At 64.1% G+C, this 112,527-nt stretch carries 112 protein-coding genes, 6 tRNA genes and 2 pseudogenes (2 of these 120 cut by a window edge); 73 read left to right on the forward strand and 47 right to left on the reverse strand.

The window, feature by feature from the left end; translation table 11 throughout:
• Positions 1-1,981 carry the 3' portion of a PQQ-dependent dehydrogenase, methanol/ethanol family gene (locus M2341_RS05905; RefSeq protein ID WP_264584589.1) on the forward strand. 158 nt of this gene lie to the left of the window's left edge, so the window shows 1,981 of its 2,139 coding nt (coding positions 159-2,139); its start codon lies beyond the left edge, outside the window; it ends in the stop codon at positions 1,979-1,981.
• Between the two features lie 83 nt (positions 1,982-2,064).
• On the opposite strand, the gene M2341_RS05910 is transcribed toward M2341_RS05905, so the two are convergent.
• The 6 genes from M2341_RS05910 to hslV all read right to left on the reverse strand — a co-directional run bounded on the left by M2341_RS05910 (position 2,065) and on the right by hslV (position 8,854).
• A complete protein-coding gene (locus M2341_RS05910) occupies positions 2,065-2,376 on the reverse strand; it encodes a hypothetical protein (protein WP_264584590.1) in 312 nt (103 codons plus the stop codon).
• Positions 2,377-2,508: 132 nt separating this feature from the next.
• Positions 2,509-4,611: a PQQ-dependent dehydrogenase, methanol/ethanol family gene (locus M2341_RS05915; protein WP_264584591.1), complete on the reverse strand. Its 2,103-nt coding sequence runs from the start codon at positions 4,609-4,611 to the stop codon at positions 2,509-2,511.
• A 163-nt stretch (positions 4,612-4,774) separates the two neighbouring features.
• The gene (locus M2341_RS05920; RefSeq protein WP_264584592.1) at positions 4,775-5,920 is read right to left on the reverse strand and encodes a GGDEF domain-containing protein; all 1,146 of its coding nucleotides are present in this window, start codon (positions 5,918-5,920) and stop codon (positions 4,775-4,777) included.
• 175 nt (positions 5,921-6,095) lie between these two features.
• Positions 6,096-6,872, reverse strand: a complete 777-nt coding sequence (locus tag M2341_RS05925; RefSeq protein ID WP_264584593.1) for an enoyl-CoA hydratase-related protein — start codon at positions 6,870-6,872, stop codon at positions 6,096-6,098.
• A gap of 28 nt (positions 6,873-6,900) precedes the next feature.
• Positions 6,901-8,202: an ATP-dependent protease ATPase subunit HslU gene (gene hslU, locus M2341_RS05930; protein ID WP_264574747.1), complete on the reverse strand. Its 1,302-nt coding sequence runs from the start codon at positions 8,200-8,202 to the stop codon at positions 6,901-6,903.
• A gap of 109 nt (positions 8,203-8,311) precedes the next feature.
• Entirely contained in the window at positions 8,312-8,854 is a 543-nt protein-coding gene (hslV, locus tag M2341_RS05935) for an ATP-dependent protease subunit HslV (RefSeq protein ID WP_264585994.1), read from the reverse strand.
• A 160-nt stretch (positions 8,855-9,014) separates the two neighbouring features.
• On the opposite strand from hslV, the gene M2341_RS05940 reads away from it, so the two are divergent.
• The gene (locus M2341_RS05940) at positions 9,015-9,554 is read left to right on the forward strand and encodes a TIGR00645 family protein (RefSeq protein WP_264584594.1); all 540 of its coding nucleotides are present in this window, start codon (positions 9,015-9,017) and stop codon (positions 9,552-9,554) included.
• A gap of 115 nt (positions 9,555-9,669) precedes the next feature.
• Positions 9,670-9,744, forward strand: a tRNA-Val gene (locus M2341_RS05945).
• A gap of 55 nt (positions 9,745-9,799) precedes the next feature.
• On the opposite strand, the gene M2341_RS05950 is transcribed toward M2341_RS05945, so the two are convergent.
• Positions 9,800-10,273 carry a copper chaperone PCu(A)C gene (locus M2341_RS05950; protein ID WP_264584595.1) on the reverse strand — a complete coding sequence of 158 codons (474 nt, stop codon included), beginning with the start codon at positions 10,271-10,273 and terminating at the stop codon, positions 9,800-9,802.
• Positions 10,274-10,406: 133 nt separating this feature from the next.
• A complete protein-coding gene (locus tag M2341_RS05955; RefSeq protein ID WP_264584596.1) occupies positions 10,407-11,444 on the reverse strand; it encodes a glycosyltransferase family 4 protein in 1,038 nt (345 codons plus the stop codon).
• A 301-nt stretch (positions 11,445-11,745) separates the two neighbouring features.
• Here M2341_RS05955 and dnaK point away from each other — a divergent pair, with 301 nt between their 5' ends.
• From dnaK to M2341_RS05970, 3 genes are all read left to right on the forward strand, one after another.
• Entirely contained in the window at positions 11,746-13,653 is a 1,908-nt protein-coding gene (dnaK, locus tag M2341_RS05960) for a molecular chaperone DnaK (RefSeq protein WP_181559100.1), read from the forward strand.
• Positions 13,654-13,724: 71 nt separating this feature from the next.
• The gene (dnaJ, locus tag M2341_RS05965; RefSeq protein ID WP_264584597.1) at positions 13,725-14,852 is read left to right on the forward strand and encodes a molecular chaperone DnaJ; all 1,128 of its coding nucleotides are present in this window, start codon (positions 13,725-13,727) and stop codon (positions 14,850-14,852) included.
• Between the two features lie 24 nt (positions 14,853-14,876).
• The gene (locus M2341_RS05970; RefSeq protein WP_264584598.1) at positions 14,877-15,980 is read left to right on the forward strand and encodes an acyltransferase family protein; all 1,104 of its coding nucleotides are present in this window, start codon (positions 14,877-14,879) and stop codon (positions 15,978-15,980) included.
• Between the two features lie 26 nt (positions 15,981-16,006).
• On the opposite strand, the gene M2341_RS05975 is transcribed toward M2341_RS05970, so the two are convergent.
• Together M2341_RS05975 and purF are read right to left on the reverse strand one after the other, a co-directional pair.
• Entirely contained in the window at positions 16,007-16,732 is a 726-nt protein-coding gene (locus tag M2341_RS05975; RefSeq protein WP_264584599.1) for an SDR family NAD(P)-dependent oxidoreductase, read from the reverse strand.
• Between the two features lie 17 nt (positions 16,733-16,749).
• Entirely contained in the window at positions 16,750-18,213 is a 1,464-nt protein-coding gene (purF, locus tag M2341_RS05980; protein WP_181559103.1) for an amidophosphoribosyltransferase, read from the reverse strand.
• Positions 18,214-18,448: 235 nt separating this feature from the next.
• Here purF and M2341_RS05985 point away from each other — a divergent pair, with 235 nt between their 5' ends.
• The 10 genes from M2341_RS05985 to M2341_RS06030 all read left to right on the forward strand — a co-directional run bounded on the left by M2341_RS05985 (position 18,449) and on the right by M2341_RS06030 (position 29,262).
• The gene (locus M2341_RS05985; RefSeq protein WP_264584600.1) at positions 18,449-20,872 is read left to right on the forward strand and encodes a membrane-bound PQQ-dependent dehydrogenase, glucose/quinate/shikimate family; all 2,424 of its coding nucleotides are present in this window, start codon (positions 18,449-18,451) and stop codon (positions 20,870-20,872) included.
• Between the two features lie 169 nt (positions 20,873-21,041).
• Entirely contained in the window at positions 21,042-22,157 is a 1,116-nt protein-coding gene (gene rodA / locus M2341_RS05990; protein ID WP_264574755.1) for a rod shape-determining protein RodA, read from the forward strand.
• 82 nt (positions 22,158-22,239) lie between these two features.
• Complete coding sequence (ccmC, locus tag M2341_RS05995; RefSeq protein ID WP_264569779.1) at positions 22,240-22,971, forward strand: heme ABC transporter permease CcmC; 732 nt, start codon at positions 22,240-22,242, stop codon at positions 22,969-22,971.
• Between the two features lie 9 nt (positions 22,972-22,980).
• Positions 22,981-23,112 (forward strand): heme exporter protein CcmD, encoded by a 132-nt coding sequence (gene ccmD, locus M2341_RS06000; RefSeq protein WP_181559106.1) that lies wholly within the window; start codon positions 22,981-22,983, stop codon positions 23,110-23,112.
• A 1-nt stretch (position 23,113) separates the two neighbouring features.
• Positions 23,114-23,605, forward strand: coding sequence for a cytochrome c maturation protein CcmE (ccmE, locus tag M2341_RS06005; protein ID WP_264569781.1), 492 nt, complete (start codon positions 23,114-23,116; stop codon positions 23,603-23,605).
• Positions 23,602-25,563 carry a heme lyase CcmF/NrfE family subunit gene (locus tag M2341_RS06010; RefSeq protein WP_264584601.1) on the forward strand — a complete coding sequence of 654 codons (1,962 nt, stop codon included), beginning with the start codon at positions 23,602-23,604 and terminating at the stop codon, positions 25,561-25,563. Before ccmE ends, M2341_RS06010 begins: the two co-directional genes overlap by 4 nt.
• A complete protein-coding gene (locus M2341_RS06015) occupies positions 25,560-26,102 on the forward strand; it encodes a DsbE family thiol:disulfide interchange protein (RefSeq protein WP_264584602.1) in 543 nt (180 codons plus the stop codon). Before M2341_RS06010 ends, M2341_RS06015 begins: the two co-directional genes overlap by 4 nt.
• A complete protein-coding gene (locus M2341_RS06020; protein WP_264584603.1) occupies positions 26,099-26,521 on the forward strand; it encodes a cytochrome c-type biogenesis protein CcmH in 423 nt (140 codons plus the stop codon). The genes M2341_RS06015 and M2341_RS06020 overlap by 4 nt, the downstream gene beginning before the upstream one ends.
• The gene (locus tag M2341_RS06025; RefSeq protein ID WP_264576214.1) at positions 26,518-27,222 is read left to right on the forward strand and encodes a tetratricopeptide repeat protein; all 705 of its coding nucleotides are present in this window, start codon (positions 26,518-26,520) and stop codon (positions 27,220-27,222) included. The genes M2341_RS06020 and M2341_RS06025 overlap by 4 nt, the downstream gene beginning before the upstream one ends.
• 102 nt (positions 27,223-27,324) lie before the next feature.
• Positions 27,325-29,262: a potassium transporter Kup gene (locus M2341_RS06030; protein ID WP_264569786.1), complete on the forward strand. Its 1,938-nt coding sequence runs from the start codon at positions 27,325-27,327 to the stop codon at positions 29,260-29,262.
• A gap of 231 nt (positions 29,263-29,493) precedes the next feature.
• On the opposite strand, the gene M2341_RS06035 is transcribed toward M2341_RS06030, so the two are convergent.
• Together M2341_RS06035 and M2341_RS06040 are read right to left on the reverse strand one after the other, a co-directional pair.
• Positions 29,494-30,102, reverse strand: a complete 609-nt coding sequence (locus tag M2341_RS06035) for a nucleotidyltransferase family protein (protein WP_264584604.1) — start codon at positions 30,100-30,102, stop codon at positions 29,494-29,496.
• Positions 30,102-31,019 (reverse strand): XdhC family protein, encoded by a 918-nt coding sequence (locus M2341_RS06040; protein WP_264584605.1) that lies wholly within the window; start codon positions 31,017-31,019, stop codon positions 30,102-30,104. The genes M2341_RS06035 and M2341_RS06040 overlap by 1 nt, the downstream gene beginning before the upstream one ends.
• A gap of 145 nt (positions 31,020-31,164) precedes the next feature.
• On the opposite strand from M2341_RS06040, the gene M2341_RS06045 reads away from it, so the two are divergent.
• From M2341_RS06045 to M2341_RS06055, 3 genes are all read left to right on the forward strand, one after another.
• A complete protein-coding gene (locus M2341_RS06045) occupies positions 31,165-31,638 on the forward strand; it encodes a (2Fe-2S)-binding protein (protein ID WP_181559114.1) in 474 nt (157 codons plus the stop codon).
• A complete protein-coding gene (locus tag M2341_RS06050; protein ID WP_264584606.1) occupies positions 31,635-33,872 on the forward strand; it encodes a xanthine dehydrogenase family protein molybdopterin-binding subunit in 2,238 nt (745 codons plus the stop codon). The genes M2341_RS06045 and M2341_RS06050 overlap by 4 nt, the downstream gene beginning before the upstream one ends.
• A gap of 192 nt (positions 33,873-34,064) precedes the next feature.
• The gene (locus M2341_RS06055; RefSeq protein ID WP_264584607.1) at positions 34,065-34,346 is read left to right on the forward strand and encodes a DUF427 domain-containing protein; all 282 of its coding nucleotides are present in this window, start codon (positions 34,065-34,067) and stop codon (positions 34,344-34,346) included.
• A gap of 533 nt (positions 34,347-34,879) precedes the next feature.
• On the opposite strand, the gene arsC is transcribed toward M2341_RS06055, so the two are convergent.
• The 5 genes from arsC to aroQ all read right to left on the reverse strand — a co-directional run bounded on the left by arsC (position 34,880) and on the right by aroQ (position 38,170).
• Complete coding sequence (gene arsC / locus M2341_RS06060) at positions 34,880-35,218, reverse strand: arsenate reductase (glutaredoxin) (RefSeq protein WP_264584608.1); 339 nt, start codon at positions 35,216-35,218, stop codon at positions 34,880-34,882.
• 28 nt (positions 35,219-35,246) lie between these two features.
• Entirely contained in the window at positions 35,247-35,777 is a 531-nt protein-coding gene (locus tag M2341_RS06065; protein ID WP_264584609.1) for a GNAT family N-acetyltransferase, read from the reverse strand.
• Complete coding sequence (gene accC / locus M2341_RS06070; RefSeq protein WP_181559119.1) at positions 35,774-37,126, reverse strand: acetyl-CoA carboxylase biotin carboxylase subunit; 1,353 nt, start codon at positions 37,124-37,126, stop codon at positions 35,774-35,776. The genes M2341_RS06065 and accC overlap by 4 nt, the downstream gene beginning before the upstream one ends.
• 13 nt (positions 37,127-37,139) lie before the next feature.
• The gene (gene accB, locus M2341_RS06075) at positions 37,140-37,628 is read right to left on the reverse strand and encodes an acetyl-CoA carboxylase biotin carboxyl carrier protein (RefSeq protein ID WP_264574769.1); all 489 of its coding nucleotides are present in this window, start codon (positions 37,626-37,628) and stop codon (positions 37,140-37,142) included.
• A 98-nt stretch (positions 37,629-37,726) separates the two neighbouring features.
• Positions 37,727-38,170 (reverse strand): type II 3-dehydroquinate dehydratase, encoded by a 444-nt coding sequence (aroQ, locus tag M2341_RS06080; RefSeq protein WP_264569796.1) that lies wholly within the window; start codon positions 38,168-38,170, stop codon positions 37,727-37,729.
• A gap of 91 nt (positions 38,171-38,261) precedes the next feature.
• Here aroQ and thiS point away from each other — a divergent pair, with 91 nt between their 5' ends.
• From thiS to leuC, 5 genes are all read left to right on the forward strand, one after another.
• Positions 38,262-39,266, forward strand: coding sequence for a sulfur carrier protein ThiS (thiS, locus tag M2341_RS06090; RefSeq protein ID WP_319801041.1), 1,005 nt, complete (start codon positions 38,262-38,264; stop codon positions 39,264-39,266).
• Between the two features lie 117 nt (positions 39,267-39,383).
• A complete protein-coding gene (locus M2341_RS06095) occupies positions 39,384-39,566 on the forward strand; it encodes a CsbD family protein (RefSeq protein WP_264576205.1) in 183 nt (60 codons plus the stop codon).
• Between the two features lie 206 nt (positions 39,567-39,772).
• A complete protein-coding gene (locus M2341_RS06100; protein ID WP_264569800.1) occupies positions 39,773-40,480 on the forward strand; it encodes a CoA transferase subunit A in 708 nt (235 codons plus the stop codon).
• On the forward strand, positions 40,480-41,115 hold the full coding sequence (locus tag M2341_RS06105; protein ID WP_264576204.1) for a CoA transferase subunit B: 636 nt from the start codon (positions 40,480-40,482) through the stop codon (positions 41,113-41,115). The genes M2341_RS06100 and M2341_RS06105 overlap by 1 nt, the downstream gene beginning before the upstream one ends.
• A 266-nt stretch (positions 41,116-41,381) precedes the next feature.
• On the forward strand, positions 41,382-42,824 hold the full coding sequence (leuC, locus tag M2341_RS06110; protein WP_264584610.1) for a 3-isopropylmalate dehydratase large subunit: 1,443 nt from the start codon (positions 41,382-41,384) through the stop codon (positions 42,822-42,824).
• Between the two features lie 168 nt (positions 42,825-42,992).
• Here leuC and M2341_RS06115 read toward each other — a convergent pair whose 3' ends face one another.
• Positions 42,993-43,490, reverse strand: coding sequence for a GNAT family N-acetyltransferase (locus M2341_RS06115; protein WP_264584611.1), 498 nt, complete (start codon positions 43,488-43,490; stop codon positions 42,993-42,995).
• Positions 43,491-43,607: 117 nt separating this feature from the next.
• Here M2341_RS06115 and leuD point away from each other — a divergent pair, with 117 nt between their 5' ends.
• From leuD to nadC, 9 genes are all read left to right on the forward strand, one after another.
• Positions 43,608-44,201 carry a 3-isopropylmalate dehydratase small subunit gene (leuD, locus tag M2341_RS06120; RefSeq protein WP_264574773.1) on the forward strand — a complete coding sequence of 198 codons (594 nt, stop codon included), beginning with the start codon at positions 43,608-43,610 and terminating at the stop codon, positions 44,199-44,201.
• Between the two features lie 97 nt (positions 44,202-44,298).
• Positions 44,299-44,625 (forward strand): DUF1476 domain-containing protein, encoded by a 327-nt coding sequence (locus M2341_RS06125; RefSeq protein ID WP_264574774.1) that lies wholly within the window; start codon positions 44,299-44,301, stop codon positions 44,623-44,625.
• Between the two features lie 12 nt (positions 44,626-44,637).
• The gene (locus tag M2341_RS06130; RefSeq protein ID WP_181559130.1) at positions 44,638-44,871 is read left to right on the forward strand and encodes a BolA/IbaG family iron-sulfur metabolism protein; all 234 of its coding nucleotides are present in this window, start codon (positions 44,638-44,640) and stop codon (positions 44,869-44,871) included.
• A gap of 46 nt (positions 44,872-44,917) precedes the next feature.
• Positions 44,918-45,247 carry a Grx4 family monothiol glutaredoxin gene (gene grxD / locus M2341_RS06135; protein WP_264584612.1) on the forward strand — a complete coding sequence of 110 codons (330 nt, stop codon included), beginning with the start codon at positions 44,918-44,920 and terminating at the stop codon, positions 45,245-45,247.
• A gap of 304 nt (positions 45,248-45,551) precedes the next feature.
• The gene (locus tag M2341_RS06140) at positions 45,552-46,436 is read left to right on the forward strand and encodes an MBL fold metallo-hydrolase (protein ID WP_413715279.1); all 885 of its coding nucleotides are present in this window, start codon (positions 45,552-45,554) and stop codon (positions 46,434-46,436) included.
• A gap of 66 nt (positions 46,437-46,502) precedes the next feature.
• Complete coding sequence (locus M2341_RS06145) at positions 46,503-47,267, forward strand: hypothetical protein (protein ID WP_181559133.1); 765 nt, start codon at positions 46,503-46,505, stop codon at positions 47,265-47,267.
• Between the two features lie 68 nt (positions 47,268-47,335).
• Entirely contained in the window at positions 47,336-48,331 is a 996-nt protein-coding gene (gene nadA / locus M2341_RS06150) for a quinolinate synthase NadA (protein ID WP_264584614.1), read from the forward strand.
• Between the two features lie 16 nt (positions 48,332-48,347).
• Entirely contained in the window at positions 48,348-49,661 is a 1,314-nt protein-coding gene (locus M2341_RS06155; protein ID WP_264584615.1) for a DUF2254 domain-containing protein, read from the forward strand.
• Positions 49,645-50,505, forward strand: coding sequence for a carboxylating nicotinate-nucleotide diphosphorylase (gene nadC, locus M2341_RS06160; protein WP_264584616.1), 861 nt, complete (start codon positions 49,645-49,647; stop codon positions 50,503-50,505). Before M2341_RS06155 ends, nadC begins: the two co-directional genes overlap by 17 nt.
• 33 nt (positions 50,506-50,538) lie before the next feature.
• Here nadC and M2341_RS06165 read toward each other — a convergent pair whose 3' ends face one another.
• The 7 genes from M2341_RS06165 to aroA form a co-directional block, all read right to left on the reverse strand.
• Positions 50,539-50,946 (reverse strand): DUF4112 domain-containing protein, encoded by a 408-nt coding sequence (locus M2341_RS06165; protein ID WP_264576197.1) that lies wholly within the window; start codon positions 50,944-50,946, stop codon positions 50,539-50,541.
• Between the two features lie 77 nt (positions 50,947-51,023).
• Entirely contained in the window at positions 51,024-52,514 is a 1,491-nt protein-coding gene (locus M2341_RS06170; RefSeq protein ID WP_264584617.1) for an ABC transporter substrate-binding protein, read from the reverse strand.
• A 116-nt stretch (positions 52,515-52,630) separates the two neighbouring features.
• Positions 52,631-52,717 (reverse strand) — tRNA-Leu (locus M2341_RS06175).
• Positions 52,718-52,878: 161 nt separating this feature from the next.
• Positions 52,879-53,163 carry an integration host factor subunit beta gene (locus tag M2341_RS06180; RefSeq protein ID WP_181559138.1) on the reverse strand — a complete coding sequence of 95 codons (285 nt, stop codon included), beginning with the start codon at positions 53,161-53,163 and terminating at the stop codon, positions 52,879-52,881.
• A 213-nt stretch (positions 53,164-53,376) separates the two neighbouring features.
• On the reverse strand, positions 53,377-55,077 hold the full coding sequence (rpsA, locus tag M2341_RS06185) for a 30S ribosomal protein S1 (RefSeq protein ID WP_264584618.1): 1,701 nt from the start codon (positions 55,075-55,077) through the stop codon (positions 53,377-53,379).
• Positions 55,078-55,253: 176 nt separating this feature from the next.
• Positions 55,254-55,883, reverse strand: a complete 630-nt coding sequence (locus tag M2341_RS06190; protein ID WP_264584619.1) for a (d)CMP kinase — start codon at positions 55,881-55,883, stop codon at positions 55,254-55,256.
• Positions 55,880-57,220, reverse strand: a complete 1,341-nt coding sequence (aroA, locus tag M2341_RS06195) for a 3-phosphoshikimate 1-carboxyvinyltransferase (RefSeq protein WP_264584620.1) — start codon at positions 57,218-57,220, stop codon at positions 55,880-55,882. The genes M2341_RS06190 and aroA overlap by 4 nt, the downstream gene beginning before the upstream one ends.
• A gap of 172 nt (positions 57,221-57,392) precedes the next feature.
• On the opposite strand from aroA, the gene M2341_RS06200 reads away from it, so the two are divergent.
• The 9 genes from M2341_RS06200 (at position 57,393) to M2341_RS06240 (ending at position 65,387) form a co-directional block, all read left to right on the forward strand.
• A complete protein-coding gene (locus M2341_RS06200) occupies positions 57,393-57,722 on the forward strand; it encodes a TIGR02300 family protein (RefSeq protein WP_181559142.1) in 330 nt (109 codons plus the stop codon).
• 110 nt (positions 57,723-57,832) lie between these two features.
• Positions 57,833-57,908: transfer RNA gene (locus M2341_RS06205), tRNA-Ala, on the forward strand.
• A 324-nt stretch (positions 57,909-58,232) separates the two neighbouring features.
• On the forward strand, positions 58,233-59,435 hold the full coding sequence (locus tag M2341_RS06210) for an aromatic ring-hydroxylating oxygenase subunit alpha (protein ID WP_264584621.1): 1,203 nt from the start codon (positions 58,233-58,235) through the stop codon (positions 59,433-59,435).
• A 142-nt stretch (positions 59,436-59,577) separates the two neighbouring features.
• A complete protein-coding gene (locus M2341_RS06215; RefSeq protein ID WP_181559144.1) occupies positions 59,578-60,063 on the forward strand; it encodes a VOC family protein in 486 nt (161 codons plus the stop codon).
• A 202-nt stretch (positions 60,064-60,265) separates the two neighbouring features.
• A complete protein-coding gene (gene ygiD, locus M2341_RS06220; RefSeq protein ID WP_181559145.1) occupies positions 60,266-61,048 on the forward strand; it encodes a 4,5-DOPA dioxygenase extradiol in 783 nt (260 codons plus the stop codon).
• Positions 61,049-61,088: 40 nt separating this feature from the next.
• On the forward strand, positions 61,089-62,180 hold the full coding sequence (locus M2341_RS06225; RefSeq protein WP_181559146.1) for an acetamidase/formamidase family protein: 1,092 nt from the start codon (positions 61,089-61,091) through the stop codon (positions 62,178-62,180).
• Positions 62,161-63,180: a helix-turn-helix domain-containing protein gene (locus M2341_RS06230; protein ID WP_264584622.1), complete on the forward strand. Its 1,020-nt coding sequence runs from the start codon at positions 62,161-62,163 to the stop codon at positions 63,178-63,180. The genes M2341_RS06225 and M2341_RS06230 overlap by 20 nt, the downstream gene beginning before the upstream one ends.
• 78 nt (positions 63,181-63,258) lie before the next feature.
• On the forward strand, positions 63,259-64,071 hold the full coding sequence (locus M2341_RS06235; protein ID WP_181559148.1) for a TauD/TfdA dioxygenase family protein: 813 nt from the start codon (positions 63,259-63,261) through the stop codon (positions 64,069-64,071).
• Positions 64,071-65,387, forward strand: a complete 1,317-nt coding sequence (locus M2341_RS06240) for a serine hydrolase domain-containing protein (RefSeq protein ID WP_264584623.1) — start codon at positions 64,071-64,073, stop codon at positions 65,385-65,387. The genes M2341_RS06235 and M2341_RS06240 overlap by 1 nt, the downstream gene beginning before the upstream one ends.
• Here the strand turns inward: M2341_RS06240 and M2341_RS06245 are convergent.
• From M2341_RS06245 to M2341_RS06275, 7 genes are all read right to left on the reverse strand, one after another.
• Positions 65,377-67,722: an acetamidase/formamidase family protein gene (locus M2341_RS06245; RefSeq protein WP_264584624.1), complete on the reverse strand. Its 2,346-nt coding sequence runs from the start codon at positions 67,720-67,722 to the stop codon at positions 65,377-65,379. The two genes, M2341_RS06240 and M2341_RS06245, sit on opposite strands and share 11 nt — an antisense overlap.
• A gap of 99 nt (positions 67,723-67,821) precedes the next feature.
• The gene (locus tag M2341_RS06250) at positions 67,822-69,222 is read right to left on the reverse strand and encodes a peptidase M20 (protein WP_264584625.1); all 1,401 of its coding nucleotides are present in this window, start codon (positions 69,220-69,222) and stop codon (positions 67,822-67,824) included.
• 1 nt (position 69,223) lies between these two features.
• Positions 69,224-70,459 carry a CynX/NimT family MFS transporter gene (locus M2341_RS06255; protein WP_181559151.1) on the reverse strand — a complete coding sequence of 412 codons (1,236 nt, stop codon included), beginning with the start codon at positions 70,457-70,459 and terminating at the stop codon, positions 69,224-69,226.
• Between the two features lie 104 nt (positions 70,460-70,563).
• On the reverse strand, positions 70,564-71,853 hold the full coding sequence (locus tag M2341_RS06260; protein ID WP_264584626.1) for an MFS transporter: 1,290 nt from the start codon (positions 71,851-71,853) through the stop codon (positions 70,564-70,566).
• Positions 71,850-72,506, reverse strand: coding sequence for a cysteine hydrolase family protein (locus tag M2341_RS06265; RefSeq protein ID WP_264584627.1), 657 nt, complete (start codon positions 72,504-72,506; stop codon positions 71,850-71,852). Before M2341_RS06265 ends, M2341_RS06260 begins: the two co-directional genes overlap by 4 nt.
• Positions 72,499-73,554: an LLM class flavin-dependent oxidoreductase gene (locus M2341_RS06270; RefSeq protein WP_264569833.1), complete on the reverse strand. Its 1,056-nt coding sequence runs from the start codon at positions 73,552-73,554 to the stop codon at positions 72,499-72,501. The genes M2341_RS06265 and M2341_RS06270 overlap by 8 nt, the downstream gene beginning before the upstream one ends.
• 138 nt (positions 73,555-73,692) lie before the next feature.
• The gene (locus tag M2341_RS06275) at positions 73,693-74,631 is read right to left on the reverse strand and encodes a ribokinase (protein ID WP_264584628.1); all 939 of its coding nucleotides are present in this window, start codon (positions 74,629-74,631) and stop codon (positions 73,693-73,695) included.
• A 168-nt stretch (positions 74,632-74,799) separates the two neighbouring features.
• Here M2341_RS06275 and M2341_RS06280 point away from each other — a divergent pair, with 168 nt between their 5' ends.
• From M2341_RS06280 to M2341_RS06290, 3 genes are read left to right on the forward strand one after another with little or no spacing between them, the layout of a single operon-like run.
• Positions 74,800-75,654, forward strand: coding sequence for an oxidoreductase (locus M2341_RS06280; protein WP_264584629.1), 855 nt, complete (start codon positions 74,800-74,802; stop codon positions 75,652-75,654).
• Complete coding sequence (locus M2341_RS06285) at positions 75,647-76,306, forward strand: cysteine hydrolase family protein (RefSeq protein ID WP_264584630.1); 660 nt, start codon at positions 75,647-75,649, stop codon at positions 76,304-76,306. Before M2341_RS06280 ends, M2341_RS06285 begins: the two co-directional genes overlap by 8 nt.
• A gap of 20 nt (positions 76,307-76,326) precedes the next feature.
• Positions 76,327-76,926 carry a nitroreductase family protein gene (locus tag M2341_RS06290; protein ID WP_264584631.1) on the forward strand — a complete coding sequence of 200 codons (600 nt, stop codon included), beginning with the start codon at positions 76,327-76,329 and terminating at the stop codon, positions 76,924-76,926.
• An 82-nt stretch (positions 76,927-77,008) separates the two neighbouring features.
• Here M2341_RS06290 and M2341_RS06295 read toward each other — a convergent pair whose 3' ends face one another.
• On the reverse strand, positions 77,009-78,094 hold the full coding sequence (locus M2341_RS06295) for a TauD/TfdA family dioxygenase (protein ID WP_264584632.1): 1,086 nt from the start codon (positions 78,092-78,094) through the stop codon (positions 77,009-77,011).
• Positions 78,095-78,480: 386 nt separating this feature from the next.
• On the opposite strand from M2341_RS06295, the gene M2341_RS06300 reads away from it, so the two are divergent.
• The gene (locus M2341_RS06300; RefSeq protein ID WP_264584633.1) at positions 78,481-80,868 is read left to right on the forward strand and encodes a TonB-dependent receptor; all 2,388 of its coding nucleotides are present in this window, start codon (positions 78,481-78,483) and stop codon (positions 80,866-80,868) included.
• A gap of 367 nt (positions 80,869-81,235) precedes the next feature.
• Here M2341_RS06300 and M2341_RS06305 read toward each other — a convergent pair whose 3' ends face one another.
• Positions 81,236-81,967 (reverse strand): HD domain-containing protein, encoded by a 732-nt coding sequence (locus M2341_RS06305; protein ID WP_264569840.1) that lies wholly within the window; start codon positions 81,965-81,967, stop codon positions 81,236-81,238.
• Positions 81,968-82,105: 138 nt separating this feature from the next.
• On the reverse strand, positions 82,106-82,603 hold the full coding sequence (locus M2341_RS06310; protein WP_264584634.1) for an Lrp/AsnC family transcriptional regulator: 498 nt from the start codon (positions 82,601-82,603) through the stop codon (positions 82,106-82,108).
• 337 nt (positions 82,604-82,940) lie between these two features.
• Between M2341_RS06310 and M2341_RS06315 the strand changes: the two genes are divergently transcribed.
• Both M2341_RS06315 and M2341_RS06320 read left to right on the forward strand, forming a co-directional pair.
• Complete coding sequence (locus M2341_RS06315; RefSeq protein ID WP_181559162.1) at positions 82,941-83,147, forward strand: cold-shock protein; 207 nt, start codon at positions 82,941-82,943, stop codon at positions 83,145-83,147.
• Between the two features lie 167 nt (positions 83,148-83,314).
• On the forward strand, positions 83,315-83,488 hold the full coding sequence (locus M2341_RS06320) for a hypothetical protein (RefSeq protein ID WP_181559163.1): 174 nt from the start codon (positions 83,315-83,317) through the stop codon (positions 83,486-83,488).
• 120 nt (positions 83,489-83,608) lie between these two features.
• On the opposite strand, the gene M2341_RS06325 is transcribed toward M2341_RS06320, so the two are convergent.
• Positions 83,609-83,685, reverse strand: a tRNA-Pro gene (locus tag M2341_RS06325).
• 194 nt (positions 83,686-83,879) lie between these two features.
• On the opposite strand from M2341_RS06325, the gene thyA reads away from it, so the two are divergent.
• The 3 genes from thyA (at position 83,880) to M2341_RS06340 (ending at position 86,197) form a co-directional block, all read left to right on the forward strand.
• Positions 83,880-84,860: a thymidylate synthase gene (gene thyA, locus M2341_RS06330; RefSeq protein ID WP_264584635.1), complete on the forward strand. Its 981-nt coding sequence runs from the start codon at positions 83,880-83,882 to the stop codon at positions 84,858-84,860.
• Between the two features lie 107 nt (positions 84,861-84,967).
• Positions 84,968-86,059, forward strand: a complete 1,092-nt coding sequence (locus M2341_RS06335; protein WP_181561361.1) for an AI-2E family transporter — start codon at positions 84,968-84,970, stop codon at positions 86,057-86,059.
• 61 nt (positions 86,060-86,120) lie between these two features.
• Positions 86,121-86,197, forward strand: a tRNA-Asp gene (locus M2341_RS06340).
• A 91-nt stretch (positions 86,198-86,288) separates the two neighbouring features.
• Here the strand turns inward: M2341_RS06340 and M2341_RS06345 are convergent.
• From M2341_RS06345 to M2341_RS06360, 4 genes are all read right to left on the reverse strand, one after another.
• Positions 86,289-86,510, reverse strand: a complete 222-nt coding sequence (locus M2341_RS06345) for a DUF2842 domain-containing protein (RefSeq protein WP_264569843.1) — start codon at positions 86,508-86,510, stop codon at positions 86,289-86,291.
• Positions 86,507-87,085, reverse strand: a complete 579-nt coding sequence (locus M2341_RS06350; RefSeq protein WP_264584636.1) for a 5-formyltetrahydrofolate cyclo-ligase — start codon at positions 87,083-87,085, stop codon at positions 86,507-86,509. Before M2341_RS06350 ends, M2341_RS06345 begins: the two co-directional genes overlap by 4 nt.
• Before the next feature lie 200 nt (positions 87,086-87,285).
• Positions 87,286-87,621, reverse strand: coding sequence for a cell division protein ZapA (locus M2341_RS06355; RefSeq protein WP_264584637.1), 336 nt, complete (start codon positions 87,619-87,621; stop codon positions 87,286-87,288).
• 3 nt (positions 87,622-87,624) lie between these two features.
• On the reverse strand, positions 87,625-87,873 hold the full coding sequence (locus tag M2341_RS06360; RefSeq protein ID WP_181559167.1) for a hypothetical protein: 249 nt from the start codon (positions 87,871-87,873) through the stop codon (positions 87,625-87,627).
• Positions 87,874-88,142: 269 nt separating this feature from the next.
• On the opposite strand from M2341_RS06360, the gene tkt reads away from it, so the two are divergent.
• From tkt to M2341_RS06375, 3 genes are all read left to right on the forward strand, one after another.
• Positions 88,143-90,110 (forward strand): transketolase, encoded by a 1,968-nt coding sequence (gene tkt, locus M2341_RS06365; protein WP_264584638.1) that lies wholly within the window; start codon positions 88,143-88,145, stop codon positions 90,108-90,110.
• Positions 90,111-90,133: 23 nt separating this feature from the next.
• Entirely contained in the window at positions 90,134-91,144 is a 1,011-nt protein-coding gene (gene gap / locus M2341_RS06370; RefSeq protein ID WP_181559169.1) for a type I glyceraldehyde-3-phosphate dehydrogenase, read from the forward strand.
• A gap of 84 nt (positions 91,145-91,228) precedes the next feature.
• Entirely contained in the window at positions 91,229-92,434 is a 1,206-nt protein-coding gene (locus M2341_RS06375; RefSeq protein ID WP_264579317.1) for a phosphoglycerate kinase, read from the forward strand.
• Here the strand turns inward: M2341_RS06375 and M2341_RS06380 are convergent, their stop codons facing one another.
• Positions 92,435-92,959 (reverse strand): TlpA family protein disulfide reductase, encoded by a 525-nt coding sequence (locus M2341_RS06380; RefSeq protein ID WP_181559171.1) that lies wholly within the window; start codon positions 92,957-92,959, stop codon positions 92,435-92,437.
• Between the two features lie 149 nt (positions 92,960-93,108).
• Between M2341_RS06380 and M2341_RS06385 the strand changes: the two genes are divergently transcribed.
• From M2341_RS06385 to M2341_RS06400, 4 genes are all read left to right on the forward strand, one after another.
• Positions 93,109-94,008 (forward strand): fructose bisphosphate aldolase, encoded by a 900-nt coding sequence (locus M2341_RS06385; RefSeq protein WP_181561363.1) that lies wholly within the window; start codon positions 93,109-93,111, stop codon positions 94,006-94,008.
• A 112-nt stretch (positions 94,009-94,120) separates the two neighbouring features.
• Positions 94,121-94,690, forward strand: coding sequence for a glutathione peroxidase (locus M2341_RS06390; RefSeq protein ID WP_264584639.1), 570 nt, complete (start codon positions 94,121-94,123; stop codon positions 94,688-94,690).
• A 30-nt stretch (positions 94,691-94,720) separates the two neighbouring features.
• Positions 94,721-95,365: a thiamine phosphate synthase gene (gene thiE, locus M2341_RS06395; protein ID WP_264584640.1), complete on the forward strand. Its 645-nt coding sequence runs from the start codon at positions 94,721-94,723 to the stop codon at positions 95,363-95,365.
• On the forward strand, positions 95,362-95,889 hold the full coding sequence (locus tag M2341_RS06400; protein WP_264584641.1) for a TPM domain-containing protein: 528 nt from the start codon (positions 95,362-95,364) through the stop codon (positions 95,887-95,889). The genes thiE and M2341_RS06400 overlap by 4 nt, the downstream gene beginning before the upstream one ends.
• A gap of 10 nt (positions 95,890-95,899) precedes the next feature.
• On the opposite strand, the gene epsI is transcribed toward M2341_RS06400, so the two are convergent.
• Complete coding sequence (gene epsI / locus M2341_RS06405; RefSeq protein WP_264574804.1) at positions 95,900-96,631, reverse strand: exosortase-associated protein EpsI, V-type; 732 nt, start codon at positions 96,629-96,631, stop codon at positions 95,900-95,902.
• 339 nt (positions 96,632-96,970) lie between these two features.
• Between epsI and ffh the strand changes: the two genes are divergently transcribed.
• From ffh to M2341_RS06450, 9 genes are all read left to right on the forward strand, one after another.
• On the forward strand, positions 96,971-98,458 hold the full coding sequence (ffh, locus tag M2341_RS06410) for a signal recognition particle protein (protein WP_264584642.1): 1,488 nt from the start codon (positions 96,971-96,973) through the stop codon (positions 98,456-98,458).
• Positions 98,459-98,509: 51 nt separating this feature from the next.
• Positions 98,510-98,974 carry a 30S ribosomal protein S16 gene (rpsP, locus tag M2341_RS06415; protein WP_264584643.1) on the forward strand — a complete coding sequence of 155 codons (465 nt, stop codon included), beginning with the start codon at positions 98,510-98,512 and terminating at the stop codon, positions 98,972-98,974.
• Between the two features lie 2 nt (positions 98,975-98,976).
• Entirely contained in the window at positions 98,977-99,471 is a 495-nt protein-coding gene (gene rimM, locus M2341_RS06420; protein WP_264584644.1) for a ribosome maturation factor RimM, read from the forward strand.
• Positions 99,472-99,562: 91 nt separating this feature from the next.
• Positions 99,563-100,567: a class I SAM-dependent methyltransferase gene (locus M2341_RS06425; protein ID WP_264584645.1), complete on the forward strand. Its 1,005-nt coding sequence runs from the start codon at positions 99,563-99,565 to the stop codon at positions 100,565-100,567.
• A gap of 13 nt (positions 100,568-100,580) precedes the next feature.
• The gene (gene trmD / locus M2341_RS06430) at positions 100,581-101,282 is read left to right on the forward strand and encodes a tRNA (guanosine(37)-N1)-methyltransferase TrmD (RefSeq protein WP_264584646.1); all 702 of its coding nucleotides are present in this window, start codon (positions 100,581-100,583) and stop codon (positions 101,280-101,282) included.
• A gap of 42 nt (positions 101,283-101,324) precedes the next feature.
• Positions 101,325-101,693: a 50S ribosomal protein L19 gene (rplS, locus tag M2341_RS06435; RefSeq protein WP_181559181.1), complete on the forward strand. Its 369-nt coding sequence runs from the start codon at positions 101,325-101,327 to the stop codon at positions 101,691-101,693.
• 186 nt (positions 101,694-101,879) lie between these two features.
• On the forward strand, positions 101,880-102,674 hold the full coding sequence (locus M2341_RS06440) for an ATP-binding cassette domain-containing protein (RefSeq protein ID WP_264584647.1): 795 nt from the start codon (positions 101,880-101,882) through the stop codon (positions 102,672-102,674).
• A gap of 3 nt (positions 102,675-102,677) precedes the next feature.
• Positions 102,678-104,240 (forward strand): ABC transporter permease/substrate-binding protein, encoded by a 1,563-nt coding sequence (locus tag M2341_RS06445; RefSeq protein ID WP_264584648.1) that lies wholly within the window; start codon positions 102,678-102,680, stop codon positions 104,238-104,240.
• A gap of 91 nt (positions 104,241-104,331) precedes the next feature.
• Positions 104,332-104,408: transfer RNA gene (locus tag M2341_RS06450), tRNA-Arg, on the forward strand.
• Between the two features lie 516 nt (positions 104,409-104,924).
• Here the strand turns inward: M2341_RS06450 and M2341_RS16475 are convergent.
• The 5 genes and pseudogenes from M2341_RS16475 to M2341_RS06470 all read right to left on the reverse strand — a co-directional run.
• Positions 104,925-105,362: pseudogene (locus M2341_RS16475) on the reverse strand (recombinase family protein); the annotation flags it as partial.
• Positions 105,359-106,012, reverse strand: a complete 654-nt coding sequence (locus M2341_RS06455; RefSeq protein WP_264584649.1) for a recombinase family protein — start codon at positions 106,010-106,012, stop codon at positions 105,359-105,361. The pseudogene M2341_RS16475 and the gene M2341_RS06455, both read right to left, overlap by 4 nt.
• Before the next feature lie 306 nt (positions 106,013-106,318).
• Complete coding sequence (locus tag M2341_RS06460; protein WP_264584650.1) at positions 106,319-107,743, reverse strand: hypothetical protein; 1,425 nt, start codon at positions 107,741-107,743, stop codon at positions 106,319-106,321.
• A gap of 75 nt (positions 107,744-107,818) precedes the next feature.
• Positions 107,819-108,031 (reverse strand): hypothetical protein, encoded by a 213-nt coding sequence (locus M2341_RS06465; protein WP_264584651.1) that lies wholly within the window; start codon positions 108,029-108,031, stop codon positions 107,819-107,821.
• Entirely contained in the window at positions 108,031-108,669 is a 639-nt protein-coding gene (locus M2341_RS06470) for a hypothetical protein (RefSeq protein ID WP_264584652.1), read from the reverse strand. The genes M2341_RS06465 and M2341_RS06470 overlap by 1 nt, the downstream gene beginning before the upstream one ends.
• Positions 108,670-108,978: 309 nt before the next feature.
• On the opposite strand from M2341_RS06470, the gene M2341_RS06475 reads away from it, so the two are divergent.
• From M2341_RS06475 to M2341_RS06500, 6 genes and pseudogenes are all read left to right on the forward strand, one after another.
• The gene (locus tag M2341_RS06475) at positions 108,979-110,094 is read left to right on the forward strand and encodes a MobA/MobL family protein (RefSeq protein ID WP_264584653.1); all 1,116 of its coding nucleotides are present in this window, start codon (positions 108,979-108,981) and stop codon (positions 110,092-110,094) included.
• Between the two features lie 14 nt (positions 110,095-110,108).
• On the forward strand, positions 110,109-110,288 hold the full coding sequence (locus M2341_RS06480) for a hypothetical protein (protein ID WP_264584654.1): 180 nt from the start codon (positions 110,109-110,111) through the stop codon (positions 110,286-110,288).
• A 25-nt stretch (positions 110,289-110,313) separates the two neighbouring features.
• Complete coding sequence (locus M2341_RS06485) at positions 110,314-110,619, forward strand: hypothetical protein (RefSeq protein WP_264584655.1); 306 nt, start codon at positions 110,314-110,316, stop codon at positions 110,617-110,619.
• A complete protein-coding gene (locus tag M2341_RS06490) occupies positions 110,606-111,103 on the forward strand; it encodes a hypothetical protein (protein ID WP_264584656.1) in 498 nt (165 codons plus the stop codon). Before M2341_RS06485 ends, M2341_RS06490 begins: the two co-directional genes overlap by 14 nt.
• Before the next feature lie 476 nt (positions 111,104-111,579).
• A complete protein-coding gene (locus M2341_RS06495; protein ID WP_264584657.1) occupies positions 111,580-111,765 on the forward strand; it encodes a hypothetical protein in 186 nt (61 codons plus the stop codon).
• 77 nt (positions 111,766-111,842) lie between these two features.
• A pseudogene (locus M2341_RS06500) lies at positions 111,843-112,527 on the forward strand (IS3 family transposase); its annotated part runs 19 nt beyond the window's last position; the annotation flags it as partial.

Consider the following 112,527-nt stretch of genomic DNA (forward strand, 5'->3'; position numbering starts at 1 on the left):
GCTGCATGACGGGCGTACTTACAGCGCCCAGCGCTACAGTCCGCTCGACCAGATCAACGCGCAGAATGTCAGCCAGCTCGGCATCGCCTGGTATGACGATCTCGATACCTTCCGGGGTGTCGAGGCCACGCCGCTTTATGCTGATGGCGTGCTCTACAACACGCTGCCGTGGAACATCACGATTGCCTATGATGCCCGCACCGGCAAGCGCCTGTGGACCTATGATCCGCAGGTGCAGCGCGAGTTCGGGCGCTATGCCTGCTGCGAGCCGGTGGCGCGGGGCCTCGCGCTGTGGAAGGGCAAGGTCATCATCGCGACGCTGGACGGGCGGGTGATTGCGCTCAATGCGGCGGACGGCAAGCCGGTCTGGTCGGTGCAGAGCACGCCGAAGGACATGCCCTATACCATCACCGGCGCACCGCGCGTGTTCGACGGCAAGGTGGTCGTCGGCAATAGCGGCGGCGACATGGGCATTCGCGGCTTCGTCGCGGCCTATGATGCCGACACGGGCAGGGAAGCCTGGAAATTCTACCTGACCCCGGGCGATCCGGCCAAGGGACCGGATGGCGCCGCGTCCGACAATGTCATGGAGATGATCCGCAAGACATGGTCCGGCGACTATTGGAAGCTGGGCGGCGGGGCCAATGCGTGGGACAGCATCGGCTATGATCCTGCGCTCAAGCTCGTCTATATCGGCACGGGCAACGGGTCGCCGCTCTCCTGGCATTATCGCAGCAACGGCAAGGGCGATAATCTGTTTATCTGCTCCATCGTCGCGGTGAATGTCGAGACCGGCAAATATGCCTGGCACTACCAGATGGTGCCCGAGGAGGACTGGGACTACACCTGCACGCAATCCATCGTCACTGCGGACCTGAAGATCGGCGGACGGGACCGCAAGGTGCTGATGCAGGCGCCCAAAAATGGCTATTTCTACGTACTGGACCGCGCGACGGGCGCGTTTATCTCGGCCGGTCAGATTGCGCCTGCGAACTGGACGCTCGGCATCGATCCCAAGACCGGCCGCCCCAAGATGAACCCGGATGCGCATTATGGCCAGGATCCGTTTCTGGTGAAGCCGGGGCCGGGCGGCGCGCATAACTGGTTCCCCATGGCCTATAGCCCGCGCACCAAGCTGGCTTACTTCCCGCTCTACGAATCCGGCATGGTGTTGGCGCTCGATCCTGATTTCCAGCCCAAGCCGTTCCGCTCCAACGCGGGCTGGGGCGGATATACCGGCGACGCGGCGAAGAAGCGTGGCGAGCTGATGAAAGAGGCCGTGGCCATGGACAAGGCCTATCTCCTGGCCTGGGATCCGGTGAAGCAAAAGGCGGCCTGGAAGATCCCGCTGCCCCGCCACGGCAATGGCGGCGTGATGGTTACGGGCAGCGACCTTGTTTTCGAGGGCACGACACGCCAGACCTTCGCGGCCTTCGATGCTCGCAACGGCAAGCTGCTCTGGGAAATGCCGGTGCAGAGCGCGCCGGTCGCCGGGCCGATCACCTACACGCTGGATGGCGTGCAATATGTCGCCGTCAACGCCGGCTGGGGCGGGGGCGCCGCCATGGTCGAGCGCGGGCAGGGCATCGAGATGCCACGCGCGCCGGCCCGGCTGATCGTGTTCAAGCTAGGCGGGACGGCGCAATTGCCAGCCCTTCAGCCGGCCGCGAAAGCGCCGGAGCCGCCGCCGCTCCGCGCCAGCGAGGCGCAGGTCGCACGCGGGGCGCAGCTCTTCGCCGAGACCTGCGCGGTGTGCCACGGTCAGCAGGCCATCGGCGGCGTCAAGGATCTGCGGATGATGACCCGCGAGACGCACGCGAAGTTCAACGACATCGTGCTCAAGGGCATTTATGCAGACAAGGGGATGGCGAGCTTTGCGGACCTCATCTCGGCCGAGGATGCCGAGGCGATCCATGGCTATCTGATCGCGCGGGCCAATGAGGATTGGGGCGGCGTGTCGGACGGGAAGGGGCCGCACTAAGCGCCCGGAACGCCCTCAGCCATAAACAGCAACGCCGGGGTTTTGCCCCGGCGTTTGCGTTTGTGCCGCTGTCGGAGAAGAGCTCAGCTCTCCTCTTCGGCCCCATCACCCTGCGAGCCGATGATGGTCGCAGCCACCAATATGCCGGCGACAGTCAGCACCGGATTGCGGACCGCAAAGCGTAGACCGTAGTTGATGAGCCGCGGCGTCACCGCTGCGACCACCATCTTGGCGAGCGTGCGGTTATCCTCATGCTTGATGGATTTTACGATCGGCTGCGCCAGGCGCACGCTGGTCTTGCCAAGCGCGCGGCCGGTCTTGGCCGCCTTGTCGGCAATCACCTGCGTCGTGCTTTTCTCATGCTCCACCACCACGGGCAGCTGACGCGGGTTCACGGCCTTGGTCCTCGCGCGGCGCGGGATTGCAGATTTCGGCTTATCGGTTTTCGCTTGTCTCGTCATGATCTCGTCCCACGCCTGTTGTCTCTCATGGTCTAACGTCGGCGCGGGGTGCCCGTTCCCGTGCCCTTACCAGTCTTCCTGAGCACGGGTGATGAGATAGCCGTGGATGTCTTCGGCCTGCGCCTTGGTCAGCACCCCGCTGAAATTGGGCATGCCCTTGTGGAGCAGGGTTCCGTTCAGCACAATGTCGAGAAAGCCGTCATGCGCGTCCTTGCTCATCCGCCGCAGATCCTTGATGCCGCCGACGGCATTGTCGCCATGGCAGCGGTTGCAGGTCTCGCCATAGAGAGCCGCACCACGCGCGGCGACCTCGGCAGGGATGCGCTGGCGGGGCAGATAGGCGGTCTCGTCCTGCGTTTTCATCGGCGGCAGTGTCACGCCCTTGGCGTCCAGCTTGAACACCAGCAGCTTGGCGGTGGCGAAGCGGAAGGGGCCATCTTTGGCGAGATTATAGACCGGCGAGCCGCCCCAGCCGACATTGAGCGCGATATATTGCTCGCCGTCGATCATATAGGTCATCGCGCCCGCGACGCCGGCCTGATCGACGTTCATCTCCCAGAGCTTCCGGCCATTGTCCGCCCGGTAGATGGCGACGGTCTTGTTGATGGTCGGCTGCACGAGGATGTTACCAGCCGTGGTCAGCACGCCGCCTGAGCCCGGATGCGGATAGGGCACGCGCCAGGCCTCGCTCTGCGTTACCGGGTTCCAGGCGAGCAGATAGCCTTTCTCGCTCGCCATGATCTCGTTCATCAGCTGCTTGCGCAGCTCCGGCTGGTTGGCATGATCGAAGCCGGTGTTGTTGCGCCCGCGCACATATTGGTACGCACCGTCCGGCTGGTTGGCGTAGATCGACCCCTGCTCCTGCGCCGAGAGATAGACCAGCCCGGTCTTGGGGCTGTAGCTCATCGGGTGCCAGGTGTGCGCGGCCATCCAGCTCGGGCTCATGATGTGCGGCGTGGTCGTGTTATGCGCGGTGGGCAGCACCACCGGGCGCCCCGTCTTCATGTCGACATGGCTGGCCCATGTGTTGACCGACACATAGCTCTTGGCCGAGATCAGCGCGCCAGTCGCGCGGTCCAGCACGTAGAAGAAGCCGTTTTTCGGCGCCTGCATGGCCACCTTGCGCAGCTTGCCGTCGATCTTGAGGTCGGCGAGCACGATGGGCTGGGTGCAGGTATAATCCCAGTCCTCCTCGGGCACCATCTGGTAGTGCCATTTATAGGCGCCCGTGGTCGCATCCACCGCCACCATGGAGCAGAGGAACAGATTGTCGCCCTTGCTGTCGCTGCGATGATGCCAGCTTTGCGGGCTGCCATTGCCGGTGCCGATGTAGACGAGGTTCAGTTCGGGATCGTAGGCGAAGCTGTCCCACGCATTGCCGCCGCCGCCAGTCTCCCAGAATTTGCCGTGCCAGGTCGGCGCGGCGATCTTCATCGCGCTGTCGGAGGCTTCGCCGTCCGGCCCGTTGGCGGGGTTGCCCGGGACGATGTAGAATTTCCACAGTCGCTTGCCGGTCTCGGCATCATAGGCGACCACGAAGCCCCGCGAGCCATAGTCCGCGCCGCCATTGCCGATGATCACCTTGCCGTCATAGACGCGCGGCGCGCCGGTGATCGAATATTGCTCCTTGCGATCGAAGGTCTGCGCGGACCAGAGCTCGGCCCCGGTCTTGCGATCGATGGCGATCAAACGCCCATCGAGCGCGCCGATAATGATCTTGTCGCCCCAGGCGGCAAGGCCGCGCGAGGAGGGGCCGCAGCAGGCGAGGCCTGCCCATTCCTTGCCGACCTTGGGGTCGTACACCCACAATTTCTCGCCGGTCTTGGCATTATAGGCCGTGACGACGTTGAAGATATTTTCGTTGTAGAGCACGCCGTCGATCACCAGCGGCGTCGCCTGCACGCCGCGATAGGTATCGAGATCGTCGAACCAGGCGAGGCCGAGGCGATGGGCGTTGCTGTCATTGATCTGGTCGAGCGGGCTGTAGCGCTGTTCGTCCCAGGTCCGGCTGTAGGATGCCCATTGGCCGGGCTGATCGTCGGCCTTCACCATCTGCGCGTGGCCGATGCCGGCTTCCGTCGCTACCGAAGTGGTGGAGGTCGTCATCTGGCAAGCGCTGGCGCCCAGCAGCGCCGTTGCGGCCAGAAAAGCAAGCCCGTGCGTCTTCATATCCTCTCCCGACGTTCGGCCGCCTGCGCGCGATGAGCAGGTGGGGCCGCGCCTTCAGGCTATGCCGCACAAGGCGCGTAAATCCAACGCCGCTGGCTTGACCCGCGCGTCACACTTGTTGACCCATGTGGCTACCGGGTGCGGATGGAGAGAGACGTGCCGATCAGGCGACGCGACGGGTGATTGTCTCGACGGCCTCATATTGGGAAATCTCGCCCCCCTGCTTGCTGGTGTAGAGCGCCTTGTCGGCAAGGGCGAGCAGGTCTTCGAGCGCTTCGTCCCGGCCGCGCGACACCACGAAGCCGTGGCCGGTCGAGATCCTGAGGGTTAGCGCGCCGATGCTGAACGGCTGGGTGATCGCCTCCCGGATGCGGGCGGCGAGTTGGGCGGCGTCGTCGGCGTTCACGATGTCATATTGGATGACCGCAAATTCGTCCCCGCCGAGCCGCGCGACGATGTCGATGTCTCTTATCGTCCGGGCGATGCGCTTGCCGGCAGCGGCGAGCAGGGCGTCGCCGACCGGGTGGCCATGGCGATCGTTAACTGGCTTGAAGTCGTTGAGGTCGAGATAATGGACCGCGACCAGCTTGTTCTCCGCCCCGGAGGCGACCACCTGCTCCCACCACTCGCGCAGCGCGATGCGGTTGGGGAGGGCGGTCAGCGCATCCTTGCGGGCGAGGTGCGAGAAGGCGATGCGCAGCGCAATGTCGTCCGCCGAGCGGTTCTGCTTGCCGCGCAGGCTCTGGATGCCGCTGAGCAGGATCGCCGCCATCACGGCGCCGCTGAGCTTATAGAGAAAGTCGGGTTGCAGCAGCATCGCGGCGATCACCGGCCCGAGCGCCAAGATCATGCTCGGCACGGCGATCCACATCCGCGATCCCATGCCGACAGCGACGCCGGCGCAATAGCTCAGAGACAGGGCCGCAGCCACCATATGGGTGTCCGCGGAGGGGAGCTGGAGCAGGCGAAAGCCGAAGAGGCCAAGCACAAGGGAAAAGCAGAGATAGGGAATCGCAAAGAGCCGCTCGAGATATCTCGCCTGTTCGATCGTCACCCCTTCGGCATGGATGATTGGTGCGATCAGATGCGCCGACACGAGGCGGGCAACGGACGCAACTGCGCCCAGGATGAGGAGGACGAGCAGGATGCTGTCCCCGGTGCGGTTCAGGATCACCAGCCCCGCAGACAAAAAGCTGATCGTCATGACCAGCGCCGGCGCGAAGGCATGAAAGAGGCCGCGAATCAGATCGATTTCAACTGCTTCGGGGTGATGACGCAGGGGGCTGCCTCGGCCTTTGATGTTACCCACCGTCACATCTCACATCTTATTTCGGTCAATCACGGAGGGCTCGTCTCCTCAAGCCGCGCCGCTCGCCGTGAGCACTTCATCTAGAGGGTGAAATGTCTCCAAATCTTTAAAGTTGTTATTATTTCCGGCGACCCGTTGTGCCGCGCCTCATCGGCACAGAGCACTGTAGCAGTGCTTAACGCCCGGTCCATTCCGGCCGGCGCTTTTCCACAAAGGCTGCCATGCCCTCCGCCTTGTCTTCGGTGGATGCGAGAAGCTGGAAGATGCGCCGCTCGCTGACCAGACCCTGGGTGAGTGTGGTTTCGAACGCGAGGTTGACCAGCTCCTTGTTGGCCATGACGGCCAACGGCGGCATGGCGGCGACCGCCTCGGCCGCCTTCAGCGCTTCGTCCAGCAAGTCATCGGCCGGCACGATGCGCGCGACAAGGCCAGCCCGCTCGGCTTCCTCTGCATCCATGCGGCGACCGGTGAGGCACAGGTCCATCGCCTTGGCTTTGCCGACCGCGCGGGTCAGGCGCTGGGACCCGCCCATGCCGGGCGCGACGCCCAAAGTGATTTCCGGCTGGCCGAACTTCGCCGTGTCCGCTGCTATGATGAAGTCCGCCATCATCGCCAGTTCGCACCCGCCGCCGAGCGCGAAGCCGGCGACCGCCGCGATCCACGGCTTGCGCGTGGCAGCGATGCGGCTGCTCCACTGCGCGAACATCTCCGCGCGGTACATGTCCGCTCCGGTCTTGTCGGCCATCTCTTTGATGTCCGCGCCGGCGGCGAAGGCTTTCTCGCTGCCGGTGAGGACGAGGCAGCGCTGCGCGTCGTCCGCATCGTAGCACTCGAACACCGCGATCAGATCGGCCAGCACCTGGCTGTTGAGGGCGTTGAGCGCCTGGGGGCGATTGAGCGTGACCAGTGTGACGGCACCGCGCTGCTCGACCAGCACTGTCTCATAGCTCATGCGCAATCGCTCCCTTAACGCCTCCGAGTCAGAGGATATATTTGCTCAGGTCCGTGTTCTTGGCGATACCTGAAAGCTGGCGTTCCACATAGCCGGCATCGATGGTGATCGTCTCGCCCGCGCGGGTGTCCGCCTCGAAGCTCACATCCTCCAGCAATTTCTCCATCACCGTCTGGAGCCGGCGCGCCCCGATATTCTCGACCTGCTCGTTCACGTCGGCGGCGATCTTCGCGATCGCGCGGATACCGTCCGGCGCGAGCTGGATGGTTACGCCTTCCGTCGCCAGAAGCGCGGCATATTGCTCGGGCAGCGAGGCCTTGGTGTCGGAAAGGATCGCGACGAAATCCTCCTCAGTGAGGCCCTTCAATTCCACGCGGATCGGCAGGCGGCCCTGCAGTTCCGGCAGCAAGTCGCTCGGCTTGGCGACATGGAAGGCGCCCGAGGCGATGAACAGGATATGGTCGGTCTTGAGCGGGCCATATTTGGTGGCGACCGTCGTGCCCTCGATCAGCGGCAGCAGATCGCGCTGCACGCCCTCGCGGCTCACCGATCCGCCGCGCACATCGCTCACCGCGATCTTGTCGATCTCATCGAGGAAGACGATGCCGTTCTGCTCGGCCGAGGCGATGGCGACGCGGGCGACATCATCCTGATCGAGCCGCTTGTCCTGCTCTTCCTCGACCAGCTTGTCCCAGGCATCGGCAACCCGCATCTTGCGACGCTTCTTCTGCTGCTGGCCGAGCGCCTTGGACATCATGTCCGACAGGTTGATCATGCCGATATTGCCACCCATGCCGGGGATTTCCATCGGCGCGGCCGGGGCATCGGTCACCTCGACCTCCACCTCGACATCGTTCATCTGGTCGCTCTCGATCCGCTGGCGGAAGGAGAGGCGCGTGGCCTCGCTGGCTTCCTTGCCGGTGAGGGCATCGAGCAGCCGGCCCATGGCCGCCTCGCTGGCCGCGTCGCGCACAGCCTCGCGCCGGCGCTCGCGCTCCAGGCGCACCGCTTCCTCAACCAGATCGCGCACGATCTGCTCCACGTCGCGGCCGACATAGCCGACCTCGGTAAACTTGGTCGCTTCCACCTTGATGAACGGCGCATCGGCCAGCTTGGCGAGGCGCCGGCTGATCTCGGTCTTGCCGCAGCCCGTGGGGCCGATCATCAGGATGTTCTTGGGCGTCACCTCGTCGCGTAGCTCGGGCGAGAGCTTCTGCCGCCGCCAGCGGTTGCGCAGAGCGACCGCGACAGCGCGCTTGGCCTCGGCCTGGCCGATGATGTGCGCATCCAGCGCGGTGACGATGGCTTTGGGGGTGAGATTGTCGTTCATAAGGGTGCTTTGAAATCCGTTCGTGTCGAGCGAAGTCGAGACACGTTGAGGCCGGTCTGTCCGTCTCTCGACTTCGCTCGAGACGAACGGGGTGAGGCGGGATGATGTGTCAGGTGGCGCTGTCCAGAGTCTCGATGGTCAGGCTGTCATTGGTGTAGACGCAAATTTCCGCCGCGATCTTCATGGCCTTGCGGGCCAGCGTCTCGGCGTCCTTCTCATAATCCTGCAGCGCGCGCGCGGCGGAGAGGGCATAATTGCCGCCCGATCCGATGGCGGCGATGCCTTCCAGCGGCTCCAGCACATCGCCATTGCCGGTGAGGATCAAGGTCGTCTCCTTGTCCGCCACGATCATCATGGCTTCCAGATTGCGCAGATATTTGTCTGTCCGCCAGTCCTTCGCCAGTTCCACGGCGGCGCGCATCAGCTGCCCGTTGTGGCGCTCCAGCTTGCTCTCCAGCCGCTCGAAGAGCGTGAAGGCATCGGCGGTGGCGCCGGCAAAGCCGCCAATCACGCTGCCATCATGCAGGCGGCGGACCTTGCGGGCATTGGGTTTCATGACCGTCTGCCCCATCGAGACCTGGCCATCGCCGATGACGACGACCTTTCCTGAAGCGCGGACGGAGAGGATGGTGGTGCCGTGCCAGACCGGCATGGCGCTGTGCTGGGTGTCTGCCATGCGCCGCGATATGGGTGAGGGGAACCAGCCATGCAAGCGGCAGCAGGTCGGTCGAGCGCGCGCAGCGTGCGATGATCACCGGGCGGCCACCAGAATCGGGGATGACAGGGTTTGGGCGGCCCATTATCTGGCCGCCATGACACCTGCCGATCCCAACGCTCCGCTCCGTCCGCTGCCGCTGCTGATCTTCGGGTCGCGCTGGCTTCAGCTCCCGCTGTATCTGGGCCTCATCGTCGCGCAGTGCGTCTATGTGTTCCTGTTCATCAAGGAGCTGATCCACCTCGTCCTCCACGCCTACGAGTTCACCGAGCAGCAGATCATGCTGATGGTGCTCGGGCTGATCGATGTGGTGATGATCTCCAACCTGCTGATCATGGTCATCGTTGGCGGCTATGAGACCTTCGTGTCCCGGCTCGGCCTGCAGGGCCATCGCGACCAGCCGGAGTGGCTCAGCCATGTGAATGCCGGCGTGCTCAAGGTGAAGCTGGCGATGGCGATCATCGGCATTTCCTCGATCCATCTCCTGCGCACCTTCATCGAGGTCGGGGCGCTCGGCACGCCCGCCGCGCGCGTGACGAGCGAGGGCGTGATGTGGCAGGCGATCATCCACGGCCTCTTCATCATATCCGCCATCGGCATCGCCTATGTCGACCGGATGACGCAAACCAAGCACTGAAGGGCAGTGCGGTGTCGCGGCTGACGGTCCCAAGGAATCGCATGGAAGGCCGATACAGCGGCTTGACATGCCGCCGCTCAGTCGCCAAAGCGCTCGCCTCCGCGATTGGATCGCCGGGCGCGTAGCTCAGTGGTAGAGCACACCCTTCACACGGGTGGGGTCGCAAGTTCAATCCTTGCCGCGCCCACCATCGCCTGAACAGCGATGTTAATCTCCATGTTTTATGCCTGAATAGACTGCCCAACTCAGTGGCCGCTATGGTCTTCCATGCCGGCCATCGCGCCCTCCGCGTCCGGCTGTTGCACGATGGCATCGGCGAGAATGCGCTGGCCATTGGAGAAGATGAAGGTGAACGTCATCTTCTTGTCCTCAAGCGCCTGCGGGTTGATCGACCACAGCATGAGGTGTTTGCCGCCCGGTTCGAACTTCACTGTCGCGCCGGCGGGCACGTCCACAGTCTTCACTGGGCGCATGGAGGCGACGCCGTCCTTGGTGCTGCTCTCGTGAATTTCCACACGCACGGCTTCGTCGGTCAGCACGTCGCGCAGCACGACATCATCGGCGCCGCCGTGGATCGTGAAATAGGCCGCCGAGGGGGCATTGGGATTGGGGTTGAGGCGCAGGAAGCCGCCATCGACATCCAGCGGCGGCGGGTCGCTGCAAGCGCCAAGCGTCGCCAGCATCGCGGCTGCCGTGAAGAGGGTGCGGGCCTTGAGCATTGCCGTTCTCCGGTCGTCTGTTTGGCTAACCCGATAGAGGCTGGGCCAGAGCATGCCAAGTGGGAGGGTTATTGGCCCCTGGCGATCGCGCTTTCGAGCCATCCGGCAACCAGCGTCGTAAGCGCTTCCTTGCTCAGCCGCTCGCGGGCCACGAGGGCCGCATTTGCACGATACGGCGAAGCAGTGGCTCGTCGGCCAGGGTCGCCATGACGAGGTCGGGCAGGGCGGCAGGGTCCGCATAGGTCATGAGATGCTCGCCGGGCACGAGCACACCTTCGTAGCCGCGCGCTGAATAGTCGCTTGCGATGACAGCGCAGCCATATTGGATGGCTTCTGCCAGCTTGATATTCGCGCCGTTGCCTGCTTCCGTGGAACTCAGGACAAGCGCAGCCTGAGCATATTCCTGCGCGATATCATCCACGAAACCGCCGCCGCTCAAGCCGCGCATCGGAGGGAATTCGTCCGTGCCCTGGCCGACGAGGCGCAGCGTGTAGCCCGCATCGTCCAGCCGGGCCGGAAGCCCGCTGCTTATGAGCGCCTCCATAGCCTCGCGATTGGGCTGCCAGTGGCGGGGCCCCACGAACAATATGTTGCGGCCACGCGGTTGCTCAGGATCCAGTGCGGCCTGAACCGTGCGGGATGCACCGGGAAGCAATTTGGGCTGCAGGCCCGGCGATGCGAGCACATCCCCCTCGTGCTTTGCAATGACGACGGTTTCCGCAAAGCGGCGCGCCCGGCGCCGCATGGCCATTTGCGTGAGCGGCCAGATCGCGCGTGCGAAGCTGCTGTCTGGCCAGAGCAGCGCATCCACATCAAGGATGCAGGGCGCCAGATCGAGCGGTGCGAAAGGCGCGGTTTTGAAAAAGCTGCAGATCGCCGCGTCAAAGGGAAACTCGCGATGAATGCCGTGAAGCAGGTCGTGGTAACGCCGCGCAGCCCGATAATAACCAAAGCTACCCTGCCACCAGAGCCATTTCATGCGGTAGGCTCGATAATCGAAAGCCATGGGTGCGCTGTAGTCCGCGACGCTGGGCGCGCTGCCGGGCAACGCCATATGAAGTACGCGGCATTCGCCGATAGTCTCGATTGCCTCCTTCCACAATCTGATGCGCTGGCCCGTCCCGTAGTTGCTCGCAGGCAGGTCCTCGGTAATCAACAAAACTTTGATCATAGGCACCCGCATAGCATGGACAGAATGGCCAAATCGTGCCCGACGAGTGAGCCCCGCAGCTCACAATCGTCAGGCGCTTATTCGGAAGCAGCTATGAACGGTCAAGTCACCCCTTAATTCGAGTGGCGTGCCCGTGTGCTTGCGTTTCCGTCCATAGGTAATTCACCGAGGCTCTTGTGACCCGAAAACACCCTCCTATATCGGCGCGGTCAACGGGGTGGTTTCGGCCTGAGTGCGGAGCCGCCCCGGCAGCGGCCCAATTCCGGGCGCTCAACTACACATGGGGTACAAGAGGGCAAATATGGCTAAGGTTATCGGTATTGATCTCGGCACCACGAACAGCTGCGTCGCCGTGATGGACGGCGGCAAGCCGAAAGTGATCGAGAATGCGGAAGGCGCGCGCACCACGCCCTCCATCGTGGCATTCGCCAAGGATGGCGAGCGGCTCATTGGCCAGCCGGCCAAGCGTCAGGCCGTGACCAATCCGGACAACACCGTCTATGCCGTCAAGCGCCTGATCGGTCGCCGGTTCGACGATCCGCTGACCAAGAAGGACATGGAACTGGTCCCCTACAACATTGCCAAGGGTCCCAATGGCGACGCCTGGGTGAATGCTGGCGGACAGGACTACAGCCCCTCGCAGATTTCCGCCTTCATCCTGCAGAAGATGAAGGAAACCGCCGAGAGCTATCTCGGTGAGACCGTGACGCAGGCCGTCATCACCGTGCCGGCCTACTTCAACGACGCGCAGCGCCAGGCGACCAAGGACGCCGGCCAGATTGCGGGCCTTGAAGTGCTGCGCATCATCAACGAGCCGACCGCAGCGGCGCTCGCCTATGGGCTTGAGAAGAGCGAAGGCAAGACCATCGCGGTCTATGACCTTGGCGGCGGTACCTTCGACATCTCGATCCTCGAGATCGGCGATGGCGTGTTCGAGGTGAAGTCGACCAACGGCGATACCTTCCTTGGCGGTGAAGATTTCGACTCCAAGATCGTCGAATATCTCGCTGACGGCTTCAAGAAGGACGAAGGCATCGACCTGCGCGGCGACAAGCTGGCGCTGCAGCGCCTGAAGGAAGCCGCCGAGAAGGCCAAGATCGAGCTTTCCAGCGCGCAGACGACGGAAGTGAACCTGCCGTTCATCACCGCCGATGCGACTGGTCCCAAGCACCTGGTCAAGACCATCACCCGTGCCGACCTTGAACGGCTGGTCGAGGCGCTCATCAAGCGCACGCTCGAGCCTTGCAAGAAGGCGATTGCGGACGCCGGCGTCTCCTCCAGCGAGATCAGCGACGTCGTGCTCGTTGGCGGCATGACCCGCATGCCCCGCGTGCGCGAAGTGGTGAAGGAGTTCTTCGGCAAGGAGCCGCACACCGGTGTGAACCCGGACGAAGTGGTCGCCATGGGCGCCGCCATTCAGGCCGGCGTGCTGCAGGGCGACGTCAAGGACGTGCTGCTGCTCGACGTGACGCCGCTGTCGCTGGGCATCGAGACGCTGGGTGGCGTGTTCACCCGCATGATCGACCGTAACACCACGATCCCGGCCAAGAAGAGCCAGGTTTACTCGACGGCTGACGACAATCAGCAGGCAGTGACTATCCGCGTCTTCCAGGGCGAGCGTGAAATGGCGGCGGACAACAAGCTGCTCGGCCAGTTCGATCTGGTCGGCATTCCGCCAGCACCGCGTGGCGTGCCGCAGATCGAGGTCACGTTCGATATCGACGCGAACGGCATCGTGAACGTCTCTGCCAAGGACAAGGGCACCGGCAAGGAGCAGCAGATCAAGATCCAGGCGTCTGGCGGTCTGAGCGATTCCGACATCGACCAGATGGTCAAGGATGCCGAGCGCTTTGCCGAGGAGGACAAGAAGCGTCGCGAGGGCGCCGAGGCGAAGAACAACGCCGAGAGCCTGATCCACACCACGGAGCGCCAACTCGCCGAGCATGGCGACAAGGTGGACGAGGCGCTCAAGGGCGAGATCGAGGCGGCTGTCACCGCGGCCAAGAGCGCAGTCGAGGGCGGCGATGTCGAGGCCATGAAGACCAAGACCCAGGAACTGGCTCAGGTCTCCATGAAGCTCGGCCAGGCGATCTACGAGAAGGAGCAGGCTGCGGCCGCGTCTCCGGGCGCCGAAGGCACGGCCCAGAAGGCTGATGATGACGTCGTCGACGCCGAGTTCTCGGAAGTCGACGAAGACAACAAAGCTTGATTGAACGGAAATGACGCCCGGCCGGCCCATCAACTGGCCGGCCGGGCGATTGCTTGGGACTGCTGCGGGGCATGAGTAGCAAAATCGATTATTACGAGCTGCTCGAAGTCGAGCGGACGGCGGATGGCGCGACGATCAAGTCGGCCTATCGCAAGCTGGCCATGCAGTGTCATCCGGATCGCAATCCGGGCTGCAAGGAGAGCGAAGCCAAGTTCAAGGCGATCAACGAAGCCTATGACTGCCTGAAGGACGAGCAAAAGCGCGCGGCTTATGATCGCTTCGGCCACGCCGCCTTCGAGCAGGGCGGGATGGGCGGCGGACGCGGCGGACAGGCCGGTTTCTCCGATTTCTCCGATATTTTCGAGACGATCTTCGGCGATGGTTTTGGCGGCGGTGGCCGTCAACAGACGCGGCGCGGCGCGGACCTGCGCTACGACATGGAAATCTCGCTGGAAGATGCCTTCCATGGCCGCGACACGACCATCGAGATCGATGTCTCCACCCAGTGCGACGCATGCGACGGTAGCGGCGCGGAGCCGGGGACCAGCGTGGAAAGCTGCCCGACTTGCGGCGGCCACGGCAAGGTGCGGGCGCAGCAGGGCTTCTTCGTCATCGAGCGGACCTGCCCGAGCTGCCATGGCGCGGGCCAGCGGATCAAGTCGCCCTGTCGCGCCTGTCGCGGGGAGGGGCGTGTGGACAAGCGCCGTTCGTTGGACGTGAAGGTGCCGGCTGGTGTGGACGAAGGCACACGCATTCGCCTCACCGGGCAAGGCGAGGCGGGGCCGCGCGGCGCGCCCGCGGGCGATCTCTACATCTTCCTGCATGTGAAGCGGCACCAGATTTTCGAGCGGGACGGCACCAACCTGTTCTGCCGCGTGCCGATCAGCTTCACGCTCGCGGCCTTGGGCGGCACCATCGAGGTGCCGGGCCTGGACGGCGAGGATCATGAAATCCGCATTCCCGCCGGCATCCAGTCCGGCAAGCAGCTGCGCCAGCGAGGGGCCGGTATGCCGGTACTGAACGCACGCGGCCGGGGCGATCTCGTCATCCAGATCGAAGTGGAAACGCCCACCAAGCTCTCGGCCCGGCAGAAGGAACTGCTGGAGGAATTTCGCGCCACCGAGACCGGCGAGGAATGTCCGCAGTCGAGCGGGTTTTTTAATAAAATTAAAAGTGTATGGAGCGATCTAACCGACTGACTTAGGGCTATCCGGGGGGATAAGTTGACTGATCAATCCCAGTTTTTAGGCAGTCGCCTAGTTCCTTCCAATATCCGGGTTAATAATTTTGATTTTTTGCGAATTTTTTTCGCAGTTGCAGTTGTTTGGTCGCACTCTTTCGCAATTTATTTTGGAACGGAAGATGGCGAGCCGATATCCATAATATTCAACGGCATATACAATGCCGGTAATATCGCGGTTAGAGCATTTTTCTGTATAAGCGGATTTCTCATCACTGCCAGTTATATTAAAAGTGATTCTAACTGGTCCTACCTTAAGAAAAGAGTGCTGAGGATATATCCTGGATATTTGGCTTGTATTTTTTTCTGTTCTTTTGTGGTTATACCGGTTTTTGCTACCCGGTATGACTTTGGGTGGCGCGAGCTACTGCAGACGTTGAGCAGCTCGCTGATCTTACGCGGTGCGTTTCCGCCGTCAGACGTGTTTAACGGTCATCCCGTGCAGGCGATCAATGGGGCGCTTTGGAGCATTCCGTTCGAGTTTTGGTGCTATATTGGAGTCGCTGGACTCGGCTTTCTAAAAGTTTTGCGGCGTCGCCAGCTCGTTCTGGCTGTCACCATACTTATAATTGGGTGCCGCGTCGTGCTCGACATAAAAGGGATGAAACCTGGTCTTGGGATCATCGGCAATGTGTTCGGGTGGCCATATCTGTGGACAGCAATGGCCCCTTGCTTCCTGTCTGGTATGCTGACGTTTCTCTATCAGGATCGCATCAGGCGAAGCCCAGTTTGGTTGATCGCCGCGATTTTCCTGCCTTTGGTGTTGGCGACGATATCAGCTGTTGCCGCTGAAGCCGTCTTTCCTTTCACCTTGGCCTATGTCGTTTTTTACGCGGCCTTCGGTTCTTTCAAGCTGCCTGATGCCAAGTTTGGCGACTGGAGTTATGGCACCTATTTGTACGGTTTCCCCATTCAGCAAATGCTATTGACCGCGGGCCTTCCCTTTTCGCTGTATGTTTGCAGCGCCATCACTGGGTCGTTGATAGCCGGCTTTTTGAGTTGGTGGCTCGTGGAACAGCACTTTATTGCCCGCCGAAAGAATAAGGCGGCAGAAAATTACGCGGCGATTCCATCGACGGTGGATTAGCCAGCCTCAACCGCCGGCCGCTACCATTACCGCGGCAGATCGACCCGCGTGCCGTCGGCCGCATCGCTGACCACCAGATCGGCAATCGCACGACCGACCACGTCCGGTGTCTTGAGCGTTGCCGGGTCTTCGCCCGGATAGGCGCGTGCGCGCATGGTGGTGCGGGTGGGGCCGGGGTTGACGATGTGAGTGCGGACCTTGGAGATCTTGGTGACTTCCTGCCCATAGGCGCTCACCAGCACGTCTTGCGCCGCCTTGGATGCGCCATAGGCGCCCCAATAAGCGCGTGGCGCCGTCGCGACGCCGGTGGAGAGGGCCACCACGCGCGCGTCCGCGCTCTTCCGCAGCATGGGATCGAAGGCCGCGATCAACGCCTGGGTCGAGGCGATGTTGAGCGTGAGCTGCCGGGCAAATTCCTTGGTGTCGATGGCGGTCACGGCGGCAAGCGTGCCCAGCGTGGCAGCATTGAGCACCAGCACGTCGAGCGCTTCCCAGCGCCCGCTGATCGCCGTGGCCAGGCGCCCGATGCTCTCCCCGTCGGTCAGGTCGAGCGGGGCGATGGTGGCGCTGCCGCCTGCGGCGTGGATCTGTTCTTCCACCGCTTCAAGATCCGGCACGGACCGCGCGACCAGAACCACATGCGCGCCATCGCGCGCGAGTTCGATGGCGGTGGCCGCGCCGATGCCCCGGCTGGCGCCGGTGACGAGGGCAAGGCGCCCGGCCAGGGGCCGGTTGTCGGTCGTGTCGGTCATGCTGTCTCCGCTCCGGCTCAGACCACGCGTTCGCGCAGCAGTTCGAGCTGGTTCACTTCGGCCTGATCGTCGAAGTCGGTGAGGGTGGTGGGATAATCGCCGGTGAAGCAGGCATCGCAATATTGCGGCAGCTCATCGTTGCGGCGCGCCTCGCCGATCGCCCGGTAAAGGCCTTCGATCGACACGAAGGCGAGGCTGTCGGCATGAATGAACGAGCACATCTGGGAAACGTCCATACGATGCGCGAGCAGCTTGGCGCGCTCGGGCGTATCGACGCCGTAGAAGCAGCTATGTCGGGTCGGCGGGCTGGCGATGCGCATATGCACATCCTTGGCGCCGGCCTCGCGCATCATCTGCACGATCTTGAGGCTGGTGGTGCCGCGCACGATCGAATCGTCGATCAGCACGATGCGCTTGCCGGCGATCAGCGCCCGATTGGCGTTGTGCTTGAGCTTCACGCCCAAATGGCGAACCTTGTCGCCTGGCTGGATGAAGGTGCGGCCGACATAATGCGAGCGGATGATGCCCAGCTCGAACGGAATGCCCGATTGCTGCGCATAGCCGATGGCGGCAGGCACGCCGCTATCCGGCACGGGAATCACGAGATCGGCATCGACCGGGCTCTCGATGGCCAGTTGCGCGCCAATGCCCTTGCGGACCGAATAAACGCTGCTGCCGTCGACGATGGAGTCCGGCCGCGAGAAATAGACATGCTCGAAGATGCAGGGGCGGGCCTGCGCCGTCTCGCCAAAGGGGCGGTGCGAGCGGATTTCGCCGCCCTGCGTGACGACGATCAATTCGCCGGGCTCGACCTGCCGGATATATTCCGCGCCGACCACATCGAACGCCACAGTCTCGGAGGCGAAGATGATCGCATCGCCCAGCCGGCCCATGACCAGCGGACGGATGCCGAGCGGATCGCGGCAGGCGATCAGGCCCTCACGCGTCAGGCAGATGAGCGAATAGGCGCCTTCGACCTGCTTGAGCGCATCGATGAAGCGATCCAGCAGGGTCCGATAACGCGATTTGGCGACGAGGTGGATGATCACCTCGGTATCGCTGGTCGACTGGAAGATCGCGCCATCGCGCACCAGCCGCTTGCGCAGGTTCATCGCGTTGGAGATGTTGCCATTGTGAGCGATGGCGAAGCCGCCCGAGGACAGCTCGGCATAGAGCGGCTGGACGTTGCGCAGCGCTGTCTCGCCGGTCGTCGAATAGCGCACATGGCCGCAGGCAACATGGCCGGCGAGCTGGCGGATCACATCGTCCTTGTCGAAGTTGCCCGCGACATGGCCCATGGCCCGGTGGGTGTGGAACTCCTCACCGTCCCAGCTGGTGATGCCGGCGGCTTCCTGCCCGCGATGCTGCAGGGCGTGAAGGCCCAGCGCCACCATGGCGGAGGCTGTGTCGGCGCCATATACGCCAAAAACGCCGCACTCTTCGCGCAGCTTGTCGTCATCAAATGGGTGCGTGGTCAGCATGGCTCTACTCATAGCCGACGGGGTGCGATTCCCGCCGCGTCGCGATCCTCGTTGCCGGCCATATAGGAGCGTCAAACTGCTTTGTCGCCCCATTGTCGCAAGAAAGGTGGTGAATGCCCCGGGTTGGGCACGGGTGGGGCCTCCATAAGCGCGTGAAGCTGCCAAAATCGGCGAAGGGCATAAAGTTCGGAACCATGCCACCCGGGGGCTGTTTCCCTTGCAAAAGGAGATCGCCATGCCGGTTGATTGGACGTCCCGCGCGCGTGCTCGCTCCCTCTTCGCAACCATCGTCGGCGCGATTATCGCGCTGGTCGGCCTTGTGCTGGCTATCGGCGGCGCATGGCTCGCGGTGCTGGGTGGCAGCCTCTATTACCTCATTGCCGGGGTGCTCCTCGGTCTGGCGGGCTTTCTTCTCATCCGACAGCGGGTGCTGGGCGTCTGGGTCTATCTCGCCGCCTATGGACTTTCGATCATCTGGGGGCTGGCGGAGGCCGGGCTCGATGGGTGGGCGCTGATTCCCTTCACCGTCGGCCCGACGGTGCTCCTGATCCTCGTGCTGCTGACCTTGCCGGTGCTCCAGCCCGAGCGCTGGCACTGGCGTGTGCCGGTCATCGCGAGCGTGGCAGCCGTGCTTGTGCTGGCCGTGGGTGGCGTGGTGATCTCCCGCCTCAACCTTCCTGACGTCGGCACGATGCCGGCGCGGCTTGCCTCGACGGTGGCCGATCCCTCGCTATTGCGGCCCGGGACGGACTGGCCGGCTTATGGCGGCAGCTACGCAGCGCAGCGTTATTCCTCGCTGGGCCAGATCACGCCGGCCAATGTCGGAAAATTGCAGCGCGCCTGGGTGTTCCACACCGGCGATCTGCCCGAGGATATGGCCGACAACAAATATGGCGCCGAAACGACGCCGCTGAAGGTCGGGAATACGCTCTATCTGTGCTCGGCCACTAATATTCTCATCGCGCTCGATCCGGCGACCGGTCAGCAGCGCTGGCGCTACGATCCCAAGGTCGATCATGCGTGGATTCCCTACACGGCCGCGTGCCGGGGCGTCGCTTATTATGCTGTGCCGCAAGCCACGCAAGGGCAGGCCTGCGCGACGCGCATCATCGAGGGTACGCTGGACGGCCGCCTGATTGCCGTGGATGCGCAGACCGGCCGGCCCTGTTCCGACTTCGGCGAGAACGGCGCGGTCGATATCAAGCGCGGCATGGGCAGGGTGGTGCCGGGCATGGTCTCGATCACATCGCCGCCCACGATCGTGCAAGGCGTCATCGTGACCGGGCATCAAGTGCTGGATGGGCAAAAGCGCGATGCGCCGTCCGGCGTCATCCAGGGATATGATGCGGTCACGGGCGAGAAGCGCTGGGCGTGGGACATGCTCAACCCGGATTGGGCGGGCGATCCGCCGGCCGGGCAGGAATATGCGCGCGGCACACCCAATATGTGGACCATTGCCAGCGGCGATGAGTCGCTGGGCCTCGTGTATCTGCCGATGGGCAATTCCGCAGTGGATTACTGGAGCGGGAGCCGCAGCCCGCAGGAGGACGATTTTTCTTCCTCGCTGGTTGCGCTGGACGTGACGACCGGCAAGCCGCGCTGGCGGTTCCAGACCGTGCATCGGGACGTGTGGGACTATGATCTCGGCGCGCAGGCCACGCTGGTCGATTTCCCCAATGGCTCCGGCACGATGCCGGCGCTGATCCTGCCGAGCAAGCAGGGCGAAATCTACGTGCTGGACCGTCGCACCGGCCAGCCGATCTTTCCGGTGCAGGAGCGGGCGGTGCCGCGCACCGGCGTGGAGCCGCAGCGGCGCAGCCCTACCCAGCCTTATTCGACCTACCACACGCTCGCCTTCCCCGACCTCAAGGAAAGCGACATGTGGGGCATGTCGCCCATCGACCAGATGGTCTGTCGCATCCAATATCGGCAGGCGGAATATCGCGGGCGGTACACGCCTCCCACGGCGGACAAGCACTTCGTCGAATATCCGGGCTATAATGGCGGTACGGACTGGGGCGGCCTCGCCATCGATCCGGTACGCGGCGTGATCCTCGCCAACTACAATAATATGCCCAACTATAATCGCCTGGTGCCGCGCGCCGAGGCGGACCGTCGCGGCTTCCCGGCGCCGCGTGGCGATGAGAAGACGCGGGGCGGCAGCATGAGCGAGGGGGGTGGGCATGGCTCGCAAGACCCGCAGGCCGGCTCACCTTATGCCATCTCGGTGAACGCAGGGTGGCGGCTGGCGTTGACTGGCCTACTCTGCAAGCGCCCGCCTTATGGTGGCATCCGCGCGATCGACATGCGGACGGGCCAGACCATCTGGGATCGCCCGTTCGGCACCGCGCGGCGCAATGGCCCCTGGGGGATTCCGTCCATGCTTCCCATCAACATCGGCACGCCGAACAATGGTGGCGCGGTGGTCACAGCTGGCGGTGTGGCCTTCATCGCCGCGGCGACGGACAACCTGATCCGCGCCATCGACATCGAGACGGGCAAGACGCTCTGGCAGGATACGCTGCCGGCGGGCGGTCAGGCGACGCCGAGCGTGTATGAGGTGAACGGGAAGCAGTATCTCGTCATCATGGCGGGCGGGCACCATTTCATGGAGACACCGATTGGCGATGAAGTGATCGCCTACGCCCTGCCGGGATGAGAATGGGAGGAAACATGGCTTCGGCAGATCGGGCGTGGCAAGCTCGCTCGATCTGCCGAGCGCTTGCCTGAGGCGAAGGGGTGAAGCGCGTGCTTTCACTGGAGGCGGAAAGGCATTAGGCGGGGAGGGCAACGTCGCCTTCCCAAACTCCGGTTCAAGATCCCGCCTCATGATGCTCGTGCATGTCCCGCCTGCGATCGCCAACCAGTCCTGGCGTGCCATCGGCATCGTGACGGCGCTGGCGGTGGTCGGCGCGCTCGCACTCTATTCCATGGCTGGTGGTTCGATGGTGCCGTGGGCCGGTGCGCATCTGCTGCGCTTTGCGCTGTTTCTGATCCTGGCGCTGGTAATTTCCTACATCCCCTCCGAGCAGTTCAAGCCGCTGCTCTTCCCGGCCTATCTGGCGAGTCTCGCGCTGCTCATCATTGTGCTGATGATGGGCATCGTGGGGGGCGGGGCGCGGAGCTGGCTCAATCTCGGCTTCATGCAGTTGCAACCCTCCGAGTTCGTGCGGCTGGCCGTGATCGGCATGGTCGCGCGATTCTACGAGATGTTGCCGCCCGCCGCGACGCGCTCCTTCACGGCGCTATGGCCGCCGGTCGCGCTCACGGTGGTGCCCTTCGCGCTCATCCTGCTCCAGCCTGATCTCGGCACCGGCATGATGCTGGTGCTGTCCGTGGCGGTCGTGACCTTTCTCGCGGGATTGCCGCTGCGGCTGTATGCGGCGGCGGGGGCGGCCGCGATCGTGCTGATCCCGGTGATCTACAGCTTCCTGCTGCCGCACCAGCAGCGGCGCGTGACGATCTTCATGAACCCGGAGGCCGATCCGTTAGGCGCGGGCTATCATATCACCCAATCGGTCATCGCCATTGGCTCGGGCGGCTTCTTCGGCAAGGGCTACCTGCAAGGCAGTCAGAGCCATCTCCATTATCTCCCTGAGTCGCATACGGATTTCATCTTTCCGGCCATCACCGAGGAGTGGGGACTGCTCGGCGCGACGGTCATCATCGCCTTGTTCTGGCTGCTGCTGCGCTGGGGCATGAACGTCGCGCGGGATGCGGCCAGCCGCTTCGACCAGCTGCTGGCGGCGGGGCTGACGTGCAGTCTGTTCCTCTACATCTCCATCAACATGATGATGGTCGTCGGCTTTGCGCCAGTCGTCGGCCTGCCTTTGCCGCTCGTCTCCTATGGCGGCTCCGCGATGCTCTCGATCATGATCTCACTGGGGCTGTTGATGGGCATCGACCGCAAGACCCGCAAGCGCGCCAACCCCTATCTGCGCTGAGCGCGGCCGGGGTCACATTCGGCGTCACATTCTCTGGCCAAAGCCACTGGCGCGCCTGCCCCGCTGCCTCTAAAGGGGCGGGATGCACGTCCTTGCGAACCCGCGACGTTTCCTGGCGATTGCCGTGCCTGCGACGCCCTGGTGCTTCTGGGGCGGTATCCTCCTGATTCTTGCCGGTTGCTGGGCAGGGCTATTTATGGCGCCGGCAGATTATCTGCAGGGGCACAGCTTCCGCATCCTCTACATTCATGTGCCGGCGGCCTGGCTGGGCATGGGCGGCTGGAGTGGCCTCACCATCGCCGCGATCATGCAGCTTGTCTGGCGCCACCCGCTGGCGAGTGTGGCAGGTCGGGCCATTGCTGTGCCGGGCGCGGTCTTTACCGCCCTGTGCCTCGCCACCGGATCGATCTGGGGCCGGCCCACCTGGGGGACGTGGTGGGAATGGGACGGTCGCCTGACCTCCATGCTGCTGCTGCTGTTCCTCTACATCGGCTACATCGCGCTGGCGCGCGCCAGCGTGGAGCGGGGCGATGCTGGCGGCGTCAGCCGCGTGACGGCGATCTATGCGCTCATCGGCGCGCTCAATCTGCCGATCATCCATTATTCGGTGGTGTGGTGGAACAGTCTCCACCAGGCCAAGAGCATTAGCGTCGTCGGCATGAGCAGTAGCATCGCGCCCTCCATGCTCTGGCCGCTTGGCTTGACCGTGCTCGGCTTTACTCTTTGGTTCACGGCGATCGTGCTGCTGCGGATGCGGGCGATGCTGGCGGAAAATCGGATCGAGGCGCGGTTGCGCCGGATGTCGCGGGGCTGAGGATAAACGATGAATCCCTGGCCTTTCGTGATTGCGGCTTATGGCCTCACCTTTGTTGCGACGGTTGCGACCAGCCTGTGGGCTTGGGCCCGCGCGCGGCAGGCGGAGCGCCGGGCGCGGGATTTGCTGGAGCGGGATTGAAATGGTTGCGGTGTCATCCAACAGAGCAGGGAACAAAGCTGGCCCCAAGCGCAAGCATCAGCGCCTCATCCTCGTGGTGCTGGCGCTGGCGGCGATGATCGGCGGCGTGCTGCTGGCCATGTCCGCGCTGCGCTCGCAGGCCGCCTATTTCTACACGCCCGCCGAAGCGCTGGCCGCCAAGGTCGAGCCGGGCCGCGCGATTCGTCTGGGCGGCATGGTCGAAGCAGGAAGCATCAAGCGCCACGCCAACGGCACGACGGTCGATTTCCGCCTGACTGACGGCAAGGCCACCGTGCCGGCTTCCTTCACTGGCATCACGCCCGACCTCTTTGCCGAGAACAGCGGCGCGGTGGCGGAAGGTGCCTTTGGGGAAGACGGCGTGTTCCGCGCGACCAACATCCTCGCCAAGCATGACGAGCGCTACATGCCGCGCGAGATGGAGGGCATCAAATATGATCCGCAGACCCATCAGGTGGATGCAAGCGGCCAATGATCGCTGAAGCCGGCCTTGCCGCCCTGTGGCTCGCGGCCACGCTCGCCGGCCTGCAATTGCTGCTCGCCTGGTCGGCCGTCGCGCGCGGCAATGCCGATGCGGCCCGCTTCATCCGGCCCCTGGCGGTCGCGCAGGGCGTGCTGGCGGGTCTCGCTATGGCGCTGCTCATCGTCCTGTTCCTGATCTCCGACATGTCGGTCTATCTGGTCGCGGCGAACAGCCATTCGCTCAAGCCGTTCATCTACAAATTCGCCGGCGCCTGGGGCAATCACGAGGGCTCGATGCTGCTCTGGGTGGCGGTGATGAGCCTTGCCGGCGGCGCGGTTGCGCTGTTCGAGCGCAGTCTCGACCGCGCGACCCATTTCGCGACACTCGGCGCGCAGGCGGCGATCAGCCTTGGTTTTTACGCCTTCCTGCTGTTTGCCTCCAATCCCTTCCAGCGCCTCAATCCTCCGGCGGTAGAGGGGCAGGGGCTCAATCCACTGCTCCAGGACCCCGGTCTCGCCTTCCACCCGCCGACGCTTTATTTCGGCTATGTTGGCCTGTCCGTGGCCTTCTCCTTCGCAGTGGGCGCGCTGCTCACCCGGCAGGTGGATGCCCGCTTCGCCCGTGCGATCCGGCCGTGGGTGCTGGGTGCCTGGGTCCTGCTGACCATCGGCATCGCGGCCGGCTCCTACTGGGCTTATTACGAGTTGGGCTGGGGTGGCTGGTGGTTCTGGGATCCGGTCGAGAATGCCTCGCTCATGCCGTGGCTGGCGGCGACGGCGCTGCTCCATAGCGCTTCGGTCCTGGCTGCCCGAGATGCGTTGCGCGCGTGGACGGTGATGCTGGCAGTGGTCGCTTTCGCAATGTCGATGATCGGCACCTTCCTCGTGCGCTCGGGTATCCTCACCAGCGTCCACGCCTTCGCGGTCGATCCCACGCGCGGCAGCTTCATCCTCATTCTGCTCGGTCTCTATATCGGCGGCGCGCTCGCGCTGTTCGCTATGCGGGTCCACACGGTGAACGAGGGCGCGCGGTTTGATCCGCTCAGCCGCGAGGCGCTGCTCGTCGTCAACAACCTGCTGCTGTGCGTGATCCTGGGGCTGGTGCTCATTGGCACGCTCTATCCGCTGCTGACGGAAATGCTGGGCCAGAGCGTCTCTGTCGGCCCGCCTTATTTCAACGCGGTGATCGGGCCGATCACACTGGTGCTGATGGCCGCCCTGGTCGTCGGGCCGCTGCTGCGCTGGCGGCGGGACGAGTCGGGCGCGGCAATGCGGCGTTCGGCTCCCGCCATTGGCGCTGCCGTGATTACGCTGATCGCCGTGCTGCTGTTTGCGGATCGCCCGATCGGCTGGTTGCCGCTATTGGGCCTCGTCATGGCAGCCGCCGTTGCCGTGGCCAGCGTTGCGCCGCTCTGGAAGCGTAATCTGCGGCGTACGCCGATGTTCACTTATGGCATGGTGATCGCGCATCTGGGCTGCGCAGTCAGCCTGGCCGGCATGGCGAGCGAATCGGCCTTCTCATCCGAGCGGCTGGCGGCTGCAGCGCCGGGGGACTCTTTCGAGATCGCCGGCTACACCGTGACCATGGAAGGCGTCCGGCCTTATGCCGGGCCGAACTGGACCGCCATGGAAGCGCAGCTTGTCGTGCGACGTGGCGCCAAGGTGATCGGCACCGCGCGGCCTCAGGCCCGCTATTTCACCGATCCGCCGACGCCGACCAACGAGTCCATCCAGCTTACCCGCTGGAACGGCCAGCTCTATCTGGTGCTCGGCGAAGCGCTCGAAAATGGCCGCTGGCAGTTGCGCATCTGGTGGAAGCCGTTCGTCACGCTGATCTGGGGCGGCGCCGGCCTGATTGCGTTGGGTGGCGCGCTGGCGCTGGTCGGCCGCGTCCGGCGCGAGCGTAAGCAGGCGCGGATCGCGCGCGCATCTGGCGCCGCTGCGGAGCATCCGCAGGAGGCGCTGGCATGAAGTTCGGCAAGCGCTCGCTCATCCTGTGGATTCCGCTGATCGCCTATGTGATCTTCCTCGGCGTGGCCTCGCTCGGCCTCAACCGTGAGCAGCAGACGGTGGTGCAATCGCGGATGATCGGCAAACCGGTGCCGCCGATGGACCTGCCGGGGGGCGCCTCCAGTCGCCCGACGCTCTCGACCAAGGCGATGGCGGACGGCCAGCCGCGTCTACTCAATATCTTCGCGAGCTGGTGCGTGCCTTGCATCGCCGAGGCGCCGGTGCTCCTGCAACTCGCCCAGCGCGGCGTCCCCATTGATGGCGTCGCGATCCGCGATGCCCGTGCCGATGTGGACGACTTCCTCACGCGCCACGGTAATCCTTATCAGCGCATCGGGCTGGATGAGCGCAGTGCCCTGCAGTTTTACATGGGCTCCTCCGGGGTGCCGGAGACGTTCGTGGTCGATGGCAAGGGCATCATCCGCTACCAGCATATCGGCGTGATCGGCCCGCAGGATGTGGACATGATCCTCGAAAAGCTGCGCGAGGCGCAATCATGAGGGGCGCGCTCATTCTGCCGGCCTTGCTTGTGATTTTGCCGGCGCCCGCCTTCGCGCAGACGGCACTGCCGCCCGCACCCTATGCCAATCGCCAGCTCGACGATCCGGCGCTGGAGGCGAAGGCAACCGAGCTGATGCACACGATTCGCTGCCTGACATGCCAGAGCCAGTCCATTGCGGACAGCGACGCGAGCATGGCGGCGGACCTGCGCTCGATCATCCGCGAGCGCATCGCCGCGGGCGAAGACCCCGAAGCCATTCGCGCCTGGCTCATCGAGCGCTATGGGGATTGGATCAGCTACAAGCCGACCGCCGATCCCATTCTCTGGCCGCTGTGGGCGGCACCGCTGATGCTGCTGGGCGCGGGCGGGGTGCTGGCATATGGGCGGATGCGCCGCCGCAAGGGAGCGAAGGCATGACCGGCCTGTTGATCGCAGCGGGCCTCGCGCTCATCGTCGGCATCGGCATCATGCTTGGTGCACGCCTCCCGCTCCGCCATGCCGCGCCGGTTGCCACTGCGCTGCTGCTCGGCCTTGCGGGCTATGCCTGGCAAGGCAGCCCGGGTCTGGCCGACAAGCCGGTCGCGGCGAACGACTCGCGGGTGAAGTTCGATGAGGCGTTGGCCAAGAAGCGCTCCGAAATCGGCGAGCGGCTGACGGGTGCGACGAAATGGCTTGTCGTGTCCGACGCGCTCGCCCGCAAGGGCAACACGGCCGGCGCCGCCAATGTGCTGCTCTCGGGCCTGAAAGAATATCCCGATGACGCGAACATCTGGGTGGGGCTGGGCAATGCGCTGGTCGCGCATGGCAATGGCACGCTGACCCCGGCGGCGGATTATGCCTTCGCGCAGGCCCTGCATTTCCAGCCGGACGGCGTTTCTCCCAATTATTTCTATGGGCTTGCCCTGGCGGAATCGGGCCAGTTCGACCGCGCGCGCGATGTCTGGCTGAAGCTTGCAGCGCGCCTGCCGGAGGATTTCGAGCTGCGTGAGGAACTGATCCGCAACGTGGCGTTGCTCAATGCGCTCATCGAGCGGCGCGATGCCATCGCGCAGGGCGGCCCGTCTCAGGGCGATGCCCCGCAGGCTGGAGCGCCTCAAAGCGGAAATGCCGGGCCCTGATGGTGCGTTGCGTGCCTCTCGACGAAGTGCTAGGGCGCCGCCCGTTCAGGGCAGGGCCTGGGCAAGGGAAGCGCGATTGATGATTGCGAGTCAGGCGGGCAAGTGAGCCCTACCGATCAGCCACGAGACTTTGCGGCGGGGAATCCTGCGGCCGCTGGTCATGGGCATGGCCCGGACAGCCTGCGCAAGATGGCGCTGGCGGCTATGGGTATTGTCTTCGGCGACATCGGCACCAGCCCGATCTACGCCTTCCGCGAGACGTTCGCCGGGCACCACCCGCTCGCGCCTGATGCGCTGCATATCTACGGCGTGCTCAGCCTGATCTTCTGGTCGATGATGATCGTCGTGACGATCAAATATGTGTCGATCATCATGCGGGCCGACAACAAGGGGCAGGGCGGCAGTCTGGCGCTGCTCGCGCTGGTGAACCGCCGCAGCGGCCGCAAGCGCTGGACCGGGCCGATCGTGATCCTCGGCGTCTTCGCGACCGCACTCTTCTACGGCGATTCGATGATCACCCCGGCCATGTCCGTGCTGTCCGCATCGGAAGGCCTCATCACCGTTAACGCGCACTTCGCGCCGCTGGTTTTGCCGATCTCCGTGGCGATCCTTATCGGCCTGTTCGCTATCCAGTCGCGCGGAACGGCGCGGGTCGGCCAGCTTTTCGGGCCGATCATGCTGGTCTATTTCGCGACGCTGGCGGGCCTTGGCATCATGCATATCGCCACCGATCCCGCGATCCTGCTGGCGCTCAATCCCTGGTATGCCTTCCAGTTCTTCCTGACCGACAAGTTGCTGGCCTTCCTCGCGCTCGGCTCCGTCGTGCTCGCCGTCACCGGCGCAGAAGCGCTCTATGCGGATATGGGGCATTTCGGGCGCAACCCGATCCGGGTCTCCTGGCTGTTCTTCGTGCTGCCCGGCCTCATGCTCAATTATCTGGGGCAGGGGGCGTTCATCCTTTCGCTGCCAGCCGATCAGGTGGATCACGCGATCCGCAACCCCTTCTTCCTGCTGGCGCCGGAAAACTTCCGCCTGCCGCTCGTCATCCTCGCCATCGTTGCGACGATCATTGCCAGCCAGGCCGTGATCACCGGCGCCTTTTCACTCACCCAGCAGGCGATCCAGCTCGGCTTCATTCCGCGCCTCAAGATCAAGCACACCAGCGCCAGCGCGCAGGGCCAGATCTATATCCCGGTCATCAACTGGGGTCTGATGGTGATGGTGATCCTGCTGGTGCTCTCGTTCCGCTCCTCCAGCAATCTCGCCGCGGCCTATGGCATCGCGGTGACGGGGGCGATGTTCATCGACACCTGCCTGCTGGCGGTGCTGCTGCTCTCGCTGTGGAAGTGGAACCGCCTGCTGGCCTATGGCGCGCTTGCGATCTTCTTCATCGTGGACATCGCCTATTTCGGCGCCAATCTGACCAAGGTGCCGGATGGCGGCTGGTTCCCGCTGCTGGTTGGTCTGGTGATCTTCACCATGCTCACCACCTGGGCCAAGGGCCGCGGGCTGATGGTGGATCGCCTGAGCGAAGCGGCGATGCCGATCCCGGTCTTCGTCGCCTCGGCCGCCAACAGCGCCGTGCGGGTGCAGGGCACGGCCGTGTTTATGACCTCCACCTCGGACGGCGTGCCGCACGCGCTGCTGCATAATCTCAAGCATAACAAGGTGCTGCACGAGCGGGTGGTGCTGCTGACGGTGAAGGTGCTCGATGTGCCGACCGTCGATGCCTCCTATCGCTATCAGGTCGAGGATCTCGGGCGCGGCTTTTATCGTGTGCTGATCCATTATGGCTTCATGGAAGAGGCCGACGTGCCCGCTGCACTGGCGATGGTGGAAGGCTGCGGCCAGCCTTTCCGCATGATCGAGACGAGCTTCTTCCTCACCCGCCAAACCTTGCTGCCGGCCGCCCGACCCGGCATGCCGATCTGGCGCGAAAAGCTCTTCGCGTGGATGCTGCGCAACGCGGAAAGCCCGATGGAGTTCTTCCGCCTGCCGACCAACCGTGTGATCGAACTGGGTAGCCAGCTGGAGATTTAGGGGGTGGCGTCGAGAGGGGCATCGCTCCGCACTCGAAACCTTCTCTCGTGCTCCTGCGAAGGCAGGAGCCCAGGGCGATAAAGCGCTCAAATCAATCAGCCGACTTGAACCCGATACGCTCGGCATTTGCGCGAACTCTCTCTATCCCTCGCCGTTGTGCTCAACCGCCCTGGGCTCCTGCCTCCGCAGGAGCACGGGGAGGGTGATGCTGCCGGGATTTTGAGAGTGCGCTCAGTCCGGAGCTTTGCTCTCCGTGTTCGCAACCATCGCCCGCGCCCGCGCGAGATCTTCCGGCGTGTCGATATCCAGCAGCAGCCGCGCGTCGGCGTTCACCAGCGCAGACCCTGTGGCGAGGCTTCGCGCACCCTGATCCCCTTTGAGGGCTTGGAGATCACCGAAAGCGCGCGCCGGAAAAAGCGCCGGCGGTTGTGCAACCCCGTCGGGCGAACAGGAGAAGACAGCGGACGCTTCATCCGCCGCAGCCCCCCCGAGCACCGCGTCCAGATGCTCGGCCGTAACGAACGGCATATCCGCGAGCAGCACCAGCAACGCTGAGGCCCTCACGTCCTGCGCCGCCCTCGCCGCCAGACCCAAAGAGTGCGCCATCCCCGCTTCTGGCCGGGAATTGACGACCAGCCGATATCCCGGTGCCTGGCTTCCCCAGTCCACGCCCGCCGGCGCCACCAGCAGATGATGCGCCGCCTTCACGGTCCGCCCGGCCTCAGCCGCCCAGCCGATCAGTGCACTTCCGCCAAGCTCCGCCGCCAGCTTGTCCGCCGTGCCGAAGCGTGTCGAGCGCCCCGCCGCGAGCAGCGCGACGGCGAGGCCAGGCAGCGCCATCAGCGCGTGCCGCGAAAGGCCGCGACCATGCCGGCGGCGATGGAGAGGGCAATCTCCTGCGGACCAAGGCCGCCAATCGGCAGGCCGGCCGGCCCGTCCACCCGGCGCAGGTCATCCGCGCTCACCCCAGCCGCCGCCAGCCGCTCCAGCCGCCGCCCATGATTGGCACGTGATCCGAGCGCGCCGATATAGCCCGTCGACTGCGCCAGCGCCGCGATCAGCGCAGGGTCATCGATCTTGATGTCGTGGCTCAGCGTCACCACCGCGCAGGCGGCATTCGGCGCGAAGCTGGCGACGGCCTCGTCCGGCCAGGCATCGGTCAGCGTCACGCCGGGGAAGCGCTCGGCGCTCAGGAAGCGCTCGCGCGGGTCGTTGACAGTCACTGCCATTCCGAGCGTCTGCGCGATGGCGGCCAGCGCCTGGCCGATCTGCACCGCGCCGACGATCAGCAGCTTGCGCGCCGGCTCATAGAGATTGACGAACTGCCCTGCCTCCGTCCCCAGCCGGGCCTTGCCAGTCGCAAGGTCAGTGGAGATCGCGACCGCCTTGCCCGCCGCGCGCGCCTGCGCGATCGCCTCGAACAGCGCCGGCGCAAAGCCCGCCTCGCTCACCGGCTGGACCAGCACGCCGATCTGCCCGCCGCAGGGCAGGCCCGGCTCCCATATGCTGGGGTCGGTGCTGCCGAAATAGCGCAGGCCGGTCTCATCCTTCGTGAGCGCCCGCTCGGCCATGGCGAACACGTCATATTCCACGCAGCCGCCCGAGATCGATCCGGCAAAGCGTCCATCTGCCGCAATGAGCATATGCCCGCCGCGCGGCCTGGGCGCAGAGCCGGAGGCTTCCACGACGGTGGCGAGCGCCATGGGCTGGCCGGCCCAGTCCCGCGCGGCGGCGATGATGGCATCGATATCGTTCAAGCGCTCGTCCTGTATCGGGGTGGGGGCAGGGGAGCCGCTGCCATCTCTCGCCAGCCTCATTATTGCAAGCCTACGGACATTGACAACCGGGCGAGAGCAACGGCAATGTCGCTGTTCATCGAGACATTGCGGAGGGAGAAGCGGCATGGCCACCGAACTGATGGTCAACGGGCAAAAAAGGCAGGTCGAATCCGACCCCAAGAAGCCGCTGCTCTGGGTACTTCGTGAAGATCTGGACATGGTCGGCACCAAGTTCGGCTGCGGCATGGCGCTGTGCGGCGCCTGCACGGTGATGATCGACGGGCAAGCCGTGCGCTCCTGCACAACGCCGGTCGGTACGGCGGCGGGCAAGCAGATCACCACCATCGAGCATGTCGCGACGACGCCGGTCGGCAAGGCCGTGAGCGAGGCGTGGACGCAGCTGGACGTGCCGCAATGCGGTTACTGCCAGGCCGGGCAGATCGTCTCCGCGACGGCTTTGCTCGCCAAGACGCCCAAGCCCACCGATCAGCAGATCGATGCGGCGATGAGCGGCAATATCTGCCGCTGCGCGACCTATTTGCGCATCCGCAAGGCCATCAAGCAGGCGGCCGGCCTTGAAGAGGGAGCCGCCGCATGAACGCGCCCCTCACCATGAACCGCCGCGGGCTGCTCAAGGCGACGCTGGTCGGCGGCGCGGTGCTGGCCTTCGACGCCCGCTTTGCCTTCGCGCAGGTGCCGGGCGAGAAGGCGGTCATCATCAACGCCTATATCCGCGTGCTGCCGGATAATCGCTTCGTCATCGGCTCCAAGAACCCGGAGATCGGCCAGGGCGTCAAGACGATGCTGCCGATGCTCATCGCCGAGGAACTGGATGTCGACTGGGCGCAGGTTACGGCCGAGACGACCATCGCCGACGAAAAGACCTACGGCATGCAAGTCGCCGGCGGCAGCTTCACCACGCCGATGAACTACATGCCCATGCGCCAGATCGGCGCGGCGGCGCGGCAGATGTTCATCAAAGCGGCGGCAGCGCGCTGGGGCGTGCCGGAAGACACGCTCACCACCGGCGGCGGCCGCGTTTCGCAGACGTCCGGTTCGCCGACGGCAAAGCACAGCGTGACCTATGCCGAGCTGGCGGCGGAAGCAGCGAAGATCGCGGCGCCGGACCTCAAGACCGTGCCGCTCAAGGACCCGGCGAGCTTCAAGATCATCGGCAAGTCCAAGATCGGCGTCGATACGCCGGCCATCGTCGCGGGGAAGCCTTTGTTCGGCATCGACGTGAAGAAGCCCGGCCTGCTCCATGCCGCGATCGAGGCGTGCCCGGCTTATGGCGGCACGCTCACCAGCTTCGATGAGGCGGCGGTGAAGGCGCTTCCCGGCATCATCGCCGTGGTGCCGCTCAACAGCGGCTACAATCCCAAGGGGCCGCATGATGCGGTGGCTATCGTCGCGGAAAGCTGGTGGGGCGCCAATCAGGCGCGCTCGGCCCTGAAGCCTGTGTGGAACATGGAGGCGCAGAAGCGCTTCTCCAGCGCGGCTTTCAAGGCTTCGGCCGAAGCCAAGATGGCTGCTGCGCCGGAAGGCTCGATCCACAAGGCCGGCGATGCCGCCAAGGCCATGGCGAGCGCGGCAAAGACCGTTACGGCGCGCTATGAATATCCCTACATCGCCCACGCAACGCTTGAGCCGCAGAACTGCACCGCGCTGTTCAAGGACGGCAAGATCGAGTTCTGGGCACCCACCCAGCTCCCGGCGGATGGGCGCAAGGTGGTGTCCGAGGCGCTCGGCATCGCGCCGGAGGCGATCACCATTCACATGACGCGCATCGGTGGCGGCTTCGGCCGGCGGCTGATGAACGATTACATGGCGCAGGTCGCGCAGATCGCCAAGGCGCTGCCCGGTCGGCCGATCAAGATGATCTGGACCCGCACCGACGATCTGCGTCACGATTTCTTCCGGCCCGGCGGCTGGCATGATTTCAAGGCCGGCATCGATGGCTCGGGCAAGCTCGTGGCCTTCACCGACCATTTCATCACCTATGGCAAGGAGGGCAAGCCGGACACGGGCGCCGCCATGACCGCGACGGAATTTCCGGCGCCGCTGTTGGCGGATGTCGATCTCTCGGTCTCCTATGTCGAAAGCAACGTGCCGACGGGCTATCTGCGCGCGCCGAGTTCCAATGCGCTGGCCTTTGCGTTCCAGAGCTTCCTTGATGAGGTGGCGCTGGCCGGCGGTCTCGACCTGCCCGAGCTGATGCGCCGCACGCTGGGCGAGGCGCGGCTGATGAAGCATGGCAACCGCCCCGGCATGGATGGCAGCGTACCCGAGTTCAACACGGGCCGTGCCCGCGCGGTAATCGACAAGGTCTGCCAGATGGCGGGCTGGAAGGGCCGCACCGGCGGGGATGCTGGGGACGGCGTGCGCAAGGGCCGGGGCTTTGGCTTCTATTACAGCCATCGCGGCTATTTCGCCGAAGTGGTGGACGTGACCGTCGCCAAGACCGGGAAGGTCAGCGTCGACAAGGTCTGGGTTGCGGGCGATGTCGGCCGGCAGATCATCAACCCCATCAACGCGCTGCATCAGGCGCAGGGCGCGGTGATCGACGGGCTGGGCCAAGCGCTGTCCGGCCAGAAGATCGAGATCAAGGATGGCGCGGCTAACCGCACCAACTTCCACGATTACCCGCTGCCGCGCATTGTGGATGCACCGGCGGACGTAGTGGTCGAATGGGTGATCTCGGACAATGATACGACCGGCCTCGGTGAACCGGCTCTGCCGCCGGTGATCCCCGCGATCATCAACGCCATTTTCGCCGCCACTGGCAAGCGCATCCGCTCGCTTCCCGTGGTGCCGGCGGACCTGGCGGTCTGAGGGGAGGGCGGGGGAGGATGTTTCTTCCCCCACCGTCACCCCGGACTTGATCCGGGGTCCAGCTTTCTCGTGACCGGCTGGTCAGAGCAAAGGCGCACAAAGCAGCGGGGCCCCGGATCAAGTCCGGGGTGACGTGCGTTGGGAAGACGGGGCGGGTCGCTGATTACCTGCCAGACCTTGAGGACAATGCGCATGGTCGAAGCCCGCTGGAACGGCGCCGTCATTGCCCGCAGCGACGAGACGGTCGTTGTGGAAGGCAATCACTATTTCCCGGCCGATGCCGTCGATCCCGCCATCCTCCGCCCGAGTGACACGACGACGGTCTGCTCGTGGAAAGGCACGGCACATTATCATAGTCTGCATGTCGATGGCGCCGACAATCCGGATGCCGCCTGGTATTATCCCGATCCCAAACCCGAGGCGGAAGCGATCCGCGACCGTATCGCCTTCTGGAAAGGCGTCGAGGTCGGCTGACCGTCGGCACCGTTACTTGCACCACGCTCGGATCCGGAAGCAGACCGCTGCCAGAACTACCAAGTGTCAGACACAGTCAGGCAACGGTTAAGAGCATCAATCTGTGCTTGAGTGAGCGGCCGCAGGGCTCTGACCGAAACTCGAGCAGAGCCGCTCTGCCGGCGCCAAGTTAAGATTTGTCCTTCGGCGGTTCGATAATGAAAGGCCTCGCCTACAGTCCCACCGGCGCGCGTCGAGAATGGCTCATATACGGATAGCGGACCTAAAAATTTTGTTGCTGTGGCGCCATGCATACAGGCTTCAAACTGCAACCGAGCCACTTCCGTCGAGATTTCCAGAACTCTGGGGGGCGGGCCAATCGTCCACTCGAAAATGCCGGTTTTGAAAGCGACCACCAAGCCGCCTAAGATGAGCGCTAGCCCAACGGTAAATGTGCATCCGAGTTGCGAACTCGGCTGTTCCGCAAAGCTCACGGGCGTCGTGAACTGAGGAAGGGCGAGCTGTCAGCACTGAGCAACAACCACCTAATCACGCTACAAAATCTCCCGCACCCTCTCCGGCGGACGGCCTAGCCGCACGCCTTTTTCGGTCGCCACCAGCGGGCGCTCGATCAGGATGGGGTCGGCGGCCATGGCGTCGAGGATGGCGGCGTCGTCGGCGTCCTTGAGCGTCTTGGCGCCCTCCTCGGCCTTGCGCAGGCCCTCGCGCGGGGTCAGGCCGGCGCGCTGGTAGAGGTCAGCGAGCGTGTCGCGGCTCGGCGGAGTCTTGAGATACTCGACGATCTCCACCTCGACGCCCGGCGTCTCCTGCAGGATCGCCAGCGCCTCGCGGGATTTCGAGCAGCGGGGGTTGTGGTAGATGGTCGCCTTCATCGCCTGATCCTTTTCGTTTGCCCGTCCGTCAGGCCGGCTGGTCGTCGCCGGGCAATGCCCGCTGCATGTAGATGGTGTCCAGCCAGCGGCCAAATTTATAGCCGACCTTCTCCATGCGTCCTGCGTGGCGGAAGCCTTGGCCGGCGTGGAGCGCGACCGAGGCGTCCTCGCCGCCGGCGATCACGCCGAGCATCTGGGTGAAGCCTGCCGCGCCGGCGGCCGGGATCAGCGTCGCCAGCAGCGCTTTGCCGATGCCCTGGCCGATCTTCTCGGGATGGAGATAGACGCTGTCCTCGCAGGCATGAGCGTAGGCGGGGCGGTCGCGGAATTGCGCGGCATAGGCATAGCCGATCACCGCGCCGTCCTCATCTTCCGCGACAATGAAGGGCCAGCCCCGTGTCGCCAGATACGCGATCTTCTCGCGCCATTGCTCGGCCGTGGGCGCCTGCGTATCGAAGGTCGCTGTGCCATGCTGCACATGATGGGCGTAGATCGCCGTTATGGCCTCCGCATCCGCCGGGGCGACCGGACGGATGCGCAGTGGCGGTTGCCCGCTCAATCGACCTTCTGCCGCTCCAGCCATTCTTCCAGCCACTTGATGCTGTAATCGCCATTCTGCACGTCCGGGTCGGCGATGAGCTTCTGGTGCAGGGGAATGGTCGTCTTCATGCCCTCGATGACATATTCCTCAAGCGCGCGCTTGAGGCGCATCAGGCAGCCCTCGCGGGTGCGGCCATAGACGATCAGCTTGCCGATCATGCTGTCATAATAAGGCGGCACGCTATAGCCCTGATAGAGCGCGCTTTCGACGCGCACATGCATACCGCCGGGGACGTGGAGCATCTGCACCTTGCCGGGGGATGGCATGAACGTTACCGGGTCTTCCGCATTGATGCGGCACTCAATGGCGTGGCCGTGGAATTCCAGCTCGTCCTGCGTCACCGAGAGCGGCTTGCCCTCGGCAATGCGGATCTGTTCGCGGACCAGATCGAAGCCCGTGATCATCTCCGTCACCGGATGTTCCACCTGAATTCGGGTGTTCATCTCGATGAAGTAGAATTCGCCATTCTCGTACAGGAACTCGATGGTCCCCGCGCCGCGATAGCCCATGTCGGCCATCGCCTTGGCCACGAGCGTGCCCATGCGATTGCGTTCAGCCGATGAGATGACCGGCGAGGGCGCTTCCTCCAGCACCTTCTGGTGGCGGCGCTGCAGCGAGCAGTCGCGCTCGCCCAGATGGATGGCATTGCCCTTGCCGTCGCCGAAAATCTGGAACTCGATATGGCGCGGATTGCCGAGATATTTTTCCATGTAGACGGTGTCGTCGCCGAACGCGGCCTTGGCCTCGCTCTTGGCCTGGGACATCAGGCTCTCGAACTCATCCTCGGTGGGGACAACCTTCATGCCGCGCCCGCCGCCGCCCGATGCGGCTTTCACGAGCACCGGATAGCCGATCTCTCTCGCGCGCTGCTTGGCGTCTGCAATGTCCTCGATCGCGCCGTCGGTGCCCGGCACCAGCGGCAGGCCGAGCGCGCCGGCGGTGCGCTTGGCTTCCACCTTGTCGCCCATCACGCGGATATGCTCGGGCTTGGGGCCGACGAAGATGATGTCATGCGCTTCGACGATTTCCGCGAAGCGCTCGTTTTCGGAGAGGAAGCCATAGCCCGGATGGATCGCGTCCGCGCCGGAGATTTCCGCGGCGGAAATGATCGCGGGAATGTTGAGATAGCTGTCCTTCGCAGCCGGCGGCCCGATGCAGATGGCTTCGTCGGCCAAGCGCACATGCATGGCGTCCGCGTCGGCGGTCGAATGCACGGCCACCGTCTTGATGCCCATCTCATGGCAGGCCCGGTGGATGCGCAGGGCGATCTCGCCGCGATTGGCGATCAGCAGCTTCTCGATGCTCATGGCTGGCGTGTCCTCACGCGACCACGATCAGCGGCTGGTCATATTCGACCGGCTGGCCATTCTCGACCAGCACAGCCTGGACCGTGCCGGCAGAGGGCGCGGTGATCGGGTTCATGACCTTCATGGCCTCTACGATCAGCAGGGTCTGGCCCGCCTTCACCGCGTCGCCGACCTTGACGAAGGCGGGGGCGTCCGGCTCAGGCGTCAGGTAGCAGGTGCCGACCATCGGCGATTTGATCGTGCCGGCGGCGGGACCGGCCGCGGGGGCCGGTGCAGCGCTTTCCACGGGCGCAGCAGCAGCCACCGGGGCTGCCGGTGCGGGCGCAGCGGCCATCGGCGCATAGGTCGCGCTCTGGGCGGCGGGGGTGCGGGCGACGCGGATCTTGCGGTCGCCGTCTTCCACCTCGATCTCGGTGAGGTTCGTCGCGTCCAGCATTTTCGCCAGTTCGCGCACCAGCTTAACGTCCACCTGCATCGAGCCTTCGTTGGTCTTGTCGGCCATTGGTCTTCCCTTTGAGAAAGCTTTATTCTGTTCTGGAGTGGGGCTGGGGCCTATTGCCCTTCGCCCGATAAGGCAACCGTTTGCACGCCCTGTCTGGTTCAATCCATCTCAAGCGCCGCTTCCAGCGCCAGCATATAGGAGAGCGCGCCGAAGCCCGCGATCGATCCGCGCGCGGCCATGCCGACATAGCTATGATGGCGGAAGCTCTCCCGCGCGGCGGGGTTGGAGAGGTGAACCTCGATCACCGGCACGGTGATGGATTTGATCGCATCGTGCAGCGCCACGGAAGTGTGCGTGAGGCCGCCCGCGTTCAGGATGACGGCCATCGCTGCTTCCGCATTGGCCTGATGTAGCCAATCGATCAGATGGCCCTCATGATTGGACTGGCGGAAATCCAGCTCCACGCTGGCGCGCCGGGCCTCGTCTTCCATGCGGTCGGCAATGTCGTCGAGCGTATCATAGCCGTAAATTTCCGGCTCGCGCGTGCCGAGCAGGTTGAGATTGGGGCCATTGAGGACATAGATTTTTCGCGCGGCAGTCATGGGGCCATCCGGTCCTTGTTGGTTGCGAGCCTTGGGCTCCACCCTATATGGCGTGGCGAACGGCTCTCAAAGCGAAAGGTGAACACACGGCATGAGCGCGGACGGAACGATCGGCATCCGGGTCAATGGCGAGCATCGCCGCGTGCGCGCCGGGCACAGCATAGCGCATCTGGCCAATGAGCTTGGGCTGGCGCCCGAGAAGGTGGCGGTCGAGCGTAATCTGGAGGTCGTGCCGCGTGCGAAGCTGGCCGATGTGATCGTCGAGGATGGCGATGAGCTGGAGATCGTGCACTTCGTCGGCGGCGGCGATGGATCGCCGGTACTGGCCGATGATAGCTGGAGCGTGGCCGGGCGCACCTTCCGCTCGCGGCTGATCGTCGGGACTGGCAAATATCGCGATTTCGCCGAGAACGCCGCTGCCGTCGAGGCATCGGGCGCGGAGATCGTCACCGTGGCGGTGCGGCGGGTGAATGTGTCCGACCCCAAGGCACCGATGCTGACCGACTTCATCGACCCCAAGAAGATCACCTATCTGCCGAACACCGCCGGCTGCTTCACGGCTGAAGACGCGATCCGCACGCTGCGGCTTGCGCGCGAGGCGGGCGGCTGGGATCTGGTGAAGCTGGAAGTGCTGGGCGAGGCTCGCACGCTTTACCCGAACATGGTCGAGACCATCCGTGCGACGGAAATCCTCGCCAAGGAGGGCTTCAAGCCGATGGTCTACTGCACCGACGACCCAATCGCCGCGCAGCAGCTGGAGAGTGCGGGCGCGGTGGCGATCATGCCGCTTGGCGCGCCCATCGGCTCGGGCCTGGGCCTCCAGAACCGGGTGACCATCCGTCTGATCGTGGAAGGGACGAAGCTGCCGGTGCTGGTCGATGCGGGCGTTGGCACGGCCTCCGATGCGGCGGTGGCGATGGAACTGGGCTGCACCGGCGTGCTGATGAACACCGCCATTGCCGAAGCCAAGAAGCCGGTGCTGATGGCCGCTGCCATGAAGGCGTCGATCGAAGCCGGGCGCATGGCCTATCTCGCAGGGCGCATGGGGCGACGCATGTATGCCGACCCCTCAAGTCCGCTCGCTGGCTTGATCTGAGCCAGGCGCGGCCAACCGCTGGTCGTATTTGTCGGAACCAGCCGCCTCCCAACTCGTTTGATTTTCAGACGGTCGGATCGTCCGGCCGTAGCAGAATTCAGCGATTGGAGACCTATCATGGGTGAATTGATCGACAAGGCCAAGGGTGCCGTCAACGAAGCAGTCGGCAAGGCCAAGCAGGAGATCGGCAAGCAGCGCAACGATCCCGATCAGCAGGCGGAAGGTCTCGGCCAGGAGCTCAAGGGCAAGGGCCAAGGCCTCAAGGGCTCCGTGAAGGGAGCCCTCGGCGACCGGGTCTGACCCCAAGCCGTAACGCTCAAGCGTTTGATGAAAGGTCGTACTCGCAGAAGCGAGTGCGGCCTTCATTGTTTATGTCCGAGCAGGCAGCGATCACCCGGTATGGTTCGGTTTCCCTACCGCTTCATGCAATCCGGGCATTTGACCGTCCGGTCCCGCGCTCTTATGGGCGGATCAGCTTTCGCTCCATCCGTGCCAAGGAGACACGCGTGAAGAAACTCTATCCCGATGCTGCAGCCGCTCTCGATGGCCTGCTCCACGACGGAATGCTCATTTGCGCCGGCGGGTTCGGCCTGTGCGGTATTCCCGAGCGCCTGATCGACGCGATCCGCGATTCTGGCGTGAAGGATCTCACCTTCGCCTCCAACAACGCCGGCATCGACGGCGAAGGGCTGGGCAAGCTGCTGCGCACCCGCCAGGTGAAGAAGATGATTTCGTCCTATGTCGGCGAGAACAAGGAGTTCGAGCGGCAATATCTGGCAGGCGAGCTGGAGGTGGAGTTCTGTCCGCAGGGCACGCTGGCCGAGCGCTGCCGGGCCGGCGGTGCGGGCATTCCGGGCTTCTACACCAAGACCGGTGTGGGCACGCAAGTTGCCGAGGGCAAGGAAACCAAGATTTTCGATGGGCAGGAATATGTGCTCGAGCGCGGCATCTATGCCGATCTGTGCATCATCAAGGGCTGGAAGGCCGATGAAGCGGGCAATCTGATTTTCCGCAAGACCGCGCGGAATTTTAACCAGCCGATGGCCACCGCCGGCAAGATCTGCGTCGCGGAAGTCGAGGAAGTGGTGCCCGTGGGCAGCCTCGATCCGGACAGCATCCATCTGCCCGGCATCTATGTGAAGCGCATGATCGTCGGCGCGCCCTATGACAAGAAGATCGAATTCCGCACTGTCCGCGAAAGGGAGGCCGCATAATGGGCTGGTCACGCGATGAAATGGCCGCGCGCGCCGCGAAGGAGCTGCAGGACGGCTTCTATGTGAATCTCGGCATCGGCATCCCGACGCTGGTCGCCAATCACATCCCGCCGGGCGTGGAGGTGACGCTGCAGAGCGAGAACGGCATGCTCGGCATCGGCCCGTTCCCTTATGATGACGAGGTCGATCCCGATCTCATCAATGCCGGCAAGCAGACGATCAGCGAACTGCCGAGCAGCGTCTATTTCTCCAGCGCCGACAGCTTCGCGATGATCCGCGGCGGGCACATCGATCTCACCGTGCTGGGTGCGATGGAAGTCTCCGAAAAGGGCGACATCGCCAACTGGATGATCCCCGGCAAGATGATCAAGGGCATGGGCGGCGCGATGGACCTCGTCGCCGGCGTCAAGAAGATCATCGTGGTGATGGAGCACACCGCCAAGGACGGCAGCCCCAAGTTCATCCCGGAATGCACCCTGCCGCTCACCGGCCGGGATGTGGTGGATATGATCGTCACCGATCTGTGCGTCTTCCAGCGCGTTTCGCACGATCAGCCCTTCCGCCTCGTGGAACTGGCGCCGGGTGTTACCGCCGAGGAAGTCGCGGCCAAGACGACGGCGCATTACGTCTCGTAAGGCGTCGGGTTAACGCGCGGTAGTTACCCCCTTCTCTTCTGAGGAGGGGCGGTTCCGAGCGCTCCGCTGCCCCGCCAACACTCCGCATCCCGGACTTGATCCGGGATGACGCTTCTTGTTCAGCGATCGCGCACCAGGCAGCGGAACCCCCGGATCAAGTCCGGGGCGACGAGAGGAGGAGCGCCGCGCGCGCCATTGAAACGGACTTCGAGCGCCCGATATAGGGGCTTCCCCCCCGACCGCGACAGATGTAGGGCAGCCCCATTATGACCCAGGCCCGCACCCTTTATGAGAAGATCTGGGACGCGCACGTCGTCGAGAAGCGCGACGATGGCACGTGCCTTGTCTATATCGACCGCCACCTCGTCCACGAAGTGACCAGCCCGCAGGCGTTCGAGGGCCTTCGTCTGGCTGGCCGCAAAGTGCGCCGGCCCGATCTCACGCTGGCCGTGCCGGATCATAACGTGCCGACCACGGCGCGGGTTGATGCGCAGGGCAACCGCATCCCCATCGTCAACAAGGAGAGCGCGCAGCAGCTCGCCGCGCTGGAGCGCAATGCGCCCGAGTTCGGTATCCGCTATTTCGGCGCGACCGACATCAATCAGGGCATCGTCCACGTAGTCGGCCCCGAGCAGGGCTTCACGCTGCCCGGCATGACCCTGGTCTGTGGGGATAGCCACACGGCCGCGCATGGCGCGCTGGGCGCGCTCGCCTTCGGCATCGGCACAAGCGAGGTCGAGCATGTGCTGGCCACGCAGACGCTGCTGCTCAAGCCGAGCAAGACGCTCGCCATCGAGGTCGAGGGCGAGCTGGGCTATGGCGTCACCGCCAAGGACGTGATCCTCGCCGTCATCGGCCGCATCGGCACCGCCGGTGGGACCGGCCATGTCATGGAATTCCGCGGCTCGACTTTCCGCGCCATGAGCATCGAGAGCCGGCTGACCGTCGCCAATATGGCGATCGAGGGTGGCGCGCGCTCGGGGCTGTTTGCGCCGGACGAGAAGACGTTCGACTATATCAAGGGCCGCCCGATGGCACCGCAGGGTGCCGATTGGGATCGCGCCGTCGCCTATTGGCGCACGCTCGTGACCGACGAAGGCGCCGTGTTCGACAAGCATGTGCGGCTGGAGGCGAACGAGATCGCGCCGACCGTCACCTGGGGCACCAGCCCCGAGGACGTGGTACCGATCACCGGCGTCGTGCCCGATCCGGAGAGCTTCGAGGACCCCTCCAAGCGGGAAGCTGCGGCCAAGTCGCTCGCCTATATGGGCCTCACCGCCGGCCAGCGCATGGAAGACGTGCCGGTCGAGCATATCTTCATCGGCAGCTGCACCAACAGCCGCATCGAGGATCTGCGCGCGGCCGCGTCGGTGCTCAAGGGCCGCAAGGTTGCCGACGGCATCAAGCAGGCGCTGATCGTGCCCGGCTCCGGTCTGGTCAAGCATCAGGCCGAGGCCGAGGGGCTGGATCGCATCTTCATCGAGGCCGGGTTCGAGTGGCGCGAGCCGGGCTGCTCCATGTGCCTGGGCATGAATCCGGATCGTGTGCCCAGTGGCGAGCGTTGTGCCTCTACGAGCAACCGCAACTTCATGGGTCGGCAGGGGCCGGGTGCGCGCACCCATCTCGTCTCGCCGGTGATGGCGGCCGCCGCCGCGATCAGGGGTCGACTTGCGGACGTTCGCGAACTAATGGTGCCCGAGCAAGCGTAAGGGGACGCAATGAAAGTCATTTTCTGGATTTTGGTCGCCGGTGCTCTCGGCAGCGCCGCCATGGCCATGGGCCTCGGCCAGTCCGCCGCTGTGCCCGCAAAGGCGGAAAAGCCGGCCGCGCGCTGAGTTGAGGACGTTAGACGGGCGCGGGTTTCTCAATCCGCGCTGTCATGCCGTGGCTACGCGCATCTTCATGCGGTAACAGGCTTCGTCATAACCGGCAGGATCCGGCGCTTCGACCACCTCGAAGCCTTGCGCGGCCCAATAGCTGTCTGCGCCGTTGACGGCCGTCAGCCAGATTTCATCAACACCCTCGCGACGCCCCTGTGCGGCGATCAGCGCGAGCGCCGTCCGCCCGGCGCCACTGCCTCGGGCATCGGGCAGCAGGGCAAGATCGTGCAGATAATAGCTGCCGGGGTTCTCGGGAATGGCGCCCAGTGGGGCATTGAAGGCGGGCACGCTGTCCGCATACCATGGGTGGGCGATGAGGTAGCCGAGCACGCGCCCGGCGTCCTCGAAGACGAAACAGCCCGCCGGATGCAGGCTGAGGCGCTCGGCGTAGATCGCTTCATCCTCTGTATAGCGACCATGGACCGCATCGGAGATCGCCTTGACTGCCGCCATGTCACTGGCGCGCATCGGGCGCCATGTGCCGCTTGTTGCCATTGCCTCATCTCCTCCGCACATCGCCGTCGGCCGCCTGCATATCGGGTCGGCATCTTGACGCAAGCGCGCACATCCGCCACTTGACCGGTCAAAGAGCCCGTCATCAGCAGGACCAGCATGGAACCCGTCACCACCGTTGAAGGTCGCGCCTATCCCTTCGGCCTGAAGAATGTCGATACCGACATCATCATTCCGGCCGAATGGCTCAAGACCATCAGCCGCACGGGCCTCGGCAAAGGCGCGTTCGAGGCGCTGCGCAAGGAGCCGGGCAATGTGTTCGACGATCCGCGCTATGCCGGTGCGCCGATCATCGTGGCGGGCGACAATTTCGGCTGCGGGTCGAGCCGCGAACATGCCGCCTGGGCGCTGATCGACATGGGGGTGCGGGCCGTCATCGCGCCGAGCTTCTCGGATATTTTCTCGGGCAATGCCTTCAAGAACGGCATCCTGACCGTCGTGTTGCCGCAGGACGCGGTCGACCGGTTGCTGGAGGTCGCCAAGACCGATCCGATCAGCATCGACCTTGAGAACCAGTCGGTGACGACGCCGTTTCAGGACCGCTTCACTTTCGAGATCGACCCGTTCCGCAAAAGCTGCCTGCTGGGCGGCCTCGACGAGATCGGCCTGACCATGGCGCAGGGCGATACCATCGGTACGTTCGAAGCGCGCGATGCGCAGACCCGGCCCTGGCTGGTGCCGGCCGCCGCCTGAATTCGACGCGGCGGGGCGTCCCGCGCGTTGCCAAGGGAGCGCCTGCTTCCTAAGTAGAACCTCTATTCAGTTACCTCCAGATGAAGGTGCGTCTTTCATGAGTTCATTCGACGATCGCGAGAAGGCGTTCGAGACCAAGTTCGCCATGGATCAGGAACTCGCGTTCCGGGTCGCTGCCCGGCGCAACCGCCTGCTGGGCGAGTGGGCGGCCGGCCTGATGGGGCTGACCAAGGAAGAGACCGATGCCTATGCCAAGGCGGTCGTGCAGGCGGACTTCGAGGAAGCCGGCGATGAGGACGTGATCCGCAAGGTGATGGGCGATCTCGTATCGGCCGGCGTCGACATGGACGAGCAGCGCGTGCGCACGGCGCTGAGCGACAAGGCCGCCGAGGCGCGTCGCCAGTTCATGCAGGAAGAGAATTGAGGGGCTTTTGACATGCCCATGGCGGCTGGCGATATCGAGGCGATGATCCTCGCGGCTTTCCCGGATGCGACGGTGGAGATCACCGATCTGGCCGGCGACGGCGACCATTATGCGGCGCGGGTCACCTCCGAGAGTTTTCGGGGGATGAATCGCATTGCCCAGCAGCGGGCCGTCTATGCCGCGCTGGGCGGTCGCATGGGCGGAGAGCTTCACGCCTTGCAACTGACCACGGCCGTTCCCAACTGATAGCGCAGCGCCGGCATCGCGCCGCACTGCTGCCCGGAGACCAGACATGACCGACCCCGTCCACGCCCGCATCGCCGATATCGTCGGCAAGAACGATGTCGTGCTCTTCATGAAAGGCACGCCCTTGTTCCCGCAGTGCGGGTTCTCGAGCCGCGCCATTGCCATTCTGGAACGGCTTGGCGCGCCTTTCGAGAGCGTGGATGTGCTGCAGGATCAGGAGATCCGCCAGGGCATCAAGACCTTTTCCGACTGGCCGACCATCCCCCAGCTCTATGTGAAGGGCGAGTTCCTTGGCGGGTCGGACATCATGATGGAAATGTATGAGGCGGGCGAGCTCAAGCAGCTTCTTGCGGAGGAGGGCGTCATCGCCGCCTGATCGGATTCCATTTGGTTCTTCAAGCGGGCGCGGGGCAAAAAGCCCGGCGCCCGTTTTGCGTTCGGGCGCCGGAGTTCGGAGGGATTGGGAGACAAAAGGATTGGGGGACAGGCAAGAAGACCGGGTGCCCGTCCCCCAAAGCGGGTGTGTCGACAAGAAGAGCAAGCGCCGTGCCAGTTTCTCCGGGTGAGGGAAGCGGGCGGCGACGCTGGTTAAGGGCGGGGCAAGAGGTTGCGACCTGTAAAGCGCTCCGACAGTTTCGCTTGCGCCTTGTAATCGGCGGCGGCCGTGACACATGGAAGAGATGATGCCTGCTGCCCCCAGTCTCGCCGCCGACACCGGCCGGGTCATGCGCCTGTCGCCGCTGGTGCAGCGCGTGCTGGCACCCAATCCCTCGCCCTTCACTTTTGAGGGGACGCAGACCTATCTGGTGGGCAACAGCGACCTTACCGTAATCGATCCCGGCCCGGATGATCCCGCCCATTTGGATGCACTGGAAGCTGCGATTGCCGGTCGCCCCGTCATTGCTATCGCCTGCACCCACACCCATCGCGATCACAGCCCGGCGGCGCGCCCGCTGGCACAGCGCATTGGCGCGCCGATCATCGGCTGCGCGCCGCTGACGCTGGAGGATGACGGGCCGCGTGCAGATGCGGCATTCGACCCCGATTACAGTCCCGACCAGGTGCTCGCGGAGGGCGAGCAAATCGTGGGCACGGGCTGGACTCTTATCGCGCTGGCGACGCCCGGCCACACCTCCAATCATCTGTGCTACGCGCTCGAGGAAGAAGCGGCGCTGTTCACCGGCGATCATGTGATGAGCTGGTCCACCAGCGTCGTCTCGCCGCCGGATGGCGACATGAGCGATTATCTCGCCTCGCTGGAGCGTTTGGTCGCCCGCTCGGACAGCGTCTATTATCCCGCCCATGGCGAACCGGTGACCCAGCCCCAGCGCTTCGCACGCGGCATGCTGGGGCATCGGCGGATGCGGGAAGGGCAGATCCTGCGCATTCTGGACCGGCAGGGCGCCGTCACCATCCCGGATTTCGTCGCGAGCATGTATGTGGGCCTCAATCCACGCCTGCATGGCGCCGCGGGCCGATCCGTGCTCGCCCATCTCATCGATCTGCAACGGCGGGGGCTGATAGAGGATAGAGCGGACGGGGTCTGGGCGAGGGTGCTGATTTAGGCGCTTGACGGAAGGCGCGAACAGGATCAGCTTCCCCGCCGTCCAGGCAACGGTGGGGGGACCGTCATGGCAACACTTGCTTCAGGCATCAGATCCGAGATCGAGCGCGAGCGCAGCTTCTTCCTCAAATTGGCGCTGGCGATGGCCTTTGTCATTGTGGCGGGCTTCTCGTTCAACGTCGCCGCCGGCCGCTCGACCTTCGCTGCGCCGCTGCTGCTTCATGTCCATGCGCTGGTTTTCTTCGGCTGGCTGGTTCTTTTCGTCACACAATCCTTTCTGGCGGCGGGCGGGTCGGTGCGCCTGCACCGGCGACTTGGTGTGCTCGCGCTGCTCTGGGTGCCGGTCATGGTCGTGCTGGGTCTGGCGGTGACGCGTCATTCGGTGCGCGCAATCGGCGGGCCTCCTTTCTTCGATACTAATGAATTTCTCTTCGGCAACAGCATCGGCCTGCTGGCTTTCGCGCTCACCGTCGGGGCGGCGCTCGTCCTGCGCGCCCGTCCCGACTGGCACCGGCGGCTGATGTGCGGCGCCATGGCCGGGCTGACCGGCCCCGGCTTCGGGCGGCTGCTGCCGATGCCGTTCCTCATCCCCTGGGGCTGGTGGGTCGCGGCTGTCGTGGCGCCCATGATGTTTATCCTGGCCGGCATGGTGTGGGACTGGCGGCGCAAAGGACGGGTCCACGCTGCATGGCTGTGGGGAGCGGGCATCCTGATTGGCAGTCAGCTCGTGGCCGATGCCATCGCCTACAGCCCGATGGGCCTTGCCATCACGCGCGATATGGTCGCCGGCACCCCCGGCGCGATGCGCGATATGCGGGCCTTCTTCCCCTGAGCGCGGTTAGAGGTTGATCGCCGGGCGCTTCGTGGCCATCTCCCCCGCATGACAAAGGAGATTCGGTGATGGATGCACGCGGCGGGATCGGCGGAAGGCTTGCGGGGCTGGACCTGCTGGAGGAGATCAATCGCCTGCGCAAGGAGCGCAACGCGGTCATCCTCGCGCATTACTACCAGAAGCCGCAGATCCAAGACCTGGCTGACTTCGTGGGCGATAGCCTGGAGCTGTCCCGCAAGGCGGCCGAGACGGATGCGGACGTGATCGCATTTTGCGGTGTGCGCTTCATGGCCGAGACGGCGAAGATTCTCAGTCCCGAGAAGATCGTGATCCTGCCGGACATGGACGCCGGCTGTAGCCTGGAAGACAGCTGCCCGCCAGCCCAGTTCAAGGCCTTCCGCGAGGCCCATCCCGATCATATCGCGCTCAGCTACATCAATTGCTCGGCGGAGGTAAAGGCGCTGAGCGATATCATCGTCACCAGCTCGTCTGCCGAGAAGATTCTGAGCAAGCTCCCCAAGGACCAGAAGATCATCTTCGGGCCGGACAAGCATCTGGGTGGCTATCTCGCGCGCAAGCTGGGGCGTGAGATGCTGCTCTGGCCGGGCGTGTGCATCGTGCATGAGAGCTTCAGCGAGACCGAGCTGCTCAAGCTCAAGGCCATGCACCCCGGCGCGCCGGTTGCGGCTCACCCCGAATGCCCGCCGGCTATCATCGATCACGCCGATTATGTCGGCTCGACCAGCGGCATCCTGCAATATGCCAAGGATATGCCGGGCGACACGCTGATCGTCGCGACCGAGCCGCACATCATCCACCAGATGGAAAAGGCGATCCCCGAAAAGCGCTTCGTCGGCGCGCCGGGTGCGGACGGCAACTGCAATTGCAACGTCTGCCCCTATATGGCGCTCAACACGCTGGAGAAGCTCTACATCGCGCTCCGCGATCTCCAGCCGCGCATCGAGATGGATGAGCAGCTGCGGGTCGCCGCGAAGAAGAGCCTCGACCGGATGCTGGATCTCGCTAGCGACACGGTCGGGCAGGGCGACGTGGGAGCGCGGTGAGCGGGGAGCCGCCCCGGTGATCGTCCGCCTGCGCTCGCTCTGGCTGAACGTTAACGCGAGCTACTGGTTTTATCCGGCGCTGTTCACGATGCTCGCCCTCGCGCTGGCGATCGTCACTATCACCATCGATCGCTCGGGGCAGGCCGCCCATCTCGTCAAGTTCGTGGATGCCGCGCGGCCGGAGGGGGCGCGCAACGTCCTCAACGTGATTGCCGGATCGATGATCGGCGTGGCGTCGACCGTTTTCTCGATCACCATTGCCGCCGTGGTCTATGCCTCGGGTAATTACGGCCCGCGCCTGCTCATCAATTTCATGGAAGATCGCGGCAACCAGCTCTCGCTGGCGACGTTCATCGGCACGTTCGTCTATGCCGTGATGGTGCTGCGGGTCGTCCGGGAGGCGGCGGAATCCAGCGTCGATGTCGGGTTCGTGCCGCAGCTCTCGCTGGTCATCGCCACCGGCCTGATGCTGATTTCCATCGGCGTGCTGGTCTTCTTCCTCAATCATGTGCCCGCCAGCATCCGCATCAATTCCGTGCTTGAGGAGATCGGACGGCGCCTGACCAAGGAAGTGCGCAAGCGCTTTCCGAAAGAGGGCGACGATGTGGAGATGATGGCGTTGTCCGACGGGCAGATCGTGCCGGCGACGGGCAGCGGCTATATCCAGATCGTCGATTTCTCAGGCCTGGCTGACGTTGCCCGCGAGCACAAATGCCGCGTGGTCATGCGCCTGCGTCCCGGCAATTTTGTCCATCCCGAAGTTGGCTTGATGTCCGTCCACGGCTGTCATGTGGATGATGAGATGGCCGAGCAACTGCGGGACTGTTTCTCCCTCGCTGGATTTCGGTCTCCGGCGCAGGACATCGAATTTCTGATCGACGAGCTGGTCGAGATTGGCTTGCGGGCCCTGTCGCCTGGCATCAACGATCCCTTCACGGCGGTGACGGCGATGCATTGGCTCGGCGCTTCGATGAGCGAACTTGCCCGGCGCGATCTGCGCAGCAGGCCGGGAGAGGAAGAAGAACACTGGCAGCGTGTCATTCCGCTCAATGACGATTTCGATCATTTCCTGCGGCGCGGTTTCGGCTCCCTGCGCTCGGCCGCCGCGACCAGCCCTATTGCCGCGGCGCAGTTTCTCGATTGTCTGCTGGGCATTTCCTCCGGCCTCGCTTCGCAGCCCCGGCGGGAGGCGCTGCGGCTGGAAGGTGAGCGGTTGATGGCGCAGGCGCGGATCGCGCTGGCCGGTCCCTCCCTCGCCGAGCTTGAGGAACGCTCTTGCGCTTTCGAGGCGGCGATGAAAAAGCGAGCGCATCATGCCCTTCACACTTGACCGCTTCGACCTTGACGCCTTCGTCGCCGCCACCCTCGCCGAGGATCTCGATGGTCCGGTAAATGGGGGCGGGCGGGATGTGACGTCGCAGAGCGTCATCCCCGCAGACGCGGTGTTCAGCGGTGTCATGGACAGTCGAGACTCGGTGACCGTTGCAGGCCTGCCGTTAGCCGAGGCCTTTTTCCGTGCGCTCGATCCCGATGTCGAGATCACGCTGCTCGCCGCGGATGGTGATCAGGTGCCCGCCGGCACCGACCTGATGCGCCTGAAGGGCCGCGCACGCGCGATGCTCACCGCGGAGCGGTCGGCGCTCAACACCGTCCAGCACTTGACCGGTATCGCCACGATGACGCGGGCTTATGTGGACCGCATCGCTGGTACCGGAGCGACGCTGCTCGATACCCGCAAGACGATCCCCGGCCTGCGGGTGCTGGAGAAATATGCCACGCGCATGGGCGGCGCGAAAAATCATCGCATGGGCCTGTGGGACGCGGCGATGATCAAGGACAATCACGTAGCTGTCGCCGGATCGGTGGACGAGGCGGTGCGCCGGGCAGTGGCTGCCGGGATTGCCGAGGTGATCGTGGAGGTCGACCGGATCGACCAGATCGAGCCGGCCATCGCGGCCGGGGCGACGCATCTGCTGCTGGACAATATGTCGCCGGACGTTCTGCGCGGCGCCGTCACGCTGGTTGGAAAGCGCGTGCCCACGGAGGCGTCTGGAGGCGTCACACTGGAGACCATTCGCGCCATCGCCAGCACGGGCGTCGATTATGTCAGTGTCGGGCGATTGACCCAGTCGGCACCAGCGGCGGATATCGGTCTCGATTTCAGCAACATTTAGGCTCACGGCGCCGAGGAACAGCGCCTGCTTATTTTAGCCTTCTATAATCGCTGTCTGGGGATGGTGCTTGTCGAGATGCTTGCGGATGATCCGCAGGTTGCGCGTGTTCGAGCGGAACATGACGTCGAAGGCATCGCCGACCAGTGGAACCGCGCCGATTGCGGTGTCGAAGGCGACATTGCCGCTCATCCGCAGCAACTGCCAGCGCGGCATCCCAAGATTGCGGGCCTCCCAAACGATCCATGCGCCCATGGCCGCTGCGAGCAGATCGCCGACGATGGGAACGATGCCCAGCATGGCGTCCAGCCCAACGCGGATGCGCGTTCCGGGGATCACCATCGCATTTTCGAGCACTTGCTCCATCATCTCGATGCGGCGGCGCACCGCATGGGGATCGCGCCCGAGCCGCGAACTGGCGAGGCTCTCAAACTGTCTCGCCATCTCTTCAGCGGCGTTATGCGGTCTCGCCCGGGCCATTCACGTTCCTTTACAGGCTGCCTTGCTGGCAGCGCGAAGGATTAGTTGGGGACGGTGATCAGCGCATTCAATGGATGAACTCCGCGCGAGGACGGTTTGAAGTTGGTGAGCCGCTGCCCGACGAGCGACCAGCGGATGGGGCGACCGAGCGGGATGAACCCGCTGAAGGCTACCGTCGCTTCCTCCGCTTCCGCCAGCAACTGGGCGCGTTCCTCATCATTCTGGCTCTTGCGGGCCTCGGCGAGGCGGCTGGCCACGCGCGGATCGCACAGGAGCCCGGCCGAACAATCGAGGCGCGCGAGATACCAGAACGCGCTGTCGAAGGGCGCGACCTCGTCGATCAGCCGCAGATCGGCGGGCTGATCGATGGCCACCCGATCGAGTTGCAATCCGGCCTGTCCAAAGTCTTGAACCAGGCGCAGGAACAGCACGGAGGCGCCTGATCCGTCCGGCAAGGCGATCCGTAGAACCGGCGGATCGCCCTTGTCCGCCCGCCAGCGGTCGATGATCCGCCGGGCGGATTCGACGCGTTCCTCGCGCGAGCGGCCGGACCATGCCGGTGCGCTCGGCAGGCGGTTCAGCTCATAAGAGGCCGGGAGCGGGTAGGTGGCGGTCCGCCAGCCCGGCAGGCCCAGAACCTCGGCGAGCTTGTCCCGGTCGACAAGGCGGGCGAGCGCGTCGCGCACCGGTACGTCCGCGAGGAAGGACGACGTGCTCGTAAAGGCGAGGCCGAACAGGCCCTCGACCGGGTCGACCTGCGCGTCGGCCATGTTGAGGCCGGCCGCGGCGATCAAGGGGAGGTGCTGGAAGCGCCCGCCCAGCACCAGATCGGTATGGCGGGCACGGAAGCGAACGAGAGCCAGCGACGCGCGCTCGGCGCGCACTTCCCGCCGCTCGACCGGGGGCGCGGCTTCGCTCTCGGGCTCGCCCTCCGCCGGCTCCTCGCTGGCAGCTATCGCGGGCGCCAGGACGACCGGCCCGCCCTCGGCAACCGGCTCACGGCGATAGGGGCCGGTGCCGTCGCCCGAGCGGGTCATTACCGCAAGGTCCGGCTGGGCGAGCAATTGCAGGAAGGCGGGGAGGCTCATGTCGAGCCTTATTTCGATGACCCGGTCGGTCATGGCGCGCACATCGGGGGTAAGGCCCGCCAGCAGCAGCGGATTGGCGCGCATCCGCTCGCGCAGCAGTCGGGCGACCTCATCGGCATGGACCGGCTTGCCGTCCGCCCAGTGCAGCCGCTTCAGACGGAAGATGTAGCTCTGGCCGCCATCCTCGACGATCCAGCTTTCCGCCAGAGCCCCGACAATGTCGCCGCGCGCATCGAAGCTGAGCAGCCCTTGCGCTGTCGAGGCGAGGATCAGCCGGGCTGCCGGTGCATTGCCGTGGCGCAGCGGCTGGGCGAGTGCTTCGCTCTGGCCGATCACGTCCACCCGAACGGTGCGGTTGTCGCGCGGGCTGTTGCATCCCGCAGTGGCAAGCACGGCCAATGCCAGCAGGGGGCGGACCCAGGTTCGCGCGGGGCGGGTGCCCATCGCCTTTCACTCCCTGTTCGGACAAGAATCTATCGACGTTACAGGGAGGCCGTAGCCTGCCGACGCGATTCGTCCAACCATGGCTGCGCTTGAAAGGGGCGACATCGCATTCGCTATGGTGCGGACGGCGGGACTTGAACCCGCACTCTCAGATGAGAAGCAGATTTTAAGTCTGCTGCGTCTACCGATTTCGCCACGTCCGCAAGCACATGGGATGCGCGAACGCCCATGCCATGCGCGGCAGGACGGTTCCAGCCCTTATCAAGCGCCGGTGAAGGACTGGCTCTCTTCAAATGCCGCAACCCGGCCGATGCGCTGCCGCATGGCCGGGCTGCCGGATCGTCAAAGGCTCAGTTGACGGTGCTCAGTCGCCGGCATTCAGGCGAATGCGCATTTCCTTGCCTGGCTTGAAGTGCGGCACGCGCTTGGGCGGCACCACCACCGAATCGCCGGTGCGGGGATTGCGCCCCGTGCGGCCGTCCCGTGCGCGGGTGGTGAAGGCGCCGAATCCACGCAGTTCTACCCGGCCCCCTTCGGCCAGGCGCGCGGTAATCGAGTCGAAAACGATATCCACGATGCGGTCGACTTCCTGCCCGCTGAGGTCAGGATGAAGAAGCGCAAGCTTTTGAACGAGCTGAGAACGAATCATCTCTGCTACTTTCCGAAAAGGCCGAAGCCGTCCCCCATAATCCGGAAGTGCCCCGAGTCCCCCTTCGTTGCGTTTTCCGTGACTCGCGCGATGCGCCAACATCGGCGAGCAATCAAGAAAAATCCCCGCAGAACGCCGGAAACGGAACGGGCCGGCCGATTGCTCGACCGGCCCACTGCCGCAATTATTAGAGGGTGGGAAAAGCCCCGGCGATCAGTTCTTCGCCTTGAGCGCCTCACCCAGAATGTCGCCCAGCGACGCGCCGCTGTCGGACGAACCGTACTGCGCGACAGCCTGCTTCTCTTCGGCGATCTGGAGCGCCTTGACCGAGAAGTTCGGCTTCTTGGAGCGGTCGAAACCGATCACCAGCGCGTCGAACTTCTGGCCGACCTGGAAGCGCTCGGGGCGCTGCTCGTCGCGGTCGCGGCCAAGGTCGCTGCGCTTGATGAAGCCGGTCACGCCGTCGTCGCCAGCCTGAACTTCCAGGCCGCCGTCGCGGACTTCCAGAACGGTCACGGTCACGGTCTCGTTCTTGTTGAGGCCGGTGCCACGCACCGCGCCAGCTGCCGGCGCACCCTTTTCGAGCTGCTTCATGCCGAGGCTGACGCGTTCCTTCTCGACGTCCACGTCAAGCACGATGGCCTGAACGGTCTCGCCCTTGCGATGCAGGTTGAGCGCGTCCTCGCCGGAGATGCCCCACGCGATGTCGGACATGTGGACCATGCCGTCGACGTCGCCGTCCAGGCCGATGAACAGGCCGAACTCGGTGGCGTTCTTGACTTCGCCCTCGACCTGGCTGCCGACCGGGTGACGCTCGGCAAAGCTCTCCCAGGGGTTGGACTGGGCCTGCTTGAGGCCAAGGCTGATGCGACGCTTCTCGGCATCGACCTCGAGCACCAGAACTTCCACTTCCTGGCTCGTCGAAACGATCTTGCCGGGGTGGACGTTCTTCTTGGTCCAGGACATTTCCGAAACGTGGACCAGGCCCTCGATGCCGGGCTCCAGCTCGACGAACGCGCCATATTCGGTGATGTTCGTGACGCGGCCGGAGAGCTTGGCGCCGATCGGGTACTTGGCCGATGCGCCTTCCCACGGATCGCTCTCGAGCTGCTTCATGCCGAGGCTGATGCGCTGCGTGTCGCGGTTGATGCGGATGATCTGCACCTTCACCGTGTCGCCGATGTTGATCATCTCGCTCGGGTGGTTGATCCGCTTGTAGCTGAGGTCGGTGACGTGCAGCAGGCCGTCGATGCCGCCCAGATCAACGAACGCACCGTAATCGGTGATGTTCTTGACCACGCCCTCGATGATCTGGCCTTCGCTCAGCGTCTGGATGAGGCCGCTGCGCTGTTCGGCGCGGGTCTCTTCCAGGATCGCGCGACGCGACACGACGATGTTGCCACGGCGACGGTCCATCTTGAGGATCTGGAAGGGCTGCGGAATGTCCATGAGCGGCGTGACGTCGCGCACGGGGCGGATGTCGACCTGGCTGCCGGGAAGGAAGGCCACGGCGCCGTCGAGATCGACCGTGAAGCCGCCCTTGACGCGGCCGAAGATAACACCCTCAACGCGGGCGCTCTCGGCGAATTCGGATTCCAGCTTGTCCCACGCGGCTTCGCGGCGGGCGCGGTCGCGTGAGAGCATGGCCTCGCCATTGCTGTTCTCGACGCGGTCGACATAGACCTCGACTTCGTCGCCAACCTTCAGGTCGGCCTTCTGGCCGGGCATGGCGAACTCGCGCAGCGGCACGCGGCCTTCGCTCTTGAGGCCCACGTCGATGACGGCGAGGTCGTTTTCGATGCCGGTGACGGTGCCCTTGACCACGCGGCCTTCGAAGCCGCCGTCTGCACCACCAAGAGATTCATTGAGAAGCGCAGCAAAATCATCGCGCGTCGGGTTTGCCTGAGAGGCCATGTAAGAGTTCCTTCAAGTCGTTGCTGGCCAACCGGTTGTCTCCGGTGGTCTTTGGCCAAACTGCCCGAACGACCTCATGCCGGCCGGGCATCCACCAGGCGGCGCGAAGGCGATCACTCGTGCTTTGGGAAAAGCAAAAGGGCGCCTCGCAACGCGAAGCGCCTCATCCAAGCCGTCTAATGGCGACTCTTCAGGCGAGCGTCCACCAGCGCGATCGCATGCTGAACGGCGGCGTCTATACTCAAATTGCTGGTATCCAGCAAGTCCGCATCTTGGGCCTGCTTCAGGGGCGCATCGGCGCGCTGCATGTCGCGCGCGTCGCGCTCGGCGAGGTCGGCGGAGAGGGCTTCCAGCGCGACGGGATTGCCATGGGCGGAAAGTTCCGCATGGCGGCGCTGTGCGCGCACCGCAAGGCTGGCGGTGACGAACAATTTGGCGTCGGCATCCGGCGCGATCACCGTGCCGATATCCCGCCCGTCGAGCACCGCGCCGCCCGGCTGTGCGGCGAAGGCACGCTGCCGCTCCAGCAGCGCCGCGCGCACCTGCGGGTGACGAGAGACGCGGCTGGCGAGGGGGCCGGCTTCCTCCGACCGCAGCGCCGGATCGGCGAGCAGGCTGTCCGGAAAAGCGCAGGCGGCTGCGGCATCGGCCGGATTGTCGGCGTCCCCGCCCTGCCGCGCGACTGTCATACCAACGGCGCGATACAGCAGGCCCGTGTCGAGATGGAGCAGGCCGTAATGCCGGGCCAGCGCCCGCGCGATTGTGCCCTTGCCGGAGGCGGCGGGCCCATCGACGGCAATGATCATGCCGCGCCCTTGAGCGTGGCCAGCATGTCGGTGAAGCCGGGAAAGCTCGTCGCGACCGGGCTCATATCGTCGATGATGAGGCCGCCGCGCGTGTGATGACCGGCGACCGCGAAGCTCATCGCGATGCGGTGATCGAGATCGGCACCGATCGTCGGCGGTTCATTGCCGCCGTCCAGCGGCTCACCACCGCGCCCGTGGATGATGAGGCCGTCGGGTGTCTCCTCTACCGACACGCCGAGGCGGGCGAGGCCCTGCGCCATCAGGGCGAGTCGGTCCGATTCCTTTACGCGTAGCTCGTCCAGCCCGGTGGTGCGGGTGGTGCCCTGTGCGCAGACCGCCGCGACGAAGAAGATCGGAAATTCATCGATCATGCTCGGCGCGACGTCGGGCGGCACGTCAATGCCTGTGAGCGTGCTGTGCCGCGCGACGATATCCGCGACCGGCTCGCCACCGACTTCCCGCTGGTTGGTCAGCGTAAGGTCAGCGCCCATCGCCTGCAGCATGGCAAACAGCCCGGTGCGGGTGGGGTTCATGCCGACATTGGTGACCGTGATGTCCGACCCCGGTGTGATCAGCGCCGCGACGACGGGGAAGGCGGCGGAGGAGGGGTCGCCCGGCACCACCAATGTCTGCGGCTCGAGTTCCGCCTCACCGGTTAGCGAGATGATCCGCGTGCCGTCCGCCTCGGTCTCCACGGTCAGGTCCACCCCGAAGCCGCGCAGCATCCGCTCGCTATGGTCGCGCGTCGGCACTGGCTCGATGACCCGGGTGATGCCCGGGGTGTTGAGGCCGGCAAGCAGCACCGCCGATTTCACCTGCGCCGAGGCGACCGGCAGCCGGTATTCGATCGGGACCGCGGGCGCGATGCCGCGCATGGTGAGCGGCAAGCGGCCGCCCGGCGCAGTCGTGAATTCGGCACCCATCAGCCCGAGCGGGGTGGTCACCCGGCCCATCGGGCGCTTGCTGAGCGAGGCATCGCCCACGAAGGTCGCGGTGAGATCATGGCTCGCCAGCAGGCCCATCAGCAGGCGCGTCGAGGTGCCGCTATTGCCCATGTCGAGCGCGGTCGCGGGCTGCGTCAGGCTGCCGACGCCGACGCCATGAATGCGCCACACGCCATCCTCGTCGCGCGTGATCTGCGCGCCGAGCGCCCTCATCGCCGCCGCAGTCGCCAGCACGTCCTCGCCCTCCAGCAGGCCAGAGACGCGGCTTTCGCCCACCGCCAGCGCGGACAACATCAGGGATCGGTGGGAAATGCTCTTGTCGCCGGGCACGGTCACCGTGCCACGCAGCGGAGCGCCAGGCTCGAAGAGCATGTTGCGCGCAATGTCAGTCATGAAAATCAGGTCCGAAAAATGGCCGTCGCTGCGCGGAGCAGGAGGGCGGGCAATAAAAATGGCGAACTGCTTTTGACAGTGCCCGCCCGCTATGGCAAGGCGCCCCACACTTCGCGGCAGGCCTGCCTGTCCGCGCACTTGGCTATTACTCTCTGGAAGGATGAGGCGGCACATGGTGAAGCCTGAATGGGGATCGAAGCGGACCTGCCCCAAATGCGCAACGCGCTTCTATGATCTGGGCAAGGACGAGCCCGTGACATGCATCGAATGCGGCAACGTCTGGACGCCCGAGCCCGTGCTCAAGTCCAAGCAGCCGCTGCCCTTCGAGGAAGCGCCGCAGAAGGTCGCGGCCGGTGCGGATACGGAAAGCACGGCGGACGATGATCTGGACATCGACATCGACGTCGATGAGGCCGAAGGCTCGCCCGACAACGACGTCGATCTCGGCGGCGATGACGATCTCGGCGTCGATGCCGGCGACGATAACGACGAAGAAAACTGAGCGCGCAGGAAAGATTGCGCGCCATAAAAAATGGACTTGCAGCGAGGCAGAGCCTGACCTAAAGGCAGCGCCTCGCCGCGACGGACCCACCCGTCGCCGCTGCAATGATCGGGGCCGTAGCTCAGCTGGGAGAGCGCTACACTGGCAGTGTAGAGGTCAGGGGTTCGATCCCCCTCGGCTCCACCATTTCCCTTTATCGCAGACCTGTTGAGCGCTTCAGAGTGTGCCCAGTCGTGAATGCGCGACGTCGGGCCAGCGCCGCAACCGAAGCGTTCGGAATGCATCCCCAGCAGCCTTATTGACGGCGACCGGCCTACCCGCGCAGCTTCGCGCCACCCGGTCCACCTTGCCTCTCTCGACAAAAAGTTGGTCGCCCGGCGCAAAGCCAGTCGGGGCGGCGGTTGGTACACATCTTCTCAGCCTGGGGTGCTTCGCGCTGCATGGCGGTTCTGGCCGAGGGTCGGGACTGGACGCGCGGCGCGGCATGGACGCCAATTGCGAGGATGTGACATGACTCTTCTGACCGACAAATTCTTCGACAGCTTTGCCTCCTCGGTGAAGCCCACGGAAGAGGCGGAGACGCTGCCGCCGGAGATCTACACGAGTCAGGAGTTCTACGAGTTCGAGAAGGACGCGCTGTTCTATCGCGAGTGGCTCTGCGTCGGGCGGGACGAGTGGATCGCGGAAGTCGGGGATTTCTTCACAACCAGCCACGCCAATGAGCCGATCATCATTTCGCGCGGGCGGGACGGGGAGATCAAGGCGATGTCCGCCGTGTGCCAGCACCGCGCCATGCTGGTGGCGGAAGGCAAGGGCAATACGCGCGGTTTCACCTGCCCCTATCACCACTGGTCCTATGATCTGGACGGCAAGCTGGTTGGCGCACCGGCGATGGGCCGCACCTGCAATTTCGACAAGGCGCAGTATAATCTGCCCAAACTCAAGGTGGAACTGTGGCACGGCTTCATCTTCGTCAATTTCGATCCGGAGGCGGAATCGCTGGCCTCGCGCATGGGGCCGATCGAACCGGTCGTGGCGAATTACGAGTTTGCCAGCCTGCGCGGCCCCGAGCCGCTGTCCCACGAATATCCGTGGAACTGGAAGGTCCAGTTCGAGAATAACAATGATGGCTATCATGCCAGCCGGCTCCACCAGGGGCTGCACGATTTCGTGCCGAGTTCGCTAGCGAGCTTTCCCGAGGTGCCGCGTGAGACGGCGGGCTATTATCGGCTCAACGGCTCCACGCACCCCAATGCGAGCTTCAACCCCACCGAGAAGGCGCTCCTGCCGGTCTTCCCCAAGCTGACGGAGGAGGAGCAAAGCCGGCTGCTGTTCGTGAACCTGCCGCCGACGCTGTCGCTGGTCGTGCTCAACGATGTGGTGATCTACCTCATCATGGATGCGCGCTCGCCGACCACGCACGGCCTGACCTTCGGCAGCCTCTATCATCCCAGCGCCTTCGAGGACCCGGAGTTCGAGGAAAAGCGCCGGATCAATGACGAGCACACGGCGGATATCGTTGCCCAGGATCTGCATGTCGATCTGCTGGTGCAGCAGGGGCTCTCGTCCCGCTTCGCCCCGCGCGGGCGCTACAGCTGGCAGGAAGATGCGCAGCGCCAGCTCAATGTGTGGCTGGTGGACCGCTACCAGCAGGAGTGGGACCGTCGTCGCGGCCCCTCGGCGCCGGTCCCGCGGTTGCACGCAACCTCCTGATCTCCGGCGGCGGGGCAGGGCCTCGCCGCGACGGGCTGAGGCCCGAAATCAAAACATTGTTCGCAGGAGACACAGCTTCGCGTCCGCCGCGCTGCCTAACTGGCGCGGCGGCCGAAAGGCTTGTGTCCAGTCAGAGGTGATGATGACCAATTCGCTTATTTTTTTCGATATTCCCGCCGACGATCCCAATGCTGCCGGTGAATTCTACGCGCAGGTGTTCGGCTGGGAGAATGATCCCCGCCCGATGGGCGTCTATCACCGCATGGTGCCGGGCGGCTTCTTCAAGAAGAAGGACGGGACGGACAGCGAGATCGGCAATCTCCACATGGGCATCGCCAAGGTCGACAATATGCGCCCGCATCCCGACCCGGCAGGCGTCGCGCCGCGCCATATCGCCAGCGATGGCCGCAAGCCGCGCATCTGGGTGTTGATCAGCGACGATGATTCGGCGGATCGAATCCTGGCGACGGCGCAGGAGCTGGGCGCGACCCTGCTGTGGCGCGACCATTATTGGGCCGAGTTCAACGGCTATAACCACTGCTTCGTCGACCCCTGGGGCAATGAGATCCTGCTGTGGGGCAAGGCGGGCGAGAATCCGCAGATTCCCGAGACGTTCACCAAGGAATGAGGGGTGCGCGCGGCCCGCTTGGCGGGTTGGCGGAACAACATGTTGTGCGCCAATCTGCAAGACCGGGCCGCGACCCTTCCCATAGCCTCCAGTCATCCAATGCAACGGCCCGAGCGGCAAGCATGAGGCGAAAAGTGAGTATGAGCCTACAAGTTCAACCCTGTCTGTCCGCAAGGTGCGCCTGCGCAGCGGGAGCCGGACAATGAGCCGCCTGCCGCTGATCTTCTTCGGCCATGGCAGCCCCATGGTGGCGCTCGAGCAGAGCAGCACCACGCAGGCCTGGCAGGGCATCGCACAGAGCATCGGCAAGCCCAAGGCGATCCTGTGCATCTCGGCGCACTGGCTGACACGCGGCACGGCCGTGACGGCGATGGCGCAGCCCCGCACGATCCACGATTTCGGGGCTTTTCCGCAGGCCCTGTTCGACATGCAATATCCGGCGCCCGGCGATCCCGCCCTGGCGCGGCGCGTTGCCGAGCTGCTCGATCCGGTGCCGGTCCATATGGATGCCAATTGGGGCCTGGATCATGGCACCTGGACGGTGCTCGTCCACGCCTATCCCGAGGCCGATGTTCCGGTCGTGCAGCTGGGCATGGACGTGAATGCCACGCCTGAGCAGCACTGGAAGATCGGCCAGATGCTCCGCCCGCTGCGCGACGAAGGCGTGCTCATCATGGGCACCGGCAACATCGTCCACAATCTGCCGGCGATGGACTGGAACAACCCGGATGCCGAGCCCTATCCGTGGGCCGACCGGTTCAACAGCACGATGCTGGATGCCGTGGTCGCGGATCGGCCGCAGACGGTCATCGATTTCGCGGCGCTGGGCGACGATGCCCGCCTGTCGGTGCCGACGCCGGACCATTTCTGGCCGCTGCTCTATGTGCTGGGTGCGCGTCATCCGGGCGAGGAAGCGCAGCTGCACCCCAATTTCATCCATCACAAGTCGCTCGGCATGACGAGCATTCTCATCGGGGCTTCCTGAGCCTCCACAAACCCAACACTGACTGACGAGCAGGGGAATTATGGCGCTGATCTGCAATCATGGAATGCGACGGAGCGAAACGCAGCCCGGAGCGCTGCACTATTTGCGGGCGACGCCTGAGACCGTGCACTGGGGCTTCTTCTCACCGGAACTGAAACCAGCGCTGACCGTCAAGAGCGGCGATCTCATCCAGGCGCAGGCGGTGACGCACCACGCCGGCGATGATCCCGAGCTGATGTTCGACGAGCACATCCAGCGCATCTTTACCGAGGTCGATCCCAGCACGCGCGCACCGGGCTGTCACATCATGACCGGGCCGATCTACGTCGAGGGCGCAGAGCCCGGCGACATGCTGGAAGTGCGCTATTTCCAGATGACGCCGCGCTTCAATTACGGCTCCAACCTGCAGGCGAACTGGGGGCATCTCTACAAGGAGTTCGGCGAGACCGAGCGCGTGACGATCTACGAGCTGGATCCGAACGCCAACACCGCCACCGCGCTTTACGCCTATGATGTCGAGGGCGTTTACACGACGCCCGGACGTATCACCAATTGCCCGCATTGCGACCGGCAACCCGCGCTGCCAGGCGTAACCATTCCTGCCCGCCCGCATCTCGGCACCGCCGGCGTCGCGCCTGCGGTCGATGCGCCGGTCAGCACCATCCCGCCGGGCCTGCATGGCGGCAATATCGATAACTGGCGGATCGGCGCCAATGCCCGCATGTATTATCCCGTGCAGGTGAAGGGCGGGCTGTTCTCCATCGGCGATCCGCATGTCAGCCAGGGCGATGGCGAGATCAGCGGCACCGCCATCGAAGCTTCGCTCGACGTGCTGTTCCAGATCATCCTGCGCAAGGATTTCAAGTTCCCATCGCCGCTGCTGGAGACGCCCAATCACTGGATCGTCCACGGCTTTGGCGACGATCTCGATGCGGCGATGAAGAATGCCGCGATGGACATGATCGAACTGCTCTCCGAACATCAGGGCCTGTCGCGGACCGATGCCTATTCGCTGATGAGCGTCGGCGCCGACTTTGGCGTGACGCAGGTTGTCGATGGCACGCAGGGCATCCATGTGCGGATCGACCGTGGCATGTTCCCGAACAAGGGCAGTGTCCGCGATCCCCGCTGATCCGGCCCGGCCGGGGGAGGCAGTCTCCAGTCCGGACGCCTGGTCCTTCGACGTCGCGTCGCTGCCGGCGGCGGAGCGCGCCCCGGCATGGGCCGCCGCCATACAGCGCCTGCAGATGCCGTTTCCGAACACGGCAGAGGCAGGCGGGTCGGTGCTCGCCATCACCTCGCCGATGGGCTTCGAATTCGCGGTGGTGACGGGCGGCGCCCTCACCATCGCGGGCCGCACGCCGGGGGCCGCACCGGGCCTGTGGCTGGGTCTGCTCATCGATGGCGAGGCCTCGCTGGAGACGCATGAAGGCGTGATGCCGCTCACCGGCGACTGCCTCATCTACGGCGCGACGGGCGTGGATGCTGCGTTGCGGTTCAAGACGCAGTTTCGCCAGTTCTTCGTGCGCATCCCCAGCGTTGCCATAGATGCGCGGATGCTGGCACCGCTCGCCCGCCGCATCGGAGTCATCCAGCCGGACAGTCTGGTGGCCCATGCGCTGCTGGCGCTGTTGCGCAGCGCTGCCGACTCGCTCTCGCTAGGGCGCGCCCGCGAATTCGCGCCGCTTGAGACGGCGCTGATCGAATTGCTCGTCCCGGTGATCGCGCATGCCGGCGGCGTGGAGGCCAAGGGTGGTGCCGCCGCGCACCGCGCTCGGCAGTTCGAGCGGATCTGCCGCACGATCGAAACCAATCTGACCGACGCGGACCTCTCGGTGCAGTCCGTTGCGCGCAGCGAGGGCGTATCTGTGCGCTACATCCAGCAGCTCTTTGCGCGCTCAGGGCAGACGGTGACCGGCTATGTGAAGGGGCGCCGCCTTGAGCGCGCGCGGGCCGATCTCGTCAATCCGCTTCATGCGCAATTGAGCATTTCCGAGATCGCCTTCCGCTGGGGTTTCAACCAGTCGGCGCATTTCAGCCGGGCCTATCGCGAGCGCTTCGAGGAGGCGCCGCGCCAGACCCGCGCCAATGCGCGGCAGGCGCTGCCGGACAATCGAGCTTTCGCGGGCTGACAAGACGTGTGTGCGCCGCTGGCGCATGATCGCGCAGCCCACATGCCAAGGGTCACGTTCCAGTCGAGGTTGTTCGCCATGTCCTATGATGTTCTTGATATCCGCCCCGTCACCCGGCGGATCGGTGCCGAAGTGTTCGGGGTCGATCTGAACGCCCCGCTCGGCAACAAGGTCGTCAGCGAGCTGCATGACGCGCTGATGGAGCATCAGGTACTGTTCTTCCGCGACCAGAATCTGGAGCATGACAATCACAAGCGCCTCGGCCGCTATTTCGGCGAGCTGGCGCTGCACAGCGGGGTTTCCGGCCTTGCCGAGCATCCCGAGATCGTGGCGATCCATGCGGATGCGAACAGCAAGTTCATCGCCGGCGAGGACTGGCATTCGGACCTGAGCGAAGATGCCGAACCGCCGATGGGCAGCATCCTCTACATGCACACCGTGCCACCCACGGGCGGCGATACGCTGTGGTCGAGCATGTATGCCGCTTATGATGCGCTGTCGCCGGCCATGCAGGCTTTTCTGGAACCGCTCACGGCGGTCCATGATTCCAACCACATCTATCGCGAGCTGTTCCCGGATGTGGATAAGGTCTACCCGCGCAACACGCACCCTGTCGTCCGCACCCATCCGGTGACCAAGCGCAAATGCCTGTTCATCAGCAAGTCGAAGACGATCAAGATCAACGGTCTCTCCGCGGAGGAAGGGGATGCGGTGCTGCGCTTCCTCACCGAGCATGTGAAGAATCCCAATTTCCAGGTCCGCTTCCGCTGGCAGCCGCATTCGGTCGCCTTCTGGGACAATCGCTGCACTCAGCATTTCGCGACCTGGGATTATTTCCCGGAAACGCGCTCGGGCTATCGGGTGACGATCGCAGGCGACCGGCCGTACTGATGCGGGCCGCCGCCCGACTGGCGGCTGGTGCGCTGGCCTGTCTCTGGCTGACGGCCACGCCGCTCGCGGCCAGGGCCGGTGCTACAGCAGAGGCCGTCGCGCCGACCGATGCACTGGCCGCCCTGCGTGCGGGGCTGCAGGCCATGGTCGACGCGCGAGAGCTGCCCAATGCGCAAGCCGTGATCGTCAAGGACGGGCGGGAGCGGCTTCGCGTTTCGACCGGTAAGCTGGATCTGGAAGCCGACCGTGCACTGCCCGCCGATGCGATCTTCCGGCTCTATTCGATGACCAAGCCGATCACGAGCGTCGCGGTGATGATGCTGGTGGAAGAAGGCAAGATCGCCATCGATGCGCCGCTCAGCCGCTACATGCCGGAATTCGCAAATCTGCGGGTCTACAAGAGCGGCAGCCTCGATGCGATGGTGACCGAGCCGCTGAACCGCCCGGTGACCGTCGGCGATCTGCTGACCCATAGCAGCGGGGTAACTTACAATTTCACCGGCAACGGCCCGGTGCAGCAATATTATCGCCGCCATGGGGTGATGCGCGCTGGCGGGGTCGGGCAGAATGCTGATGATGCGCCGCCAGCGAGAACGATGGACGAGCTGATCGCGCGCCTCGCCAAGGCCCCGCTGCTGCATCAGCCCGGCGCGCGCTTCTCTTATGGCAATTCCACCGGCATTCTGGGCGCGCTGATCGAGCGGGTCACGGGGCAGGGCCTCGATGCGTTCTTGCAAGCCCGCATTTTCGATCCGCTCGAGATGACCGACACGCGCTTCGTGGTGGACGATGCGCGCGCCACACGGCTCGTCACCAATTATGCGGCGGTGGACGGCGGCCTGCAGGCTATCGAGCCGGCGGCGACGTCCGAATATCGCGATCCCGCCCGGCCGTTCGACGGCGGCGGGGCGCTGGCCGGCACACTGCATGATTATCTGAACTTCGCGCAGATGCTGGCCAATCGGGGGGCATGGCACGGCAAGCGCCTCCTCCGGCCCGAGACAGTGGACCAGATGTTCCAGCCCCGGCTGGAGACTGGCGGGCAGCCGCACGAGAATGTCCTGTTCGGCTATGGCCTGGGCCTCGGCGATGCGGTCAGCGAGCAGCGCGGCGGGATGCCGGCCGGCGCCGGCGGCTGGTCGGGGTCCGCCAACAGCTATTTCTTCGTCCATCCCGGCCGAAATCTGGTCGCCATCGTGATGACCAATGTGCTGGTCGGCCCCGCCTTGGTGGATCGCACGATCAGATTGCGGGGCCTCGTTGATCAGGCAGCGCTGGCCGTGCTTGCCGAGCGGGAGCCAGCGATCAGGCGGTAAACAGTTCCTTGCGAATGATCGCGTGGACGCCCCAATTGCCATTGGCGACCTGCGAGATACCGAAATCCACCCCGACCGATAGAAGCGAGATGGTTTCGTCTTCCGAGAGGTCCTTGGTGGTCATCAGGAACCGCCGCGCCTTGCGGAACGCGTCGCGCATGGCGGCATCGATGGATGCGCGCTTGTAGACTTCGCTCTGCGCATCCTCGCCCAGTTCCTTCAGATAATCGGGATGGCTGAAGCCCATGATGACCCATTCGGTCTCGGTTTCGATCATGGGGTAATCGAGGTCGCGCAGCTTGCCGGTCAGCTCGCCGGCTGGGTGGCGGATCACTTGAATGAGCGCGGTCATCGAGCATTCGATGGCGGTGCCGCATAGTTCGGAATCGCCCTGCGAGGCATGCGGGTCGCCAAGCGAGAGCAGTCCGCCCGAGACCTGCACGGGCAGGAACACGCTCGATCCCGGACCGGTCCGCCAATTGTCCATATTGCCGCCAAAGGCGCTGGGCGGAATGGTATCGACCGGCTCGGCCTGGGCCGGCGCCAGCGCGATCACACCGAAATGGGGGCGGATCGGGATTTCGACATTCTGGAGGATGTCGTAATTGCGCTCGATCGTCTCGGGATCGACCGGCACGCCCGGATAATCATAACGCTCGTGGACGGTGCCCGAGGGGTCGGTCTGCGGTGTCCAGTGATAGGAGTAGACCGCATGCGCGGTCGGTCGCCGTTCGCCGCCGGATTCAACCTCGTAGATGGTGATCACTTCGCGGTTCTTAGGCTCGGTGAGCAGATCGTTATAGTGGAAGCCCCAGAAGGTCGCGGCATTGCTGCCGAAGGACTTGCCCTGAAAGCGGGGATTGCCGCTGCGGCGCGGCTCCAGGCTGAGGATGCGCACCTCAATGATGTCGCCCGGCTCCGCGCCCTGAATGGCGATCGGCCCGGTGCAGATGTGCACGCCAAAGCCCTCGCCGGGGCCGCGTCCGAACTCGCTGGCACTCATCGGGCCAGCGCCGCGCCGTTCGATGGCCCGGCCCGTCTCGTCCCAGCGATAGACGCTCTCCGCGCCATGATCGCCCTCGACCATGCGTTCGGGATCGTCATTGGCGTGGTGGGTCAGCGTCTCCACCGTCACGAAGTCGCCCGAGCGCACCATCAGCGCCGGTTTGATAGCCGAGCTGAAATACCCCCAATGGACCGTGCGCGGGCTGACCGGCAGATGATGATGCCGCACCGTGCCTTCATCGCCAATCGCCGGGATGACATTGGCCTCGGCGCCGTCCGCGTCCGCCTCGCCGATCTCCAACTCCTCGACCGGCGCGACGGCGGCTTCGTCGCTGACCGCCCGCTTGGCGGTCGAACGGCCGCGCCGCAGGGTGTCGGGGCCGTGGTCGGCCTCGTCCACGGCCGGCATCTTGCGATAGTCGCGTGGGGAAATGCCATATTGCTCGCGGAAGGCGCGGCTGAACGAGGCGGAATCGTTGAAGCCCCACTGGAACAGGATGTCCGAGATCGATTTCTGGACGTGGAGCGGGCTGCGCAGGTCGAGCCGGCAGCGCTCCAGCCGCCGCACCTTCACATAATGGCCAAAGCTGTCGTCTATGGATTCGAACAGCTTCTGCAAATAGCGCGGCGAGATACCATGTTCGGCGGCAACCTGCTGGTAATTCAAATTGGGGTCCGAGAGGCGCATCTCGATGGTTTGGAAGATCCGCTCCAGCAGCGCGGCGCGCATCCCCGCGGCGCCCCCGAGCGCGCGGGCCGGCGCATCGTTGAGCAGGCTGGCCAGCAGAAACTCGGGCAGGGCCAGTTCGACGGGACGTAGTTCTTCGTCCGTCACGTCATTGCCCATGTCCGCCAGCGAGCGCAGCACGGTGGAGAGCAGGCGGGCAGGGCCGCTGTCGGCGGAAAGGTGCCGGGGCTTTTCGGGTAGCAGGGCCTTGAGGCGCTGATCGAGCGCGCGCGGCGGAATCTTGAGCAACAGCACGCGGTGATCGCCGGTGAACTGCAGCGACATCGGCATTTCGCTGCGCGCGCAGACCATGTGACCATCATCGAGGGTGAAGCTGGTGGTGGCGTTGCGCGCCACGCTTGGCGCATCGAGCGTCACGGCCAGCCAGAAGCAGCCCGGCTCGTCGCGAAAATCAACGGTATATTCCTGAGCGGTGGCCAGCAGGCGCACAAACACGATGCCGTTGCTGCTGGTGAACTGGATGAGCTCGCCGTAGAGCGTGGCCTCGTCGGCCGCTTCCAGCGTGATCGAAACGCGCTTGAGCGCAAAGCTCCATGCGCTGAGTCGCTGCTCCTTGGGGTAGGCATTTGTAGTCGAGCGCAACGGCGGTTCTCTATGTTTTGGTGCGCCTCTCCCGGGTCTTTATGCCCGCCAAGATGCGCGCCTGAGAGAGCCCGGTCAATCCATCACGCGGCGGCTGTTTCAGAATGGGTCATCCCTGCCCCCGTAAACAGATGAAATCGCAGCAGAATTCGGCGACTGCTCTGAGCGTCCGCATACCGCCAGCATGGTCAGTGCATAGATGAGGGCGCTGGAGTGCAGATCCTCAGGCGTCGGGCGCCAGCGTGGCATGCCGGTCGTGATGGCCGGAATGCCCTGCATGTTGAACACATTATGGTCGCGCCACATGCTGGAATAGACCGGATGCGCGCGCTCCACTGGCGCCTGCCGAGCGAGGCGCGTAGCGGCATCCACCGCGCCGGCGAGCGGGGCGACTTCGTCCGCATCGGCGACAAATCCATGGCGTACCACCATCGGCTCGACATCGAAGCTGTCCAGATCGAGCGTGCGCATGGCCGCGACGATCTGGTGATAGGCCTGCGCCGACTTTTGCCCGGGTGCGAGGCACACTTCCACATAGACGGCGCACACTTCGGTGCCCGCGCCATAATCGGTCGGCGCACCGGCGCGCACGGAAGCGATCTGCGTCTTGGGGAGGGAGAGGCCACCCGCCGTCTCGAACACGCCCTGGGCTTCCCACTGCCGGCCCCACTGGTGCAGCGCGTCGATCACCGGGCCGAGCTTGTAGATGGGGTTGAGGTGCTGGGCGACGGTCTCCGGCGTTTCCAGGATCGGCGTGAACATGCCGGTGCCGAAGACGCGCACGCGGAAGAGGGCATAGCCGCAGCCCTGCCAGGTCAGGCCGAAATCCGTGCCTTCGGCGGCAATGGCATAATCGGGCGCGACGCCGCCATGGTGGAACAGATAATGCGCGCCAATATCCTTGCCGAGATAGTCGATGCCGGAGAATTCCTCGATCGGTTCGGGGCCGATCTCGCCGGGGCAGGCGGTGAGCCAGGTTTTGCCGGCAAGGCCGATGCCTGCCTTCTTGAGCGCCTTGGCCGCCATCAGGAAACAGGCCATCGGCCCACGATCGTTGGAGATGGGGAAGCCGCGCAGGCGTCCATCCTCATCGAGCCAGCACTGCGTCCATTCCGGATCGCGCATCGTCGTCTCGCGATAGCGAAACTTGTCCTGCGAGAGGTCGCCGCTCGGGCTTTCCGTATCCAGATGGGCGGTGAAGAGCAGGTTGGCGCCCGTACCCAAGCCGCCATACTCGCCGATGATGTTGGGTCGCTCAGGTGTGGCGCCGGCGCGGCGGGGCTGGAAGCCTTCGCGATCCATCCAGTCATAGACATATTGCGCGGCGGCGGCTTCCTCACGTGAGCGGCTCGGAATGTTGCCGAGTTCAAGGGCGAGGGTGACCAACTCATCGGAATCGATGGCGGCGGCGAGAGCGTCCTTCTCGGCTTCGGTCACCTGATAGGGAGCCGTGGCGGGATTGGCGAACATCGGAGCGGGTTTGGGCTGGGCTTGGGTCATGTCATGCTGCCAAGGCGGGCTCGGCATCCTCCGCTGTGTCTTGTTGGGGAAGCTCCGGCGTGCGGAGCAAGAGCAAGGCTCCGACGAAGATGAAGCCGAGCAGGGCGCAGCCGAGGAATACAAGCGAGAACCCGCCCGTTTCGTCACGAATGACGCCGCCCAGCGCCGGGCCGATGGCGGCTGCAGTCGAGATCAGGCTCATCGTGGAATAGAGCTCCAGATTGGCGCGCTTGCCGAACAGGTTGAGCATCAACATCGCCGTGCTGACATAGCTGAAGCCGAAGCCGACACCCAGACCGATCACGGCCAGCGAGACGACGAACAGATTGCCGCCGATCATCAGCGCCAGCACGCCGAGCGAGGTGGAGGTGATGGAGAGCAAGGTGAGCTCGCGCGCGCCGATTTTCTCGCCCGCCATGCCGGCGATCATCGATCCGGCGGCGCTGACGAGGGCAATGCCGCTCATCACGGTGGCGGCCGCACCCATGGTCAGGCCGGTCTCGGTCAGATGCTTCACCGCAAAGCCGTGGACGGTGGTGTTGATCAGCAGGAATGAGGTGTAGACGCCGACCACGATGTAATATTGCGCGGTGCGCATCGCGGCCCGTGCCGTCCAGCCGTCCGTGGCCATGGCTTTCCGGGGCTTGGGCGCAACCTCGGCATCACCGGGCCGGTCGCTGGTGACGAGGGCGGCGAACATCGAGAGCAGCACGGCGGCAATGGCGGCCGTCCACCAGTAATGGCGCCACTCGCCGGTGATCGCCTGCGTGGAAAACGCGATCAGCGGCCCGACAACCGCGCCCATGCCGCCCGCGGTGAAGTACACGCCCATGGCGGTCGAGCGCTTCTCGAAGGAGTGGGAAATGACGTTCACGCCGCCCGTGGTCCCGCACATCGAGAAGCCGACGCCGGCAAACGCCGTGCCGATGAAGTAGACCATCGCCGTTCTGGTGACGGCCAGGCAGGTGAAGCCGATGAGGAGAAGCGCGCCGCCGATCATCATCGTGCGGGAAACGCCGAGGCGCCGGATCGAGATAGCGGGTGCAAGACTGGACAAGCCGCAGGCCACGCCCAGGAAGGTGAAGCCAAGGCCGGCGACGGCCCAGGGCCAGCCCATCTCCTCCACCATATAGGGAAGCACGACGCCAAGCCCGTTGAAGGTGAAGGCGTTGAGCATGAAAAACAGCAGGCAGAACGCCGTCAGCGCCAGGTATTTTTTCCGTCCTTCATAGGTCATGCAGCGACTCGCCTATCTGGAGTAAGTGCCTGGAAGATGCCGGTTTGGGTGTGCCGGTGTCTTGACGTGGGGCGTCCTCTCGCTTGGCGAGCCGCCGTCCCGTCTCATTCGGCGGGAGCAGACGATCCGGTGCTGGCGGCGTAGGGCGGAAGCAGAAAAAGCAGCAGGCTGCCAATGGCCATCACGCCGACGGCGACGACCACCGCAGCGCGGTAATGGCCGATCATGTCGTAGCTCAGGTCCATCAGCACCGGCGTGATGCCCTGCGCGCCGATGACGGCCGAATACATGACGCCAATGATGACGCCAAAGCTGCGCAGCCCGAAATATTGGGCGATGAAGTAAGGCAGCGCGCCGAACTGGGCGCCGAGCGCAATGCCAAGGCACAGGCCGGCAACCGGCAGCAGGGCGCCGAAGGGTGAGAATTCGAGCAGCAGCAGGCCGAGGATGGCCAGCGCATACATCGGCACGACCACGCGCGGGCCGCGGCTCTTGTCGAGCACGCGTCCGGTGAAAATCTGCCAGAGCGAGCCAGTGAGCGCGAAGATGCTGACGATGGCGGTGCCGGTGCCTAGGCCATAGCCGCGATCCGCCAGAATGGGCACGACATGGCTGAGCACGGCGATCATGGTGCCGCCACCGGCTGCGATGGCGACCAGCATCAGCCAGAAGGGCGCGGTGCCGATGGCCTCACGCAAGGTCATGCCGTCCACGATGGGGGAGGCTGTCTCCGATGGGTTGCTCGGCGCTGCCGGGCGCGGTGCATCGCGCAGCAGGAAGAAAAAGATCGGAAAGCCGACGCAAAGGATCAATGCGCCAATACCCAGATAGCCCGCGCGCCAGCCGGCTGTGGAGACGATCAGCGCGGTCATGATCGGCACGCAGACCGAACCAATGCCGTTGCCGAGCCCTGCGCTCACGCCAAGCGCGGTGCCCCGATTGGTGTCGAACCATTCCGCCACCAGGCGCGAGAAGACCGAGGTAGCGGGCAGCGAGCCGAACAGGCTGATCGCCAGAAAGTTGAGGTAGAACAGCATGAGGTTGCCGTTCGTGAGCGCAAGGCAGGCGACCGAAGCGGCGAACAGCACATTGCCCAACAGCACCATGTTGCGGGTGCCATGCCGATCGGCATAGCGACCGGCGAGCGGATAGATGCAGGCGCTCACGACGGCGAGGATCGCCAGCACCATCGAAATGCTGGACCGCGCCCAGCCGAATTCCTGAGAGAGGGGCACGAGGAAGGTGCCGAAAACTGCATGAACCGTGGCGGTCTTGCCGAGCGCATTGCCTGCCGTGGCAGCGATCAGAACGCCGGTCCTGCTTTTGTTCAGTGCGGGCGCTTCGCTGAGAGGGCCGTTCGCGGCGTCGAGGGCGATCGCCGGCTGCGCGGTCATTGCGCCCAGGCCGTTTTGGCGGCTTGCGTGGTGACCATAAGGGCGCAGTTCTTGCTGAGCACCTTGAGCGTCGCTTCATGCAGGCCAGGCTCATAGGCGGCAGTGGCGTCCGAAACGACGAACACATTGAAATTGCGGTGGAAGGCCGAGCGGGCTGCGGCGTCAACGCAGCAGTCAGTGCTCAGGCCCGTAATCAGCAACGTGTCGATACCGCGCTCGGTGAGCTGGGCCTCAAAGTCGGTGCCGTGGAAGCAATCGTAGAGAACCTTCTCGACCTCGATATCGCCCGGCTCGGGCAAGAGCCGATAATAGTCAGCACCATAGCCCTTGCGACAGATGACCTGTCCGCCGGGTTCGCCGCGACGCGTGTAGAAGGTCTTGAGCGCCTCGGAATCGGTTTCGGGCGTCGTCACCACCCGCACGAAGGCGAGCGTGACGCCAGCGGCACGCGCCGCGGCGACCAGCTCCTCGGCCTTGTCGATGGCAGCATGGGGTGCGGAGAGATCCACCCCATGCTGCCCGAGCAGGCCCTCGGGGGCGGCCCAGTCGTTCTGGATATCCACCAGCACGAGCGCGGTGCGCTCGGGCGCGATCATCCCCGCCAGATCGCTGGCGGCGACGTGGGGAATGTCCACGAGCGCCGCGTCAGGCATGGACCGGAACCTTGCCGGGGAAGCGCTCGCGCAGCACCGGGAGGACACGCTCGCCGAAGATCGGGATGTCCTTCATGTAATCCGGGAAGATCAGCATCAGCCCGTCCGTGCCGGAAACCTCGAAGAGTTCGGTGAGCTTCTCGACCACCGTCTCGGGCGTGCCGATGACATGGGGGGTCATGAAGCCGGCCCGGCTCTTGCGAGTGAAGTCGTTTTCCTTGCCGATCTCGCTGTCGAGGAAGCCGTAGGCGCGCATCATGCCGTGCAGCGCGCCTTCGTCGAAGCCGTCGCGGATGGATTGCGCAAAGGCTTCCGCTTCCGCATCGGTTTCGCCAAACACGGGCGTCATCATCGAATAGGTGCGGATCGGCTTGCCGATGTCGGCAGCGACGGCCTTGGCCTTCTCGCTGGCGGTCTTGAGTTCTTCCGGCGTCCCGCCGGAGAGGAAGATCGCATCCACCTCGTCAGCCGAAAAGCGCATGCCCTTACCGGAGGTGCCGGCGCAGACGAGGAAGGGGCGGGTGGAGGGTGTCGGCAGCGAGCGACAATCCTCCAGCGAGAAATATTTGCCTTCCTTCGTGACGGTTTCGCCGGTCCACAGCGCCTTGATCGCCTGGATCCATTCATAAGCGAGGTCATAGCGCTCATCATGGTTCACATCGTCACGCCACGCGCCCATCTGCGCGAATTCATCCTTATAGGAGCCGGTGACGATGTTGAGGCCGGCGCGGCCCCCGCTGATCTGGTCCAGCGTGGCGACCATCTTGGCGACAACGCCTGGATTCTGCAGGAGCGTGTGAACCGTGCCCCACACCTTCACCCGGCTGGTCGCTTCCGCCACGCCGGCAATGGTGAGGTAGGAATCGAGCTGATAGTCCCAATGCTCGGTCTCGCCGCCGAAGCCCCGATACTTGGCCATCGCCATCGCAAAATCCAGCCCGTGCTTTTCCGTCAGCACCGCCGCATCGCGGCAGTAGCTGTAGGACGCATCGATGTGCGGCTTGTTTTTCGACAGGATCCATCCGCCGTTGGCGATGGGAAGGAACACGCCCAAATCCTTTCCTCCTGTGTCGGAGGGTAACCCGAAGGGCGTCGGCGTAATCTCGCTCATAATCTCAATCCCGTGACCTTATTGGCACGCCCACCTTATCGCGCCGACCGATCCGTTCTTGATCATTCGCGCATATTATATTGGTCGGCCCTCGTTCGGATGGGCGGCGATGAAGGCTTCCACGTCGCTCCGCAGTGGCATGGCGGGCACGGCGCCGGGCTTTTGCGTGCACAGGGCGGCCGCGGCATTGGCGAAGATCAGCAGCGCCTCGTCCGTTGGCCGAGTGTCTCCGGCGCGATCGAGCATGGCGCACAGCGCGCCGACAAAGCAGTCGCCAGCGCCCACGGCGTCGCGCGGCACGACCGGAAAGGCCGGCACATGCACCGCGTTGCCTGCCCGCACCGCCACCGCGCCGGATGCGCCGAGCGTGACGATGACGAGCTGATCGTCCCGGCTGATCAACGTTCGCGCGGCCAGCGCGGCTTGCGGCGTCGCGCGCTCTTCATGCTGCCCGAGATAGACGGCCAGTTCATGCTGGTTGACGATCAGCACATCCGTCGAGGCGAACAGGCGTTTGGCTTCCAGAACTGCAGGGGCCGCATTGAGGACTCGTACCGCCTGTTTTCCCGGTGATGCGGCGAAGAATGCCGCGACGGTTTCGACTGGTACTTCCAGCTGAGCCACGCGGATATCGGCGTCTGCCACGGTATCGACCATGGCGGGCGCCAAGGCGGCGTTGGCGCCGGACGCCACGATGATCTGGTTCTCGCCGGAACTGTCGACGGTGATGTAGGCTGTGCCGGTCGCCGCTCCTTCGACAGCGATCACTGCGCGCGTGTCGACCCCGGCGGCGGCGAGCTGCTCTGTCATCCAGACGCCGGAATCGTCTTCGCCGACCGCACCGATCATGCGCGTCTGCGCCCCTGCGCGCGCTGCGGCGACGGCCTGATTCGCGCCCTTGCCGCCGGGCAGACGCTCGGACTGCAAGGCAAGCACCGTTTCGCCGGGCCGGGGGAGGGCATCCACCGACTGGATCAGGTCCACATTGATCGATCCTGCTACCACCAACGCCATGCCGGCCTCCTTCTATACTGCCTCGCTCCCAACCATGATCGGCGCCCCGTCACAATGCGCCGCGCGCCGGCGTGCGCTCCCTGACAACAATTGCGGTCTGCCTTGCAAAGCGCTGCGCCGCCACGGGCGTACACAGGGCGCAGCAACTCTCAACAAGGTAGATGACGCATGGTGAACTGGCTGATCACAGGAATTGGCGGCGGCCTCGGCGAAGCGCTGGCCCAGGCCGCGCTCGACAGGGGCGACCAGGTTTTCGGCACGTCGCGCAGTGTCGAGGCGTGCGCCCGTTTCGCCGCGCTGGCGCCGGGGCGCTCCTTTGCGCACGGCCTCGATTTCGGCGATCCGGCCGCGCCGGCCGCGCTCGTGGCGCTCGCAGAGGAGACCATGGGCAGTGTCGACCGGCTGGTGAATAATGCCGGATACGGGCTGATCGGTGCCGTCGAGGAAATCACGCTGGATGACGCGCGCGCGCTGTTCGACATCAACCTCTTCGGTGCGATCGCGATGATCCAGTCGGTGCTGCCGGCGATGCGCGCACGGAAGGCGGGGCATATCGTCAACATCACCTCCGTCAGTGGCCTGGCGCCCTGGGCGGGTACGTCCATCTACGGGGCGAGCAAATATGCGCTGGAGTGCATCGGGCAGACGCTGGCGCAGGAGGTCGCGCCGCTCGGCATCAAGGTGACCAATGTCGCGCCGGGCGGCCTGCGCACCAATTTCGCGGGCGGATCGCTGCGTCTCGCTGACCGGATGATCGCCGATTATGAGGGCTCGGCCCATTTCGCCCGCCAGTCGCTCAAGGAGGGCGTCGGCAAGGAGAAGGGCGATCCGGTCCGCGCCGCTGCCGCAATCCTCGCCGCGCTAGACGCACCGCAGCCGCCCATGCACCTGTTGCTGGGCGCGGATGCGCTGCATTATGCCGAAGGGCAGACCGATCTGCTGCGCGCAGAGATGGAGCGTTGGAAGGACTATTCCCTCTCCATCGCCTACCCGGCCGAGGAGATGGCAAGCGCCGATGCATGACAGCCGCCTGCCGGCCTGGGCAATCGAGCGCGGACGCTATCTGAACAGCTTTTCAGCGATCGTGCCGAAGCGGACTGCGCTGGTCGTGATCGACATGCAGACGGCGTTCCTGGCGCCAGGCGCGGTGTTCGGCAATCCGTACGGGATGGACATCATCCCGGCGGTCAACCAGCTCGCCATAGCGATGCGGGCCGCCGGCTGCCCGATCCTCTGGACCCGGCAGAGCGTCTCGGACGAGCCGCCACTCGCCATGGCGCCCTGGCAATATGATCGGGCCGATCCCCATGTGCAGGCCGCCATGGAGGCCTTGACGCCTGGGCATTCGGCGCATGGCTTGCATCCGGACATGGCGGTGGAGACGGGCGATGTAGTGCTCGATAAATATCGCTATAGCGCTTTCGCCTGTCCTGCTGGCCAGCTTAAGGCGCAGCTGCGCGAGCGGGGGATCGAGATGCTGGTCATCGCCGGAACGCTGACCAATGTCTGCTGTGAAAGTACCGCGCGCGATGCCTATATGCGCGGCTACAAGGTCATTGCGGCGCTGGACGCGATGGCCGCCGTGACGGATGAGGAGCATGAGGCGGCGCTGCTTAACCTGCGCCTCAATTTCGCGGACGTGCGTGAGAGCACGTCCATCATCAACATGCTGTAAAGCAAGGAAGACGCTGACATATGACTGACGCTGGCTCGAGGACGACCCACCACGAGATCGATGACATCTTTACCCGCCGCTGGTCTCCGCGCGCCTTTGATGGCAGCGCGGTGGCGGAAAGCGAGTTGCTGCGGTTGTTCGAAGCCGCGCGCTGGGCGCCGTCGGCGTTCAACGCGCAGCCCTGGCGGTTCCTGTACGCCGTGCGCGACGGGGCGGACTGGACGCGGTTCCTCGATCTGCTGATTCCGTTCAACCGGAGCTGGGCGGAAAGCGCCGGCGCGCTGATCATCATCCTCTCCGACACGCAGATGCGCAACCCGGACGGCACGCCGAAATCCACCTCGCACAGCCATTCCTTCGATGCCGGCGCGGCATGGGGTATGCTCGCTATGCAGGCCACCCTCAGCGGACTTTACACGCATGGCATGACCGGGGTCGATTTCGACAAGGTTCGCACCGAATTGAGCGTGCCGGAAGACTTCCGCATCGAGGCGGCCATTGCGGTGGGGCGCATTGGCGATGCGTCGACTTTGCCCGAAGGCCTGCGCGAGCGCGAGCAGCCCTCTGACCGCAAGCCCGTGGCCGATTTCGCCTTTGCAGGGGGCTTTCCCGCGGCCTGATCGTCCCGTCTCTCGGCAATAAAAGACCCCGGAAAGCACTGCCTTCCGGGGTTTTTTCATGTTTGCGGGAGAAGCAGGCAGGTCAGGACAGCAGCCTGGGGACGGAAATCGCGCCGACGGTGAATCGTGCGTCCGGATGCTCCTCACCGCCATCGCGCGGCTTCTCGCGGTGCTGCACGACGCCGTTCTTGCCGAAATTCTCGACCACGGGCCGTCCGGAATCCCGGTGCAGCCACAGGCGAAGCAGGTGGCGGCGGCGCTGCGGTTCAGGGAAATCGTTGAACGATGTGCGCGCGTGCAGCGCGGCATAGTTGGAGAGCCACTGGATGTCGCCGGGGCGGAAATCCATCTCGATGGCCATGCCCGGCTCATAGGTGATGTCGTCGAACAGCTTGAGCACTTCGATCTGCTCGGGCGTCAGGCGCGGCGCTTCGGGATAGTCCTGCGCGGTGAGGATATAGAGCGACCCGGCGTACATGCTGAACACGCCCTCTTCCATGCTGATGATGGGCGAGGTGTAGGTGTTGGCGGGCGCATTATGGTCCTGCCGCCGCCAGTCCCAATGGAACGGCTCGAGCAGCAGGGGCGCCAGGTCGGGCCGGCGGGTGAGGATCTCATTGTAGATCTGCGCACCCGAGACGAGGCAGGATGCGCCGCCTTCCTTGGCCGGACGCAGGCACATCAGCGCCACGATATCCGAGCTGTCCGAGTGGTAGACGAGCTTGTCCCGCACCTTGGAGGAGAGGGCGGTGGGATCGTCCATCGTCTTGTCGGAGGTCGCATAGACATGGTCGATCAGGTCGCCCATTTCGTTCTGGCGGATGGGGTCGCCCATGTGCAGGCCCAGAATATAGTAGATCGCCGCCGAGAGCGCGTCCGAGTAGAGATGGGTGCGCAGGCCGCGCACCAGCACGAAGCCCCGGCCGTAATCGACATCGCGACCCCATTCGGCGGCAGCGTCGGCGCAGGCAACCAGCGGATAATCCTGCTTGGAGACGAAACGCAGGTCAGGATTGGCTTCTACGAACCGCGTGCCCAGCGTTTCCAGTTCCGCAACCTGATCCTCCGAGAGCCGGTAGATCCAATCCTGAGACTGGGACAGCGTATCGCCGCGCCAGGCGGCGTCGGTCCGTACCGGTTCCAGGGCTATGGTCGTCGTTGTGGACATGGTCAGCGCGGCTCCTCTTGCAAGGCCATTATCGTCGTCTGGGTCTGATCCTGCCTGACTAAAGCGTCCCTTTCTTCCCGTCTTGGCAGCACATGCAAAATTAGTGTCCGGTGCGCGAATCAAACGCGTGCCTGGGCGCATCGCGGGCATTCGCGCCGACCAGCCGGTGGTGATGCTTCTTATATAGGGCGCGCAGGTCGAGCGCCCGCCCGGGCTGTGTTGCAATGCAGCATGGCGCATTTGCATCAACAAGTTCTGCGCCCCGCCTCAAGATTAAGTTCCCCAAAACTGGCTCAATGCAGGCTCAGCGGCACTCAGGGAAAACCGGGGCCGGAACAATCGTCGGAGAGGAGCCGCGAGGTCAGGCCGAGAAGGGGACCGCGACAATGAGCGACAGACTGGGAAAGACATACGGATATTTCATGGCGGGTGCGGCGATGGCCGCGTTGATGACCAGCGCGGGTTTCGCGCAGGAAGCGCCTGCGGACAGCGCGAGCGCACATGATGGTGACGAGATCGTCATCACCGCCTCCAAGGTGGATGTAAGCCTGCAGCGCGCCAACCTCTCGGTGTCCGCCGTGACGGCAGAGACGCTGAGCATGGCCAACGTCACGGACGTGACCGGCCTGAACGGCTCGGTACCCGGGCTTGTGGTCGCCAAGAGCGGCGGCGCCGAGCGCATCATCACCATCCGCGGCATCGGCTCGGAAACGCCGGAGAACACGAACACTCAGCCGGGCGTCTCTTACCATGTCGATGGCGTCTACATCTTCAACTCCATCGCTGCCAATGCGGCGTTTATCGACGTGGCCCAGGTCGAGGTGCTGCGCGGCCCGCAGGGCACGACCTTCGGTCAGGGCTCGACGGGCGGCACGATCAACGTCGTGTCCCGCCAGCCTGTGCTGGGCGAATCCAGCGCGAACGGCGAGATCGGTATCGGCAACTACAATATGCTGAAGATGAACGCCGGCGTGAACGTGCCGCTGGGCGATACGCTCGCCCTGCGCGTCGCCGGGCAGCACCAGAAGCATGACGGTTATGCCGTGGCGACCGATGTCGTGGGCTTCGGCCAATATGAACTGGATGACGCCAATGAGACCGGCTGGAAGGCGGCCCTGCTCTGGGAGCCGACTGACAGCATCTCCGTCAGCCTGAACACCATTCAGTACCGCAGCAATACCCATGGCACGGCGCAGAAGAACGTGTTCGATCCTGAGCCCGATCCACGGCGCCTCACGCAGGATTATCCCGGTCGGTCGGTGGTGAACACAGAGCTTTACTACGGTGTGGTTGCTTTCGATGCCGGCTTCGCGACGGTGAAGTCGATCACCAGCTACCAGAAGGTCCACAGCGAGCAGAGCTGGGATGCGGACGGCCTGACGGCCGACCTCTTCGAGGCACTGACCTACAGCCCGCTTACCTTCGGCGGCACCCGCTACGACCACGTGGCCATGTGGGAGAGCAACACCAAGAGCTGGACGCAGGAGTTCAACATCTCCTCCACGCACGAGGGGCCGTTCCAGTGGATCGCTGGTGCGGTGTATCTGCAGTCGACCAACGACCAGTATATTCTCGAATATCGCGGCAGTGACGACAATCTCGTTCCGCCCGTCCTGCCGGTTACCACACCCTATAACGACCCGCTGGTCGGCAATCTCACTTATGCGGAGCTCTCGTCGATCAAGCGTGAAGCTTGGGCGGCCTATGTGCAGGGCACATACGACTTCTCATCGCAGTTCAGCCTCACGGCAGGCATCCGTTACAACAGCGACAAATATAGCGGTCAGGGAGCCAGCAACAGCGACACCGCAAGCTACACGTCCGGCGCCTTTCTCCAGCCGACCCCCACGGACGGCCTGAGCACGACGGAATGGACAGGCAAGGTGGCGCTGGACTTCAAGATCACGCCGGAAAATCTGCTCTACGCCAGCTTCACCCGTGGCTTCAAACCGGGCGGCATCAACAGTTCGGCTGCAGGAGGCAACAGCTCCTCGTCGCTGGGCTTTGCGACCGGCATTCAACCGACCTACAAGCCCGAGACGGTGAATTCGTTCGAGATCGGTTCCAAGAACCGCTTCTTCAACAATGCTCTGACCTTCAACGCCTCCGCTTTCTATTATGACTACAGCAACATGCAGTTCCTCGACGAGGATGCGATCCTGTATGGCGAAGGTACGGCCAACGCCCCCGGCGCGCATATCTACGGACTGGAGCTGGAAGGGGCATGGGCGGTCACCAGCAAGCTGAAGATCGACGGATCCGCCTCCTTCCTGCGCGGCAAGTTCGACGAGGATTATCTCGCCCTCGATCCGGTGAAGGCCGACGAAGCGCAGACGGCGGCGGGCTATCCCGACTGGCTGTTCTGGAGCAACTTCTACCCCGCCGTGCTGGCGCGTGAAGCGGCTCGCGAGAATATCAACGGCAACCGGGTGCCCAAGCTGCCCAAGTTCCAGGGCTCGATTGCGGTCACCTACACCGATCAGCTCGGGGCCGGCGAACTTACGGCGCGGGCGCAATATCTCTATCGCGGCCAGTTCTTCTATCGTGTGTTCAACGACGATTTCTACGACAAGACGCCGTCCTACGACACCGTCAACCTGTTCGTGAAATATGCGCTGGACGATGCGCCGGTGTACTTCAGCGCTTCGGTTACCAATGTGTTCGATACGACCGGCGTGAACTCGCGCTTCTCCGACCCTTACGGCAGCTCGCAAGGATTCGAGACGTACATCGCGCCCCGGCAGGCGATCTTCTCGGTCGGCTTCAACTTCTGATCACCACTGGCACTGCCTTATAAGGGCAGGCTGACACAGCGGCGCTCTTCTTCTCGGGGAAGGGCGCCGCTCCTGTTTGGCGGTGTGCGCTGTGGCTAGGTGGGATTAGGCGGGCGTCATTCCGGACCTTCACTTTCTCCCCTTGAGGGAGAAGGATACGGAGCCTTGCCGCCGATAGGCGGCTAGGCGCAGTTGGATGAGGGGTGGCGGATCGTTGATCCGCGCGATCCAGCGGATCGCTGACCCCTCTCCCAGCTTCGACTAAGGCAGCACGCTGCCAAGTCTGCGCATCCCTCTCCCTCAAGGGGAGAGGGTTTAACAATGTCGGCTTTCCCCTCCCATGCCACCTAGCCGCTCTGCGCACCGATCATAGGAAGTTGTTCGGCCAGATCATCGTGCGCCACATGTGCGCGGTGGGTGAGCGATCGAAGCCCAGGCCTTCTTCTGGCTCCCGGAAGTGCCGCCCGATGATGTCGGTAAACTCTTCGGGATCGATCGGCGGAGACTGGTCGAAGAAGTAATAATCGTAGATCGTGACTAGCCGCGAGCTCATGTACCATTTGTGGTTGCGGGCATATTCGGCATCGCGCTGGATATATTCGGGCGGAACATAGTCCGGCCCGAAGAAGCGATCATAGCTCTCCGGATATTCATATCCCACCGACTCATCCGCGAAATAGCGGAGCGGCTGGTGATATTGCACGGCCCAGGCGATCTCCTCGGAGACATAAGGCGCAATCATCTGCGCGCCCCAATAGCCGTGGTCGGCGCGCACGAAGCAGCCATTGGAGATGTCGTGCAGCAAGCAGGCAAGGACGATCTTCTCTTCCTGCCCATCATCCAGCGCGCGCTTGGCGCTGGTCAGCAGATGGCGGATGGCAATATCGTTGAAGCGATATTTGAAGAAATCCATCAGCTTGGGCTGTTTCGGCATGCGCGGCAGCGCGGGGTTGTCGCCCATCATGAAGACGTGATTCTCGTCCATCTGCCGGATGAGGTCCGGCTCCGGGTCAGGCATGCCGGTGCCGATCCTGCCCACCGGGGCAGGCACGATCATGCGGGTGCGGCCTTCCTGGGGCCAGGGATGGTCATCGCACATCAGGTCTCTCCATATTCAATCGCGGTAGCGCTCATAAGGAACGATTATCACCTTTATGCGGGCCTGAATGATCTAAATGCACCGAAATTTTCAGATTATAGGGTGAATATGGGCAAACGGAGCACTGGACGCGGTCGATTACGCCACATTGAGCGGCAGCCCCGGACTGTCCTTGACGACGTCCAGCGCAAAGGTGGTGCGCATGTCGCGCACGCCCGGCAGTTTGAGGAGCACGCGCTGGGCCAGTTCGGCATAGGCATCCATATCCGGCGCCAGCACTTTCAACAGGAAATCGAACTGCCCGGCCGTAATGACGCAACTCACGATCGCCGGCTCGTTCAGCACGGCCTCCTTGAACTGTTCGATGATGGAGGAGCCAGAGGAGCCCTTGGCAGCGCCGCTGGGCGTCTGGGGCACCTTCACCTCTACGTAGGCAAGGATGCCAAGGCCCACCCGCTTGCGATCGACGATCGCTGTATAGCCGGTGATGACGCCCTCTTCCTCCAACCGCCGGACATGGCGCAGGCACGGGCTGGGCGACATGCCGACGCGCTCCGCGAGGGCCAGATTGGTGATGCGGCCGTCCTGCTGCAGTTCGTGGAGAAGCTTCAGGTCGGTGCGGGAAAGATCCGTCATGCGCTGGTGCCGTTCGCTCGCGATGATGAGTGGTCGCCCGACCTATCATCGCTTCGCTGGCGTGAACATGGCTGGCATGAGGTGGCCGCGCTCGATTGGCCAAGTCGAGTTGACGCTCCGCGCGGTTTGAGCGGAAATATGACGATAAAATAGCCAAAGTTACCAAGCAAAAATGCCAAAATATTGACTTTTCGGGCAATCGGCACCATCTAATATCCGCTAACGTCGCACCTCGACGGATTTTGATGCCATTGCAGCGGATTCTTCCTTTGATACTTCGGCCAGCGCCACCGGAGCACGCGTTTCGGTGGGTTTCTTATGTAAAAGGAATGATCTCATGCCCATTGGCACAGTCAAATTCTTCAACGCCGACAAAGGCTATGGCTTTATCGCACCCGACGATGGCGGTGAAGACAGCTTCGTCCATATCAGCGCGGTCGAGCAAGCCGGTATGCACACGCTCGACAAGAATCAGCGCGTGAAGTTCGAGATCACGACCGACCAGCGCGGTCGGGCCTCGGCAACGCAGCTCGAAGAGGCCTGAGCAGCACGCTCTCCCTGGCTGGCTCGTCCGGTCGGGGGTTTGCCTCGCAAGGATTTCTCGCAAGGATTTCTGGGCGGGGCAGGGGAGACGGTAAAGCGCCAGTCTTCCCATCAGAGTTCACGCTGGGGCCGCCGCGGCCCCGGTGCACAGTCGGCAAGGAGCGTGCAATGTCAGCGACCAGTGATTTCTATCTCGCCCGCGCGGCGGAAAGTGCCGATGCTGCCAGCAAGGCCGACCTGGCCAATGTCCGCGAGCGCTGCCTGCGCGCAGAAGCCGCCTGGCAGCAGATGGCGGACCGACTTATCGAGATCGAACGCAAGAAGCGTCAGGCCGCCGCTTAAGCGGATCGGACTTCTCTATCAGAACGGCGTGGCTTTCGGGTCACGCCGTTTTTCGTGCTGATTTTCGCGATGTGATTGTGTCCCTCGCCCGATTAATCTCAGGCCGACGGCGAAATTAAATGGTCGGGGAGAGAGGATTCGAACCTCCGGCCCCTGCCTCCCGAAGACAGTGCTCTACCAGGCTGAGCTACTCCCCGACCGGGCCGACGCTTGAAGCGCCGGCAAGACAGGCGCTGCCCTATAGTCAGGGGTTTGCGTGCTGGCAAGCGCTGCATCGAGAAATCGTCAAACAGCGCGGTAACCCTTGGCTGCGGGATCGTTTGGTCGCGCTTATCAGGGCGGCAGATGGCATGTGCTGGCGCTTGCGCGGCGGCGCGGTTAAGCTCGATCCATGCTTTCATCTGCCTCCCTCGCCGAGTCTGCGCCGCCAACGACCGCTTCGCCGCATTATGAGCAGCAATATCTCGATCTGATGCGGCATATCTGGACCGCGGGCGATGAACGGGTGGACCGCACCGGCGTCGGCACGCGCTCGATTTTCGGGGCGACCATGCGATTCTCGCTCGGCGATGACGCGGTGCCTCTGCTGACGACCAAGCGCGTCTACTGGAAGGTCGCCGCGCGGGAGATGCTGTGGTTCCTCTCCGGGGGCACCAGCATCCGCCCTCTGGTGGCGCAGGACGTCCACATCTGGACCGATTGGCCGCTGGATCGCTACCGGCGCGAAACCGGCGACATGATCTCCATGGAGGATTTCGAGGCGCGCATTCTGGCTGATGATGCCTTCGCGCAGGCGTGGGGCGATCTGGGACCCGTCTATGGCCGGCAGTGGGTCAACTGGCCGCATTTCGAGCCGGCGCCGGAGGCTGGGGAGGGGCTCTATCGCCGCGCGGCGACCGGGCACAACCAGATCGCGACGCTGGTCGATGCCATCCGCACCAATCCCGGCTCGCGCAGGCTGCTGTTCACCGGCTGGAATGTCGATGAACTGGAGGGCATGGCCCTGCCGCCTTGCCATATGACCTATCAGTTCCATGTCGCGAACGGGCGCCTCAACGGGCTTCTGTTCCAGCGCAGCTGCGACCTGGGGCTCGGCTTTTCCTTCAACATCTTCGGTCTGGCGCTGTTGACGCGGATGCTGGCGCTGCAGTGCGATCTGGAGGCAGGCGAGATCGTCTGGCAGGGCGGGGACGTCCATCTCTATCTCAATCACGCCGATCTGGTCGAAGAGCAGCTTTCCCGGACGCCGTCCGGCTCGCCCAAGCTGAAAATCCTGCGCAGACCGAACACCATCTTCGCGCATCGCATCGAGGACTTCGTGGTCGAGGACTATGCGCCGCAACGCGGCATCGCTGCTCCGGTCGCGGTTTAAGGGGCTTGTCGGTGCCGCTGGACGAGCAAAATCTGGCCACAGAGCAAGGCGCGGGCGATCAGCCGTCCGCGGAGCGCTTTGACCGCAGCACCTGGGAGCGCAACCGGCTGGTTGCCTCGATCGCGTTGTTCGCGGGGCTGGGAGTGTTGCTGGCCCTGCCGTTCGTGCTTCGCGCCGGCGGTGCTTTCTTTCTTCCCCTCACGGTCGCGCTGGTGATCGCGATCTGCCTCGTGCCCTTCCTCGAGTGGCTCGAGCGGCGGCGCATCCCGTCGCCGCTGGCCGCGCTGATCGCGCTAGTGTCCTTCCTGTTCGCTGTGAATGCCGCGCTGGTGCTCATCGTGGTGCCGGCGGTCGACTGGATCGCCCAGCTTCCCGAGCGGATCGGCCAGATCAAGACGACGCTGGAGCCGGTCATCCGCCTCTATACCGAGGCGCAGGGTTTCATCGACGGCCTGCTCAAGCTCGTCACGGAAACCCGCAGGGCGCCGACGGTGCCCGGCGAGGTGCCGCGCCCCGGCTCGCTGTTGGATATGCTGACCACTGCCGCGCCGAGCGTCGTCATCAATGTCGTGTTCGGGCTGCTGGTGATCTTCTTCTTCCTCTCCGGCTGGACGCGCATGCGCCGGCGGACGATTCAAGGGCGGGGCAGCTTCTCGGGCGCGCTGACTATCGCGCGGGTGATCCAGAACGTTGTCGATGCCACGTCGCGTTATGTGCTCACCATCGCGCTCATCAATGTGCTGCTGGGCTTCACCGTCGCCATCGCGCTCAGCCTGTTCGGGATGCCCACACCGTTCATGTGGGGCGGATTCGTCGCGCTGCTCAACTTCATTCCCTATTTCGGCCCCTTCGTGGCGGCGATCCTGCTGGCGATGGGCGGGCTGATGACCTTTTCCACGGTCGGCTGGGCGCTGATGCCAGCGATCATCATGACCGGGCTGCATCTTATCGAGGCGAATGTCGTGACGCCGCTGGTGCTCGGCGAGCGCCTGAAGCTCAGTCCGCTGATGATTCTCGTCTCGCTGAGCTTCTGGACGTGGGTGTGGGGCACGGCAGGCGCGCTGCTGGCGGTGCCGCTGCTGATCATCATCCAGACGGTGCTGGCGGCAGCTGGCAAGCCGGATATCGCCGGTTTCCTGTTCGAGTCCGGAACGCTCACCAGCGTGCCATCCGACCCGCAGGAAGAATATCGCAATTGATCGCGCGAAGCGTGTTGACAGGGCCGGCGCCCTCTTATACCTGCGCCCTCCTCAGCCAAGCGCGGGTGTAGCTCAGTTGGTTAGAGTGCCGGCCTGTCACGCCGGAGGTCGCGGGTTCGAGCCCCGTCACTCGCGCCATTTTCTTCAATGAAGAGAATGGCATCGCGCTGGCTTCCCCCTCCTGAACGGAGCGGGACAAGCCTCTAGAAAATGGATTTGGAACTGGCGCTCAGGCGCGCCAGCGGCCTGTCTCCATCCACACCAGGATGGGCCGGGTCGGGAAGATCCAGATGATCCCCACGATCACATAGAAGACGAGTTGAAGGGCGCCGGGCCAGCGCGCGATCTGCTCCGAGAAGGAGCCGATGATGGCGGCCCAGACGGCGATGATGCCGAGGATGGCAAACATGCCCGCCGGCTTGCGCCAGCTCGGTTGCGGCGCGTCGTTCACGCGGCCTCTCCCTCGATGACGCTCTGCTCGGTGAATAGCATGTGCAGGGGTACGTCCCATGGCTGGATGGGCAGCGCATCGACCATCTGGCAGCTCCACGCCATGCCGATTCGCAGCGCGTTGGGCAGCTTGGCGAAAGCGCGGTCATAATAGCCCGCACCATGGCCGATACGATTGAGCGCGGGATCGAACCCGACGAGCGGCGTCAGCACCACGTCCGGCGTGACCGTGGCGGCCTGCGGGGCCGGCTGGGGGATGCGGAGCTGGCCCGGCACCAATATGTCGTCCGGCGACCAGTCGGCAAATTCCATGTCCTCGGCGGTGGTCTTGCCGAGCCGTGGCAGGCACAGCTTGAAGCCGCGCTCGTGGAGGAAGTCTATCAGCGCTTCGGTGGGCGCTTCCGAGCCCATTGCCCGGTAGATGGCGACCCGCGAGCCCGGCGGCATGCGGGCAAGCACGGGGGAAGGGAGAACCCGGAAGGCCAGCGTGCGCACTGAAGGCGGCAGGCCGGCGACAAAGGCGGAGCGCCGGGCGAGCAAAGAGGAGCGCAGCTTGGCGCGATCAGTATCGGTCATTCTTTGGGTCCTGTCCGAGATGCCGGCGGGGTGACGGGACCGCCATGGCCGTTTGCCGGAAAATCCTCTGACGCCTCAACGTCAGGTGGGGACCATGTAGTTCGGACCTGGGTCCGGCCAGGGACAGCCCCCTTGGATGTGATTATCGCCTCAGGGATGTTCGCTAATGCGCGCACCGGGCAGTACCCGTCCCGCCTTACTTAGGCGTTGGACAGCTGGGCTGCAAGGCTGTCGCGCAAGGCTTCGATCCGCTGAGCCAGCGCATCGAGCGCCTCCAGCGTTGCGGATTCGTCCTCCGGCTCGGCGGGCGGTGGTGGCGCGGCTGCCGGGGCGGGCGCCTTGTCGGTGAGGGAATCGGCCAGCAGCAGGCCCGCGAACAGCAGTTGCCGCACCTCGGTCAGCCCGGGACTGCCGCTGCTGACCTGCTGGACCCGCTCGGACATCAATGCAGCCAGCTCGTGCAAACGCGCTTCCTCGCCATCCCGGCAATGCACCGCATATTGCCGCCCGCCGACCATGATTCGTACTTCTGCCATAGATCAGGCTTCGCTCCTGGCCTTTTGAAGATCGCCAATGAGCGCATCGAGCGATTTCAGCGCTGCGATTGCCTTGTCGCGTGAGAAGGGGTCGATGTCCACCGGCGGGCCATCGTCCTCGATGCTGCCGGCCGCGAGCTGCGCCTCGATTTCCTGCGCACGCGCCTCGGTCAATTCCCGCGCCAGTCCCTCGGCGCGCGTCACGGCGCGTTCCAGCCGCTCGATCGCCTGCATCATCGCCTTGCTTGCCATGAGCGAACCCTTATCACGCTCCCGAGCGAATGCAAAAACTCGTTGCGCAGCTGCGGATTGAGCGTGACGGCGCCAGAAACACCGTGCCTTTGAGGCTGTGGGGCGCCCCGCAGGTTGACGCTCGGGCCGCTAGACGACATGGAGACCGCGCGGCGACTCATGGCCCGTTCTCTCGGCGCCGGCGCGGCCGTTCATCGACCATCTTCGGTCCTTGATCGCTCTGGAGCAACACGCCTGCGGGCCAGATAAAGAAGAAGGGGCGCTCGCCCATGTCAGTCACCGAAAAGCGGCTCGCCGACGCCATTCGCGTCCTTTCCATGGACGGCGTGCAGGCCGCCAATAGCGGCCACCCAGGCATGCCGATGGGCATGGCCGATGTCGCGACGGTGCTCTTCAAGGATTATCTGAAGTTCGATCCGGCAGCGCCGGGCTGGCACGACCGCGACCGCTTCGTGCTCTCGGCTGGCCATGGCTCCATGCTGATCTATGCGCTGCTGCACCTGTCCGGCTATGCCAGGCCGACGATGGCGGACATCCGCAATTTCCGCCAGATGGGCAGCCCTTGCGCCGGCCACCCCGAGAATTTCGAGCTGGCGGGCGTTGAAGCCACCACCGGTCCGCTGGGTCAGGGCCTCGCCATGGCCGTCGGCATGGCGATGGCCGAGCGGCATCTCAATGCGACCTTCGGCGATCCGCTGGTCGATCACCGCACCTGGGTGATCGCGGGCGATGGCTGCCTGATGGAAGGCATCAACCACGAAGCAATTGGTCTTGCCGGTCATCTGGGCCTCGGGCGCCTGAATGTGCTGTGGGACGATAACAAGATCACCATCGACGGCGCTGTCAGCCTCTCCTCCAGCGAGGATGTGCTGGCCCGTTACGCCGCGACCGGCTGGCACGTGACGGCCTGCGACGGCCATGATTTCGGCGATATCCGCCGGGCGATGGATGAGGCCATGGCCGATCCGCGCCCCTCGCTTATCGCCTGCCGCACCCGCATCGGCCAGGGCGCGCCCAACAAGGCCGGCTCGCACAAGGTGCACGGATCGCCGCTGGGCGAGGACGAAATCACCGCGACCCGCGAGGCGCTGGGCTGGGATCTGCCGCCGTTCGAGCTGCCCGATGATGTGAAAGCCGCATGGGCCGAGACCGGCACGCGCGGCAAGAAGGCTCATGCCGATTGGCAGGGACGCCTTGCAAGCCATTCTGACAAGGATGAATTCGAGCGGCGCATGGCGGGCAAGCTGCCGGCCGGCTTCTCCATCCAGGCCTATCTCGATGGCCTGATCGCCGAGCCCAAGAAGGTCGCGACGCGCAAGGCCAGCGAGATGGCACTCGATGCCATCAACGTGCAGCTGCCCGAGATGTTCGGCGGCTCGGCGGACCTGACCGGCTCCAACCTGACCCAGTCCAAGGATCAGAAGGTCGCTTTCAGCCGCGACGATTACAGCGGTCGCTATGTCTATTATGGCATCCGCGAGTTCGGCATGTCCGCCGCGATGAACGGCATCGCGCTGCATGGCGGCATGATCCCCTATGGGGGCACCTTCCTCGTCTTTTCCGATTATGCGCGCAATGCCATCCGCATGTCCGCTTTGCAGCAGCTGCGCGTCGTCTATGTGATGACGCATGACAGCATTGGCCTTGGTGAGGATGGCCCCACGCACCAACCCATCGAGCATGTAATGTCGCTGCGGATGATCCCCAATCTGGAGGTCTTCCGTCCCGCCGACACCATTGAGACGGCGGAGTGCTGGGCGCTTGCGTTGCAGCAGGAATCCACGCCGTCCTTGCTGGCGCTCAGCCGCCAGAACCTGCCGCAATTGCGCACCGACGCTTCTGAAAATCTCTGTGCCAAGGGGGCCTATACCCTCGTGGCCAGCGGGACTGCGCCCAAGGTGGTGCTGATCGCTACCGGATCGGAAGTGGAGATCGCCGTGAACGCTGCCAAGCTGCTGGAAGAGAAGGGCATCTCCACCAACGTCGTCTCCATGCCCAGCATGTCGCGCTTCCTGGCGCAGGAAGAGGCCTACCGGGCTTCCGTGCTGCCGCATGGCGCGCTGCGTGTCTCGATCGAGGCCGGCACCACCTTCGGCTGGGCGACGATCACGGGAACCGATGGCATCAATATCGGTATCGACAGCTTCGGCCTCTCGGCGCCGGCGCAGGAAATTTACGATCATTTCGGGCTGAACGCCCAGAGTGTCGCGGCAAGGGTTTCCGCCGCGCTGGTTTGACTTTGAGCTAAGGAGTGCAGGACATGGCGATCAAGGTAGCAATCAACGGGTTCGGACGGATCGGGCGCCTCGTCGCGCGCGCGCTGCTGGAGCGCACTGATCATGATTTCGAGCTGGTCGCGATCAACGACCTGGGCGATGCCAAGTCGAACGCGCTGCTGTTCAAGCGGGACAGCGTGCATGGCAACTGGAAGGGCGAGGTCTCGGTCGATGGCGACAGCCTCGTCGTGGACGGCAAGCGCATCAAGGTGACGGCGGAGCGTGACCCCGCCAATCTGCCGCACGCCGAGCTCGGCGTGGTGATCGCGCTCGAATGCACCGGCATCTTCGCAGACAAGGCCAAGGCCAGCGCGCACCTGACCGCGGGCGCCAAGCGCGTCGTCATTTCCGCGCCGGCCACGGGCGTCGACAAGACCATCGTGTTCGGTGTGAACCATGATGCGCTGACCGCCGACGACATCGTCATCTCCAACGCGAGCTGCACCACCAACTGCCTCGCGCCGCTCGCCAAGGTGCTCAACGATGCGGTTGGCATCGAGAGCGGCTTCATGACGACGATCCACAGCTACACCAACGACCAGAACACGCTGGATCAGATCCACAAGGACATGCGCCGCGCCCGTGCCGCTGCGCTCTCCATGATCCCGACCACGACGGGCGCCGCCCGCGCCGTGGGCGAGGTCCTGCCGGAGCTCAAGGGCAAGCTGGACGGCTCCTCGGTGCGCGTGCCGACGCCGAACGTGTCGGTTGTCGACCTCAAGTTCATCGCCAAGCGCGACACGACGAAGGAAGAGGTCAACAGCCTGCTCAAGGCTGCTGCCGACAACGGCCCGCTCAAGGGCGTGCTGGGTTATTCGGACGAGCCGCTGGTCTCCATCGACTATAATGGCGATCCGCGCAGCTCCACCGTCGACAGCCTCGAGACGGCGGTCATCGACGGCAAGCTCGTGCGCGTGCTGAGCTGGTACGACAATGAGTGGGGCTTCTCGAACCGCATGATCGACACCAGCAAGGTTGTTGCTGGCCTGATCTGAGGATTGCGGAACACCGCTGACATTTCTTCGGGCCGGGCATGTTCACACACGCTCGGCCCGATTCACGCATGGGAGAGTGACGACGTGGCCAAACCCTTCAAGACGCTGGACGACATGGGCGATATCGCCGGCAAGGCCGTGCTGGTCCGTGAGGATCTGAACGTGCCGATGTTGGAAGGTTCGGTGAGCGACGACACGCGCCTGCGGGCCGCCGTGCCGACACTGCTGGAACTGGCGGACCGGGGCGCGAAAGTGCTGATCCTCGCGCATTTCGGTCGCCCCAAGGGCCAGAAGTCGCCCGATCTCTCGCTCAGCCTCGTCACGCGCGGGCTGAGCCAGGTGCTGGGTCGCGACGTGCAGTTCATTCCCGATTGCCAGGGCGAAGCGGCGGCTGCCGGGATTGCGGTGATGCGGGGCGGCGACATCGCCATATTGGAAAACACCCGCTTCCATGCGGGCGAGGAGAAGAATGATCCGGCGCTTGCCGACGCGATGGCCGCGCTGGGTGACATGTACGTCAATGACGCCTTTTCCGCCGCTCATCGCGCGCACTGCTCCACCGAGGGCCTTGCGCATCGCCTGCCGTCCTTCGCCGGCCGCTCGATGGAGAAGGAACTGGACGCGCTTGAGGCCGCGCTGGGCCAGCCGGAAAAGCCGGTCGCGGCGGTTGTGGGCGGCGCCAAGGTTTCGACCAAGCTTGCCGTGCTCGAGAACCTCGTCGCCAAGGTCGACCATCTGATCATCGGTGGCGGCATGGCCAATACCTTCCTCGCGGCGCGCGGCGTTGACGTGAAGAAGTCGCTGTGCGAGCATGATCTGGTCGATACGGCCAATGAGATTTTCGAGAAGGCCGAAGCGGCGGGCTGCACGCTGCACCTACCCTATGATGTCGCCGTCGCGACCGAATTCGCTGCCAATCCCGCCAGCTACCGCGTGTGCAACGTGAACGAGCTGGCCGATGGCGAAATGATCCTCGACGTGGGACCGGCGGCCGTCGAGGCGCTGGCGGACGTTCTCAAGACCTGCAAGACCCTGGTGTGGAACGGCCCGCTCGGCGCGTTCGAGCTGACGCCCTTCGACACGGCCACCGTTGCGCTGGCCCGCACCGCCGCGGCGCTGACGGCGGAAAGTTCGCTGGTGTCAGTTGCCGGCGGCGGCGATACGGTCGCCGCCCTCAATCATGCCGGCGTGGCTGCGGATTTCTCGTTCGTCTCGACCGCAGGCGGCGCCTTCCTGGAGTGGATGGAAGGCAAGGAACTGCCGGGCGTCGCGGCGCTTACGCGCGGTTGATCAACGCGAGCGAGCGGGAGCCGTTGGCGCCCGCTCGTTCATCAGCGGAATGATTACGCGGTTGAGTTGATCGAGGTCGAAGGCGCCGGTGGCGGCATAACGAACGCGTCCGTCGCGCCCGATCACGAAGTTTGTGGGGAGCGCGCCCAGATGGCGATAGGGGCCTTTCACCCGTCGAACCATCGGGATGGTCATCCCGGCCAGCATTTTCTTGAGCTTGGGGAGCGGCACGGAATCTTCTGTCGCCACGGCAAAAACGCGCAGCCCCTTGTCCTTCAGGATGTCGTGAAAGGCGTCCAACGTCGGCAGTTCCTTGATGCATGGTCCGCACCATGTCGCCCAGAAATTGAGGACGACGACTTGCCCTTTGAGATCGGCCAGCGAAACCGAGCTTCCATCAGCCAGCATCAGCGTGAACGCTGGCGCTAGGTCGCCCACCTTGATCTTTTGAGCGTGGGCTGGCCGGGCCACGCTCATGCCGATGATCGCAATCAGTGCGGCAACGGCCGCGAATTTTGAGCGCATCGATCGTCCCCCCTTCCAACCATCTTTCGTTCCGGGCAGTGCGCCCGTCAAGATGGTTGACCGGCTTGCAATATGCGGCGCAGGCGCGGCATAGGCGTGCCACACAGCACCGCCGATTTTGGCACCACTTCGAAAAACAGGACAGGATGATGCAGGACTCCGACATGACCGAGAAGATTGCCAAGGGGCAGGGCTTCATTGCCGCGCTCGACCAGAGCGGCGGTTCCACGCCCAAGGCGCTGAAGGGCTATGGGATCGAAGAAAACGCCTATTCGGGCGATGAAGAGATGTTCGGCCTGATCCACCAGATGCGTAGCCGCATCATCACCTCGCCCGCCTTCACCGGCGAGAAGGTGCTGGGCGCCATCCTGTTCGAGAAGACCATGGACGGCACCGTGGACGGCAAGCCGACGCCGGCCGCGCTCATCGAACGCGGCGTCGTGCCGTTCATCAAGATCGACAAGGGCCTGGAAGACGAGGCCAATGGCGTGCAGATGATGAAGCCGATGCCGGAGCTGGACGCGTTGCTTAAGCGCGCCAAGAGCCTTGGCGTGTTCGGCACCAAGGAGCGCTCGGTTGTCAATCTCGCCAACCGCGAGGGGATTGCCGCCATCGTCAAGCAGCAGTTTGAGATTGGCCAGCAGGTGCTGGCGGCGGGCCTGATGCCGATCATCGAGCCGGAAGTGAACATCAAGAGCGCCGAGCGGGCGCAGGCCGACCAGATCCTGCTGGAGGAAATCCTCAAGGCGCTCGATGCACTGCCCGAGGGTCAGCAGGTGATGCTCAAGCTCTCGATTCCCGAGAAGGCCGGTCTGTTCGGTCCGCTGGTCGATCATCCCAAGGTGCTGCGCGTCGTCGCGCTTTCGGGCGGTTACAAGCGCCCCGAGGCGTGCGCCGAACTGGCGAAGAATCGCGGCATGATCGCCAGCTTCAGCCGGGCTCTGCTGGAGGATCTGCGTCATCAGATGAGCGATGAGGCGTTCAACGCCTCGCTCGCCAGCGCGATCGACGAGATCTACGAAGCCTCGACGGACAAGGTCGCGGCCTGACGCGCACGACGGGGCGGCGCCCAATTGCGCCGCCTGCGGTCTCCACCCGATGACAGAGGAAGGGCGGCTCCCTATCTTGGGCGAGCTGCCCTTTTTCATCTGGAGGATGACCATGACCGCGACGACGACTGCATTGGACGAAATTCCGCTCAAGACCATCAAGGGCGATGATGCGTCGCTGGGCGATTACGCCGGCAAGGTGCTGCTGATCGTCAACGTGGCGTCCAAATGCGGCCTCACCCCGCAATATGAGGGGCTGGAAGCGCTCTATCGCAAATATAAGGACGATGGCCTGGTCGTGCTGGGCTTTCCCGCCAATGACTTTGCGGGGCAGGAGCCGGGCTCTAACGAGGAGATCGAGAGCTTCTGCACGACTAATTTCGGCGTGGACTTCCCCATGTTCGAGAAGGTGGTCGCCACCGGGCCGGACAAGCACCCGCTGTTCGCGGCCCTGACGCAGGCGCAGCCGGAGGCGCGCAACGATGGCGCGTTTCGCGAGCGCCTCAAAAGCGGCAACCGCACGCCGAACGATCCGCCGGAACTGCTCTGGAATTTCGAGAAATTCCTCGTCGGGCGCGACGGCACGGTGCTGGCGCGCTTCTCCCCGGATACCAAGCCGGACAATGGCGATCTCGTTGCCGCGATCGAGGCGGCGTTGTCGGGTTCCGCTGCCGCCGGTTGACCGCGCGGCCACCGGGCTTATGGGGGCGGAATGACCGAGACCACACAGGCGCTCAGCCTTCCGCCCTGCCAGCTCTACCTGATCTCCCCGCCGGTGATCGGCGAGGATTTCGCCGCTCGCCTTGCCGAGGCGCTGGACGGTGGCAGTGTCGCCGCGTTTCAGCTTCGCCTCAAGGGCGTGAGCGAGGAAGAAGTCGCGCGGCTGGCCGAACCGCTCCAGCGCCTGTGCGCGGAGCGGGATGTCGCCTTCATCGTAAATGACAGCATCGCGCTGGCCCAGCGCCTCGGCGCCGATGGCGTTCATCTGGGGCAGGGGGATGGGGATCCTCGCGAGGCCCGACGCGTGCTCGGCCCGTCCGCTCAGATCGGCGTGACCTGTCATGACAGCCGCCACATGGCGATGGAAGCCGGGGAAGCTGGGGCTGATTATGTCGCGTTCGGGGCCTTCTATCCCACCACCACCAAGGAGGTGAGCCACCATGCGGAACCGGACCTGCTGCGCTGGTGGTCGTCCATCTTTGAAATTCCCTGCGTTGCCATCGGCGGCATCACTGCCGACAATGCGGCGCCGTTGGTCCAAGCCGGTGCCGATTTTCTCGCGCTGAGTGGCGCGGTGTGGAACCACCCTGATGGGCCGCGCGCCGGTGTTGCCGCCTTTGCGAAAGTGCTTGGGTGATCCTGACACGCGGGCTTTCCGCCCTTGGCATCGCGGCCCTGTGCGTGGCGGCGGGGCTGATGGGTGCGCCCGCCGTGGCCGGTGAACCGACCGAGACCGCCCAGATCGTCCTCCCATCCAGCCTGCCGATCGCGCGCGATGGCTGGGTGACCGACGCTGCGGCGCTGTTCACGCCCGATCAGCGGCACCAGATCGAGCGCCGCCTGGTCGCGCTGCAGGCCGCGACCGGGCGGGAGGCCATCGTCGTCACGGTGCCGTCCCTCGATGGGCAGGACATCGCCGGCTATGCAAGCGAGCTTGGCGATCGCTGGGCCGTGGGTGCGCCGGGGGCGGAGGGGATCGTGATCCTGCTCGCGCCGAGAGAACAGCTGGTCCGCATCGCGGTCGGGCAGGGCCTTGCCGCCGCCATTCCGGACGATGACTGCCAAGCGATCATAGACACGCTAATGCTGCCACAGTTTCGCAACGGACTTTTCGAGGCCGGTCTGGTGGCTGGGATCGCCGAACTGGAAGGCCGGCTCTAGCGACGTCGGATCAGGCGTCGCCGACCACCATGTCCCTGGTCGGCTCGCCCGAATGCTTGAGCATGTCTGCGATGAAGATTTGCATGTTGTGCAGGGACTCATCGTAATTCTTGTCGATCACCGACATGCGGACAAGCAACCCGTCGGCAAGGTAGCCGGCGATATTGGCCTTGGTCATCGCGATGCGCTGCGCGAGCCAGCTCTGCGGGAAGTCGGGGCCGATCCGCGTCCAGTACAGGATGTTCTCGTTGCGCGAGCCGAGCACCGCCGTCACCGACCGGGCCGGAATGATCATTTGGCGGCCGGCGACATCAACCGGCAAATCCAGTGACTCGCTGCGATCGATTGAGAAACCGCCAGCATAATAGCAGATTTCCGGCCGATGGAGCTGGACGTTGTTCAACTGCTTGCTGTTGTAAGCAGCCAGGAACATCACGCCCACGCCCTTGGAATTGACGTAGGTGCGCGTGAGAATGTGTTGATAGAGCTTGTCGGCCAGGTCGCTCTCTGGCGGCAGCACGAGCTCGCTGACGGGCAGCGTCTTCCAATCGCCGAATGCCTTGGGGAACAGGGCCTCAAACTGCTTGTCGGAGAGGTCGCGGTAACGCTGATGCGGCTCGCGCGCGATGGCAAGGCCGCTCACGGCCAGCATCGCACCGCCCATGAGGAGATGGCGGCGGCTGAGCGAGCGCCGCGTGGGCTCGCTCTCATCCGAAACTGAATTCACGTCGTCCGCTGCCACTGCACCCTCATTCCTTGGCTCTGCCGCGCAGAATAGCAGCTAAGAGCGGATTTCCAAACTGCAAGCGCCATAGCGGCAAATTCCTGCCAAAGCCTTTCTGTCCCGGCGTCTCCACATGGTCATCCCAGGCCCGGATGCCTGCCTTCTTGTCTTAACCGGCGGATTTCGTTAAGGAGCCGCTGTTCCGGCGCGGTTTTCCAACTGCCCGGGCGCCCTGACAGTCCTGGATTTTCACTGTCCAAGGATAGACGCTGGTCGGCGAGGTTTCGCCCACCGGCGCTTTGTGCGTTGCGGCGTTTTGGTTGGTTTTTCAGCGGCTTTGGCCGCAATGAGGTGGTGATGTTCGACAGTCTGAGCGATCGGCTCGGTGGGGTGTTCGAGAAGCTTCGGGGGCGCGGCGCGCTGACCGAGGCGGACGTTCGTGCCGCGATGCGCGAGGTCCGAATCGCCCTGCTGGAAGCCGACGTCGCCTTGCCGGTCGTGCGCGCGTTCGTCGACAAGGCGACCGAGCGCGCGGTGGGGTCGGACGTTCTGCGCTCGGTCACGCCGGGGCAGATGGTCGTCAAGATCGTCTCCGACACGCTGACCGAGACATTGGGCGCCGAGACCAGCGAGTTGTTGATCGACGTGACGCCACCGGCCGTCATCATGATGGTCGGCCTGCAGGGCTCGGGCAAGACCACGAGCACGGCCAAGCTCGCCAAGCGCCTCAAAGAAAAAGAGCGCAAGAAGGTGCTGATGGCGTCGCTCGACGTCAATCGCCCGGCGGCGCAGGAGCAGCTCGCCGTCCTCGGCACGCAGACCGATGTCGCGACGCTGCCGATCGTGCCCGGTCAGCAGCCGGTGGATATTGCCCGCCGCGCGCTCCAGTCCGCGAAGCTGCAGGGCTTCGACGTGCTGATGCTGGACACGGCCGGCCGCCTGCATGTCGATCAGGCGCTGATGGACGAGATGAAAGCGGTCGCGGATGTCGCGACGCCGGCTGAAATCCTGCTGGTCGTCGATAGCCTGACCGGCCAGGACGCCGTCAACGTCGCCAAGAGCTTCACCGAGCAGGTGCCGCTGACCGGCGTCGTCCTCACCCGCATGGACGGCGATGCGCGTGGGGGTGCCGCGCTCTCCATGCGTGCCGTCACCGGCCAGCCGATCAAGTTCGCGGGCACCGGCGAAAAGCTCGATGCCATCGAGCCCTTCCATCCCGCGCGGGTCGCGCAGCGCATCCTTGGTATGGGCGACGTCGTCAGCTTGGTCGAGCGGGCGGCGGAGACGATCCAGCAGGAAGATGCCGACAAGCTGGCCAAGCGCATGGCTGCCGGCAAGTTCGATCTTAACGATCTGCGCGCCCAGCTCAGCCAGATGCAGCGCATGGGCGGCCTCGGCATGCTCGCGGGTATGATCCCCGGCCTCAAAAAGGCGCAGGCGCAGATGACCAATGCCGGCGTCAACGACAAGACACTCGTTCACCTCGATGCGCTCATCGGCTCGATGACGCTCAAGGAACGGGAGAAGCCGGAATTGCTCAACGCCAAGCGCAAGATCCGCGTGGCCAAGGGCGCCGGTCTTCAGGTGCAGGACGTCAACCGTCTCCTCAAGATGCACAAGGAGATGGAAACCGCGATGAAGAAGATCAAGAAAATGGGCGGTCTCAAGGGACTGGCCAAGATGTTTGCGGGCGGCGGTAGCGGCGGCGGGCTGGGCGGTTTGCTCGGCGGTGGCGGCGGTGCGCCGGGAGCGGGGCAGGGCGATCTCAGCGCCCTCAAGGGACTTCCGGGGATGCCGGACATGCCCAAGCTTCCGCCGGGTTTTCAGAATTTTCTCAAGAAGTAACGTAACGAATTTCAGGTTCAGAGTTCAGAAGAAAGGTAAGGTAAGTTACAGATGGCAACCAGCATTCGCCTGTCGCGCGGTGGCTCCAAGAAGCGCCCCTATTACAAGATCGTGGTGACGGACAGCCGCTCGCCGCGCGATGGCCGCTTCATCGAGCGCATCGGCAGCTACAACCCGCTGCTCGCTAAGGATGACGCCAACCGCGTTGTGCTCGACACCGAGCGCGCCAAGCACTGGGTAAGCGTCGGCGCGCAGCCGACCGATCGTGTCGCCCGCTTCCTCGATGCCGCAGGCGTCAAGGAGCGCGCCGCGCGCAACAACCCCAACAAGGCAGAGCCGGGCCAGAAGGCCAAGGACCGCGCCGAGGACAAGGCCACCAAGCTGGCCGAGGCCGAGGAAGCCCGCAAGGCTGCGGAAGAAGCCGCCAATGCTCCGGCTGAAGAGCCGGCTGCTGAAGCACCCGCCGAGGAAGCACCCGCTGCCGAGGCTGCCGCTGAAGAGCAGGCCGAGGGCTGATTTTGCCCGTGGATCGTCCCGTCACGCTCGCGGCTGTCATCGGCGCGCATGGCGTGACGGGAGAAGTGCGTCTCAAGCTCTTCGGCGATGGGCCGGAGAGCTTGAAGCGCTACCAGAGCTTCGAGGCGGGCGGTCGCACCCTCACGCTCAAGACGGTGCGCGATGGCCCGAATGGCGCCGTCGCGCGCTTTGCGGAAATTGCCGACCGCAATGCCGCCGAAGCCTTGCGCGGCGTGGAACTCACCGTTCCGCGCTCAGCGCTGCCCCCGCTCGAACCCGGCGAATATTATCATGTCGATTTGATCGGCCTGTCCTGCGTTGCCGAATCGGCTGAAGCGGTGGGGACGGTCGTGGCTGTCGAGAATTTCGGGGCCGGTGACGTCATCGAAATCGAGAAGCCCGGCGGAAAACGGTTCATGGTCCCCATGCAGCCGGAAGCGGTGCTCGACTGGAACGAGGAAAGACTTGTCCTGAGCAGTCTTTTCCTTGCAGACTGACAGGACGTTCCGCTTCGGCGAATGAGGACGGGCCTCTTGCTTGCCCACATGGGTCGGTCTCGATCGATCACCTCCAAGAGCGCAGGGCCGCATGAACGCGATTATTTTGGACAATGAGGGTATTGGCTGCCTGCCCGCGCCGGATTGTCCCTTGTGCGGCGAATCGGGCACTCAGCACTATCGCGATCTGCGCGATCCGATGTTCGGCGCGCCGGGACGCTGGGGGCTGAGGATCTGTCGGAACCCGCACTGCGGCTCGGGATGGATCGACCCCATGCCAACGCCACAGAGCCTGGCGACGCTCTATCAATCCTACCATACCCATGACCAGGCGCCGGTGATCGTGGCGCCGGAGGGGGCCGCCTCGCATGCGCCGGCTCTGCGCTATCGGCTTTTGGGCCTGCTGCCCTGGTGGAAGCATCATTACCAGTCGGGCCTCAATTACTTCGCGCATCGCACGCCCGGCGTCATGCTGGATGTCGGCTGCGGGTCCGGTGGTTTCCTGCGGTCCATCGTCGAGGCGGGCTGGAGCGCCGTCGGCATCGACTTCGATGAACAGGCGGTCGCCGTGGCGTCGCAGGTGCGCGGCGCACAGGTGTTCGCGACCGATATTTTCGATCCGCGATTCGACGGGAAAAGGTTCGACGGCATCCTGCTCGACAATGTCATCGAGCATGTGCCCGAGCCGGGTCGCACGATCGCGCGGTGCAGTGAATTGCTCGCACCCGGCGGGCGGCTGGTGATGATCACGCCGAACGTCGACGCGCTAGGGCACCGCCATTTTGGCGAACATTGGCGGGGGCTGGAAACGCCCCGGCATCTGCATCTGTTCACCAGGCGCGCCCTGAGAAAACTCGCGGTCAGCAATGGTCTGCGGTCTGCCAAGGTTTTTGCCAAGCCCAGCTCGCGGCAGTTCAATTTCATGGTGGGCGCGTCGGAAGAGATCATGCGGACGCGCGGGCTGCGCACGAGGCGCTGGCCGGTCGCGAAACGTCTCCTGCGGGTCAAGTCTCTTTTCTCTGCGCTTCTGGGCGGTGGGGAGGCCGAATTTCTGGTGTGTATCGCCGATCGTCCCGCACGTCCCAAATCCCGCTGATCGCCTTTAAATCATGACCTTCACCGCACAGATCCTCACTTTGTATCCGGAGATGTTTCCCGGGCCGCTCGGCATTTCGCTCGCCGGTCGGGCGCTGGGGGAGGGGGCGTGGTCCTGCGCACCCATCCAGATCCGCGACTTCGCGACGGACAAGCACAGGAGCGTGGACGATACGCCGGCAGGCGGCGGGGCAGGCATGGTGCTGCGCGCCGATGTGCTGGCACGCGCTGTCGACCATGCGCTGGATGCGCGCCCGGATCTGCCGGTTCTGGCGATGACGCCGCGCGGAACGCCGATCACGCAGGCACGGGTTCGCACGCTGGCCGAGGGGCCGGGCGTCACGATTCTGTGCGGGCGCTTCGAAGGCTTTGACGAACGCCTGTTCGAAGGGCGGCCGATCGAGCAGGTGTCGATGGGCGACATCATCCTCTCCGGTGGAGAAATCGGCGCTTTCATGCTGCTGGATGCTTGCATTCGCCTGCTTCCCGGCGTAATGGGCGCGGCTTCTAGCGGTGTCGAGGAGTCGTTCGAGAACGGCCTCCTTGAATATCCGCAATATACCCGACCTCAAGAGTGGGAAGGGCGTATGATCCCTGAAGTGTTGCGATCGGGGGATCATGCGAAGATCGCCGCCTGGCGGAAACAACGGGCGGAGGATGACACACGGTTACGCAGGCCGGACCTCTGGGAGCGTTACAGGAACGCTCGGGACTGACCTGCCTCTGGCGCGCGACGCAGACGAAGGAAGACAGGACAGATGAACCTGCTGCAGACCATTGAGGCGGAAAACATTGCCGCCATCTCCAAGGATATTCCGGATTTCCGTCCGGGCGACACGCTGCGCGTGGGCGTGAAGGTCGTCGAAGGCGACCGCACCCGCGTGCAGAACTTCGAGGGCGTGTGCATCGCGCGCTCGAACAAGGGCATGGGCTCCAACTTCACCGTGCGCAAGATCAGCTTCGGTGAGGGCGTTGAACGCGTGTTCCCACTTTACTCGCCGAACGTGGACAGCGTCACGGTCGTCCGCAAGGGCGTCGTGCGTCGCGCCAAGCTCTATTATCTGCGTGGCCGCACCGGCAAGCGTGCGCGTATCGCCGAGCGTCGCGACACCCGCGAAGAGGCATAAGCCTTACGGGCGCGGTGACGCGCCCAAAGCCATCAGGCGATGGCGAGCGATCATCCCGCGGGATGATGTGAGCGGAGGCCCCAGGGCCTCCGTTTTCGTTTGTGGGATGCTGGCATCGCGCCGCATTTGCGGCGGGCCGGGGAAAGTTCGCTTTCTATTCTCGCCTGGCGCCGCCATCATGGCCCGATGAGCCAAGCCGATGCGATCGCGCTGGAGAGCGTTGCCAAGAGTTTCGATGGCGGTCGGACCTTCGCCACGCATGATGTCGATCTGCATATTGCAGCGGGCACCTTCGTGGCGCTCGCGGGCGCCTCCGGCTCGGGCAAGACGACGCTGCTCAAGTGCATCAACCGGCTGATCGAGCCGGACAGCGGTATCGTCCGCATCCACGGCGAGCCGGTGAATGACCGGCCCGCTTATGAAGTGCGGCGGGAGATCGGCTATGTGTTTCAGGGCATCGGCCTGTTTCCGCATCTGAGCGTCGCCGAGAATATTGGTCTGACGCCGCGCCTGCTCGGCTGGCCGGCGCAGGATGTCGCCCGCCGCGTGGCCGAGCTGCTGGCGCTGGTCGAACTGCCCGAGGATTATGGCGTGCGCATGCCGGATGCGCTCTCGGGCGGTCAGCGGCAGCGGGTCGGGATCGCGCGAGCGCTGGCGGCAAGGCCCGGCATCTTGCTGATGGACGAGCCGTTCGGGGCGCTCGACCCGATCACCCGCGACACGCTCGGCCGCGCCTGCCGCCGCCTGCACGAGACGCTGGGCCTCACCACCGTGCTGGTGACCCACGACGTCTTCGAGGCCGTGCTGCTCGCCGACCGGATCGTCATGCTGGAGGGCGGTCGGATCATTGCCGACGATACCCCGCACCGGCTGCTGACCGATCCGCCCAACGAGGCCGTGCGCGCGCTGATGGCGATGCCGATGCGGCAGGCCGAACAGGTCCGCCGCCTGATCGCCGTCGGGCCGGACGGGACCGGCTGAGCGATGGACAGCTCCCTCTCCAGCGCGCTGCGCGTGCTCCCGGAATATCTGGGCTTTCATGTGCTGCTGAGCGCGGCCGCGCTGGGGCTGGGCATCCTGCTCAGCCTGCCGCTGGCCATCGCCGCAAGCCGCAGCGCGCGACTGCGCTGGCCGGTCCTTTCCTTCGTCAGCCTCGTGCAGACCATACCGGGGCTGGCTCTGATGGCGCTGTTCTACCCCCTATTGCTGGCGCTCTCCCTGCTCTCTTTGCGGCTGACCGGGCAGGGCTTCTCGGCGCTCGGCTTCCTGCCGGCGCTGCTGGCGCTGACCCTTTACTCCATGCTGCCGATCGTGCGGAACATCGTCACCGGCATCACTACGCTCGATCCGGCGCTGATCGAGGCGGCGCATGGCGTCGGCATGACCGACCGGCAGCGCCTCTTGCAGGTCGAGATGCCGCTGGTCGCCCCGGTCGCCATGGCCGGGGTGCGGACCGCCGCCGTCTGGGTGATCGGCACTGCCACGCTGGCGACGCCGGTCGGGCAGACCAGCCTTGGCAATTATATCTTCTCCGGCCTCCAGACCGAGAATTGGATGTGGGTGCTGTTCGGCTGCGGCGTCTCTGCGGCACTGGCGCTGGCCGTGGATCAACTCCTCGGTCTGATCGAGACGGGGATCGCCCGGCGCGCGCGCAGGCGCATCTGGGCCGGCGGGCTGATCCTGTGCCTCGGCATCGCCACGGCGGCGGCCAGCGTGTTCGCCCCGGCAACGAAGGGCGGCTACGTCATCGGCGCCAAGAACTTTACCGAGCAATACATCCTCGCCGATCTTATCGGCCAGCGGCTGGCGGATGAGGGCGGGACGGCCACCGTGCGCAGCGGGCTGGGATCGGCAGTGGTCTTCCGGGCACTCGCGCAGGGCGATGTGGACGTCTATGTCGATTATTCCGGCACGGTCTGGGCCAATGTGATGGGCCGTACCGATCAGCCCGGGCGCGCTGCGATGCTGGCGCAGATGGCCGAGTGGCTGAAGCGCGAACATGGCGTGACGCTGGTCGGCCCGCTCGGCTTCGAGAATGCCTATGCGCTGGCGATGCGGGCCGACAAGGCGCAGCAACTCGGCATCCGCTCGATTGTCGACCTCGCGCCCTACGCCCCGCGGTTTGTCATGGGCGGCGATTTCGAGTTCTTCACGCGGCCGGACTGGACGTCGCTGACCGAGGGCTATGGCCTGCGCTTCGCACGGACGCGTGAGTATCAATCCACCTTCATGTATCGGGCGGTGAAGGATGGGGATGTCGATGTGATCTCCGCCTTTTCAAGCGACGGGCGCATCGCGGCGGACAATCTGCTGGTGCTCGCCGATCCGCTGGAGCGCATCCCGCCCTATGACGCGATCGTAATGGTGGCGTCCGGCCGCGAGACGGATGCGCGGCTGATGGCGGCGCTCAAACCGCTGATCGGCGCCATTCCGGTCGAGCGGATGCGCGCGGCCAATCTGATGGTGGATCGCCCGGATCGTCCGGTTGCCCCGGCCGTCGCTGCCCGGTGGCTGATGGAGAAAGAGGCAGAGCCGAGCGACCAATAATCGCGCCCCAATCATCGCCCGCCAATAATCGGAGGGCGGCCTACCTTTGCTCTTGGCCGGCTGCATCAAAACTGATAGCGGACCTTTCCACGCACCCGTAGCTCAGCTGGATAGAGCGTTGCCCTCCGAAGGCAAAGGCCACTGGTTCGAATCCAGTCGGGTGCACCACTTCCGTTCAGCTTTGGGCACCATCCCCCCGGGGGTTTGGGAGGCAATCAGCGCGCGCTGCAATGCCGAGTTCGGACCGGATATGCGAATGTTGCGATCTCCCACTTCCACGCGGTCAACCAACAGCCTGACATATTCGCGGCGGAGTTTGGGGTCTGGGCCGCACAGCTTGCTTCGCAGGATTTCGCCGAACTGCGTCACGATGGCGGGTGTGATTTTGTGATTTCCAGCATCAAGCTGGCGCTCCAGCACAGCAATGTCCGCCTCCGCACTGATTCGCTGGGCGCGAATATTGTTTAGTTCGACAGCAATCTGCGGATCGTCGGCGCTGCATATCCCGTTGCGCACCAGTTTAATGACACTTGCGCTTTCACCGTCGAGTTGGGTCAGGCGCGTACGAAGACGCTTAAGCTTGGCCTCACGCTCGGCGAGCGCGGTGGCGGAACGATCGAGCCATGTTTGCAGCAACGCGTGGAGCCGCTCGGGTACCGTGAGCTGTTCTGCGACGGCATCGACAACGATGTCATCGAGCATTTGCATGGGAACTCGACGCCCCTTGCAGGCAGTCGGGCCCTTCTTCACCCGGGCGGCACAGCCGTAATAGGCATATCGACCGGACTTGCCCGTGACGGCTCCCATGCCCGCGCCGCAGCCATCCCCGCCACAGCCACACACAGCGAGGTTGGTCAGCAACTTGATATTGGTTTTGACTGCGGCCTCCCCCATGCGCGGATCCCGGTCGGCCATCTGTTTGCGGACGGCGTAAAAGACCTCCTCGCTGACGACAGGCGGCACCGGGATGGGAGCCCATTCCGATTCCGGTCGCGCTTCTCCGGTTCGGGAGTCGCGCCGATTATACAGTACGTAGCCGATGTAAGCGGTGTTGGTCAGGATGCCGTGCACGTTTGATACGCTGAACAGCTTGCCCCGAATGCGCTCGCCTCGCGCGGTCAGTGCTCCGCCAAGGTAGTGATGCCAATCGGACCGTCGGCTGTGCCATTAAGATAGGCATCGAAGATGTAGCGCACCAATTCCACCGTCTCCGGGTCGTGCTCCAACTTCTTGCGGTCTTTGCCGCGTGGCTGAGGCGCTACATAAGTGCGGAATCCAAGCGGCGGAGTCTGACCGTTCCAATACCCCGCGAGGGCGTTCGCAATCATCGTGCGACGGACGTGCTTGCCGTTCTCAGCAGAATGATATTCGTCGAAGATGGCCAACATGGCGACGGCCATGTCGGATGCTGGATCGTCGCCGAAGTTCTGTGTTATCGAGACAATGCGAACCTTCCGGCGACGCAGGCGCTCCCGGTATTGCATGAAATCGAGCGCGTTGCGGAACAGGCGCGAGAGCGAATGGACGAGGATGACGTCGACAGGGCATTCATCGGCTTCGGCGAGCGAGATCATCTCCCGGAAAGCACGTCGCTCATCATCGGTGGCGCTTCCAGCTTCGGAAAATACCCGAACGCACGCGGCGCCGTTTTCTTCTATCCAGCGCTCGGCGCTGGCAATTTGATCCGGGAGCGACAGATCGTTTCTCTCCTGGCGTGTTGTCGATACCCGCGCGTAAACGAAAACGCGTTTTTCCCGGAAATCCAGCTGCATGCGTCGCCCCTTCGTGGTTCCGCTTCAGTTCACTGATCGAAGAGAGCGGAGATTTCAGCGCCAAGGAGCCGGTCCAGCACGGCAACCTCCTCGTCTAGAACGAACATAGAACAAGAAAGCGCGCTGTGCACCTGATATTGTCTCCGTCCACCCGCATTGGCGGACTCATTCCCCTCGCTTGCGCTGGCAGGCGCGACCGGTTGCTCATGAGGGTTGGACGGGATCGGCATGAATTATTTCATGCCGATCTCCGCCTCTGAATGCTGCGCGACCCATGTGCACTTTGTGCGACGCGCGCTCAATTGGTCAGCGGCTCAGGCGGACCTCTGGCAAGACATCCAGAAGGTGGAAGGTTTTACGCTCCGAGTTGATGTCGCCTTCGAAATCCCCGATCTCTCTCGGTCCGAGCACGGTCAGCCACGCCATAGCTGCATCGATTTCCGGTACAGCCTGATTATCAAACCGCTCCATTTGCGGCTTCCCGCCCGATTTCGCGCCATAGGCCGCGTCGTCCAACACGAGACGGCGATACGAATCCAGCAGCATCTTGATGTGGGTTTTGGCGCCGAGCGGCATGGCAGCGATGTCGAAGCCTGGCATGTGCTCTAGATCGAACGACAGATCGCCCCCTACCTCAAAGGATGTGGCGGCTCGATTGAACTTGTCTCGAAGGCAAACCGCTGACTGCACGAAGCGGCATATACTCACGGCGGCACATTCTACTGGTCCCAGACCCGAGTATCGCGCGGCAGTGGCGAGCTTTGACGTGATATCGATGGAATCCCTCGACACGTCGCTGCGGGAGATTGACGAAATGGTCGTAGGCGTATTGGGAAAGAAGTGAGCAGAGGCTTCGAGCTTTTCGCGAGCGGACTCCATGATCCGATCGAGTCGACGACGCAATTTAACGACCTGCCGGGGCGACAACTTGGCGAGCCTTTGCTCGACCAGCTGTCCAACCCTTTTTGCAACAACACCCTTGACCTTCGCATAGCTCGGCGGAGCGACAGGTTTTCCAGGCCTCCGTTCAGCGATGCGTTGGCGGCGATGCGCATCTCGCTCGGTGCGCGTCATGTAGCCCTTGAGGCAGTGTTTCGCGTCTTCCTTGACCTTCTTGAATATGGTGTTGAGTCCGCTCGCCCGGATATAGCCCTTGACCCGCTCAACCAAGCCGAAAACGGGTTCCACCATTGCCAGATGAACATCTGCGATCGTCGACTGGACGTCCCGCGCGTTGAAGATCACTGTCTGGACGAAGATGAGATCAAGGCACGCCCGAATCGTTAATTCACCGGGCGGGCCCGATTTTCGCAGGTGCCAGAGCGCCGTTCTGTGATGCCCAGCCATCACGCGGAGATAGAAGGAGCGCTCCCCTTCGTCGGCTGACCTCGCCAGCAATAGCAGGGTTGCGGAGTGGTCCCGAAGCGCCGGAGCGCCACAAAAGCCGGTCCAGGTCTGCTCCACGAGCGCGATCAGACTCGCGTCCTGCCCTGCATGGATGAGTTTCTCGTTCGCAAGCGATACCGGATAGTCTTCGAGCCTGATCAGATGCTGCGGGATTGGAAGTTCGCGCGCGCGCAGTGCCGCCGGAGGAAGGCTGCGCAGATCCTTCAATGACAGATCAAAGAGCAGTTGATCGAGGTCATCAGGATCACATCCGTTAAGCTCAGCAGCCTCTGATACTTTTCGTATAAATTCATCGAAATCGGCCGGATCGGGTACTCTGGTCACGATGGAGGTGAGCCAGCGGAGGTCGATCAGATTGTAGGTCCGTTTTTTTTCGCGAACGCTTGCCTTCGGACTTCTTCATTTCCAGTTTCTCAGTTGTTCATCCAAGCTGTCGAGTTCGCGTGCAGCCTGATCGAGAATTTGCTCGTACTGGTTCACTTCCAGTTCGAGAGCGTCGATATGGCTGCCAGTGAGAGTACCTTCGGCATGGGCCTTCTCGACGCGGCGCTCGGCCTCGGCGCAACGCTGCATCTTCTCCTCAAGCGCTTGTAACAAATCATTAAGTGCCATCATTTTTTCCTTTCGACGGAATGCGCAAATCGCGGGTTGCCGCCGACTTTGCGCAGCCACTCGTAGGCTTCGCCACGAGTGCTCACAGAGGGCGGATCGAGTTCAAAGGCGCGGATGGCCTCCGAAATCAGATAGATTTGCCGGCTCGTCGGCGGCTTGCGGCGCCAGGCGGCGCGAGGATTGCGGCTCGCCTCGGACTTCGAGAACGCCTCCACCTCAGCATGATACAGGTCGCGATGCCATTGCCACCGCAGCAGCGCCCCCTGCTCGCGAAAGGGCGCGCTGATATTCGCGTCCGAAAGAATGGCGACGATCAGATCGACCAGCGATCCACCACTGCCAAGCGCAGCTTCATTCAAGAGCGGAAGGGGTACAGACGCGTCCGCGAAAAGGCCGAGGATCGCCAAGTCGTCCAGATCGCCTAGGTCGCAAACAAGCATTGCGAACACCGAACCCAGCCTGTACTTCTGCGTATCGTCTCCGCCAGGCCGACGGTCGCCGCGCCGCTTACCACTTGCAGCTGCCAACCGATTGAGCTCGGAGAGTTCGCCTTCGATTGCTGAGAGCCGCGCGCTATATGTGGCGGCGCGTTCGTGCAGTCGATCTGGGAGAGCCGATAGGGCGAGTTCAGTGTCCATGCTGCGCACGTAGCGATGGGCTGAGCGCCCTACTGCGCGACCCATGTGCACTATATTTCTAACCGCCCGCCCCGACGGGGACTCTGCGACCCATGTGACGGGCCAGGTTAAGGCGATGTGGGTGCATCAGCGACCCATGCGGCGAATTAGCAGTACATGACCGACGCGCACATGGGTCGCGCAGCCACCACTCTCAGATCCGGCTAAGTGGGAGCAAGAGAAAGGGGGTGGTGCGCGTTAAAGCGTTGTTTTCCTCGTCGGCCAACAACGCAATCGACCACCCCCTTTCAAAATGTCTGGAAGGTGGAAATGCTTCGTCCGATTGCAGATATTGTCCGTCAGTCGGATGAAATCGCCGCATTATGTGCGGCCGTACGGAGCGAACGGAACCGTGCAGCCCGTGAGCGTGAGGCTGACCGCGAGGCACAGGCTCTCTCGACGATGACAAGGCTGAAGCGGCTGCGCGAAGACCGTGAACTCGAAAAGCGGTCGCGGTTCCGCATCCGGGTCAAACAGAACGAACGTCCTCGCATATCGGAAAAGACCGCGCGTAATTTGTTTCACCGCGCGAATAAGACGTTGGATAGTTTCGGCAGCTTGCGTCCCATCCTGGCATCCGACGACGGCCTTCAGTCACTCTACGTACAGTGGAAAAGTCGCGGCCTGAAAAGCATCTCTGGTCGTGCATGGCGCCCTGGGGAGGCCGGTCGATTTGCCCGCTACATCATGCGCGAAGATGCGCTCGAAGGCGGCGAAGCGGGATGGATGAGCAATATCGGTGATGATCGCACCGAAGTCACAGCCTTTTGGAGAGCATTGGAGCAGGTAGAACGGCTTAATCGGGAGAATGCGAATGTCTATCTCTCGATCATCATCCCATTGCCGTACGGACTGACGGAAAAGCAGCGGATCGGGCTGGCGGAGGCGATCACGCGGCCTTTGGAAGCACGTGGCATCCCGTTCGTGGCCGCGCTCCACCGCCCCGACCCGGGTGGCGACAATCGGAACTATCATCTCCATCTTCAGGCCGCCAACCGGTATGTGGTGCGAAAGTCGGCTTATGATTGGGATTTTTCCGCTGCCACCTGGTCCGGACTTAACACCGCCGCAGGCATGAAGCTGATGCGCCGTCACTTCGTCGTCCAAATTAATGAAGCCCTTGCCCGAGCCGGCCGCAAGCGGCGGTACACCCATCTGACGCGTGCCGAACGCGGCGAGGAGCCCGAACAGATGAAGCGCGGCCGTGGCTCTAAGGCGCGGGAAGTGGCTCTTTTGCGCGAACGTGCCGATCTGAAGAAATTGCAGCACAGCACGGATGCCATTCTGCGCCACGCGTCGGCTTTGGCCAATTTTTCTGACCGGATCGACCTGTTCAAGCAGCGGATCAATGCGCGCACGATTGCCTCAGCAACCAGCGCAATTTAGCGGTCGTGGCGGCTATGCATCTGCCGGTGCTGATCGGGTCCACCAATCCGCCTCATGTCCATCTCATGATGCCGGCACGCCAACTGCGCAGCTTCGGCTTTGGCGAGCTTGTGCGACCCCTGGCCACCGATCAAGGCAAGCAGATTCTGGCCGACGAGCTCGCCCAGTTCATGCCTGGGTTTGTCGATGCGTGAAGTACAGCACACAGGGAGAAAGCACATGCTCGTCGTCAGCGCCGAAATCTGGCCCGGTGGCGATGAGAGCCGCGCCTGGCTTGTGGGCGAGATCATCGCTTCCAATGAGAGCGCCCTCTCACCGGTCAGCTCTTACGCGGTCTCGATCAGTCAGGCGCTTGCGCCGGCGATCGGGATCGAGGGCTGGGAGCGTGAACTCACCGTTCAAGACCATCACCGCCGCGACGGCGTGTGGGCGCTGGTAGCTGCCATTGTCGAGCAAGCTTTGAACCCACGGAGCAGCGATGACTGTCCGACCGACCAGGAAGGCTCAGTCAATGGCGACGGATGAACCCAATCAGCCCTCGATCCATGCGGTGCGATACCTTGCCGGCCGTGGCGCGGAGGCAATCGAGACCATGCAGGCACTCGTGAACCAAGCCCGCGACCTGCTGGCCGGCGGCACCCTCACCGAGGCCGATGTGACAGCCTATCCCTGGGAGTTGGACCGGTCTCCACCCTCTGACGGGCGCAGCCACATCTGGGCCGCGTCGATGCACGACTACGCCACCGGCGACGGCCTCACGACTACCCTCTATGTTGCACTCGCCACCAACGAGTCCGCGTTCCGGCGGCAGCTGGCTTGCGAGTTTGATCGGGAGGTCGCCAATACCGCCCGCGTGATGATGGGGCTGGAGCAACTGGAGAAGCTTGAACCCAGCGTCGCCGCGCTGGCCCCCATGCTGCTCAGGGAAAGGTTGCTTGCGCTGGACAGGTGCGAAGATCGTCCCGCGGTGTTCAGCTTTCTGGCTCGTACGCACGCGAATTATGCGTGATGGAGGCCGGGGCGAAGTATGCCTTCGACCGTCCGCGCGTCCCGTTTATGACCCCTATTGCGGGCGGTCCGGAAAGGCAGCTTCCAAAGCGCGAATGGCTATAAGCTGCCGTTCCGGGAGAGTGGCATTGGCGTCAGCTTCTGGGAACGGACCTGCCGCTATGGTCGTCCGTTTGGAATGACCGGTAAGTCCCAGTTCGCGTCATTAAAACGGAACTGAACTAATGGCCGCTTTCGGGATGCTCGTTCAACGATTTGAACGTCCGACATGTTGGCGACAGCGTTCATCGTGTCTTCGACGCAGCTCACTCGGCTCCCAGCCGCGCCTGCAGATCAGTTTTGATAGCGGGGCAGATGACCGATGCTAGGACAAGGTGACACTGATAAATCGGGACGAACGCTCGTCCCGAGCGAACCGGTGGACAATCCGATACTTTGCGACGCTGATGAATAAAGCGCCATGACAGACGATCGGATATGAACATGACCGCACGTGACACTTCGGACGTACAGACCGCTCACGCGCTCGGGCGCAAAGAGGGTCTCGCCACCGCCGCATTGGCAATTGGCCTGCTCTCCTTCGTCAACCTGCTCGGGGCAGAAAAAGGCCTGCTCGCGCTGGTGCTGGGTGTGGCCGGGCTGTCGGGTGCACGGACTGCTTGACCTGCACCCGAAATCTTGGACCGCTCTGAGCTGGAAAATTCCAGTTATGCTCGGAGGGCCAGGATACGGAGTGGACGATGAAGAGATCGAAGTTTTCGGAGGCACAGATTGCCTTCGTGCTGAAGCAAGCTGATGACGGGACGTTGATCGGCGAGGTGTGCCGCAAGGCGGGGATCAGCGAAGCGACCTTCTACAACTGGCGCAAGAAGTACGCCGGCTTGATGCCGTCGGAGATGAAGCGTCTGCGCCAGCTCGAGGAGGAGGACGCGAAGCTCAAGCGCTTGGTTGCCGACCTGTCGCTCGACAAGGCCATGTTGCAGGATGTCGTTTTGCGAAAGCTCTGAGGCCTAATCGGCGGCGCCAGCTGGTCGATGATGTTCGCAGCACTTGGCAGGTTAGCATTCGGCGGGCCTGCGCGGTACTCCGGGCGGAACGATCCAGCTACCACTATCGTGGCAAGGGCACCGATCAGGCCGACCTCAAGCAGCGAATCAAGGAAATCGCTGAGACACGTGTTCGGTACGGCTATCGCCGTATCCATGTTCTGCTGCGACGTGAAGGCTGGGCTATCAACGGCAAGCGAGTTTACCGGCTTTACAAGGAGATGGGCCTTGGGCTGCGAAAGAAGGTGCCCAAGCGGCAAGTGAGGGCGAAGCTGAGGGAAGGCCGCTGCGCGGCCTTCCGCGTCAATGATGTGTGGGCCATGGACTTCGTCCATGACCAGCTCGCAACGGGACCGAAACTGCGGATCTTGACGGTGGT

Source organism: Sphingobium sp. B7D2B (assembly GCF_025961895.1).
Classification (GTDB): Bacteria; Pseudomonadota; Alphaproteobacteria; order Sphingomonadales; family Sphingomonadaceae; genus Sphingobium.

Bases quoted from the DNA above. Each gene is read 5' to 3' on its own strand.
- M2341_RS05915 (WP_264584591.1), bottom strand. From the start codon at position 4,611: ATGAAGACGCACGGGCTTGCTTTTCTGGCCGCAACGGCGCTGCTGGGC.
- M2341_RS05925 (WP_264584593.1), bottom strand. From the start codon at position 6,872: ATGAGCTATGAGACAGTGCTGGTCGAGCAGCGCGGTGCCGTCACACTG.
- hslU (WP_264574747.1), bottom strand. From the start codon at position 8,202: ATGAACGACAATCTCACCCCCAAAGCCATCGTCACCGCGCTGGATGCG.
- hslV (WP_264585994.1), bottom strand. From the start codon at position 8,854: ATGCCGGTCTGGCACGGCACCACCATCCTCTCCGTCCGCGCTTCAGGA.
- M2341_RS05940 (WP_264584594.1), top strand. From the start codon at position 9,015: ATGACACCTGCCGATCCCAACGCTCCGCTCCGTCCGCTGCCGCTGCTG.
- M2341_RS05950 (WP_264584595.1), bottom strand. From the start codon at position 10,273: ATGCTCAAGGCCCGCACCCTCTTCACGGCAGCCGCGATGCTGGCGACG.
- M2341_RS05955 (WP_264584596.1), bottom strand. From the start codon at position 11,444: ATGATCAAAGTTTTGTTGATTACCGAGGACCTGCCTGCGAGCAACTAC.
- dnaK (WP_181559100.1), top strand. From the start codon at position 11,746: ATGGCTAAGGTTATCGGTATTGATCTCGGCACCACGAACAGCTGCGTC.
- dnaJ (WP_264584597.1), top strand. From the start codon at position 13,725: ATGAGTAGCAAAATCGATTATTACGAGCTGCTCGAAGTCGAGCGGACG.
- M2341_RS05975 (WP_264584599.1), bottom strand. From the start codon at position 16,732: ATGACCGACACGACCGACAACCGGCCCCTGGCCGGGCGCCTTGCCCTC.
- purF (WP_181559103.1), bottom strand. From the start codon at position 18,213: ATGCTGACCACGCACCCATTTGATGACGACAAGCTGCGCGAAGAGTGC.
- M2341_RS05985 (WP_264584600.1), top strand. From the start codon at position 18,449: ATGCCGGTTGATTGGACGTCCCGCGCGCGTGCTCGCTCCCTCTTCGCA.
- rodA (WP_264574755.1), top strand. From the start codon at position 21,042: ATGATGCTCGTGCATGTCCCGCCTGCGATCGCCAACCAGTCCTGGCGT.
- ccmC (WP_264569779.1), top strand. From the start codon at position 22,240: ATGCACGTCCTTGCGAACCCGCGACGTTTCCTGGCGATTGCCGTGCCT.
- ccmD (WP_181559106.1), top strand. From the start codon at position 22,981: ATGAATCCCTGGCCTTTCGTGATTGCGGCTTATGGCCTCACCTTTGTT.
- ccmE (WP_264569781.1), top strand. From the start codon at position 23,114: ATGGTTGCGGTGTCATCCAACAGAGCAGGGAACAAAGCTGGCCCCAAG.
- M2341_RS06010 (WP_264584601.1), top strand. From the start codon at position 23,602: ATGATCGCTGAAGCCGGCCTTGCCGCCCTGTGGCTCGCGGCCACGCTC.
- M2341_RS06015 (WP_264584602.1), top strand. From the start codon at position 25,560: ATGAAGTTCGGCAAGCGCTCGCTCATCCTGTGGATTCCGCTGATCGCC.
- M2341_RS06020 (WP_264584603.1), top strand. From the start codon at position 26,099: ATGAGGGGCGCGCTCATTCTGCCGGCCTTGCTTGTGATTTTGCCGGCG.
- M2341_RS06025 (WP_264576214.1), top strand. From the start codon at position 26,518: ATGACCGGCCTGTTGATCGCAGCGGGCCTCGCGCTCATCGTCGGCATC.
- M2341_RS06035 (WP_264584604.1), bottom strand. From the start codon at position 30,102: ATGGCGCTGCCTGGCCTCGCCGTCGCGCTGCTCGCGGCGGGGCGCTCG.
- M2341_RS06045 (WP_181559114.1), top strand. From the start codon at position 31,165: ATGGCCACCGAACTGATGGTCAACGGGCAAAAAAGGCAGGTCGAATCC.
- M2341_RS06050 (WP_264584606.1), top strand. From the start codon at position 31,635: ATGAACGCGCCCCTCACCATGAACCGCCGCGGGCTGCTCAAGGCGACG.
- M2341_RS06055 (WP_264584607.1), top strand. From the start codon at position 34,065: ATGGTCGAAGCCCGCTGGAACGGCGCCGTCATTGCCCGCAGCGACGAG.
- arsC (WP_264584608.1), bottom strand. From the start codon at position 35,218: ATGAAGGCGACCATCTACCACAACCCCCGCTGCTCGAAATCCCGCGAG.
- accC (WP_181559119.1), bottom strand. From the start codon at position 37,126: ATGAGCATCGAGAAGCTGCTGATCGCCAATCGCGGCGAGATCGCCCTG.
- accB (WP_264574769.1), bottom strand. From the start codon at position 37,628: ATGGCCGACAAGACCAACGAAGGCTCGATGCAGGTGGACGTTAAGCTG.
- aroQ (WP_264569796.1), bottom strand. From the start codon at position 38,170: ATGACTGCCGCGCGAAAAATCTATGTCCTCAATGGCCCCAATCTCAAC.
- thiS (WP_319801041.1), top strand. From the start codon at position 38,262: ATGAGCGCGGACGGAACGATCGGCATCCGGGTCAATGGCGAGCATCGC.
- M2341_RS06095 (WP_264576205.1), top strand. From the start codon at position 39,384: ATGGGTGAATTGATCGACAAGGCCAAGGGTGCCGTCAACGAAGCAGTC.
- M2341_RS06105 (WP_264576204.1), top strand. From the start codon at position 40,480: ATGGGCTGGTCACGCGATGAAATGGCCGCGCGCGCCGCGAAGGAGCTG.
- leuC (WP_264584610.1), top strand. From the start codon at position 41,382: ATGACCCAGGCCCGCACCCTTTATGAGAAGATCTGGGACGCGCACGTC.
- M2341_RS06115 (WP_264584611.1), bottom strand. From the start codon at position 43,490: ATGGCAACAAGCGGCACATGGCGCCCGATGCGCGCCAGTGACATGGCG.
- leuD (WP_264574773.1), top strand. From the start codon at position 43,608: ATGGAACCCGTCACCACCGTTGAAGGTCGCGCCTATCCCTTCGGCCTG.
- M2341_RS06125 (WP_264574774.1), top strand. From the start codon at position 44,299: ATGAGTTCATTCGACGATCGCGAGAAGGCGTTCGAGACCAAGTTCGCC.
- M2341_RS06130 (WP_181559130.1), top strand. From the start codon at position 44,638: ATGCCCATGGCGGCTGGCGATATCGAGGCGATGATCCTCGCGGCTTTC.
- grxD (WP_264584612.1), top strand. From the start codon at position 44,918: ATGACCGACCCCGTCCACGCCCGCATCGCCGATATCGTCGGCAAGAAC.
- M2341_RS06140 (WP_413715279.1), top strand. From the start codon at position 45,552: ATGATGCCTGCTGCCCCCAGTCTCGCCGCCGACACCGGCCGGGTCATG.
- M2341_RS06145 (WP_181559133.1), top strand. From the start codon at position 46,503: ATGGCAACACTTGCTTCAGGCATCAGATCCGAGATCGAGCGCGAGCGC.
- nadA (WP_264584614.1), top strand. From the start codon at position 47,336: ATGGATGCACGCGGCGGGATCGGCGGAAGGCTTGCGGGGCTGGACCTG.
- nadC (WP_264584616.1), top strand. From the start codon at position 49,645: ATGCCCTTCACACTTGACCGCTTCGACCTTGACGCCTTCGTCGCCGCC.
- M2341_RS06165 (WP_264576197.1), bottom strand. From the start codon at position 50,946: ATGGCGAGACAGTTTGAGAGCCTCGCCAGTTCGCGGCTCGGGCGCGAT.
- M2341_RS06170 (WP_264584617.1), bottom strand. From the start codon at position 52,514: ATGGGCACCCGCCCCGCGCGAACCTGGGTCCGCCCCCTGCTGGCATTG.
- M2341_RS06180 (WP_181559138.1), bottom strand. From the start codon at position 53,163: ATGATTCGTTCTCAGCTCGTTCAAAAGCTTGCGCTTCTTCATCCTGAC.
- rpsA (WP_264584618.1), bottom strand. From the start codon at position 55,077: ATGGCCTCTCAGGCAAACCCGACGCGCGATGATTTTGCTGCGCTTCTC.
- M2341_RS06190 (WP_264584619.1), bottom strand. From the start codon at position 55,883: ATGATCATTGCCGTCGATGGGCCCGCCGCCTCCGGCAAGGGCACAATC.
- aroA (WP_264584620.1), bottom strand. From the start codon at position 57,220: ATGACTGACATTGCGCGCAACATGCTCTTCGAGCCTGGCGCTCCGCTG.
- M2341_RS06200 (WP_181559142.1), top strand. From the start codon at position 57,393: ATGGTGAAGCCTGAATGGGGATCGAAGCGGACCTGCCCCAAATGCGCA.
- M2341_RS06210 (WP_264584621.1), top strand. From the start codon at position 58,233: ATGACTCTTCTGACCGACAAATTCTTCGACAGCTTTGCCTCCTCGGTG.
- M2341_RS06215 (WP_181559144.1), top strand. From the start codon at position 59,578: ATGACCAATTCGCTTATTTTTTTCGATATTCCCGCCGACGATCCCAAT.
- ygiD (WP_181559145.1), top strand. From the start codon at position 60,266: ATGAGCCGCCTGCCGCTGATCTTCTTCGGCCATGGCAGCCCCATGGTG.
- M2341_RS06225 (WP_181559146.1), top strand. From the start codon at position 61,089: ATGGCGCTGATCTGCAATCATGGAATGCGACGGAGCGAAACGCAGCCC.
- M2341_RS06235 (WP_181559148.1), top strand. From the start codon at position 63,259: ATGTCCTATGATGTTCTTGATATCCGCCCCGTCACCCGGCGGATCGGT.
- M2341_RS06240 (WP_264584623.1), top strand. From the start codon at position 64,071: ATGCGGGCCGCCGCCCGACTGGCGGCTGGTGCGCTGGCCTGTCTCTGG.
- M2341_RS06250 (WP_264584625.1), bottom strand. From the start codon at position 69,222: ATGACCCAAGCCCAGCCCAAACCCGCTCCGATGTTCGCCAATCCCGCC.
- M2341_RS06255 (WP_181559151.1), bottom strand. From the start codon at position 70,459: ATGACCTATGAAGGACGGAAAAAATACCTGGCGCTGACGGCGTTCTGC.
- M2341_RS06260 (WP_264584626.1), bottom strand. From the start codon at position 71,853: ATGACCGCGCAGCCGGCGATCGCCCTCGACGCCGCGAACGGCCCTCTC.
- M2341_RS06265 (WP_264584627.1), bottom strand. From the start codon at position 72,506: ATGCCTGACGCGGCGCTCGTGGACATTCCCCACGTCGCCGCCAGCGAT.
- M2341_RS06275 (WP_264584628.1), bottom strand. From the start codon at position 74,631: ATGGCGTTGGTGGTAGCAGGATCGATCAATGTGGACCTGATCCAGTCG.
- M2341_RS06280 (WP_264584629.1), top strand. From the start codon at position 74,800: ATGGTGAACTGGCTGATCACAGGAATTGGCGGCGGCCTCGGCGAAGCG.
- M2341_RS06285 (WP_264584630.1), top strand. From the start codon at position 75,647: ATGCATGACAGCCGCCTGCCGGCCTGGGCAATCGAGCGCGGACGCTAT.
- M2341_RS06290 (WP_264584631.1), top strand. From the start codon at position 76,327: ATGACTGACGCTGGCTCGAGGACGACCCACCACGAGATCGATGACATC.
- M2341_RS06295 (WP_264584632.1), bottom strand. From the start codon at position 78,094: ATGTCCACAACGACGACCATAGCCCTGGAACCGGTACGGACCGACGCC.
- M2341_RS06300 (WP_264584633.1), top strand. From the start codon at position 78,481: ATGAGCGACAGACTGGGAAAGACATACGGATATTTCATGGCGGGTGCG.
- M2341_RS06305 (WP_264569840.1), bottom strand. From the start codon at position 81,967: ATGTGCGATGACCATCCCTGGCCCCAGGAAGGCCGCACCCGCATGATC.
- M2341_RS06310 (WP_264584634.1), bottom strand. From the start codon at position 82,603: ATGACGGATCTTTCCCGCACCGACCTGAAGCTTCTCCACGAACTGCAG.
- M2341_RS06315 (WP_181559162.1), top strand. From the start codon at position 82,941: ATGCCCATTGGCACAGTCAAATTCTTCAACGCCGACAAAGGCTATGGC.
- M2341_RS06320 (WP_181559163.1), top strand. From the start codon at position 83,315: ATGTCAGCGACCAGTGATTTCTATCTCGCCCGCGCGGCGGAAAGTGCC.
- thyA (WP_264584635.1), top strand. From the start codon at position 83,880: ATGCTTTCATCTGCCTCCCTCGCCGAGTCTGCGCCGCCAACGACCGCT.
- M2341_RS06350 (WP_264584636.1), bottom strand. From the start codon at position 87,085: ATGACCGATACTGATCGCGCCAAGCTGCGCTCCTCTTTGCTCGCCCGG.
- M2341_RS06355 (WP_264584637.1), bottom strand. From the start codon at position 87,621: ATGGCAGAAGTACGAATCATGGTCGGCGGGCGGCAATATGCGGTGCAT.
- M2341_RS06360 (WP_181559167.1), bottom strand. From the start codon at position 87,873: ATGGCAAGCAAGGCGATGATGCAGGCGATCGAGCGGCTGGAACGCGCC.
- tkt (WP_264584638.1), top strand. From the start codon at position 88,143: ATGTCAGTCACCGAAAAGCGGCTCGCCGACGCCATTCGCGTCCTTTCC.
- gap (WP_181559169.1), top strand. From the start codon at position 90,134: ATGGCGATCAAGGTAGCAATCAACGGGTTCGGACGGATCGGGCGCCTC.
- M2341_RS06380 (WP_181559171.1), bottom strand. From the start codon at position 92,959: ATGCGCTCAAAATTCGCGGCCGTTGCCGCACTGATTGCGATCATCGGC.
- M2341_RS06385 (WP_181561363.1), top strand. From the start codon at position 93,109: ATGCAGGACTCCGACATGACCGAGAAGATTGCCAAGGGGCAGGGCTTC.
- M2341_RS06390 (WP_264584639.1), top strand. From the start codon at position 94,121: ATGACCGCGACGACGACTGCATTGGACGAAATTCCGCTCAAGACCATC.
- thiE (WP_264584640.1), top strand. From the start codon at position 94,721: ATGACCGAGACCACACAGGCGCTCAGCCTTCCGCCCTGCCAGCTCTAC.
- ffh (WP_264584642.1), top strand. From the start codon at position 96,971: ATGTTCGACAGTCTGAGCGATCGGCTCGGTGGGGTGTTCGAGAAGCTT.
- rpsP (WP_264584643.1), top strand. From the start codon at position 98,510: ATGGCAACCAGCATTCGCCTGTCGCGCGGTGGCTCCAAGAAGCGCCCC.
- M2341_RS06425 (WP_264584645.1), top strand. From the start codon at position 99,563: ATGAACGCGATTATTTTGGACAATGAGGGTATTGGCTGCCTGCCCGCG.
- trmD (WP_264584646.1), top strand. From the start codon at position 100,581: ATGACCTTCACCGCACAGATCCTCACTTTGTATCCGGAGATGTTTCCC.
- rplS (WP_181559181.1), top strand. From the start codon at position 101,325: ATGAACCTGCTGCAGACCATTGAGGCGGAAAACATTGCCGCCATCTCC.
- M2341_RS06440 (WP_264584647.1), top strand. From the start codon at position 101,880: ATGAGCCAAGCCGATGCGATCGCGCTGGAGAGCGTTGCCAAGAGTTTC.
- M2341_RS06445 (WP_264584648.1), top strand. From the start codon at position 102,678: ATGGACAGCTCCCTCTCCAGCGCGCTGCGCGTGCTCCCGGAATATCTG.
- M2341_RS06455 (WP_264584649.1), bottom strand. From the start codon at position 106,012: ATGCAGCTGGATTTCCGGGAAAAACGCGTTTTCGTTTACGCGCGGGTA.
- M2341_RS06465 (WP_264584651.1), bottom strand. From the start codon at position 108,031: ATGGCACTTAATGATTTGTTACAAGCGCTTGAGGAGAAGATGCAGCGT.
- M2341_RS06470 (WP_264584652.1), bottom strand. From the start codon at position 108,669: ATGGACACTGAACTCGCCCTATCGGCTCTCCCAGATCGACTGCACGAA.
- M2341_RS06475 (WP_264584653.1), top strand. From the start codon at position 108,979: ATGCTTCGTCCGATTGCAGATATTGTCCGTCAGTCGGATGAAATCGCC.
- M2341_RS06480 (WP_264584654.1), top strand. From the start codon at position 110,109: ATGCATCTGCCGGTGCTGATCGGGTCCACCAATCCGCCTCATGTCCAT.
- M2341_RS06485 (WP_264584655.1), top strand. From the start codon at position 110,314: ATGCTCGTCGTCAGCGCCGAAATCTGGCCCGGTGGCGATGAGAGCCGC.
- M2341_RS06490 (WP_264584656.1), top strand. From the start codon at position 110,606: ATGGCGACGGATGAACCCAATCAGCCCTCGATCCATGCGGTGCGATAC.
- M2341_RS06495 (WP_264584657.1), top strand. From the start codon at position 111,580: ATGAACATGACCGCACGTGACACTTCGGACGTACAGACCGCTCACGCG.